Source organism: Gemmatimonadota bacterium (assembly GCA_030747075.1).
Lineage (GTDB): Bacteria > ARS69 > ARS69 > ARS69 > ARS69 > ARS69.
On record JASLLL010000004.1, the window covers coordinates 57,672 to 143,485 of the forward strand.

Sequence of the window (85,814 nt, forward strand, 5' to 3'; positions counted from 1 at the left end):
ACGCGTCCTCCGGCGTCTTTCACTCCCATGGCAAGGCGGGCCATGGGGCCGGTGTTGCCTCCGCCATAGACAAGCGTGTTCTTGCGATCGCCGAGGAGACGGCCGAGTTGTTCAGCGGCTTCGAAGTAGACCGGCTTTACGCGGTCGCTGGATGAGCAGTAGACGCAGACATTCATGTTCTCTCCACGGTGGGGTCAGGGGCGCTCCGCAGGATAGCCGATTGAACGGATTCGGCAAGGGGCGATCCGGCGAATCCGCCTTCAGTCGCCCGGCGCGGAACGGGTTGCGGCGGTGCGTGCTGCGGCGACGCGGAGTTGCCCGACGGCAATCCCGCCGTCATTGGGGGGAATCCCGTGATGGGAGAAGACCCGGAACCCCCCGGCAGACAAGCGGGAACGGACTTCCCGCTCCAGACGGAGATTCTGGAAGCACCCGCCGCTGAGAACGACCCGCTCGATCCCCGCAATGCGCGCGGCTGCCAGTGCCGCGTTGGCGAGTGCATCGTGGAACCGCGCCGAAATCTCGCCGATGCTCGCCCCTTGGCACGCGTCTTCGACGATGGCACGAACGGTCGGTCCCCAGTCGATCATGGCGATTCCTCCCGGGCCGCGATCCTTCTCCACCGGCATCGGGTAGGCGGCGGCCTTTCCGGGAGCATCGTCCGCCGCGTGCTCCAGTGCCATCGCGGCTTCGGCCTCGAAGGAACTCACCTTGCGAAGTGCGGTCAGTGCCGCGACCGCGTCGAAAAGTCGACCCATGCTGGTGGTCACCGGCGCGTGGATCCCGCGTTCCAGCATGGCGAGGAGCGCGTGGGTTTCCTCCGACTCGAAGAGGCCGACCGGCGGTTCTGCGCTGGGACCGTCCAGTTCGTGAAGGAGGCCGAGCGCGCTTCGGCGAGGTTCGCGAACCGCGGCGTCACCACCCGGGAGACGAAAAGGCCGGAGCGTGGCAACTCTGCGGAAGCCTTCGACCGTGCACGCAAGGCACTCGCCGCCCCAGATGGTTCCGTCGGTGCCGAAACCCGTGCCGTCCCACACCAGCGCGAGCACCTCGCCCTCCAGTTCATGCTCGGTCATGCATGCGATCGCATGGGCATGGTGGTGCTGTACGGAGATTCGCGGGATGGCGAATCGTCCCGCGAGAAGCTCCGCATGGCGCGTGGAGGGATAGTCCGGGTGGAGATCGCACGCGATGATCTCCGGGGTGACCTGATAGAACCGGAGCAGATCGTCCACGGTTCTTGCGAACAGATCCCGCCCGCCGGGGCTCTCCAGATCTCCGATGTGCGAACTGACGACGACCCTTCCTCCGACGGCCAGGGCGATCGTCGACTTCAGGTGCCCGCCGAGTGCGAGGACGGTGCAATCCGGGCCGCGAACCGGGAGCGGGCGCGGTGCGAACCCGCGCGCCCGCCGGAGGAGCGCGACTCCGCCGTCCTTCCACCGCGCGACGGAGTCGTCCACGGCACGAACGATGGGACGGTCGTGGGTCAGGAACCGGTCCGCGATGCCGTTCAGACGCTGGACCGCCTCTCCCGTCTCCGTACACATGGGTTCTTCCGAGAGGTTCCCGCTTGTGCAGACGACCGGGCGGCTCACGACGCGCAGCAGCAGGTGGTGGAGCGGCGTGTACGGAAGCATGAGGCCGAGTTCGGGATTCCCCGGGGCCACCGCGTCCGCGATCCGCCCGGCGGCGTCACCCTTGCGGCGAAGCAGAAGGATCGGCGCTTCCGGCGATTCCAGCACGCGCGTCTCGTCGTCGGAGACGGTGCAGAGCTCTCGCGCCGCCTCAAGATCGACGGTCATCACGGCAAACGGCTTGGCCTCCCGTCGCTTGCGTTCCCGAAGCCTGAGGACGGCGTTTTCGCCAGTCGCGTCGGCCAGCAACTGAAACCCGCCGATTCCACGGAGGGCGAGAATGCCGCCTTCAAGGAGTACGCCTCCTGCCGCATCCAGCGCGGGTTCGTCGGTGGCGAGCGGCGCCCCCGAGGCATCCAGAAGCTCCAGGCGAGGCCCGCACGCCGGGCAGGCGATCGGTTGCGCATGGAAGCGACGGTCGAGCGGATTCTCGTACTCCGCCCGGCACTCCGGGCACATGACAAACGCGGCCATGGAGGTGGCGTCTCGATCGTACGGGAGGTTTTCGACAATCGTGAGGCGCGGGCCGCAGTCGGTGCAGTTCGTGAAGGGGTATCGGTGGCGGCGCTCCCCGGGAGTGGTGATCTCCGCAAGACACGCGGGGCAGGTGGCGATATCCGGAGGGATGGCGGGCCGGGCTGCGCCGCTGTTCTCGCTTTCGACAATGAGGAAGGACGGTGGCCGGGTCGCGTCGTCCCGCTCCCGCACGGGCGTGATCTCCACCGATTCCACGCACTCAACGGCGGCCTGGGGCGGAGCGGAGTCGGCCAGTTCCGCAAGGAACGACCCCACGGCGGCGCCGTCTCCTTCCACCTCCAGCTTCACGCCGTCCGGGCCGTTCAGCACCCACCCTTCCAAACCCCGGGCGACCGCGATCCGATAGACAAACGGCCGAAAGCCCACGCCCTGCACCACGCCGCGCACGCGGACGGCGCATCTCCTTCGTAGCGTCACCCGGGAACCACCTCTCTCCGGGGCGTGTTCAGGACGCGTCCCGCGCCAGATTCCGCATACGGGTCCGCGACCAGTGGAGTCTTTTCTGAAGGACATGGAGGAATCGCTTCAGGAGTTCGTACCCGAGTTCGGGGTCATTCTCGCAGTGTGCGCGCAGGTAGTCGCCGTCGAGCGTGAGCGTCTTCGTGACCGTGACGGCGCGTGCGTCGAAGTGCCAGTTGTAAGGCGCCACGAGCCAGCCCCAGCCGATGACTTCACCCTCTCCCAGAGCCGCCACCTGAATCGGCCCGCGTTCCTCGATGTGTGTCTCCAGCGACACATGGCCATGCCGGACGAGATACCAACTGTGGGCCTCTTCTCCTTCCCGGCCGAGGAAATCTCCGGGCTGGAAAGTCACCGTTCTGGCGCACCCGGAGAGGAACGACAAGTGCCGGTCCGCGAGACCATGCAGGAACGGATGATCTCTCAAGAGCCGTTCCACATTCTCGTTCGCATTCATGGAGACTCCTTTCCTGCGGGGGGTGCGCCCGACCCGGGCATTACTCCCCGCCTGTATCGGAGATTACCCCTTCGGGCCGCAGCGGCAAGGGCGAAGCGTCGTTGCCCTGTGGAAGGCGCGGAGAGGGGTTGCGCGATCCTCCTTGTATTCATGCTCCTCCGTGCCGATTGTGGCAGGGTCGTGCCGTCCCCCGGAACGATCTCAAGAGAAACGAGGTGTCCCGTGGATTCAGGCAAGTCTGCTCTCATCCTGATTGGCTACCAGAACGACTATTTCGCTCCGAACGGAATCCTCCACCATGTGATCGAAGAGGCGTCCCGTGTGTCGGGAGTTCTTCAGAACACGCTGGACCTGGTGGAGCGCGTCAGTTCGACCGACATGCTCATCGTCTCCACCCCGATTCTCTTTACCGAGAACTACGAAGAACTGGTGGACCCGGTGGGGATTCTCAAGACCATCAAGGAAGTGGGCGCGTTCCGTGAGGACACGCAGGGTGGAAAGACGATCGATGAGATCGCCCGGTTCGGCGATCGCATTGTGGAGGTTCCTGGAAAGCGGGGACTGAACGCCTTTTCCAATACCGAACTGGAGGCACTCTATGTCCGGGTACACGGAGGAGAGGCTGGGGAGGTCTGGCGCGGGCGGTCAGGGGACGGCGTTTCTGCGAAAGCCGTTCACTCCGGCGGAACTGACGCTGACCGTGCGTCGGGTTCTGGATGCGGCCGCCCCGGGAGCGCCCTGACTCCCGGGGCAGGGCCCGCGACTACTGGACGGCCAGCAGTTCCACCACGAAGATCAGCGTGGCGTTCGGCGGGATGACGCCTCCGGCTCCGCGGGGTCCGTAGCCCAGGTCCGGCGGGATGAAGAGAACGCGCTTCTCGCCGGGCTTCATCTCCAGGAACGCTTCGTCCCAACCGGGGATTACGCGCCTCACTCCGATCTGCGTGTCGAACGGCTGACCCCGATCGACACTGGAGTCGAACTTCGTTCCATCGAGAAGATAGCCGGTGTAGTGGGCGGAGATGGTCTGTCCGCTCTCCGGGGAAGCCCCCTCCCCTTCTTCGAGAACGACGAACTCCAATCCCGTCGGCGTGGTCTGGCGCTCGTCGAGATTCACGCCCAACTCCGCGCCGAGCTTGTCAGTGAACTGCTTCTCCATGGCGGCTTTCCTTTCCGTCGCGGCGGCGCGAATCTCGTCTTGCCTTGCGAACGCGGCCGCGGCGTCAAATGCTTTCGCGCTTTCCCCGGTCCGGACGATCCGAACCGAGTTCGCGACGATGTCCGTCACCGGCGTCGAGTTCTGGCTTCCCTTCATGGGCACTTGTCCCATGCCGAGGACGATATCCAGCCCCATCACGCACTCCCCGAAGACCGAGTGCTTGTCGTCGAGCCAGGGTGTGGGGACATGGGTGACGAAGAACTGGCTGCCGTTCGTTCCCGGGCCGGAGTTTGCCATGGAGAGGATGCCCGGCCGGGCGTGACGGAGGGCCGGATCGAACTCGTCGATGAATCGATATCCGGGATCGCCGCGTCCGTTGCCGAGCGGGCAGCCGCCCTGCGACATGAAGTCCTTGATGATCCGATGGAAGCCGAGGCCGTCGTAGAACGGCCGTGTTGTCATCTCGTGGGTCTTCGCGTCCTTGAACTCCTTGGTGCCTTCCGCCAGTCCGACGAAGTTCCCGACCGTGACGGGCACCTTGTCGTAATGGAGGCGGCAGACAAAGTCGCCGACCGTGGTTTCGAAAACGGCGTAGATTCCGTCGGGTGCGGTGGCCTCTTCCACCGTGGTCGGTTCGGCTGCTGCGTCAGAGGGAGGAAGGGCCGACGCGGCGCACAGGACCGCAAGGCCGGGAAGCAGGGTGCGGGTTCGGACAAGTCGCGGTGCGGACATGAGCACTCCTTGTGAAGGTCTCTTCGAAAGGGCGGGACAGCACACGAGACCGGGTGGTCTGTCGCAATAGTGCGAATCGGGCGGACATTCTACCCGCGGACGGGCGGGGACGCTACTCCTCGACGAGGATTCCGTCGCCCTCCGTGATCTCGCCGATGACGGCCGCCGCCGGCGTCGAGGCAGCCTCCAGGCGAGCGAGGAGGTCGTCGGTGGTGCCGGGAGGTGCCACGAGCAGGAGACCGCCGGAGGTCTGTGCGTCCGCAAGAACAAGCTGGTCGGCCTCTTCCACGCTGTCGGAGAAAGCGACACAGCCCGAGAGTGTGCGAAGCGTTTTCCGGGTCCCCCCGGGCGCGACTCCATCGGCGGCCAGATCCCGGGCTCCATCGAGAACCGGCACACTCCCGACAGAGACCCTTGCGCCACATCCGGAGGCTTCCAGCACCTCCGTCAAGTGCCCGAGAAGTCCGTATCCGGTGACATCGGTGGCGCAGACGATCCCGGTCTCCGTCAGCGCGCGCCCCGCCTCGCGGTTGAGTGCCGCCATGACGCGAATGGCCTCTCCGGCGCCGGCCTCGTCGATGCGCTCCTGCTTGAGCGCCGTCGTGATGATCCCGGTGCCGAGCGGCTTCGTGAGAATGAGCCGGTCCCCGGGCCGCGCTCCCTCCTTCCGCGCGATCTTCTCCGGATGCACCCGGCCGACGACCGCCAGCCCGTACTTGGGCTCCGGGTCATCCACCGTGTGCCCTCCGATGACCACCGTGCCCGCTTCGGCAGCTTTTGCCGACCCGCCTTCCAGGATGTCGCCAAGGACCGACAGCGGAAGCTCTTCCGACGCGGCGGGGAACGCAACGATGTTCATCGCAGCGAAGGGTTCTCCCCCCATGGCGTACACATCGGAGAGCGCGTTGGCGGCGGCGATCTCGCCGAAAGTGTGCGGGTCGTCGACGACGGGGGTGAAGAAGTCGAGCGTCAGCACAAGTGCCAGATCGTCGGAGATCCGGTAGACACCGGCGTCGTCCGGCGCCGCGGTTCCCACCAGAACGGCGGGGTCCGTGTGGGGCGTGAGACGGCGCAGAACCTGCGCGCGAAGATCGGCCTGACCGATCTTCGATGCTCAACCCGCGCAGTGGGAGTATGCGGTGAGGCGAATCTTCCGGGAAGGAGTCACGGGCGATCTCCCTCCGGAAAGAGGTCGGTGGTGGTCTCGCACTCCACGGGAGCTTCGCTGCGCGGGATCTCACCGACGGGTGTGTCGAGGGCCGGCAGTGCGGGAATGGCGATGGAGCCTTCGCTCCCGCCGCGCACTTCGGCGAGCCTTCGCGAGAGGATGGCGTCGCCGCGCACGGGGCTCTCGAACACGAGATCCGCGGTCCCCGCAGGTGCGCGCCGGAAGTCCGTGGTGTCCCGGAAGCCGGGTCGGAGGTTCACATCCCAGGGGCGCATTCCCGAAGCCGTTCGGATTCCGAGGACGCGGACGGTGTCTTCGCCTCGATTGTGCAGGTGCAGTCCGTGGTCGTCCCAGGTGACGGACAGGTGCGCACCGGTGGTTGTTCCCGGGCAGAGCGGGAGGTTCGTCTCTGCGGGCAGGACCGCGTCCGCGAGCGCGAGAAACTCCGGGTCATACGAAATAAGAAGCCCGCTGGCGTAGAGTGTGCGGTCTCCCCGGGAAACCTCCACCGCGACGCGCCGCCCGAGATACCGGAAAAGAAGTGGCTCGGCAGTGAGCGGATCCTTGCGAAGAAGTTCGCGGACGGTGCGCCCCAGGCGAGCGCGCCACGACGGATGAGCTGCGCGCCAGACCTGCGCGTCTCGCCGTTCGCGGAAGTCGTCCGTCCAGAGAGTCTCGGGACGAAGGATGGTACGAATGCGGTCGATTCCTGATCGGGTCAGGAGACGGCTTGACTCCACCGTATCGGACCCCACGGTGCGTGGTTCGTCGTAGACAACCTCCAGTCCGCCCGCCACGACATGAAGGACCCCGGTGATCCACTCGCCGCCGGTGAGCTGCATCTGAACGGAGTCAGCCTGAAAGAGACGAAGCGGGGAAGAGGCCCATTCGCCTCGCGGGAAATCCGGTCCCTTCACGATCCACCCCCCCTGTCACGCGTGCGTGCGCAGTGTCTCCCCCCTGGGACCGGACTGTCAACGGAAGCGGTGAATGTGCGCACCACGCCAGAGGCGACGCCCGGACGCTACCGGGCGGTCCCATTCCGCAAGAATCGCGATGGCGTATGTTGCGGGATACTTGCGCTTGTTTATTGCGCGATCGGAGTGCGTGCCGCCGCGGTGCGGGCCTCCCTTTGTGCGCGAAGAAAACCGCCGTGTCATGTTCGGTCAGAATGCGGGACTTCTTCCAACGACGGCGCGTTGCGAACACGAAAAACCGAGTCTGCGCGCGGGGTTGCGCGTGTTTCCGCTTGAGAACGGTATGTCGGAATCGGTAGAGTCGGAGCAGTCGCACTCATCCGTTTTTCTTTCGTGACCGCCAGCAGTTGTGAGGTTTCATGAAGCCGAGTGTCGGGGTGCTCCAGTTCGCTGCGGTGTGTCCGGAAAGCGACGAAGCCTCTGTCGGCCGGGGAATCACCCGGCAAGTAGCCCAGAGACTGGCGACCATTGCGGAACTGGAAGTCAGTTCCATACTCCTGGGACGCGAAGCGCTGCCGCCGCCCGCGGAATCGGATGCCGCGCCCTCTTCTTCCTCCATGGCAGCCCGGACGCCGGCGCTTTTTGTCGCCGGTCTCGGGAAGGAGTGCGATTCCGACTTCATACTCGTAGGGCGCGTACACATTCATGACGGGTTGATCATTCACTTCCGGGTCTTCGAGTCCCGGTCGGGCCGGTTGATTCACTCCGGGTGTGTGTCCGGCGTCCGGACCGGTGTGTTCTCAGTGCTGGACGAACTGGCACTGGAGGCGGGGCGGGCCATGGGGTTCATTCCGGACTCTTCCGAAGGGTTGTGGCCGGAGCCGGAACCGGTGGACTTTGAGGCGTTTCTGGAATACTGCGCGGCTCAGGAAGAAGAGCAACCGGAGGCGGTTCGCGACCTTCTCGACCGGGCCCTGGCGGTTCAGCCCCACTTCCGAATGGCGTTGTTCGAGCGAATGCAGGCGTGCTACGGCGTGGATGATCCGGCCGGGCTGGTTCAGGTGGTCGACGCCTATGTCAACGCCCGGCCCGAGGACACCGAGGTGGTTCTGACGGCGGCGAACCTCTGTCTGTCGTACGGAATGGTGGAAGAGGGGATCGTCTATGCGAAGGCCTGTCTCGCCCGCTCACCGGAAGATGTGGAGGCGCGTGTTCTTCTGGCCCGGTTCCTGTTCGACCGGGAAGACCTTCAGGAAGCGTCGTCCCATCTGGAGGTGGCGCTGTCCGCGCAGACCCGGACGGTGGACGGTGCGTACGCGCTTGGCCGGTACTTTCTGGATCTGGGGCAGTACAAACGCGCACAGGTTTTTCTGGAAGAATGTCTGGAGATGGACCCCGGTTCCTATGTGGTGCTTCGCGATCTCCAGTGCTGCTACTACGAACTGGAGGAGTTCGAGCGTGGCGTGGAAGCCTGCGAGAGCCTTCTGGAGGTGGATCCGTCGGACGCGGGCACCTGGTACAACCTCGGGCTGATCTATCAGAAGACAGGTCGTATCCCGCTGGCCGTGAAACACCACGAGGAGGCGCTTCGCCACGATCCTGAGTTCACCAGGGCCGCCACGATGATCGCCGAATGCTACTACCGAATCGGGGATTACCGAAAGGCGCTGTCGCGGTTCCTTGAGGCAGCCTGGCAGGGTCCGGATCATGGGGGCGGATGCGGGCGGATTGGCGACTGTTACTTCGAACTGGCGTCCATGGAGGAATCGCTCCTGTGGTACGGACGGGCGGAAGAGGCGGACTCCGCCTGGAGCAATCCCCGGCACGAGCTGGTGAAGGGGGCCGCCGCACTCACGGACGGAGATGTCGATGCCGCACTGGCACGCTTCGCAACGGCGACGCGCTCGGCGGATGATTGCCCCGTCATGCTGAACGACATCGCATGGGTGCTGCTCGTGTCCGGGCGCCCCGCGGAGGCTCTTCAGACGCTGGAGTATGCGCTGGAATCGGACCCGCAGAACCCCACGCTTGTCGCGAATCTACTGTCGTGCTGGGAGCACATTTCCGCATCCGGAAGGCTGTCGTCCCGTCTTCTGGGAATTGTGCGCCGTGCCCGCGCCCGTCAGGTCGACCTCACCCGTCGGGCACTTGTGCCGAAGGCCCCCGCCCGGATCGTGGAGAGAACCGACCGGCCATCCTTGACCTGGCACGGTCTTCGCGGCTAAACCTCGGGGGAGTTCGCCCGCCTGCGGGCGGAAGCGCGGATCCACTCTCGGGGGAAGCGATGCCACCGTCACGCGAAGTGATGCCCGTCGACATACTGTTCGTTGGCGCCGGGCCGGCCAGCCTTGCTGGCGCGTACCACCTCCTGACCCTTGTCGAGAAGCACAACGAGTCCGTCGCGTCCGGTGGCGGAAAGGAAATCGGCCCGTTGGAGATTGCGATCCTGGAGAAGGGATCCTCCATGGGCGCGCACGCGATCTCCGGTGCCGTCATGGACCCGAGGGCGCTTGCCGAGTTGATTCCTGACTTTGAAGAGGCGGGGTTTCCGGCGGAGTCACCGGTCACCTCCGATGAAGTTCGCGTTCTTTCGGCGAAGGGGGGGTTCCGACTTCCGGCCGTCCCGCCGACCATGCGCAATGATGGAAACTATGTGGTGAGTCTGGGGAAGGTGGTGTCCTGGCTTGCGGAGAAGGTGGAGGAGAAGGGGGCGTTCATCCTTCCCGAGTTCCCCGGGCGGGAGCCGATCTTCGACGGAAGCCGCCTGTCCGGAATACGGACGACGGATCGCGGGCTGGACAAGGAGGGAAACCCGAAGGGAAACCACCAGCCCGGAGCGGACATCACGGCGCGGGTGGTGGTTCTTGGGGAGGGGCCGCGCGGGTCGCTGACGAAGCAACTGATTGCGCGGCACGGTCTCGACGAAGGAACGAACCCGCCGGTCTTCGCAACCGGAGTCAAAGAAACCTGGCGGCTCCCGGAGGGGCGGATCGAACCGGGAAAGGTGATCCATACAATGGGTTACCCGCTGGACTCCAGCACCTACGGCGGCGGTTTCATCTACGGGGGTGCGGATGGGATGGCGGCCATCGGATTCGCCACCGGACTGGACTACCACCATCCGGCGACGGACCCGCAGGCGGAGCTGCAACGATTCAAGGAACATCCGTTTGTGGTGGCACTTCTCGAAGGCGGGGAGATCGTCTCCTTCGGGGCCAAGACGATTCCCGAGGGCGGGTGGTTCGCCATGCCGAGGCCGTACTTTGACGGGGGGATGCTCATAGGGGACTGTGGCGGGTTTCTGGATCCGTCACGGCTCAAGGGCATTCATCTCGGCATGAAGAGTGGAATGCTCGCCGCGGAGACGATCCTGGAAGGGTTGATCGCGGATGACTTCTCCGAAAGCCAGCTGGCGGGCTATCGACAGCGGATCGAGGCATCGTGGATTCGCGAGGAGATGTGGAAGTCGCGCAATTTCCATCAGGCAATGGACTCGGGACTCTTCGGGGGGATGGCGCGCATCGGTATTCAGATGCTGCTGGGCGGTCGGGACATCCGGGGAGACCGGGTCTCCGCCGCGCCCGGGCACACGCACATGAAGAGGCTGTCCGAAGCCGGAGGAGATCGCGCGCGGCCCACGGTGGACAACGAACGGATCTTCGACAAGCTGACGAATGTTTTCCACTCGGGGGCCATTCACGAAGAGGACCAGCCGGTGCATCTGGTCGTGTCGGACCTGGACATCTGCCGGACGAGGTGCGCGGAGGAATACGGGAATCCGTGTCGGTTCTTCTGCCCGGCGGATGTCTACGAGATGGTGGAGGAGGATGGCGGGGGGCTGGACCTGCGGATCAACGCGTCGAACTGCGTTCACTGCAAGACATGTGATGTGATGGATCCGTACCAGATCATCACCTGGCTGCCTCCGGAAGGCGGAGGCGGGCCGTCGTACAAAAACCTCTGATGTCGCGGCGCGTCTGTTCGGGGAGGGCGTGGTGATCGTGCGCGGAGCGGGGTGTCGCGGCGCCCTGGCCGGGGCGATCGTGGCAGGGCTGCTCTTTGCCGTGCTCTTCGGGCCGGATCTCCTCGACGAGCGCGTGCCGGCCTTTCGGGATGTCGCCAACTACCACCTGCCCGTCGGCAAAGTGGTGGCTGACCAGTGGCGCGCCGGTCGCGTTCCCTGCTGGAACCCTTTCGTTGCATGCGGGACACCGCTTCTCTCGAACCCGAATCACTACGCGCTCTATCCGGGGCGTGTGGCGGATCTTGTTCTTGGTGCCGAGGCGGCGATGACCCTCCACCTCCTCGGGCACTGGGTTGCGGGGGGAGTCGCGTTCGCTGCACTCCTGGCCGTGCTGGGGTGTGGCGTCATCGGCGCTGCGGGAGGGGCGGCGGCGTACCTTCTGGCGGGGCCGTCGCTTTCGCTTCTGTCCTTCGCGAATCTCGTGCCCTTCCTGCTGTGGACCCCGCTGACCGCGCTGGCGTGGGTGGCGATGCTTCGGCGTCCCGGACCCGGGCCGGCCGCAGGGCTGGCGCTCACGGTTGCCGTGCAGGCGTGCTTCGCGGAACCGGTGCTCCTTGCATCGGAAGTGCTGGTGCTGCTGGCCATCCCCTTTGCTGTGGAGCGTCGGGCGCCCGTTCGCAGCGTGATTCCCTGGGCGATGGCGGGTGCGGGCACGGCGCTGTTGGTTGCTGCGCCGATGGCGGTTCCCGCGCTGCGTCTTGCGTCCGAATCCGCCCGAAGCGTCGACTCCCGTGCGGCGTTGGAGTATTCGGTCGGTCCCTGGTCGCTTCCACGCATCCTGGTGCCGGGCTTCTTCGGCAACTACCACACGCTGGAGAAGACGGAGTGGTGGGGAGAACTTCTGCAGCGCGGGCGCGGGCCGTTCTATGTGTCGCTTGCGGTCGGGTTGCCTGCTGTCCTTCTGGCGGTCGCGGGATTCGCCTCACGGGGCCGACGGGGGGGCGTTCTTCTCGGTGCGGTGGCGCTGGCCGTGGCGGTGGCGATGGGTTCCCACTGTGCTCCAGTGGCTGCACTGGCCGCGACCGGGGCGGGTGGGTGGTTTCGCTGGCCGGTGAAGTTCCTGTTCGCGGTCGCGTTTCTGATTCCGCTGGGTGTGGGTCTCGGGTTGCGGGATCTGGAGCGCGGCGCAAGGAGCGACAGGTCGACGCCGGCGGTCTGGATCGCGGGGGCCGCGTCCCTGTTGGCGACGGCGGTCGCATGGAAGTTCGCCGGAGCGGAGACCACGGCACAGCTTCGCGACGGGTTTTTCGGTCCAGTCGCGGAGATGAAAGACCTGGACGCCATTTTTCAGGCGCTGCGCACGGCCCTTTTCGGAACGGCGGCGGGGGGGGTTGCGGTGGCGGGTCTTCTTCTGGCGCGGTCGCGCGCAGGCGGGAGGCGTCTGCTTGCGTGGGCAGGCGTGGGGGTTGTGGCGGCGTCGCTGGTTCCGGCGCAGCGGGGAGTGAATCGTGGGACGCCGCTGGAAGCACTCCGCGCTCCCTCTCCAGTGATGGACGAGGTCGCGGCCGAAGTGCATCCGCAGTACCGCGCCTGGTTTCCGACCTCGCACTGGGAGGCTCGCCTCTCGACACGCGCGGGCTTCCCTGACGAATGGTGGCCTCGCGTTCAGCTTGACCGGGAGGTCGGGAACTTCTTCCAGCCGATCCGCGAGGGAATCCGCCAGGTGATCGTCAACCCGGACCGTCTGGTGCGTGCGGATGCGGCGGAGCGCGCGCGAATGTCGCGACTCATCTCCGCGGCGGATCGGGAGAGACTCTTCGATCTCATCGGAGTGCGCGCCACCGTTTCCCTGGGGCCTGCGGCGCTCGCCGGGGATCGACCGCCTCACCGCACGATCGCCCGGTGGCCTGCCGGAGTCTCGGTGCGGCCCGGAGCCGTGCCGATTGCGGTTCCTCTGCACGCGCTTCCCGAGCCCGCGGGAAGCCCCTGGGGCGGGCCATGGCTCAGGGAGGCTCACGCCGCGGTCGATCGCCTGCGGAGTGACACGGTGGTCGAGGTGGTGGAGAGTGAGCCGGGCCGATGGGTATTCCGCGTCAACGGGATCCGGCCGGGATGGCTGGCTGTCACGGAGACCGCCCATGCCGGCTGGGTCGCGACCGTGGATGGGGAGCGAGTTTCGGTGGTTCCCTACCTGGAGAGCTTCCTGGCCGTTCCGGTTTCGGCGGGAGATCACGAGGTTTCGTTGTCCTGGACGCCTCCGGGGTTTGTGGCGCTGTTGGTGGTGTCGGGTGTGGGGCTGGCGTTGGCGGCACTCTTCGCGGGACTCGGAGTGAGGCGCGCGCACGGGTGATGGCGCTCGACAGGGGCGGGCTTGATGTCGGCCGGAGGGCCGGAGAGGAGTCGAAGTGGCTGATCGCGATCGAGTGATTGAGTTTCTGAATCAGACGCTGGGAGCCGGGTCCATCTCGGACTACGCGCCTCAGGGGCTCCAGGTGGAGGGCCGTGCGGAAGTTCGGAGGGTGGCGGTAGGGGTGACGGCGTCGGTGGAGTTGTTTCGTCGCGCCGTGGACGAAGGCGCGGATCTGCTGCTGGTTCACCACGGGATGTTCTGGGACTCCGACCCGCGCGTGGTGAAGGGGGGGCTCCGCGAACGGTTGCGGATCCTCATCGAGCACGAAGTCACACTGCTCGGCTATCATCTCGTGCTGGATGCACACGACGAGCACGGCAACAACGCAATCATCGCACGCGAACTGGAACTGACGGATGTAGAGCCCTTTGGCGAATACAACGGGGTGAAGATTGGGCGAAAGGGCCGGTTCCCGGAGCCGATCTCCCGGGCCGACTTCCTGAAGAAGGCGGCAGCCGTGTTCGGCGCGGAACCGTTGGCCTTTCCCTTCGGACCGGATCCGATGGAGACGGTCGGCGTGGTCTCGGGTGGTGCGGTGAGGGAGTTTCAGCAGGCACTTGACGAGGGCCTGGACGCGTTCATTACGGGCGAGGTGCAGGAGTTTGTGCAGGAGCGCGTCCGGGAAGAAAGTCTGACCTATGTGTCGGCGGGGCACTATCGGTCGGAGACCTTCGGAGTGCGTTCGCTGGGGGCACTCCTGGAGAAGGAGTTTGGCCTTCCCTGGAGCTTCATCGATGTGCCAAACCCGGTGTAGTGCGCATCAAGGCGGAGGAAACCGCACGGGTCGTCATGCCGGGCGCCGGTTTCGCCGGGTGTCGGCGACAAACCTGACGAGGAATGCGACCAAAGGCTGAAGACTTCACGATTCCGTGCCGATGAGATGGGTGAGTGGACATCTCGACCCATCTCGGAGGCCCGTTGTGGACATCGTATTCTCACAGGATGACTTCCCGTACAGCAGCCAGGTCGAACCGCTGATCAGACGGGTTACGAAACGCCTGGAAATGACCCGGAGCCTCTCCAGCGTCATGATCGATGTCGTGGATCTCGGGATGGTGCCGCGCCGGAACCCGGGCGACTCCATCGAAGTGTACTCGACCGGGGGAGTTCGCCTGCACCTTCGCCTTGATCACTTTCTCAAGGAGAAGTACCGCGGGGACTGGCGTCGTCGCCGTGGTCGCCGTCGTCTTCCGGCCTGCGCTTTCGATACGAAGGGTACGCTGGAGGTTCTCTATCGCCTTCTGCTCCAGTGGCGGGATGTGAATGAGTGGGGCATCCCGGAGAATCAGGACGATGAGTTCCTCTGCCTGTGGAACGCTCATGTCGCCGGTCGACTGGAGCGATCCGGAGCGCCGGTCGCTTCCCGGTCGGCCCACTGGGCGGAGTTTCAGCGTCTCTTCAGCGGAAACGAACCCGTCTCCGACTATCGCGTGGCATTCGAAATCCTGTGGAAGTGCGATGATGTGGGGAAGTGGGGGATCACGGACCTTCTCTACCGGATCCGGGAGAGCCGCTCTTACCGACCGCTCGTTGCCGAAAAGCAGAACGCCGCGTAATCCTCGCGTCCCGCCTGTGTGTGCCCGACCGCTACCGTTCCGGTTCTTGCGGAGCCGTCGCTCTCCGCCTATCGTCCGGCCCGGGAGGGTATCCGTATGAAGCGTCGCATCGTGATCTGCGCGCTGGGCCTGATCGGTTTCGCCTCGTCGGCGACCGGGGCCGGGTCCATTCCTCCGGAGCCCCGCTCGCCCTCCGCAGACGCCGGTCTCTCTCTTGCGGGTCGTTTCGCGGAAGTGGCCCGGGATCTTCTGGGGCTTCCCTATCACAACGGCCCCCTGGGGGAAGGCGCGTTCGGCGGTCCGGACCCCGACCCGCGCGTGGACTGGGAGCGCGTGGACTGCGTGACCTATCTTGAGCAGTGTCTCGCACGGGCGCTCACCCCGCTGGACGCATCCCTGCTGCCGGTGCTGGACGCCATCCGTTATCGTGCGGGCGTCGTGGGTTTTGCGGAGCGCAACCACTTCATGGTCACCGACTGGCTCCCTGCGAACTCTTGGCTTGTGCGGGATGTGACGGCTCAGAGTGCGCCGGGAAAGACGCTCCGCATTCGTCGCACGATTGATCGCGCCGAGTTCCTTCGTGGGCACGGAGTGACGCCGTCCCCGGCGGACGCTCCGCGCGAAGCCACGATTGCGGTGATTCCCCGCCGGGATGCGGCGAAGGCGGAAGGGCGGCTCCGCACGGGCGACCTGGTGTTCTGGGTCGGGGATCGCGAAGGGATCTTCTCTCTCCATACGGGACTGGTGGCCCGGGGACTGTCCGGAGAGCTTCTCTTTCGTCATGCCTCCTCCCGTGCCGGGCAGGTGGTGGACGACTCCTTCCGCGACTATGCGGCCTCGGCGGAGTATGCTGTCGGCTTCCTGGTACTTCGCCCCCGGGCGGATGCGCGCGTTCCGCTGTCCGCGCAACCCTCCCCGGCCGATGGATCCTCCGGAGGGAACCCGTGACCGAGCGACTGATTCTCTTTGAGGACGAACGCGGTGCCGCATTCGAACCCGTGGCGCTGACGCGTTCGGTGGCAAGCTTGCGCAGCGGCGCACTGACGGCGAGGGAGCGCGCGGCAAGCCGGGTTCCCGGGCTGGAGGCGGGGCTTCTCTGTCGCGGGGCGCTCGCGGCCACGGAGTCCGCGTCCGGGGTCTGGGGCTGTGTGAATGGAAACGGCGCGGGGGCGGCCTTCTTCCTGTCCGCCGCAGGTGCGCTTTCGCCGGACCTTGCATCGCTTCCAACTCCCGCGCCGGGAGAGGCGCTGCTTGCGGATGGTCGATTCATCGCCGCGCGTGCGGACGCGGACGCAGCTGCGCGGATCGTCTCCCGCATCCGGGAGATCCTGGGAGACGGGCTTTCCCCCGACCCGGTCGGTCCTGACTGGGGTCGCATTCTGGAAGAGTGCGGACTGAGTGTTTCCGATTTCCCCTTGTCCATCCCGTCTCACGCGGCGGATCTCATGGCGAACGCGCCCCGGATGCTGGCGGAGGAGTTTGCCGCGCCGGAGAAGAGCGCGCCCCCCGTCGACCCGGTGGATTTCCCGGGCGTGTCGTTCGTGCGTCCGGAGAGGGTTCGCCTTGCCGAAGGCGTGACGCTGGCGCCGGGCGTCGTGGTGGATGCGACGGACGGTCCGGTTTCGCTGGGTCCGGGCACTCGTGTCGGCGCGAATGCGGTGCTGACGGGTCCGGTCGGGATTGGTGCGGGGAGTGTCGTCAATCCGGCAGCGCGTCTCTTGCACGGGGTGGCGACCGGCCCGGCCTGCAAACTGGGCGGCGAAGTGGAGCAGTCCGTTCTTCTCGGGTACTCCAACAAGCAGCACGATGGTTTCCTCGGCCATTCGTATCTGGGGTGCTGGGTCAATCTGGGCGCCGCCACCGACACGAGCGACCTCAAGAATGACTACGGGGCGGTGAAGATCACGCTGTGTGGATCGCGCGTGGACACCGGGAGTCGCCATGTGGGGAGTATCATCGGAGATCACTCGAAGACGGGCATCCACACGATGCTGAACACCGGGACGGTCCTTGGCGTCTCCGCAAATGTGTTCGGCGCGGGGTATCCGCCCACCGAGATACCGTCCTTCGTGTGGGGTGGCCCCGGAGACTGGGCGGACTATCGGGTGGACAAGGCGCTTCAGGTGGCGGCGGTCGTGACGGCGCGGCGGGGCATCTCTTTCGGCAAGCCCGACGAAGAACTTCTCCGCCGCGTGCGGGACGAGACCGCGACGCCGCGAAAAGCCTGGCTGGAAGGCCGCGCACGGGAGGAATAACGCACCCTCGTCGCCTTCGCATTCCCGGGTTGCGCGTGGTATAATGAGCGGGTGCGGATTCGTCCCGGCCACCTCCTTTCCCCCCCAGGCTTCCGGATCCATTCATCCCGGCGGTTTCACCCATCTTTCCGGAGACGCTCTTCCAGATGACGAACTTCACTTCCCGGGCCACCGGCCCGTTGTGTGCCCTTGTGCTGTTGTGCGCCGCAATCCTGCCCGCCGCAGCCGCGAACTTTGACTCCATGGTGCTTCTCTCCCGCCTCGACGACTACTCCGCCTACAACGATGTGTGGGGGTTTGTGGGGAATGACGGGCGTGAGTACATGATCCAGGGACTGACGACCGGCACGGCCTGGTGGGACATTGAGGACCCGGTTCATCCGGTATTCGTGAGGATGATCGGCGGTCCCAGCAGCACCTGGCGTGACATGTTCGTCATTGGAGACCACTGCTACATCAGTACCGAGGGCGGGGGCGGCATCCAGATTGTGGACATCTCCGACCCGACGAATCCGACGCTCGTGAACACCTACACGGACACGGTCGGCAGCCTCCACAACATCTTCGGCGATCCCGCGCGGAATCTCATCTTCGGAATCGGCGGGTATTCGAACGGCGCAAATGGCGGGATTCAGATCTTTGACGTGACCGACCCCGTCAACATCGTGGAGATCAGCCAGTGGAACAACCGCTACCTCCACGACATTTCGCTGGAGGGAAACATCGTCCATGCCTGCCTGATCTACGAAGGCAAGCTTCGCCTCATCGACATCTCGGACTCCACGAACCCTGTGAACCTGGGGTCGGCATTCAACGATCCGACCGGGGCGGTCCACGCATCATGGCCGGTGGGCGATGGCGTGCATGTTCTGATCGCGGAGGAGACTACCGGCGGGCATGTGAAGGCTCTGGATGTCAGCAACCCGTCGGCGATCACGCAGGTCGGCGTTCACAACCCGGCGCCGAGTGCCTCCATCCATAACATCCATGTGGAAGGGGATCTTGCGTATGCGGCCTGGTATGCACGCGGCGTGCGTGTGCTGGATGTGTCGGATCCGTCCAACCTGACCGAAGTCGGATACTGGGACACTTTTCCGGAGACGGATGCCGGCGGCGTGGGTCCAGGAAACTGGGGCGTGTATCCGCACTTGCCCAGCGGCGTGATTGCGGCGAACGATCGCACCTACGGGATGTTCCTGTTGAGGTATGACCCGACCGCGGGAGTGATGGACGGCACCGTGTCATCCTCCGACGGCGGACCGGCCCCGGGCGCGACCGTGGAGTTCGCGGAACTGAACTTCACCGACACGACGGACGCCACAGGCACCTACACGATCTCGTCCTTTGCCGGCGCAGGGAAGCAACTTGTGTTCGGCGGCTTCGGATTCTCGCCGGACACGATGGTGGTCACGGTTCCGCCGGGCGGAACCGTCACGACGGATGTGACGCTTGTGAAACTCCCGTGGGGGGGCGTCTCCGGGCGCGTCACGAATGCCGGAACCGGTCTGGGCATCGAGGCTGCGGAGGTGTCCCTTCTTGGGACGCCGCTGCTCACGGAAACAGACGCGGCGGGAGACTACTCCTTCCCGGATGTTCCGGAGGGAGCGTACGCGGTCGAAGCTCGGCGCTACGGATTCGTTCCGTCGACCGGGCTCTCCACGACGATTGTCGCCGGGAGCGTCGCCTCTCTGGACGCGACTCTTGAGCCTGCGCCGGTCTTCGAGGACTTCTCCGTGGCATCGGGATGGACCGTGCAGAATGACGCGGCGACGACCACCGGATTCTGGGTCTTTGAGGAACCGTTCGGCACCTACCAGAGCGGTGTCCCCTTCCAGACGGAGACGGACCATACGCTGGATCCGGAGAACAAGTGTGCCGTCACCGGGAACGAGGCCACTGGTTCGCTCGGCGCGGACGATGTAGACGGCGGCGCGACGAAGCTTCTCTCGCCGGCCTATGACCTGTCCGCCATGACGGAACCGCATGTGTTCTACTACCGGTGGTATGCGGTGAATGCGGAAGAGGACGAATGGACGGTGGAACTCACCCTCGACGGCGGGGCGAGTTGGGCCCTTCTTGAGAGCACGCCGCTGATGGAAGCGTACTGGAAGCCGGTCGATATTGACCTGACGGCGTTTGTCTCCGGCCCGGGCGCGGGCAGCGTGCAGTTTCGCTTCACGGCGCTGGATCCGGATCCCGGACAGCTTGTGGAAGCAGCCCTGGATGACTTCACGATCTACGATGCCTCTTCCAGCACCGGCATCCCGGATCTTCCCCCGGCCCCGGCGATGGTCCCGGGGCTTGCGCAGAATGCGCCGAACCCATTTGCCGATGAGACGACGGTTCGGTTCTCGGTTGCTCGGGAAGGCCCGGTGGAACTCTCCGTCTTCGATGTTCGTGGTGCACGCGTTGCGGTTCTGGCCGACGGAGACTTCGCCGCCGGTTCGCACGAAGCGTCCTGGGATGGCCGCAGCACGGGGGGTCGTCGCGCGGCCTCCGGTGTCTACTACTACCGACTCACGACTCCGGGGTTTGTGACCACGAAGTCACTGGTTCTCTTGAAGTAATGGCCCAATCCTCGGGGGTGGCGATCTGTGCCATCCCCGAACTCCCCCCCCCGGAGGATTCATGACCGCGACCCGTATTGCACTCTGGATCGCCTGCCTGGCCGCGCTGATCTTGATGCCGGCGAGCGCGATTGCCCAGCAGTCGAGCAATGTGATCCTGCACTCCCAGCTCGACGATTATGTTCAGTACAACGATGTCTGGGGTTACACCGCGCCGAACGGGGACGAGTACGCACTTCTGGGTACGACCACGGGTCTGTCCGTGGTGAATGTGACGGCCCCGGCATCTCCCTATGAGACCGGGTTCCTTCCGGGAGCCACCTCGACCTGGCGCGACATCAAGACTTATGGAAGCTATGCGTATGTCACGAACGAATCGTCCGGCGGGATGGCGATCGTGGATCTTGCCGATCCGGAGAATCCTGTCCATGTGGGCACTTATGCGGGATTCAACACCGCACACAACCTCTACATCGATGAGGCGCGTGCGCTGTGCTTGATTGCGGGCTCGAACCTTTCTTCGGGCGGCGTTCGCATACTGAGCCTCGCGAATCCGCTCTCCCCCGCACCGGTCGGCAACTGGGAGACGGAGTACTGCCACGATGTGGTCTCTCTGGGGGACCGTCTGTACGCGAGCGCCATCTATGCGGCGCGGATTTATGTCGTGGACATTTCGGATCCGTCGTCGCCCTCCACGATTGCGTCGCAGGGCAACTATCCCAACGCATTCACGCACAACGCGTGGATGACGGCGGACAACAACTTCGTCATGACGACGGACGAAACCAACGGCGCGTCGTGCAGAATGTGGGATGTCTCCGCGCTGCCGACGATCACCCAGGCGTCCAGTTACCGTCCGAACCCGACCACGATTCCGCACAACGCACACATCGACGGGAATCTGGCGATCATCTCTCACTACACCATTGGTGTGCGGATTGTAGACATTTCGGATCCGTACAACATCGCGGAGGCGGGGTACTACGACACCTTCCCGGAGAACGACGGCGGGTCATTCGACGGTTGCTGGGGCGTGTTCCCGTTCTTCGGAAGCAACCCGAATCTCATGGCCGCCAGCGACATGTCGCACGGACTCCTGATGCTGGAGTATGTGGCGAACGGCGGGCATGTTGCCGGGACAGTGACGCAGGCGGGAAGCCCGGGCACGCTCATCGAGGGAGCCCTGGTGGCCGTGCAGGAGACGGGAGTCAGCACCACGACTTCCGTGGATGGCACCTACGAGATCTTCGACGCGGCCGGAAGCGTGAACCTCTCGGTGTCGGCGTTCGGGTATGTGAGTCAGGTTCTGCCGGTGACCATTGTGGCGGGGTCGGTGGTGACCGAAGATGTCGCGCTGGTTCCGGTCTCCTCCGGTTCCGTGTCCGGGATTGTGATGGATTCCGCCCTCTCCCCTCTCCCGGATGCGACAGTGGAGGTTCTCGGGACGCCACTCATCACCATGACCGACGGTTCCGGCGCGTATTCATTCCCCGTGGTCCCGGAGGGAATGCAGACGGTGCGTGCCTGGGCCTTCGGGTCGAATGCGATGGATGCGTCCGCGAATGTCGTCAATGGCGCGACGCTCACGCTGGACTTTGAGCTGGAGGACGCCCCGGTTGCGCTGGACTTTGAGGCCGGGGCAGCCGGATGGGGCGCCAGCAGTACGGCCAGCAAGGGAAAGTGGGCGCTCGGCAATCCGGAACCGACCAACGGCGGCCAGACGCAAACGGGCGACGACCACACTCCCGCCCCCGGGGTGAATGCGTGGATCACGGGCCTTCTGGCCGGGATCAGCGTCGGCTGGGGCGATGTGGACGGTGGCGAGACGGTCCTCACTTCGGACACCTACTCTCTGGCTGGAATGCAGGATGTGCGCGTTCGCTATCACCGGTGGTATGTGTCCGGATACTCCACGAACCCGACCACCGACTTCTTCACGGCGGAAGTTTCGGCGGACGGAGGCGGCAGCTGGACGGTGGTGGAGAACACGGACCTGGCCAACCCGTCGTGGGAAGTGGTGGACTTCGCGTTGGAGGACTTTGTGGCTCCGTCCGACCTGACGCGATTCCGCTTCACTGCGCGGGACACCGGGGACGGGTCCATTACGGAGGCGGGGATTGACGACTTTACGATCTATCAGGTGACGGCGGCGCCTGCTACAGGAGTGGCGGTGCTTCCCGGTGAGGCGGTAGATCCCGATCTGGAGCCCGCATTTCCGAACCCGTTCCGGGCCGGGCAGAACACGACGCTCCGGTTCACCATGCCAGCGGACGGGCACCTGTCCGCAGGGGTCTACGATGTGGCAGGGCGTCGGGTTCGCCTCCTTCGGAACGGGGCCTCGGACGCGGGAGTGCACGCGCTTCGCTGGGATGGACGAACCGACGGCGGAGTTCCGGCACCGGCCGGGGTGTACTTCGTGCGAACGAAGACCGAATCGACGGAACGATCCCGAAAAGTACTCCTCTTGAGGTAGACTCTCCCGACGAGTCAACGGGTGGGGACGGTCTCGTGCCGTTTTCACCCGGCCTTCCGGAGGACAGCCATGACCATCACGCTGGCGGCGGTTGCCGCATTGCTGCTTGCGGTCTCCCCCGCCCTTTGCGCTCCCCGCGCACCCACGATCTTCCCGGAGGCGGCCCAGCCGGGAGAGTGGCTGCGCTTCGTCGTGTCCGGAACCGTCTACTCGGCGCCCTCGTTTCGGAGCACCGTGCGCGAAAGCCGGGAGGCCGGCACGCGCATGGTGGCGCTCGCGGAGGTTGAGGGCGACGGCGTCCTGTGGGTCCAACTCTCCAGGGTAGCCTTTGTCCCGGCGGCGTTTCTCGACCGGATGCCGACCGATACCGGGGGCGATCTTCCAGTCGGGAAGGAAGGCATGATCGCCGGGCGCGTGCTGCCGCCCACTTATGAACCGACGGATCTTGTTCCTCTCGCGGATTCGCTCAAGGTCGCGGGAACCGAGAAGCGGAAGCTCCATCTCCGGCGCGGCGCGGCAGAGGCGTTTACTCGAATGATCGCGGCGGCGGACAAGGACGGGATTGTGATCCGGATCTTCTCCGCGTGGAGAGGCGCCCGCCATCAGGCGTCGCTTTACGCGGCGGGCCTCCGGCGGGATCCCGCGCAGCGATCGGTCGCTGCGCCCGGGCGAAGCGAACACCACCTGGGGACGACGGTGGATGTGGCTACCCCGGGAATCCCGGTCCTGACGGACACACTCGCGGATGCTCCGGCCGGGCGCTGGATCGAGGCCCATGCGGCCGAATACGGGATCGTCGTGAGCTTCTCGCGGGAGCGTTCGGCGCAAAGAGGCATGGCTTTCGAGCCGTGGCATCTGCGCTGGATCGGCAATGAGACGGTCGAGGATCTCTGGTAAGTCCCAGCTACGCAGGCAGAGAGACCCGTGGCGGCGACCCTGATTGGGCCGCCGTTTTTTTGTGAAACAAGGGGTTGACGACCCTATGGGAACGGCATAAGATCATACCATATGAAAACAGACCTCTTTCATATCGTGTCCCGCGTGGACCGTCTTGGCGAGCGCCGAGACGCATACCGCAGGGACCTGGTGCGGCAGCATCAGGTGACGCCCCCGCTCGTGGTGATCCTGCGGCTTCTGGAGAGCGTTCCGGGAATGACCATGGTGGACATGGCGCGTCGGCTGGGATCGTCCGTACCCACGGTTCAGAGCCGCTTTGCCCGCCTGGAGGATTTGGGCCTGATCCGGAGAACCCGGAGCCGGGACGACCGGCGGAAGGTCGGGACCCGCCTCACGAGGAAGGGGAAGTCGCTCCTGGCGCGGGTCCCCATGGCGGGGGCCGGACGAATCCTGGACGCGCTGGAAAGCGGGTCGGTGACTCCGCGTTCGCTGAGGCGAATGGTCGCAAACCTCGAACAGGTGGAACGACTTCTCTTTCCTGACGCGAGCGGGAAGCAGAACGGACGCAAGAAGACGGGAGTCTGGATGAGATAGCCGAACGAAACGACGCTGTGACCCGGGGCCGCTCGTGGTGATGTGCTGGTGTGTGGATGTCCTGGTTGGGAGGACCCCGAAGGCCCTCCTCTTTCTGGGAGAGTTGGTTCCGGGTCCGTTTCGTTCAGTTCCTGCCAGAATGAGGGAGAGGGGGCCAGCGTTCCCTGATTTCCGTCTGATTTCCCGGAGACTCCCGTGTATTGACAAAGCCGCACCCGCGGATCCGGTCACCCCCCCCGGGAGGCGCTTGCACATTCCCAGGGTGTTTCGGTAAAATGGAAAACTGAACTGTCAGTCAGACCTCTCCTCGCGTCCCCGAGGTGTATCTATGATGCGGCTTCCCCCCGTGTTCGCATCGGCCCGGTCCTTTTCGACCTTGGCGCCGTGGCTGCTGGCCCTTTTGTTCGTAACCTGCGCCCTCCTTCCCGTGTCGGCTTCGGCGGTCTCCATTCGCACGGACGGGCTTCTGGAGGTGGACGGCGAGCCGTTCTACCCGCTGGGTCTTGTGGAGCTGGCGACCTATCGCTACGAAGACTGGAACGATCGCATTCGCCGGTCCCGGGCAAACATCGTCTGGGACATTGAGATTGCGTATGCGGACACCACTCCATCGTGTGCGGACATCGCGGACTCGGCTGCGGCGACGGGGTACTACATCATGCTGGGGTCGGGAGATACCTGGAACTGGGACGATCTCTCCACGCCCGAGCTTGAGGTCGATCAGAATATGTACGAACCCGCACTTCTGGACGCGGCTGTGCAGTGTCTGGATTCGCGTGGCGTGGGACCGCTTGTGGTGGCAAACCGGGACGAGCCCGTCTGGACGCTTTCACGGAACAAGCTCGGCGACATCGACCGCGCGCACATTTACGACACCTACGACCAGCTGAAGAGCGTTCTGCCGGATCGACCCGTGGCAATGAACTTCGCCCCGGTTCACCTCTCCGGAGACCGGGATTTGTGGAAGGCCGATGTGAGTACGTACATGGATGCGACCGACATTGTGATGTATGCCGCGTACCCGTTCCCGGGAGGGGAGGGGACATGCAGTTCGTACAATGTCATTGATTTTCCCGCGTGCAGACTCGACCGGCTGCCGGTGACGGCGGACATCTTCCTCGGCGAACTCAATCAGGCGGGTCAGCCGCTCTGGGTGATCGTGCAGGCGTTCAAGAATATCCCGCTGAAGGAGGCCCGGTGGCAGGCGTACACCTCGGTTGTTCACGGGGCGACGGGGATTTTCTGGGCGGGCTGGTCCTGGACTCACTTCCTGGGTGGGGGGCCGCCCACATGGCCGGTGGTGGAGCAGGTGATGGGTGAGGTCAGCGACCTGTACGATGTGCTCCTCTCCGAAGATGAAGCCGGAGCGTGGAGTGAGGAACCGGCGGTGGAAGTGCGAGCCAAGCGCGGTCCCGACGGAATGGTCACGCTCTTTGCGGTGGCCCGGAACGGTTTTGTGGGGTCGGCGCGGATCCACCTTCCGAATGCGGGGGTCGGTGGGGTGACGGTCCTGAATGAAGACCGGACGCTCCCCATGTCCAATCGCACGCTGGTCGATGATTTCGACGGCTACGAGGCGCATGTCTACAGGTACCGGGCGCGGATGTCCAGCCAGGGCGGATCGACTTCTGTCCCGGATGGTGTTCTCTTTCCGGCGGATCGATTCCGAATGGTGGTTGCGCCCAACCCCGCGACGGGGCCGGCTCGAGCACGGTTTCACCTTCCGCGAGCGGGGACGGTTCTCTTCACGGTGTACGATGCCTCCGGTCGTCGGGTTGCGGTCCCGGGCCGCGGGTCGTTTGCCGCAGGCGAGGGGGAGTTCTACTGGAACGGCCGGGATTTCTCCGGCCAGCCCGTCTCACCCGGCGTGTACTTCCTCAGCGGTCGGACTTCGGCCGGGGAAGAGGCCACGGCCAGGATCGTTCTGCGGCGCTAGTGGACCAGGCGGTCCAGAGCCGGATTAAGAGCCACTTTGGAGTTTTTTCCAGGGCGCTGTTTTTCCGGGGAACCTCCCGGGCTGACCGGGGTATTTCCTCCGACGCCGCCTGAGTTGAGGCTCTCGGGCGGTGCCGAAGGGGAAGTGCCAGGCTCGAATTGGGACATGGGACAAGGTCAGGGACCGGAACCCGGGGAGGACCCCCCCGGAACCTCCGGTCCCTTTCTCTTGGGTGGTGTTGCGGTGATTGTTGTTGGGGTTCACGCGCTGGCTCGCACGCCCGACATCGAGCGTGCGCCTTGCCCTTCCCTCATTCAGCTGCGGATCCTGGCATGGCTCAACAGCTTGCCCCTCCGGGAGGCGGGCGTCCGGGCGGGATGGCTGCAGAAAGGCCGCCGGTGCCGGGCGCTGAAAGGAGCCCGGTCTTCTGGGAAACAGCGCTCCGTAGGCCGAAGATGCGCAAATCGCCTCCTGGCAGCGTCCCTCCAGGGCGAAGATCAGGCGGGCCCGTCGTCTGCCCCGGGGGCGTAACTACCACTGCAGCCACCAGTTACCCAGTGTTGAGAGGTGACCGGTGCCTGCGAGGGAAAAACAACAATCTTCGGAACACAACCAACCGGAAGTGAGCGGGAAGGAGAGCTCCGGAGGGATCGCAAGGAAGACACCACCTCCTCGCAACACCACCTTTCTGTTGGCCCTGCGATCGGCCGCCGGGCTACCCTTCGCCGTTTCCAGGGGAGGTTGGAGAAGAATGGCCGGTCGTCACTTGCTGGAACGGCTCTCCCGGGGCGTCCTTGTTGGAGACGGGGCGATGGGCACCATGCTCTACGCCAAGGGTGTCTACATCAACCGCTGCTTCGACGAGCTCAACCTGACGGAACCGGATCTCGTGCGCGGCGTTCACTCCGGCTATGTCGAGGCCGGGGCGGACTTTCTGGAGACCAACACCTTCGGCGCAAACACCTTCAAGCTGGAACCCCACGGATTGGGCGATCGCGTCCCCGAGATCAACCGGCAGGGAGCGGAGATTGCGAGAGAGGCGGCGGGCGAGGAAGTCCTGGTCGCTGGTGCGATCGGGCCTTTGGGTGTTCCCATTGAACCGATCGGGCGCATCGCCTTTGAAGAGGCGCGCGCTGGTTTCCGGGACCAGGCGGAGGCGCTCGCGGAAGGGGGTGCCGATTTTCTCATCATGGAGACATTCCATCGGCTGGAGGAGATGCGCGAAGCCATCCGGGGAGCGCGGGAGGCGACCGATCTCCCCCTGGTCGCGCAGATGACCCTCACCGAGGAGAACGCGACCGCGCTGGGGGATCCCGCGGCGCAGGTTGCCGCCAGGCTCGAGGAGTGGGGCGCCGATGTGGTGGGGCTCAACTGCTCGGTCGGCCCTCGTCCGATGCTGAAGGCGCTGGAGGTCGTTCGGGAGTACACCGCACGGCCGCTGTCCGTCATGCCGAATGCGGGGATGCCGCGCCTTGTGGAAGGGCGGTACCTGTACCTGTCCTCTCCGGATTACTTCGCCAAGTATGCGCGCCGGTTCTTCCAGGCGGGCGCGAAGATCGTGGGCGGGTGCTGTGGTACCACCCCGGACCACATTCGTGCGGTGGCCGCGGCTGCCCGGGCGATTCCGCGCAAGACGGCTGCGCTTGAGCCCGCGCGAACGCCGGTGCGTCTTTCGCCCAAGGTGCTCCCGGAGGCGAAGGCGGTACCGAGTCGTGCGAAGTCGGCCTTTGCGGAGGCTCTTGCGAGTGGCCGTTTCGCCGTCTCCGTGGAGGTGTCGCCGCCGCGCGGTCCGGATCCGGCCCGCGTGCTGGAGCGCATCCGCCTTCTGGAAGAGGCGGGCGTGGATGCCGTGAACATCCCGGACGGCCCCCGGGCGAGTGCACGCATGAGTTCTCTCGCGCTGGCCGTGCTGGCGGGGCAGGAGACCGGCATCGAGGTCATCCTCCACTACTGCTGCCGCGACCGGAACCTGCTGGGGATGCAGTCGGACCTGCTCGGAGCGGGGCCGCTCGGGATTCGGAATCTCCTCATCGTTACGGGAGACCCCCCGAAGATGGGCGACTACCCGGACGCCACGGCGGTCTTCGATGTGGATTCCATCGGGCTGCTTCAGATTGCCGGTCGGTTGAACCACGGGCAGGACATTGCGGGGAACCCCATGAGCCAGCCCACCGCGCTGCATCTGGGTGTGGGTGTGAATCCCGCGGCCGTGAATCTCGACGAGGAGGTCCGGCGGTTTGAGTACAAAGTGGAAGCTGGAGCCGAGTACGCGCTGACCCAACCGGTCTACGATGTGTCGGTGCTGGAGCGGTTCATCCGCCGAACGGAGCACTGCCGGATTCCGACGCTGGCGGGCATTCTCCCGCTCAGAAGCCACCGGAATGCCGAGTTCCTGTCGAACGAGGTTCCCGGGATGGAAGTGCCGCGGTCGATCCTCGATCGAATGAAGGCAGCGCCGACGGGAGCGGAGGGCCGGGAGGAGGGCATCGCGATCGCGAAGGAAGCGCTTCGGGAATGCGCGCCGATGGTGCAGGGGGTCTATGTCATGCCGCCCTTCGGGAAGATCGACGTGGCGCTGGAAGTGGTGGCGGCCGTCCCCCCGGAGCTTCGCGCACCGAAGCAGGGGATGTAGGTGCTCCGCCGCCCATCGTCCGAGCGGCTTCTTCGCGCTCTTCTGCTGGGCGTGGTGGCGTGCCTGGCGGTACGCGGCCTGTTTGCGGCCAGCTGGTTTGAGTCCCATGAAGCCGCGTCATACCCGGCGCGAGTCGTGGAAGTTCTTCAGTGCTGGGAGGACGGAATGCCCTCCGCGCGCTGGTTCCCGGATCTCGCGGGGGGGCGCGGGTACCCGTTTCTTTCCTTCTACGCGCCCGGGCTCTTTTTCGCGGCGGCCGCGCTGGCGAAAGCGGGGCTGGGTGTGGCGGGCGGGCTGAAGGCCGTCACGATTCTGGCCGCACTTCTCGGCACGGTGGGTGCGTACCGTCTTGCGCGCATGGGGTGTGGATCGCCGTGCGCGCTGGTCGCGGCATCGCTCTACACGCACGCGCCGTATCTTCTGCGCGACCTCTGGGTTCGCGGTGACCTTGCCGAGTACCTGGCGCTGGGGATCCTGCCGTGGGCGATTCGCGCCGTGATTCGCCTGGCTCTGGGCGAAGCCTCCGGGACTCGGGCGATTCTCTCCGCGGCGGGATGGGTGGCGGCGGTTGCGTTGACTCACAATGTGGCCGGGCTTCTTGCGGGGGGGGCACTGGCGATTGCCACAATGGTCGCTCTCGCACCGGCGGGTCCGGAGCGGGGCCGGCGTTTCGCCGCAACCGTGCTGGCCGGGGTCGTGGCACTTCTTCTGTCCGCGTTCTTCTGGGTTCCCGCGCTTGCCGAGCGAGCGTGGGTGCGCCTGGATGCACTTCGCAGCGGGATCTTCGATGTGAATCGGAACTTCGTGGGATTCGCCGACCTCCTGAAGTGGGAGGGGGCGGAGCGGGTTTTTGTCCCCGGGAGCGCGGAGGAGATGGCCTTTGGGCTGGGCGCTGCGCTGGTGGTGCTTCCGACGGCGCTTCTTGCGCTACGGCAAGCGGACGCGGGGCGGCGTCTGGTGGTCGCCCTCGGGGCGGCACTTCTGCTGGCGGGAGTTGTGATGGCGACGCCTCTCTCCCGTCCGCTTTACGGAAGTGTTCCGCTGCTGTCGTATGTGGGCTTCCCGTGGCGGTTTCTTTCGCTGGCGTCTCTGGGTGCGGCACTGCTGGGCGCCGCAGGGCTGGCGGGACTCCTCTCCGGGCGACCGCGCCTGCGCGTGGCGGTGTGCGGGGTCGTGTGCTGCGGGACGGTAGTGGTGGCGCAGGATCTGTCCCGACCGGTCGCGCCGCTGGATCTCACGCCGCGCCTGCTTGATCCCGTCGCGTACCGATCGGGCGATTTTACCGCCACCTCCGCGGACGAGTATCTTCCCGTCTGGGTCACCGCTTCCACCGAGCCTCCCTTTCACGATGGCGTGTGGATTGACGGCCGGGCGCGACTCCGCAAAGTGGAGAGACTCGCGGCACGGTGGACAATGGAGATCGAGACGACCGGTCCGGCCACGGTTGTCCTGCGGGAGTACTTCTACCCCGGGTGGGAGGGGGTCGATCGGGGTCGCGCCGTTCCTGTCCGCCCGGTGCAGGGCTCGGGTTTCGTCGCGTTTGACCTCCCCGCCGGAGAGTGGCGGGAAGTTTCCGTTCGCCTGCACCCGCGATCCGCGCGCCGAACCGCGCGGTGCATCTCCGCCTTGACGGCGCTCGTCGCGCTGGTGGCGCTCTCGGTCTCCTTCCGGCGAAGCCTCTGTCGGCGCCCTACTGCTGGACCATCCTGAGAATCGCCGACGGAGCGAACACCTCTGCCGCCAGCGACGATACCTGCTGGAATGTGACCGCGCGCAGATTCTCCGGGGCGCGGGTGTAGGATTCGAAACCGCCGTTTCCCTCCGCAACCGCGAGCCGCCAGGCGAGCACCGCGTTGTCCTGTCGGGACAGAACATGGGAGTTGATCAGTCGCATGACGGCGTCTTCAAAGTTTTTCCGCGGCAGGCCTTCTTCGGAGTACCGCACGAGATCCTCCTCAAACATCGCGAGAATCTCGTCGAAGCGTTCGCGCTTCACATCATTCTCGATGATCCACATGCCCGGGCCACGGGCCTCCCAGAAGCGAATCCAGCTCCGGTACGAAACGCCTTCGCCATAGACATACTTGTAGAAGTGATCGTTCCCCGCCATCCGGCTCAGCACGCGGGACGGAATCTGATCCGCATCGGTCCACAGTGCGCCCGGGCGGCCCCAGTTCACGGTCCAGTAGTCCTTGCCGAGCGGAATCACCTTCGTCTCCGGCGAAGGTGCCCAGTCCACGGTCTCAGCGGGAGGGAGCGGACCGGCGCGCCGATTCGGAACATCCGCCCAGTGCGAGGCCAGCCACTCGGCGGCGTGGTGCGGATCGACATCGCCCACGAGGGTGACCACGACCCGATCCGCGGTCCAGTGGGCCTTGTGGAACGCCGCGAGATCATCGGAAGAAATGGCGGAGATGGACTCCTCCGTCCCGACCGTAGGCCGACCGTAGGGGTGGCCTTCGAAAGCACTCACATAGAACTGCTGCTTGATGTACTCGAGGTTGTTCTCCGGAAGGGTGCGGATTTCGGTGAGGAGGTCTTCCCGAACCTTGGACATCTCCTTCGGGTCGAACTGAGGGAAGAAGGTCGTCTCCTTGAGGATGGTGAGAGCTTCGCGCCAGGTGTCCGCCGTTCCCCGGAGGTGGCGCCCCGCGGAGTCGCGGTAGTCCACATTCCGCGATGTGTTGGCCCGGCTTCCGATGGATGCGTGCGCCGTCGCCGTCATGGCGAGTGAGCCGAGGAGTTGACCAAGTTCGCTCTGATCAAAGGAGCGTGTTGCGCGGAGGCCGAGTTCGGAGACGAACCGGTTGATGCCGGCCTGCGAAGCGGGTTCCACCCACTGCCCGCCGAGGATGCGTGCGCTAGCTGCGAGAACACGCGACGCGTCGGACGGACTCACCAGAAGGCGAAGACCGTTGGAGAATCGAAACCGCACGATCCCGTCTTCGCGACCGGTCTCCTCGAAGGCGAGCGGATCGACGGGTGGCGGCTTCAGCAACCCGGGTCGCTGGAGGGAAGGCTGCGGTGTGTCCTCGGCACCGGCGGTGGCAATCGGGCCGGGGAGGGCGGTCGACGGGTCGAAGCCTTCCGGGTAGACCGTGACCGTCACGAGCTTTCGGGGGCTGATGTGCCGGGCGGCGGCTTCCGCCACTTCATCGGGCGTGACCAGCGACAGCATCCGCACCCAGCGGTTCGCGCGTTTCGTGCCGAGGCGGCTGGCGAGAAAGCCGAGTCGCTCGGCACGGTCGGCATAGGTCGCTCGTTCCCGCGCTTCCTGCGCGAGGAGTCCGCGCCGCACATCTTCGAAAATGGTGGATGGAATGGCGCTCGGATTGAACCCGACCAGATAGTCCTGGAGGAAGGCACGCACGGCGGGCCCGCGCTCCGGGTCCAGGCGGGCCGTGATCTGGAAGGCACCGTAGTCGCGCATGAAGTAGTGACTGGCTTGCGCGGAGGTCACCCATTTCTCCTGATCGATGAGCGGTTGCTGGAGTCCCCACACCGGGTGGTTCATGAGTGCGGCCAGCATGGTGAGTGCTGCCGTGTCGTCGGGGCCTTCGCGCGTGACCACGCCCGTGAGGACAGTGGCCCGGGTGGCCTGCGGGACGAACTCCTCGCGGGAGCGCGGGCCGCGGATCTCCGGCTCCATGACCCCCAGCTCGAAGCTCGACGGACCGGGTTCCCGGCCACTCCATTCCTCCCGCACGAGTTCCACCATCCGGTCCGGGTCGAAGTCTCCGGCAATGGAGAGGATCATGTGGTTGGGCGTGAAGCGCTCGCGGTAGTAGGCCTCGGTTGCGTGCATCTCCAGTTCGCGGATGGCCTTCTCCGTTCCGATCACGGGCCGCCCGTAGGGGTGCGCCGTGAACGCCAGCTCGCTCCATGCGTGGTCCACCATCCGTTCGGGCTGTTCCTGTCCTCGGAACATCTCCTGCAGAACCACGCGCTTCTCGTCTTCGAACCACTCTTCTTCGAACTTGAGGTCCAGGAGTGCTTCCCGGTAGAGGGAGAGAGCCTCGGCGAAGTTCTCCTTCGGCGTTTCGAATCCGAAGTTGATCTCGTCGTCCCAGGTCCACCCTCCGGCCTCGCGACCGAGCAGGCTCATTTCTTTTCGATACATGGTCGGCGGGAGGTTGGGGGTTCCGCCCTTGAAGACGAGATGTTCGATGTAGTGCAGAGATCCCTGATAGTACTCGTCTTCGGTGCGTCCCCCTGTGGTGACAAACCCCGAGAGGGCGATGACCGGATGCGCGTTCCCCGGAGAGAGAAGCAGCGTGAGACCGTTGTCGAGGACGACTTCCCGGAAAGCCGGGGAAGGGTTCCCGGCGGCGGTCGGTGTTGCGAGACCAGCCGCGACGAGGAGTAGGGGAAGCGCGGCACGGGCAATGTGAGCGAGCATGGCAATCTCTCCGGAAGTTCAGGGGACCGATGACGGCAGGCTAGCACGCGTGCGCGGGGTCGGCATACGGCGGGGACGCTTGCCGCTGTCGGTTTGACCCTCTATGATGCGCCGAATCAAGGGGGATGGTGGTGAATATCGGGATAGTCGGGCTTCCTTCCTCAGGGAAGTCCACGCTCTTCAATGCGCTGACTCGCGGGGCGGCCGAGACGGGTCGATTCGGCTCGGGCCGGGCGGAGATCAATCAGGGGCGGGTGCTCGTTCCTGACGAGCGTCTCGGATGGTTGGCAGGAGTGTACTCTCCAAAGAAGCGGACCCCCGCGTCGGTGGACTTTCTGGATGCACCGGGTGTGCGGCCCGGCGACTCCGCACGCGGTGCGGCGAGCCTGATCTCTGACCTCCGGACGGTGGAGGCGCTTCTTCAGGTCGTGCGCGTGTTTCCGGACGATTCGGTGCCGTCGCCATCCGGTTCCGTGGATGCGGTGCGGGATGCACAGGATCTGGACGCGGAGTTTCTGCTTGCCGATCTGGCGGTTGCGGAGAACCGGTTGAAGCGGCTGGAGTCGGATCGGAGCAAGGGCCTCTCGACGCCCGAACTGGCGGAGGAAGAAGCCGTACTCGGTCGAGTTCGTGACGGACTGGAAGAGGGCACCGCGATCCGATGCCTCGGGCTTGATCGTAGGGAGATGCTTCGGCTGAAGGGTTTCGCGTTTCTCTCCGCGAAGCCGCAGATTCTCGTCGGGAATGTGGGTGAGGAGGAACCGGGCGGAGGAAGTGCCGACGCGGGTCTTCGGCAACTTGCGTCGGAAACGGGGAGGGAGTATCTGGCGGTATCCGCGCAGATCGAGTCGGAGATTGCACGGATGGATGAGGAAGAGGCGGGCGCGTTTCTGGAAGATCTGGGTATTGCGGAGGCCAGTCGGGGTCGTGTGATCCGTACATGCTTCGACCTTCTCTCACTCATCTCGTTCTTCACATTCGGCGAGGACGAGTGCAAGGCATGGACGCTACCGAAAGGATCCAGCGCGGTGGAGGCGGCGGGGAAGATTCACTCGGACATTTCGCGGGGCTTCATCCGGGCGGAGATTGAGCCATTCGAGGAGTTCAAGGCTGCCGGAACATGGGCCGCCGCCAAGGATGCGGGGAAGTTTCGCCTGGAAGGCCGGGACTATGTCATGCGCGACGGGGACTGCGTCGTGTTCCGGTTCAACGTCTGATGGGCGGCTTCCTGCGAGCGTTTCGAGCCGGACTGATTGCCGCCATCACCGGGGCGGCGGGCTACGCGCTTCTGGAACTGGCCTTCTTCGCGCGACGAAACCACCTGCTTCCCTGGGATCCCGGACATGGAGTGCTGGGGATTGTGTTCTTCGCCATGCACCTGGGCGTGGCGGTCGCGGCTTGCGCGCTGGGGGCGGCCCTTGGAGCGCGCATTTCCAGAGATGGCGCAGGCGTGCTCTCGTCGGCACTTCCGGTCGCGGCACTTCTGGCCGTCCACTGGCTCACCTGGTATCGCGAGCGAATGAACGCGCTGCCGAGAGACTTCGCCGGAACGGCCGTGTCGCTGGGGATCGTGTTGCTGCTGCTGGTCGCAGCGGTCGCCGTGGCGCTTCTCTTCCGGAAGCGAGGATCGTCCGGGCGACGCATCGTGCGCGGAACGGCGGGCCTGATTGTTCTGGCGGGCGTGGTGCAGGTCGTGATGGCTCGCCCGGTGGCGGAAGCGGAGAGAAGCGTTCCGCGCCCGGAGACGGATCGCCTGAGAGCAGCGGACACCGGACAGCGCGTCGTCGTCTTTGGGTTCGACGGGGCGACATGGGCCGTGCTGGATCCGTTGATGGAGGCGGGGAAACTTCCGAATCTTGCGGCGCTTGTGTCGCGCGGACGCACCTTTGACCTGCGGACGATTCGCCCGACCTTCTCGCCGGTGATCTGGACTTCGGTGGCCACGGGGAAGACGCGTTTCCATCACTCCATTCACGATGTCGTACAGACCCGGCTTCCCGGAGGCACCCGGTTGCCGAGGTCGCTTCGGCGCACCGCCTTCTTGACGAAGACGACGGGCGTCTTCTTCCGCGCGCTGAATGGCCGCCGCCTGCTGAGGGTGGAGCCGTACCGGAGCGATCATCTCGATGCGACCTCCGTGTTTGAGGCGGCTTCCGAGGCGGGCGTTCGCACGAATCTCGTGGAGTGGTATGTCACCTGGCCCGCGAGACCGCTGGAGGGCGTGACGGTGTCGGACCGGTTTCACCTACCGGTGTATGGCGGAGTTCCGCTGACGGGCCTGGTACTGCCCGAGGCGTTGGAAGCGCCGCTGGCGAAGTTCCGCCTCACGCCGGACGAGGTGCCGGTGGAGACGGTTCGCCGATTCTACGACACCACCGGCCTCGACGAGGCGGGCATGAGCGCATGGGAAGAAGGACACCCGGAGTTCGTGACGGAACTCCGGCACAACATCGCGCGGGACTTGACCACGCGCGATGTGACGGTGGACCTCCTGGCTCGAGATGCAAAATGGCGACTGTTCGGGACCTACTTCCGCGCGGTCGATCTGACTCACCATCTGACATGGGGACTCCGCACGAAGGAGGGGACCGTGGACGGGGATGCCGCGCTGCGCCTGCGCCCGGCCATCGATCGATACCATGAGTTCATGGACGAAGTGGTGGGTGATGTGCTGGCGGCCGTCCCCGAGGATGCGGTGGTTCTCATGCTCTCCGACCACGGGTATGAGTCGCGTTATGCGCACTCTCGCGCGCCGGACGGGTTCGCCATTCTGGCGGGGGGCGCGACGGAACCCTCTGCCGTGCGTGGCACGCTGGACATCTACGAGGTGGCCCCGACGGTGGCGGCGCTTGTGGGGCTTCCCGTTGCGGAGGATCTGGAAGCGCGGCCCCGGATGGATCTGCTGAGCCCGGACTTTGCCGCCGAGTATTCGGTGCGGAGCGTTTCGACCTGGGAGCGCGCGGGAGGGGCGGGCGGGGAAGTGTCGGCGGACACGCGCGGGGCCGCCGACGCGGAAGTGGAGCGCCTCCGCGCCCTCGGGTACATCCAGTAAGTTGTGGAGAGGCTGGCCTCTGCGACCGGCTCTCTCCACAACGCGACCGGGTCAGTCGGCCCAGTTCGCCACGAAGACATTCGTCTCTCCCATCACGCTGCCGTTGCGATTCGACGCGAACGCCAGTCGTTTCCCGTCCGGGCTGAACATCGGGAACGCATCGAAGGAAGGGCAGAATGTGACCCGTTCCAGGCCGGATCCGTCCAGATTGACGAGATAGAGATCGAAGTTTCGCCCCTGCGGATCTCCCAGATTGGAGGAGAAGATGATGCGTTCTCCATCCGGCGTGAAGAAGGGGCAGAAGTTCGCGGCTCCGCTGTCGGTGACCCGCGTCTTGTCGGTTCCATCCGCATTCATCCAGTAGATGTCCAACTGGCCCGGGCGAATGAGTCCTTCGCGGAGGAGGCGCTGGTAGTCTTCGAGTGCTTCCCCTGTCGGACGGCTTGCGCGGTAGCAGATCTTCGATCCGTCGGGTGAGAAGAAGGGGCCGCCGTCGTAGCCGGGATCGTCGGTGAGTCTGAGGACCTCGGACCCGTCAGGGCGCATCCGGTAGATGTCGAGGTCGCCGTCGCGCGTGGAAGTGAAGAGTACCCACTCACCGTCCGGAGAGAGCGTGGCTTCCGCGTCGTAGACTCCCGAATCAGTGATGCGGACGAGATCCGACCCGTCGTCCCTGGCCGTGTAGATGTCGTACCCGGAGTAAATGGGCCAGACATAGCCGCGAGAGAAGTCCGGTGGAGGCGGGCACTCCTTCGAAGCCGCGTGCGTGGATGAGAAGATGATGCGATCCGTTCCCGGGATGAAATAGGAGCAGGTCGTCCGCCCGAGACCGGTGGAGACGAGCGCGTTCCCTGAACCGTCCGCGTTCATGACGAAGATCTGGTCGCAGCCCTCGTCCTGCGGCGTGGCCTGATAGATGAGGCGCTTGCTGTCCGGAGCCCAGTAGGCCTCGGCGTTTTGACCTCCGAAGGTCAACTGAACGACACCCGTCAGGTGATCCTCCCCGTCGAAATGGAGACCTTGTGGTTCCCCCGCAGCCTCGGCGTGATGGGCGTGTGCGTGGGGGTGTTCCGATCCCTCCCCCTCCCCGGCCGCGGCGGCGCCGGGCATGATAAGCAGACAGAGCAGCGCGAAGAATGCCGGGGTGGCCCGGCCGAAGGTCTTGCAGGACATTTTGAACTCCTGGAAAGTCGGCCGGGGGCCGGGGGCCGGGGACGGTTGCCTGACGGACCCGGAAAGGTACACAATCCCCGAAGTTCCGAGTAGCACGGAGCGATTCCCCGTACGACTTCCACCCCGAACGACTGGAGAGGTGATGATCGACCCGGTTCTTCTCACGACAGTGGCTGAGATTGACTCCCTCCTTGCGGAATCCCGCGACAGGATCGCCCTTCTCTTCAAACACAGCGTGACCTGTCCCGTCTCGGACGCCGCCTTCGCGGAGTTTCATGCATTCCTGGAGAGCATCGACTCCGAGGGAGAAACGATGCTGTTCGCCGCAGTGATCGAGATCCAGAACGCGCGCCCTGTCTCCGCGGCCGTGGCGGAGCGAACCGGTGTTCGCCATGAGTCGCCCCAGGCGATCGTGTTCCAGGACGAGGAGGCCATCTGGCACGCCAGCCACCAGGCGATCACCGCGGCATCGTTGCGGGACACGGTCGAGTCGGTGTGGTGACGCCGCCCCCCGTGGCTCTGGTGCTGGCGGGGGGGGCGTCGCGGCGACTGGGCAGGCCGAAGGCGCTTCTGGAGTTTGGCGATCGGTCAGCGATGAGGCTCGTGCTCGACTCGTTGGAGGCGGCCGGCGTGCGGTCGGGGGCGGTGGTCACGGGAAGTGACGCGGATGCCACCCTGGCCGTCGATCCCGCGCCCTTCGCCTTTGTCCGCAACCCGAACCCGGCGGCGGGTCGCATGGGGAGCATCCTCGCCGGGATGGCCCTGGCACCGCCCGCCGCGGATGTGGTTCTCTGGCCGGTGGATCGTCCGCTGGCCTCTACCAACACGCTGGCCGCGCTTCTCGTCGCGCGCCCCCTGCCGGATGCGGAGGGGCACGCCGCCACACCCTGGGTGGTCATCCCGCGAGCCGACGGCGGCTGTGGACACCCCGTGATCCTGGGGGCTGCCTTCTGCGCGACCCTCCACGCTCAGCCGCCGGACGCCAGCCTGCGAACCGCGATGGCGGCGCCCGGAGTCCTTCGGGTGGAAGTGCCGGTAGCTGACCCCGGCATCCACCACAACCTCGACACGGACGACGCCTACACGCGCGCCCTCGCTTGGTGGGAAGCACGCACCACTCCCTGATCCGGAGGCGCCTCGGCTACTCCAAGCCGCCTCCTCCAGTGACATAGACCTTGCCACGCTCGCGGAACCCCCCACGGGTCAGGCCTTCCTCCCGGATCTGATCCAGCAGTCCGAAGCGGTGCAGTCTCTTGTTCAGGGACCTCCGCGAAATCCCCAGCCTCCGCGCGGCCCGGTGCTGACTTCCTCCGTCCAGTCTGAGCGCTTGCAGGATCTCCTCCTTTTCGTAAGTGGTAAGCCGCGCAGGGAGATCCTCCGGGGACTGGGCCTGGTTCAAGTGCCCACTGAAGCGGGTGGATCCGGCGGCGTATTCGATCTCCTTTGTCCCGATCTCCGTCCGGCTGTCCGGGGTGAGGAGCGCCGCCGAGTGAATCAGGCTGAACAGCTCCCGGATGTTCCCCGGCCAGGAATAGGTCGAAAGCAGGTTTCTCCCCTCCACGGAGATCTCCCTCGGGGGAGAGCCCTCGGTGCTCCGGACCACGCGCAGGGCCAGCGCGAGAAGAAGATCGAAGTCCTCCCTCCGTTCCCTGAGTGCGGGCACCGCCACGCAGAGTCCACCGAGGCGGTAGGCGAGGTCCGGGAGGAACTCCCCATGCATCGCCAGTTCGTGGAGGTTCCGATTCGTCGCGAAGACGAAGCGCGCGTTCGCGGGGAATGAACGGTGTCCTCCCACGGGCCGGACCTCGTGCCGGTCCAGCACATGCAGGAGGTTCGCCTGCATGGAGGAGGATGCCTTGTCGATTTCGTCGAGGAAGACCGTGCCGCTTCTGGCCGCCCGAATGAGTCCGGGCTTCTCCGCTTCCGCTCCGGTGAAGGCTCCGCGCACATGGCCGAACAGTTCCGACTCCTGGAGCGTCTCCGGCAGAGATGCGCAGTTCACCACCAGAAACGGTTCCTCCGGCGAACTGCCGGACCGGTGGAGAATCTCCGCGAAGGAGGTCTTCCCCGCGCCGCTTTCACCCAGAATGAGCACCGGCCTGGAGCTCTTCGCATAGTGACACGCCCGGTCCAGAGCGGACCGGAAGCGACGGGAACGCCACGGGATGGCCAGCGCCGTCCGGGCCATCGGAGTGGTCCGGTCCACCGGTTCTTCTTTGAGGTCGTGGAGTTCCAGAATGTCCTCTGTCACCCTTTCGTGAAGCGTCAGCGATGCCGGGTCTTCCTCTTCGGCGGACCGGGTCGCCGCCTCAAGGAGCGCGGCTCCCAGCGGGCTGTTGAGCTCTCCCAGCACCTCTCCGGCGGATGCCAGGCAGCGCCGGGCACGATCGGGCCGGTTCTCTTCTCCCAGCGCCCGGGCGATCTCCAGGAGTGTCCGTCCCACCTCAAACGGAACATGAATGCTCCTCAGACGACGCAGTGCCGCACGCAACCGGTCGTGTCCCGCTCGGCGGCGCCCCCTCGCACACAGGACGATTCCGTACGCGCGGATTGTGAGCGCTTCCTCTTTGGTGTCCCCGTTGCTTCCGCAGATGTCCAGTCCCTTGCGGACCCAACGCTCCGCGTCGGCGGGCTCTCCAAGCCGGAGTCGGTTCAGCCCGATTCTCCACGCCAGCTCTCCAGCGACTTCCCCGCCGGGGGAGGTCTCCCGCACAGACTCCCACGCCTGCCGATAGTGGTCCGCAGCGCCCGGGTAGTCCTTCCGATGCGAGAGCAGGTCTCCCAGGTCTTCATGCGCGAGGGCTGTGGCGTGCGGGTCGGTTTCCGGATCCGGGTCCGAGAGTACGGATCTCCAGAGGGCCTCCGCCTCGGAGGCTCTTCCGAGCTGGAACAGGATCCGTGCACGGGAAATGCGGCAGAAGAGAACGCCGCGCCACGCCGACTCCTCTGCCAGTGCCACGGCGCGCCCGCTGTACTCCTGCGCGGCGGAGAGGTCTCCGGTCAGACGCGCCACCACCGAAATGTCGAGCGCGATCCGGGCCACCATGGACGGTGCCCCCAACTCCGCGAAGCCCTCATAAGCCTCCAGGCGAAGTGCGAGCGCTTCCGCGTAGTGCGCGCGGATACGGTGGATGCGTGCGAGTCCCAGCTTGGCCAGCGCGATATTCCGCGCTTCGCCGAGTCGTTCCGCAGCCCCGAGCGACTCGTACATGGCTTGAATGGCCGGCCGGGTCCGCCCCTGCGACTGAAGCGCATGCCCCAGCCAGCGGGCCGTCTCCGGAATCCACCGGTCGGTTCCCAGGGCGCGGAGTCTTGCGAGGCTTTCGGTGCAAGCCCGGACGCACTCTTCGGGATCTCCGCCGTGGCTTGCATCCCAGCCCGTCATGGCGTCCAGGGCGACACCCGCCACTCCGTCGCGGTCGATCCTCCGGACGAGGTCATCGCTCGTCTCCCGGAATCCTGCGCGGTCCGCAAGAATGGCATGGCACAGCGCCAGTTGGAGCAGTGCGTCGTGTCGAGCGTCTTCCGTGATGTCGTGGTCTGTAAGGAGTTCCTTCAGGGCTTCTGCCGCGATGGCGAACTCGCCCCGGACAAGCGTTTCTTGAATCCGGTCCCGCAGGATCCCGGACTCCGTGATGCCGGCTATAACCATGAGTACGGCTCCGGTTCGAAGGGTGGAGGGATCACGATCTCGGGAGTCGGACAAGGATCTGGCAGGCGATACGGACCCAGCGGTCCTTCGCCGTGGCGCGCGGTGCGGGTGTCTGATTCACCCTCGGGCGCGCGGAGCGGTCAGTTCCGTCCGTGGCGGGAATGGCCGCCCGGTCGAGGAACGCCCCGGCAGGGGCTTCCGGCTCTCCGTCTGTGAGGATCTCCCGGATGTTCAGCGAGGGGATCAACTCTGCGCGAGCACTCCCCACCGGAACCAGAAGGAGCGCGGCCCACAGACCGGCGAGCGTTCCGATCTTCGAGTATTTGTGCATATTCATCGCCGCCTTTCAGGACCGGGCGATGCCCGGATGGCTCGTGTACCCGGATCTCTCCGGGCAGAGGCGGACGCTCGGGTCCGCCGGACGGTCCCGGACTCCGCGAGGATCGTGCCAGTTTCGTTCCCGAACCGGGGGTCCCCTGATGCCACGAAGGGCGATTCCTCGACGGTCCCTCTCGGGAACCGGAACGCAAGGGCCAGAGAACCGGCCCTTGGTGGCCATATTACTGAAAGTGACAAGCCAAAACTGACATTTTTACCCGACGCTTTGCAAAAATACCCTGGTGTTGCCCGGCATCTCCTATCCCTCGCGGGGGGCTCCGGCCCTGCGCGGAGATTGCATCGGGCGAAATCCCGCTGGATGGGCTATTCTGCCCCCATGATGCCTACTTCACCGAATTCAGCCTCTGTCTTCCCGACTCCGGCGGGGCCGGTTCTCGCCGTCTGCGGGTGGAGCGGATCCGGGAAGACGACGCTTCTGGACCGCGTGATTCCGGAGATCACTGCTCGCGGGCTGTCCGTGGCGGCGCTCAAGCACGATGCCCACGGCCTGAAGGTGGATCCGCGGGGGAAGGACTCGGATCGCCTCTTCCGGGCGGGTGCCGATGTTGTCCTCCATGCGCCGGGCCAGTCGCTCATCCGTCGGCATGCTCCCGCCGGGGGAGAGCTGCCCTCGGTGGTGGCCGCGCTTCTCGGCGAGTACGACCTCGTCCTTGTGGAGGGGCACAAGGGAACTCCGCTGCCCAAGGTCTGGCTTCGGAATGAAGCCGGGGACGATCCTCCTCCGGAAGTCACGGAGATCCTCCACGATCTCCCATGGGACTCCGACCGGCCTTCCGCGTTCTTGCATCTGCTGGATTCGTGGCTTCCGACCGCCTGGCGGAGACCTCCCGTCCATGCCGGCGTGCTCATCGGTGGCGGCAGCCGAAGGATGGGGCGTCCCAAGCACCTCCTGCGCGTCGATGGGCGGACCTTCGTCGAACACGCGGTCGAGACGCTGTCTCCGCTGGTGGACGGGGTGGTCCTGCTCGGCAGCGGGGATCTCCCCGCTTCCTGCCGGGAATTGCCGTGTCTTCCGGACCCTCCCGGTCTCGGCGGACCGCTGTCAGGGATACTGGGCGCGCTCCGGTGGGCTCCGGCGGCCACCTGGATGGTCGTCGCCTGCGACCTCCCGAGGATCGGTCCGGAAGCCATCTCCTGGCTGCTGGACCAGCGTGCTCCCGGGGTCCATGCCGTGCTTCCCCGGCGGGATGCGGCGGGCGTCGAGCCGCTGCTTGCGCTGTATGACGCGCGGGTCCGGGTTCTGCTGGAGCGGCTGGCCGCCGCGCGCTGTCTGGCACCCTCCGCGCTGGCCCCCCACGCCCGGGTACAGACGCCCATTCCCCCGAAGGCCATTCTGGGATCGTGGCAGAATGTCAACACGCCGGAGGATCTGGCCCGCATATCCAGGCCGCACGAGGCGGATTCGGGCGAAATCAGCGATTCCGGGGCCGTTTAGCGGGGGATATCCCGCCTCTCCGAACAAAACACGAGTATTCGTCCCGTAAAGTTTGTAAACTTCCGTCACGCGCCGCAACAACGATGTTCTCCCCCCAGACCCGGGGCGGTGCGAATCAGCGGATCTTCGACCCTCGCGAAAGGGGATCGCGTCATGCGTAAGGCACACATTCTGATTTGTGGGGGACTCGTCGTCCTTCTGGCCACCGCGGCCGGTGCGGCGACGGTATTTGTGCCCGCAGATTATCCCACGATCCAGCAGGCCATCGACGGTTCCGTGGCGGGCGACCAGATCATCGTTTCGCCGGGAACTTACGAGGAACAGCTCGTCCTTGCCAAGGATGTCACCGTGACCGGCTCCGGTCCCGGCGTCACCGTGGTCCGTTCACCGGACACGCTCACCGAGTACTTCACGACGAGCGCGAACAACTACCCGGTCGTGTATTTCACCGGCACGCTCAACGCAGTCGTTGAAGAGCTGACGGTGGACGGAGCGGGGAAGGGAAATGCGAACAGCCGGTTCATCGGAGTCGGCTTCTACAACGCGGGTGGTTCGCTCCTGAACTGCACCGTCACCGATGTGCGGGACACGCCGTTCAGCGGCGCGCAACATGGGGTTGGCATCTACGCCTACTCCGACGGCGGCGGCTACCCGACTCACAATGTGCTGCTCTCCCGGTGCCGTGTGACGGACTATCAGAAGGCGGGCATCGTGATGAACGGCACCCAGCTTCTGGGCACCGTGACCGAGTGCATCGTGTCCGGCGCCGGGCAGACCTCCGTGACCGCACAGAATGGGATCCAGTTCGGTTACGGATGCAGCGGCATGGTCAACACCTGTCAGGTGCGGGACCATTCGTACACGGGCGCGTCGTGGACCGCGTCCGGGATTCTCGCGTATCAGGCGGGGAATCTGGATGTCGTTTCCTGCCCGCAGATCGCGCACAACCAGATGGGCGCCTACTTCGTCATGACTTCCGGCACCTTTACCGACAACACCCTCTATTCCGGCGCACTGGGGCAAGGTGCGGGGGGTAGCTACTGGGGGCTTGGTGTGGATCGGGAGGGAGCCCATTCGCCCGCTCCTGCGGTCTGGACCGAAGACCTGCTGCCGCCGTTGGCCGGGCGAAGCACGACCACGGTTCTCGTGAACTCGTGCAGCTTTGCGGGGGACGGTACAGGCTCCGGCACCGGGATCGGCGCATGGGCGCAAAACGGAGACAATGTTTCGCTGTCCGTGGATACCTGCGACATCACCCAGTGGACCTGGGGTGTGGAGGTGTGGGACGACGGGTCGGCTGCGGCTTCCGTCGGAGTTCACAGTTGCTGCATTCGCTCCAACACGAGCGAAGGTGTGGTGAACTACACCGCCACGGATGTCATCGCGACCAACAACTGGTGGGGAAGCACGAGCGGTCCTTCGGGCGAGGGGCCGGGAACGGGAGACGCGGTTTCCACCGGAGTAGTCTTTGCTCCGTGGCTCTCCTACAATCCCTGCAACCCGGTTTCCGTCGAAGATGTCTCCTGGGGCCGCGTGAAGGGATTCTACCGGTAGTGCACTTCGGCCGCCCGTGCGCGGCGGTCGGACGCACCGAAGAAAAAGGGCCCGGACGCACAGGGAGGCGTCCGGGCCTGATCGCGTTCCGAGGCGGGAGGTGGCGGATCGTTCTCTGCTCTGCAGGCGACCCGAGCCATCCCCCCTCGGGTCTCCACCACCTCGCCGCCATCGGAACGGGAAGCTGATTTCCAGCGCTCGGTCCACTGAGCACCACGGACCAGTTTACGAGTACCGGGTCAGGAAAGCAAGAACCAGGGACAAGAAAATGCCCCGGCTCCGACTCTCCGGCAAGGGGCGGGAACCGTTCCCGCCCCCCGGTGGAGCTACTCGTTGTAGCGCTCCTTGTACATCTCCCGGAGCGCGGCGGCTTCTTCCACCGAAAGCCCCTTCATCCAGAGGTGGTCCTTCCCGGTCAGGAAGGTCTCCACCTTCTGGCGGTACTTGTTGCCCATCTCCTCGCTCTTCAGCTCCGCGGCCTCGATCACGGCCGGGAGGAAATCCATGTAGAAGTGCTTGGAGACCTCGTACATACCGTGCCAGTGCGTATAGTCCGGGCCCATCATGCTGGCACCGTGCCGTGCGCGACGGCCTTCGTGGTGCCAGAGTTCCCAGAAGATCCACTGCACATTGTGCTCGAACGGCGCGTCGGGCTTCAGGACGCCGTCGGCCTTGAGGTCGGTCATGAACTGCTTGGCGGGCTTGGCGAACTTCTCGTTGTACAGCACGACGAGGCTGTCGAACTGCTCGTAGAAGTTCTTCGTGTGCGTGTCGCTGTGGCAGTTCCGGCAGGCGCCCATCATCTTCTCCCGCCGTTCCTCCCAGGTGACGACCTCCGCGACTTTCCGCTCCACCGACTTCTTCACCAGCTCGTAGTCCTCGACGACCTTCTCGATGGTGTTCACCTTCGAGCCGACCTCCGGGATCGCGCACTCGGCTACCGTCCTCCGGCACCCGAAGCGATCGAGCCGCTGCCACTCCGGCTCGTCGCAGGTCTAACTTAGAGAGTGGTACAACATGTCCCGGGCAGGTCACGGGGATCTTCCAGTTCCTCTTCGGGTGGGACGGGGGCGCGGGCGTGCGCGGCACTCTTCATCGGGGAGCGGCGGTGCTGTTCTCGGTCGGGTGCGTGTGGCACCTCATCTACCTGTGTACGGCGCGTGGCCGCCAGTTCCTGCGTGACATGTGGCCGCGGATCTCGGACGGGGCGGATCTCTGGAACATGCTGCTCCACAACCTCGGGCGCCCGGAGTCCCCGCCGCGCTTCGGACGATTCAGCTTTGTGGAGAAGATGGAATACTGGGCGCTCATCTGGGGATCGGTCATCATGGCGGGGACCGGCCTCTTCCTCTGGTTCGACAATGTGGCCGTTCAGTACATCCCCAAGGGAGTGCTGGATGTTCTCCTGATCATCCACTTCCTGGAAGCAGTGCTGGCGACGCTCGCGATTGCCATCTGGCACTTCTATTTCACCGTGCTGCGGCCGGGCGTGTACCCGGGGAATCCATCGTGGCTGACGGGGAAGATGCCGCTGGAAATGCACCGCCACGAGCATCCGGCGGAGTACGATGCGGAGGATGTGGACGCGTAGGGGAGACCCGGCCACTTGGCGCCGTGTGGTATACTCCACGCATGAACCGCATCCTGCTCTTCGCATCACTGCTTATCGCGACCGCTCTGCCCGCCGGGACGACTCCGGCACCTCCCACACCACCAGACCCCCTTCATTCCGGCTTGGGCTGAGCTCTCACTTGGACGATGATCTGACGAGGGGCGGACGGCCCCGCGGGTCCCCGGCTTCACGGGGCTGCCGACTTCCGGAGGGGCACTCTGCGCGAGCTTCCTGTCATCGTCGCGACACTGGCCGGAATGTGTGCGCTCGGGTTTCCCGTGCGCGCGATGCTCCGGCGTGCGGGGGCACCCCCGGCCGTCTCGCTGATGGCGCTGGGAGTCCTCATCGGGCCGGGCGTTCTCGACTGGATGCCCGCCGCATGGGACGGCGTTTTGGAGACGACCTCGCGCGCCGCCTTCGTCGTGCTTCTACTGAGGGCGGGGCTGGACCTTCCACCCGGGGTTCTGCGCACGGTGGCCGTGCCGGCACTCGTATTCGGGACGGTGCCGGTGGCCGCCGAGTTTGCGGTCGTCACGGGGCTGGCGCGCGTCTTCCTCTTCGATCACTGGGTGCTTGCGCTCCTCGCCGGGGTACTCGTGGCCGCGGTCTCTCCAGCCGTGATTCTGCCGACCATGCTCTCCCGCAAGAAACGGGGGTGGGGGAGCGCGCGAATGGTGCCGGATCGAATCATTGGACAGACGCTTGTGAACGCCATCCTCGCCCAGACGGGAATCCTGTGCCTCCTCGCGGTCCTGGACCCCGGACGGTCCGCGCAGGGCGCCGTGTGGAGTCTCGCGGCGTTTCCGCTCGCGGTGGTGGGCGGCGGGGCGGTCGGCGTCGCGGTGGGTCGCTGGGGGATCCCCCGCGCCGTACTGCAGGCGCTCCCGTCGTGGGCCGCCACCCTTGTCGTACTGGGCGCCGGGCTGGGCGTGTACTTCGGGTGTGGTCTCCTCGGGCTTGAGGCCGTGGTGGCGGCGCTGGCCGCGGGGGTCGCGGTCCGCGTCCGTCTCCCGGACGGCGCGCCCGGGATTCGGGCGGGGCTGCATCGCGTCTGGCAGGTTGCGGAAGTCGTTCTTTTCGTGAACCTGGGTTCGCAGATCGACCTGTCCGGGCTGAGCCGGTCCGACCTTGTGCTGAGCCTTCTCGCGGTGCTGGGGGTCGCTCTTGTCGCAAGGCTTGCCGTGGCCCGGCTGCTCGTCGCCCGGACATCACTGACGGCGCCGGAGCGACGCTGTGTGCTGCTGGCCCATGTGCCCAAGGCGACCATTCAGGCAGTGTTCGGGGCTCTGCCGCTCCTGAAGATCCGCGAATGGGGCCTCACTTCCATGGAGGACGCGGGGCAGGTCCTCCTGCTTCTCTCCGCGCTGGCGATCGTGGCGACCGCACCGATCGGAGCCTGTCTTCTGGAGCGGGTGAGTGCCCGAGCCGCCACGGGAACCCCGTCGCCTTCCTCTCGCCCCGGAGCGGTCGCGCCCTGAAGGACCCCGGGGCGGCGGAGTGGCGCGAGACGCGGCACTCGGCGAACACACTCCTTCGCAACGCAACGCTGCCGCCTCAGCGGACGCACTCTTCGCTTCGCCTGGTCGCCGTCCGGGCGGAAGTGCGCCATGTAGGTCCGTGAAGACCGGCGCTCCCCCTGTCCGGCACGCCTGTCCAGGTCCGGTGGGTGCCCCCCCCGGGTTCCCTACGGTGGAATCGACGGGCCGGACTTTGCGACCAAGGGCATTGAAGAGATCCGGTGTGTTCGAAGTTAAGATATAGTGACCATCTATCACTATTAGTCTGGCTTCTCGCGAAATATTCCAGCTCATGCTGGTATTTTTGCGGATGTTTGATAGGATTCGTGCCTGACAGAGGCATGGGCAAGGGGGGGGGACGGTCGTGACTCAGCGTTCTGATCACCGTACATCCTCCATGGATGACCCGCCGGGTCCGGGCCGCGGGGCGGCGGACCTGCGCGACTTTCTCAGCGGGAGGATTGCGGAGACGCAGGCGCGGGTCGATCGGCTGGAGGAGCTTCGGCGGGACCTGACCGGGAGCGGAGACGCCGGCAAGGCGGGTGCCGCGGAGGTTCGACGGCATCAACTGGTGCTCTGTACGCGCAGGGATCGTCTGGTGGCTCTCCTCGAAGATCCTTCGATGGCGGCCGCGCTGGACGGAAGCGGTTCGCCGCGCGCGTTGACTCCACTCTGGGCGGAGGTGGCGCGGCACCTCATGGGGGGTGGCGAGGAGGTCGACGACGAGGCGTTCCTGCGGCACCGGAAGAGCGCGGACGCGGCGAACTCGGCGGCGCGCCGCCTTGCCTCCGAGATCCAGGGCGTGCTTCCCGGGCTGGCGTTGTTGGGCCCGGAGGAAGTCAACGCCCGTCTCCATGTGTGGCTCGGGCGGTTGCGCGGATACCTGGACGGCTTCGACTTGGACGACGACGCCCAGCGCGACATTCAGCGCACCTTTGGCGAAATCAACTCCGCGCGGCGCATGCTCGGGATCGACGGGTTTCCAGATCCCCTGAGCCGGGAGTTTCGGACGGACTGGAAGCAGTATGTCGAGTTGTGGGAGGAACGGCTCGAACGGGCTCGCCTTCAGGATGAACTGGATCGCCGTGAAGACGGGCGTCTTCGCGAGGAGCGCGAGGGTGTCCGGTCGCTGGATCCGGAGGATCGCCGTCGGCATGATCTGATGATCCACGAAATCACGCAGATCCTTCGGGAGATGGCCGCCAGCGAGGAATGGTGGTCCTTTCCCGATCAGCGTGAGGAGGCGCGCGAGTATCTGCTGGGCGGAATGGAAGCCGGCGGATGCACGAACGACTCCTTCCTTGCGGCAGCGCGAGTCTTTGCTCCGCTGGTGGAGGGGGACCGGTTTCGCCCGCTTCGGCGGTCCCTGGCGGGAGAGGGGATGGACCTCTCGCGGGATCGCTCTCTGTCGGACGCGCGTGACCGTCCGGACGATCCGCTCTTCGCAAGGCTTCGACCGTCGTGGGAAGGGAAGCGCGTGGTTCTCGTGGGCGGACTGCCGCGCGAAGGCTCCCGTCGTCGTCTGGAGCGGGGGCTGGCGCTGGCGTCGCTCCGGTGGTTCGAGTACTTCCGCCACCGAAGCCAGCGCGACGAAGCGGCGGTCGCGATCCGCGCGGGGGGCGTCGATCAGGTTCTGCTTCTTGCGCGGTACGCCGGGTCCGGCATCGGCGGTCTCCGGGATGTCTGCCGAAGCATGGGCGTTCCGTTTCGCACCGTCGAAACCGGATGCGGCGTCGCCGCCGTTCTCCGGACTCTGCGCGAACTGGAGGAACCCGTCTGGGTTCACGCCTCTGAGTCGCTGGAGGAATCTCCCGTCCTCTGATAGCCTCGCCGCACCGGGAGGTGAGGATGACGGGGGTGCAGTGGGTGCCGGTTCTTGCGGGGGGCGCCGTGGCCGTGTTCGGTGCCGTGGCGCTTCTTCAGTGGCGGCGGGCTGATTCGTGGCGGGATCGTGCCGCGCGCCTCGAAGCGGAACTGCAGGCGTCGCGTGACTCCAACGACACCACCGAATCCATTCTGGAGACGGTGGAGACCCGGTTCCGCGATGCCTTCCGGTCCCTTTCGGCCGATGCCCTCTCCGAGAACAGCGACACCTTCCTCCGGCTGGCGCGGACCTCCTTCGACGGGTTTCGAGAAGCGACCGCCACCGACCTCGAGCGTCGCCGTGCCGCCGTGGATGATCTTGTGCGTCCGCTTACGGAAGGCCTCGGCCGGATCGACCGGCATCTTACCGAAGCCGAGAAGGAACGAGGCAGCGCCCATGCCGCGCTCACCGGGCAGATCGACGGGCTGTTTCGCACGCAACAGGCCCTTCAGACGGAAACGGTGGGGCTTCGCCGGGCGTTGAGCGCGCCGTCCATTCGCGGGCGGTGGGGCGAAGTGCAACTTCGTCGCGTGGTCGAAATGTCGGGGATGGCCGAACACTGCGACTTCACCACACAGGATTCGTCCTCCGACGAGGAAGGGCGCGTGTTGCGGCCGGACCTGGTGGTGCACCTGCCCGGAGGGCACAGCATCGTCGTGGATTCCAAGGCGCCGCTGGCGGCCTACCTGAAGGCGATGGATGCGTCGGGAGAAGCGGAACGCGAAGTCCACCTGCGCGCTCATGCGCAGAGCGTGCGGGATCATCTGAAGGCGCTGGGGGGAAAGGCGTACTGGGAGCGTGTTCAGCCCGGCCCGGAGTTTGTCGTGATGTTCCTGCCGGGCGAAGCGATTCTCGGCGCCGCACTCGGCAAGGATCCGGATCTGCTGGAGTACGGCGTGGATCACAAGGTGATCCCGGCCAGCCCCGCGACCCTGATTGCGCTCTTGCGTTCGGTCGCTTTCGGGTGGCGGCAGGAACGCGCCGCGGAGAGCGCGCGCGCGATTGCGGAACTGGGTCGCGAACTTCACGGGCGCATCGGTACGCTGGCCGCGCACTTCACCGACATGGGTCGCGCGCTGGGGAAGACCGTGGACACCTACAACCGCGCGGTCGGGTCGTTCGAAGCGCGCGTGTTGCCGGGCGCGAGACGGTTTCATGAACTGGGCGCGGTGGATTGTGCCGAAGTCGACTCTCCTCCTCCGCTCGACAGAGTCCCGCGCTCGCTTCGAGATCCGGCAGACCCGGCTGGTCCGGAGCGGATCTCCGAAGGCGAACCGGAGAACACGGAGATGAAGCCGTGACGCGCATCGGTGAGAGTCCGCGTCGCCCGGACGCTCTCGGGAAGGCGATCGGGACCGCGCTTTACGCGGCCGATGTCCCCATCCCCGGGGTCTTTCACGGGATGACCATCCGAAGTCCGCACGCGCACGCGAAGATTCTCGCCATTCACTGGCGACCCGAGGCGGCGCCCCCGGATTCCGTCTTTGTCTCCGCCGAGGACATTCGAGGCCGGAACGGCATCCAGATCCTTGACGACAGCTGGCCCGTACTCGCCCGCGAAGAAGTGCGGCATGTCGGTGAACCGGTGGCCCTGGTCGCGGCGATGACTCGTTCGGCCGCACTGGAGGCGGCGCGCGCCGTCGAAGTCGAGTACGAACCGTTGACGGCTGTGGCGGACATGGAAGACGCGGAGGATGTGCCGTTGCTGCACGAAATCCGGCTTGGAACGGACGGCGTCGAGGCCGCGCTCTCCCGCGCAGACCGCATCATCACCGGCGAGTATCGCACCGGCCTTCAGGAACACGCGTACATCGAGAATCAGGCGGTGACCGCGTGGTTTGAGACGGACGGGACGCTGCAGATCACCGGGTCGATGCAGTGCCCGTTCTATGTTCACTCCGCGCTGGTTCACAGCCTCGGCCTTCCGGAGGAGATGGTTCGCGTTCGTCCCACGGTGGTCGGGGGGGGCTTTGGCGGGAAGGAGGAGTACCCCAGCATGCTCGCGCTGCACGCGGCGCTTCTGGCGACGGCGTGCGGGGAACCGGTGCGGATTGCCTACGATCGCCACGAGGACATCGTCGGCACGACAAAGCGCCACCCTTCGCGCGTGCTGCATCGAACCGGTGTGGATGCGGAAGGGCACATCGTCGCGACGGACATTCGCGTCGATCTTGACGGCGGGGCTTACCGGACCCTTTCGCCGGTCGTGCTCTCGCGGGCGGTACTTCACGCGGCAGGCGCGTACCGCGCGGGAGTCGCGCGGATTCACGGGCGCGTGCTTCGGACGAATATGCCGCCGAGCGGAGCTTTTCGCGGCTTCGGGGCACCGCAGGTGCTCTTCGCGATGGAACGGCAGATGGATCGCATCGCGAGGGAGACGGGGATGAACCCGGTGGACATTCGCCGAAAGAATGCGCTTCGACCGGGCGATGCCCTCCCCACCGGGCAGGTTCTTGACGACACCACTGCGGCCGTGGAGTGCCTGGAAGAGGCGGTGCGGCGAACGGACTTCGAGCGGAAGCATGCGATAGCGGAGGCCGCGCGACATGGCGAAGCGGAGGCGCCGTCGAAAGGAATCGGGGTCTCGCTCTTTCTGCACGGGGCAGGGTTCACCGGCGAGGGAGAGCGGCGGATGCGCTCGCCCGTGACCGTCCGGCTGGACGGACAGGGGCGGATCGAACTTCTGGTCGCCAACACCGAAATGGGGCAGGGGTGCGCCACGGTGCTGCCGCAGATTGCCGCGGACTCGGCGGGGGTGGCGATGGAGGACATCGTGCTGGCGGAGGTGGATACGGCCACCGTGCCGGACTCCGGCCCGACCGTGGCGTCGCGCACAACCATGGTCGTCGGGGGAGTCGTGGCCCGCGCGGCGGGGCGCCTTGCGCGGGAGGTGCTTGCGTGGTGGAAAGAGCGCACCGGGGGAGAGGCCCCCGCGCTGCATGACGGATTGATCACCGACGGCGCGCGCGATCCCGTTCCTTTCCGGGAAGCGGCACGGCTCCGCCGGGAAGAGGTCGGCCCGCTGGAGATCACCATGAGGTATGAGCCTCCCGACTGGCAGGACTTTGACGAGACCTCCTACCGGGGGGCCGCGTATCCCACTTATGCGTGGGGCGCGAATGTCGTCGAAGTGGAAGTGGATCCTGACACGCTGGAGGTTCGCGTGGACAAGGCCACGGCTGTCTGCGAGATCGGGCGTGCGATCCACCCGGAACTCTGCCGCGGGCAGATTGAAGGCGGGACGCTTCAGGCGATCGGCTTTGGGCTCCTGGAGGAACTGAAGACGGAAGACGGGCGTATCTTGAACGATCGACTCCAGACTTACATGGTGCCGACCTCGGTCGACGCACCGGATCTGGCCATCCACCTGCTGGAGAAGCCGTGGGAGGGTGGCCCGTCCGGCGCAAAGGGCATCGGGGAGCTTCCCATGGACGGGGGCGCCCCGGCCGCTCTGCAGGCGGTGGAGAACGCGACGGGGCTCATTGCGGATGAGGCGCCCGCGACACCGGAAGTGCTCCTGGAACTCCAGGCGAATCGGAGAGCGGACGCGCCATGACCTCTCCGGGATTCTCCGTCGGGAAGGGAGGTGCGGTCCGGGTGGAGTTCCGCCTGAACGACCGGGACATCTCCGTTGACGCGTCCCCCGTTGATCGGCTTCTCGATATTCTCCGGGATCGCCTCCATCTCACGGGCACCAAGGAAGGGTGCGGCGAAGGAGAGTGCGGCGCCTGCACGGTGCTGCTGGACGGGGTTCCGGTGCTGGCGTGTCTCGTCCCGATATTCCAGTGCGCCGGGCGCGAGGTGACCACGGTGGAGGGAATCGCGGAGTCGGGTTCGCCTTTGCCGGAACTGCTGGCGGACTCGGGTGGCGTCCAGTGCGGGGCTTGCACGCCGGGGGTGCTGGTGCGACTGCACGCGCTGCTGGCGGAAGATCCGACGCCCACGCGCGAACGCGTTCGCGAGGCGCTTGCGGGGAACCTCTGTCGCTGCACCGGCTACGAGGGAATCCTGCGCGGAGTCTGCGCGAAGGAAGGAGAGGCCCGTTGATCACCGTCCACTCGCCGCGCACGCTGGAGGAAGCGGTGGAGCATCTTGCGCGGACGCCGGGCCTGGTGCCGGTCGCCGGGTGTACGGATCTCATGGCCGCCGGAGGCTTCCCGAGCGCAGGCGGCCTGCTGGATGTGACGCGCATTGCGGAGATCGGCCGGGTGGAACGCGAAGACGCATGGGTGAAGATCGGCGCGGCCGCTTCCTTCGCGCGGATCGAGGCGTCTGAGATCGTGCGGGCCGCGTTCCCCGTGCTGGCGATGGCGGCCGCCACCGTGGGCGGGACGCAGGTGCGGAACCGGGCGACCCTCGGCGGGAATCTCGCGAACGCCAGCCCGGCCGGTGATTCGCTTCCGGCGCTCCTGGCACTGGGCGCGGAGATTGTGGCGGTGGGGCCGGACGGTTTGCGGTCGATCCCGCATGACGCATTTCACACGGGCTACCGAAAGACGGCACTCGCTCCGGGTGAGATCATCGCGTGGGTGAGGATACCGTTGGAAGGACACGGGGCGGCCCCGTCTCCGGAGATCCAGCGGTTCCGAAAGGTGGGCACCCGCCGCGCACAGGCGATCAGCAAGGTCACCCTGGCGCTTGCGGCATCGCGGGAAGGGAAGAACGGCCCGCTCTCCCGAGTCCGGTTGGCCGCCGGAAGCGTCGCGGATCGACCGGTGCGTCTGCGGAAGGCGGAGGAAGTGCTGGAAGGCGCATTGCCCGGGGAGAAAGTGGCGGGCGCGGTGGAGGCGGCCGCCCGGGCCGAGGTGTGCCCCATCGACGATGTCCGTTCGACCGCCACCTACCGGCTCCATGTGCTGGGGAGAGTCGCGCGCCGGATGGTGCTGTCTATCGAATAGGGCCGCTCCCGTCAACGGACTCGTCGACGCGCTCTCGGTGGGCGGCGAGTTCCGGGTGCGGAGCCCTTCTGGTGGGAGAAGACGGGGGAAGCGATGGGCAAACGCTCTCGCTCCCCCCGCGGTAGTGATGATCCCTAGCAGTTGTGTGCGCCGCCCCCGAAGAGAATCATGCACAGGATGAACAGGCGGAACGCCTGCCAGTAGGCGATCGTCGGCAGGCGGAAGATGTCGGGCATCGTGCGGTTCCACAACCACATGACAATCGCGGGAACGAGGAAAATGACGCCCGCGGCAAGGCCGCAAAGCGCCGCGATTCCGAGCGCGCCGAGTACGCCGTCCGCGCAATCGAACATCGAGCAGTCCATCAGAGTCCTCCGGTTGGGGTTGGGGGCCGGTTCGTCGCGAACCAGCGGTCGAAGACTTCACGGTCCGCCGCATCTGCGATGAGATCCCCCGCGTCGCGTGCGCGTTCGCGAGAGGCCATCGCTTCAGTCTCCATTTCAAGCGTGGCAAACGCGCGGGCCAGCGCGTCATGAACGAAAGGCAGATCCCAGTCCGCCAGTCCCTCCGGCGTATCGTCGGCCAGTGCTTCGGAGTGCCGTGCCGCGTTCAACGCGGACGCGCCGAGGCCGAGCGCGGCATGGACACAAGCCACCAGGCAACTGGCACGCAGGGCGTGAATCGCCTCTCCGGCAAACGACCAGTGAAGACGCGCGGTATGCGCAGCGTCCAGCATGACGCGGTCTTCTTCATCGGACCGGCCCGCTCGTTCCAGAAGGTCCCACGCGAGGTTGTTGTTCTCCACCGCGAAGGCCCGGTGCGCGACGGCCTTGTCGAATGTCTGCGGCATCGTCATCCGGTTACCGTCCTTTCTCTTCGTCGAATCAGGCCACGCACGAGGTAATCCGTCAAGGATTGCCCACCCGTGAGGATAAGGTGCCACGGTGTGGTATCTTCCGGGGAAACGACACTCCGCCAAGAGCGTGAACCGGGAGGCTGGTGTGGGATCTTCAGCGGGCAGGTTCGCGGGGAGTTACCCGGCCGGAGTCCCGGCGGAAGTGGACACCGGTGAGTTCGCCTCCGTGGGCGATCTCTTCCTGGACGCGGTGGCGCGGTTTCCGGATCGACCCGCCTTCACCAATCTGGGGCGGACGCTGTCGTTCACGGAGACGGAGCGTGCGAGTCGTGACTTTGCGGCGTATCTCACGCGTGATCTCGGTCTCACCCGGGGCGACCGCCTTGCGATCATGTTGCCGAATCTTCTGCAATACCCGGTCGTGCTCTTTGGTGCGATGCGTGCTGGCGTTGTCGTGGTCAATATCAACCCGCTCTACACGGCGCGTGAACTTCACCATCAACTGACGGACTCAGGGGCTTCGGCGATGGTGATTCTGGAGACCTGTGCGCGCGTGCTCCAGAACGCGATCCACGGGACCGGCGTGCGATCGGTGGTGGTCACGGGTGTGGGGGATGCGCTGGGCTTCCCGCGATCGGCCCTTGTGAACGCGGTGGTCCGGTATGCGAAGCGTGCCGTTCCCCGTTGGTCGCTTCCGGGGGCTGTGCGCTGGCGAACGGCGATGCGAAGCGGTGCGGCGCTTCCGTTTGACGCGCCCGCGGTGGGGCAGGACGAGATCGCGTTTCTCCAGTACACCGGCGGCACGACGGGAGCCAGCAGAGGCGCGGTTCTGACTCATGGAAACATGGTGGCGAATGTGCTGCAGGCGGGCGCGTGGATCGGGCAGGAGGTGCGTCCGGGGAGAGAGGTCATGGTGACCGCGCTGCCGCTGTACCATATCTTTGCGCTCACAGCGAACGCGCTCACCTTCCTGCATGCCGGAGCGGAAAACCTGCTGATTACGAACCCGCGCGACCAGAAGTCCTTCGTGCGGGAGTTGTCGCGCTCGCGCTTCACCTACATCACGGGCGTGGACACGCTCTTCCGCGCCCTCCTGGACGCGCCCGGGTTCGACCGGTTGGACTTCTCCAGCCTTCGTCTGGGACTGGGCGCGGGGATGGCGCTTCGTCCGGAGGTGGCGGCGCGCTGGCAGGAGGTGACCGGCGTTCCCGCGGTCGAGGGGTACGGGCTGACAGAGGCGTCCCCGGCGGTTTGCCTCAGTTCCTTTTCCGCGACCGGGTACACCGGGAATGTCGGCCCGCCGCTTCCCTCCACCGAATGCGAGGTTCGCGCGCCGGACGGCGAGGAAGTTCCCTTTGGAGAAATCGGGGAACTGTGCGTGCGTGGCCCGCAGGTCATGCGGGAATACTGGAACCGCCCGAAGGAGACCGCGGCAGTCCTGGGCGAAGACGGCTGGCTTCGCACGGGGGACCTCGCGACGATGGACGCGGCCGGGTTTGTGAAGATCGTCGGGCGCGCGAAGGAGATGGCGATCGTCAGCGGGTTCAATGTGTACCCGGACGAGGTGGAGGAGGTCGTCGGCGAGCACCCGGGCGTGGCGGAGGCGGGGGCAGTGGGTGTGCCGGATGAGAAGTCCGGCGAGACAATGAAGGTCGTCATTGTGCGGCGGGATCCCGCCCTCACGGCGGAAGAGGTGAGGGCGTTCTGCCGGGAGCGGCTGGCGGCGTACAAGGTGCCGCGCGTTGTGGAGTTTCGCGAGGCGCTTCCGAAGAGCGCCGTCGGGAAGATCCTTCGCCGGGAACTGCGATAGCGCCCTGTTCGTCAGTCCGGGGAGGAGGCGGCCGCCGCGCAGCGCCGAACGATGTCTCCCGCGGGCAGGATGGACGATACGCCCCCCGCGCTCTTCCCGGCCTGAAGGTAGGCGCGCGAGTCGGCGCGGCCTTGCGCGGCGCGCTTCTGGCTCCATACTGAACGCAGCGTGTAGATGGTTCGCATGAGGTGTTTCGTTCGGGGATGCCGAAGGAGACGGCGGGCGACCGGTCCCGCATGAAGCCCGGTGCGTTCCACATGAGGCGTTCGGATCACCGAGACGGGAACACCGGTGAGGCGCTCCGTCAGCACGATGTCGTCCGCGGTGGCAGCGATGATGGCGGCCTTGTAGTCCGCCGGGGCGGTGCATTCCTCCGTGACGATGAAACGCGTCCCCATCTGCACGCCCGCGTAGCCCGCCCGGATGGCGTCGGCGAAGTCGTGCTCCGTGCCGATCCCACCCGCGCAGACAAGCGGAACACCGAGTCCGGCCAGCTCTGCGAACAGATCACCGGCGGTGCGCCCGCCCGCGTGTCCCCCGGCGCGGTTGTTCACGCAGATCAGGCCGTCGACTCCCGCGGCAAGGCTCTTCTCAGCCCAGCGCAGTTCGGTGACATCGTGGTAGACGATGCCGCCTGCCTCCCTGGCGCGCTCCACGACCCACCGGGGGTTCCCGAGGGAAGTGACGAAGAAACGCACGCCCTCTTCCAGCGCGATATCGATCCAGCTTTCCATGCGCTGCCGGTACTTCCTCGAGGACGATTCGATGAGCGCGTTCATGCCGATCGGGCGGGAGGTGAGCGACCGGATATGGCGGAGGCCTTCGCGGAAGTCATGCCCGTGGACATAGGTGAGCGACACCGGCTGCACCACGCCGATCCCGCCCGCTTCCGAGACCGCGGCCACCAGTTCCGGATTGCTGCACGGGTACATCGGGCCGCAGATGAGCGGCGTGTCGATGCCGAGGTGGCGGGTGAGCGGCGTGTCGATGAGCGCGGTCATGCGGGGCCGAGCCTCCACCGCGCGGTCGTTACCGCGACGACCTGGCCGCCCGAGTCGAGGATTTCGGCGGTGGCGTCGAAGTCCGCGCCTTCCGGCGGGACGCGCGGCGGTGTGCAGCGGGCCACGGCGGTCAGCGGCCCGCGCGCCTTCTTGCGGTACTCGGTGGAGAGATGCGTGACGATGCCGCGGACATCGGCGGGAAGAGAAGCCAGCGTGGCGAGCCCGCTCGTGACTTCGCCGAGATTGGTGAGAGCCACGGCGTGGACGGATCGCAGATGGTTGCGAACGCGCCGGGAGTCTCGCAGGCGCACAGTGGCACGGCCGGGGGCCAGTTCGACAACGCGCGGTCGGATCGTGTGCGTGTAGGGTACGCGCTTGCCGAGAAGGCGGCTGAAGAGCCACGCGCCACCGGGGTAGGGGCGCAAGCGGTTCCAGAGCGAGAGAAGTTCGTTGTCGGCGGTCTGAGCCGCGACCGTGGCCGCGGGAACAGGCGTGGCGCCTTCGTCTCCTTCGCTTTCGGCGGAAGTCGGCGCGGCCCAGTCCCGACAGCGGGTGACGGCCTTCGCCCAGCGGGCATGGCGTCGATTCCTCTCCTCCTCCGGGACGGCGGGTTCGTGGCGGCGCGCCATGCGCCACTTCTCGGCGAGTTCGTCGCGATTGCTCCAGAAGCCGACCGCCAGTCCTGCCAGGTACCCGGCGCCGAGTGCCGTCGTCTGCGTGATCTCGGGGACCTCCACGGGCACGCCGAGGAGATCGCTCTGGCACTGCATGAGGAATCGATTGCCGACCGCGCCCCCGTCCACGCGAAGCTCGGTCAGGTCCACGCCGGAGGCGCGCCGCATGGCGTCCATGGCGTCGCGCGTCTGGTGGCATATGCTCTCCAGCGTTGCCCGCGCGATGTGCGCGCGCGTTGTGCCGCGCGTGATCCCGACGATCGTCCCGCGTGCGTAGGCGTCCCAGTGCGGGACGCCGAGCCCCGTGAGCGCCGGGACGAAGAAGACATCGCCGGTGTCATCCACGGAGGCGGCAAGCGCCTCGCTTTCGGCCGCGGTCTCGATGATGCCGAGGCCGTCGCGCAGCCACTGGACGGCGGCGCCCGTGATGAAGATGGCGCCTTCGAGCGCGTATTCCACCGGCTCCTCACCGATCTTCCACGCGATCGTCGAGAGAAGTCCCTCCCGCGCGGGCGCGGGGTGATGTCCCGTGTGGAGCAGCAGGAAGGAGCCGGTGCCGTAGGTGTTCTTCGCCATGCCGGGCCGGTGGCACGCTTGCCCGAAGAGCGCGGCCTGCTGGTCCCCCGCGATTCCGGACACGGGGATGCGTCTCCCGAGGAATGCGCCGGGGTCGGTCTCTCCATAGACGGCGGACGACGGTTCGACTTCGGGGAGAATGGCACGCGGAATATCGAGCCGCTCCAGAATGTCGGAATCCCAGTCGAGCGTGCGGATATTGTAGAGGAGCGTGCGCGAGGCGTTGGAGGGGTCGGTGACATGGCGAGCGCCACCGGTGAGCTTCCAGACGAGCCAGGTGTCGATCGTGCCGAAAGCGATCTCGCCGTTCGCACAGCGGGCGGGAAGGCCGTCGTGATGGTCGAGCATCCAGCGGATCTTCGTCGCGGAGAAGTACGGGTCGATGAGGAGGCCGGTCTTCTCGCGCCAGATCGGCTCCAGCCCTTCCCGCTTCAGTTTGTCGCAGAGCGGCGCGGTTCGTCGGTCCTGCCAGACAATGGCGCGGGAGATGGGGATGCCGGTTGCGCGATCCCACAGGAGCGAGGTCTCGCGCTGGTTGGTGATGCCGATGGCGCGAATGTCGTCCGGGGATGCTCCCGCATCGGCGAGCGCCGCCTCCACCACGGCCAGCGTGACACGCCACAACTCCTCCGCGTCGTGTTCCACGCGTCCGGGCAGGGGATAGTGCTGCGTGAACTCGGAGGAGGCGCGGCCGCGGATGGAACCCGCATGATCGATCACGAGCACGGTGGATGCCGTGGTGCCCTGATCGATGGCGATCACGAATCCGTCGCTCATGGGGGTCCTTTCGCAACGGCGGATGCACCGCGCACCCGCGAGAGAGATATTGCCGGAAGGAAGTGGAGAGCGGTAGCTTCGATTTGTCCGGAAGGATCTTCCGCTTGCTCGGGCGCTGCCCGGGGAAAGGAGAGTGCCGCTCGTGCTGCCGTTTCTCTCCGGCCTGGCCGCGGGTTCGCTGCATGTAGTCTCCGGGCCGGACCATCTGGGCGCGCTGGCACCGATGGCTGCGGGCCGTCCGGCGCGGGCGGTGGGAGTGGGCCTCTTCTGGGGATTCGGCCATGGAACGGGCGTGGTTCTCTTGGGGCTGGCCGGAGTGCTGGGTCGTTCCTTGATTGATGTGGATGCCGTGAGCGGTTGGTCGGAGCGCATCGTGGGCGTGGTGCTGGTGGCGGTGGGTCTTTGGGCGATTCGTCGATCACGAACGCTCGTTGTGCACGCGCACGGGCACAAGCACCTGCATGGCGAAGGCGACGCGGGCGGCGGCCATGAGCACATTCATGTTCACCTGGGCGACACAGATCACGCGCGCGGCCGGAAGCACAGTCACCGTCGCCGCGCGGCTTGGGGAATCGGCGTGCTGCACGGAGCTGCGGGAACCGGCCATCTGGTCGGTGTCGTGCCTTCGCTGGCGTTGCCGGCGGGACAGGCGTTAGTCTTCCTTTCGGCGTATCTTGTTGCCGCGACCGTGTCGATGGGGGTGTTCGCCGGATTGCTCGGGAGCCTTACGGCACGACTCGGCCCGCGCGCTCTTCGGCCGATCACGCTTGTGAGCGGTCTCTTTGCCCTGGCGGTCGGGGTTGTGTGGATGGTGAGAGGATGATCCGGTTGATAAGGAGGTCGGTGCGCGCATGAGAGTTGCGATGATCACGAGTTACCCGTGGGATCCGGAACTCGTTCCCGGGGGCGTGACAGCGGTCGGGGCGCACATGACCCGCTGTCTGGCGGCCATTCCGGGAATCGAGCTCCATGTGGTCTGCTGCGACCCCTCCGTCGAGCGGGACATCACCACGGAACGCGACGGTGCCACCATCCACTTTCTCACCGATCGCGTGCGGTTCTCCGCGGTGACGAACCGGCTCCCGCAGCGCTGGAAGATGGCGCGGGTTCTCGGGCGCATCCGGCCCGATCTCGTACACGCGCAGGGGCTGGGAGTTCCGGCCGCCGGGGCGCTGGATTCGCGGTGTCCGCGGGCGGTGACGGTTCACGGGCTCATGTGGAACGAACCGATTGAACACCCGGCGTGGATCACGCGGCAGGGCGACCGAATCCGCCGCCGGAATGCTTACCGGCAGGCCGGTCGGTTCCGGCATGTGTTCATCACTTCCGGCCATGTCGCGCGCTCGTTGCCTCCGGAGGGCGACTATCGCCTCGTTGAAGTGAACAACCCGGTCGGTGAAAAGGTGTTTGCGATCCGGAATCGACCCGAACGGCCCCATGTGCTGGTCGTGGGTGGTCTCAGGCAGCGCAAGGATCCGATGACAAGCGTCCGCGTGATGAACCGTGTGCTGAAGGAGATCCCGGACGCCACGATGCATCTTCTCGGCGTGCCCGGCCGGACGGAACTGGACGATCAGGTGGCGGACTACATTGCGTCGTGTGGAATGGCCGACCGGGTAAAGATACTGGGACTCGTTCCGAATGAGACTCTCTACGAAGAGTACGAACGGGCGTCGGTGCTCTTGATGCCGTCGCTGGAGGAGTCGGCGCCGGTCGCGTTGGGCGAGGCCTGCGCGGTCGGGCTTCCGCAGGTGGGTACGGACTCGGGCGGGATTCCGGACATGATTCGCGAAGGAGAGACGGGGTTCGTGCGGCCGGTGGGGGACGTGGAGGCGTTGGCCGAGCGCGTGACGGCCATCCTTCGTGATGAAGGCCTTCGGACGCGCCTCGCGGCGGGCGCGCGGGCACTGGGGCAACAGGAGTTTGCGGGCGAACCCATCGCGAGAAGGACGGTCGCCGCTTATGAGGAGATTCTCAGCGGATAGCCGGGGTGCCCCGAGGCGTCACTGACCCCGACGAAGGCCGATCACAAACGGGATCCGCGTCGCCGGGAGGGTTGCGGTTGACTCGTAGAAGCCCGTCTCGAATCCGCCGATGAGTTCCAGTTCGGTGTCCCCGACGCGGACGAACAGCTGCGCCTCCGGTCCGCCCTCCAGGTGCTGTGCACAGACAAGATCCACGGGCAGCGACAGGAGAAGCTCGTTCAGGTCGTGCATGGAGAGCGCCTCTTCGCAGAAGATGAACAGCATGCGGCCGGAGGAGTCTTCGCCCAGAGCGGCTTCCGTCCAGCGGCGGGGTTGGGGGCTCCAGCGATTCTCGCCCGGGCGCTTGATGAGCCGGAGGTTTTGCGCGACGCAGCGGTAGTCCTCGCGAATGCGAGAGAGCGAGACTCCCGGCACATCGAGGTCGAAGATGTGGAAGGGGGATTCTCCGGGGCGGACCGGGTCGAACGCCACGGCCGACTGGTAGTCGTTCACATGCGAACTGTTCGTGTGACTCCCGACTCGGCAGTAGCCGACATGGGTCGAGTAGTCCGTGGCGAACATTCCCGCGTTGATCGCGGCGACGAGATCATGGTCCGCGCACCAGTCGCGAGCGGTCTTGCGCGCGCCGTCGGTGAGTTCGCTGGCGCAGAGGAGGTCCGGCGTCCACAGCGCGGGGTCGGCCCGGAGGACGGTGACGGTCGTGTTGTCGCCGCCCGTGGGGAATCGCGCGAGATCGAGCCCTTCGGCGAGCGGTGTCCAGGGGGAGGCGGCGGTGGCGGCGGCCGTGAAGCAGAGCGTCAGGATGAGTGCGGTGCGCAGAGAAGCGCGGAGGTGGCCGCAGGCAAATCCTCCCGCGGCCATTGCGCGAAGCGACGTCGGCGAACACAGCGACATGCACTGCCCTCCGTCGTTCATGTGATGGTCAGAGCGTCTGCGCGTGCTCGGACAGGTACTCGGCCACGCCCTCGGCGGATGCCGTCATGCCGGACTCGCCCTTCTGCCAGCCGGCCGGACAGACTTCGCCGTGCTCCTCCGCGAAACGAAGGGCCTCGACCATGCGAAGCATCTCGTCCACATTCCGGCCGAGCGGCAGGTCGTTCACGACCTGATGCCGGACGATGCCCTCCTTGTCGATCAGGAAGGACGCGCGCAGCGCGACACCGGCCGGGTGCTCCACGCCGTAGTCCTGCGTGATCTTGTGGGTGATGTCCGCGACCATCGGGAAGCCGACCGGTCCGATCCCGCCCTTTTCGACCGGGGTCTGGCGCCATGCCGCGTGCGTGAAGTGGGAGTCGATCGAGACCCCGACCACCTCAACGCCCAGCGCCCGAAATGCGTCCAGCCTGCGATCGTGCGCAATGATCTCGGTGGGGCAGACGAAGGTGAAGTCCAGCGGCCAGAAGAAGAGCACCACATAGCGGCCCTTCAGGCCCGACAGGGAGAAGTCGTCCTGGATCTGCCCGTTCGGCAGGACCGCGGCCGAGGTGAAGTCCGGCGCTTCCGTCGCAACAAGAACACTCATGCTTACTTCCTCCACTATTCCTCTGTTTTTGGATTCAGGGGAAAGCATCGTACAGGTTTGCCCGGAGGGTGTCCAAAAAAACCGGCCCGCGATTCACGCGGCGGCCCGGTCACGCGGTTCGTTCCTCGCGCACGGCGGCGATGGTCTCACGAAGATAGCGGAACCAGTCCTCCATCCCCTCGCCCGTGCGTGCGCTCGTCTTGAGAACCGGGGCATCCGGGTTGACTTCGCGAATGTGCCCGAGGAGTTGGTCCATTTCGAAGTCGAGATGCGGAATGAGATCCGTCTTCGTAATGACGATGGCGTCCGCGTTTCGGAAGATGAGCGGGTACTTGACGGGCTTGTCCTCTCCTTCGGTCACCGAAACGAAGGTCACCTTGCGGTCCTCGCCCAGACGGAAACTGGCGGTGCAGATCAGGTTGCCGACATTTTCGATGAAGAGGAGGTCCAGTCCGTCGAGGTTCAGCGCAGCCAGACCTTCGCGGACCATTCCCGCATCCAGATGGCAACTGCCTCCCGCCGGGCCGCCGGTGTTCACCTGGACGACCGGCGCGCCGTGGGCTGCAATCCTCTCCGCGTCGTGACTGGTGTTGACATCGCCCTCGACCACGCCGATCGGGGTCTCGTCACGCAGCGCATCGAGCGTGGCCTCCAGGAGTCGTGTCTTTCCCGCGCCGGGCGAGGAGACGAGATTCAGAGTCACGATGCCGCGGCGGGCGAGTTCGCCGTGATTGCTCGCGGCAACGCTGTCGTTGAGCTTCATGATGTCCCGCACGACCTTGACTTCCATCGTCACCGCTCCTCTTCGTCGGCGAAGAGGATGCTCTCGACGAGCATCTCCTTCCCGCCGGTGATTTCAACCGCGAAAGAACCGCACTTCGTGCAGACGAAGCACGCGGACTCGCCGATCCAGTCGTGGCCGCAGTCCTTGCAGTGCAGCGTCAGGGGCACTTCCTCCACCACGAGCCGACTCCCGGCCAGGGGGCCTTCACTCGTGAGGAGGTCATAGTAGAACTCCACCGGGCCGCGGACCGCGCCGGAGAAGAGCCCCAGCGAGAGTCGCACTTCCCGGACGGGGGCGGGGACGGCAAGAGCGCGCACTTCCTCTTCCACGGCATGAACAAGCGCTTCGGTGATGGAGTACTCGTGCATGAGGCGCCTAGCAGATTCTGGGGAGCATCTCCCCGGTGAGCATATCCACGATTCTCTCCCCGCCGATGGAGGTGCGCAGCGTGACCCGTCCGGGCGGACCCTCGCGCACTTCTCCGATGCGACACGCGTCCGCGCCCGCCGCGTGTGTGCGGAGGATGCGCAGAGCACGGTCGGCATCCGCTTCAGGGACCACCGCGATCATGCGTCCCTCGGACGCAAGATAGAGCGGATCGAATCCCATGATCTCGCACGCTCCGCGAACTCCCGGGCGCAGCGGGATGCGCTCCTCGTCGAGGCGGATGGCGACGCCGCTGGCGGATGCGATCTCCCCCAGGACCGTGGCCACTCCCCCCCGCGTGGGGTCGCGCAGTGCGTGCAGCGGGATGGCGTCGTCCGCGAGTGCGCGCACCAACCCGTTCACGGGCGCGACATCGCTCTTCACTTCCCCGTCGAGCGAGAGCCCGGCGCGGAGCGTCATGAGGCAGATCTCGTGATCGCCAAGTGTTCCGCTGGCGAGAATGGCGTCGCCCGGGCGGGCGCCGGTTCCCGTGGGGGTGATCCCGTCGGGAAGGATGCCGAAGCCCGCGGTGGTGATGAAGATCCGGTCGGCGTGCCCGCGCGGCACCACCTTTGTGTCTCCCGCGACCACGGTCACTCCCGCCTCCTTCGCGGCGGCGGCCATGGAGTCCGCGATTCGCACCAGGTCGGCGACGGGAAGGCCTTCCTCCAGGATGAAGCCCGCCGTCAGCCAGCGCGGCTGTGCGCCGGTCATGGCCACATCGTTGACGGTTCCGCAGATGGCGAGGCGTCCGATGTCGCCGCCCGGGAAGAAGACGGGGTCCACGACGAAGCAGTCCGTGCTGACGGCGAGTCGCCCGGCGGGGATGTCGCCGACGAGCGCGCCGTCGTCCAGGACATCCAGCGCGGCGTTGGAGAAGCGCGGGAGGAAGACAGCCTCCACGAGATCGTGCGCGAGCTTCCCGCCGGAGCCGTGGGACAGGAGAATGTGTTCGTCAGTGAGAGTCGGCATGGTGGCCTCCGTCCGGGCCGTACTTGAAGTGTGCGGCGCAGGTTCCCTCGCTGGAGACCATGCACGCTCCCACGGGGTTTTCCGGCGTGCAGGCGGTTCCGAAAAGCGGGCACTCCTCCGGCGCGGCCAGTCCCTGCAGAATCTGTCCGCAGATGCAGCCCTTGTGCTCGCGAGTGGGCTCCACCTCTACGGGGATCCGGCGGTCGGCGTCGAAATCCGCGAACTCCTCCCGGATGGCAAGTCCACTTCCCGCGATGACGCCGATGCCCCGCCACCATGCGTCGGCCGGTTCGAAGACGCGGTGCAGGATTTCCAGTGCACGCGGATTTCCTTCTTCGCGGGCAATCCGTGCGTACTGGATCTCGACCCTTGCATGGCCGCGAACGGTCTGCGTGCAGAGCATGTCGATTGCGTGGAGAACATCCAGCGGTTCAAAGCCCGCGATGACGACACCGAGCCCGTGCTGCCCGGCAAGGAAGCGGTACGGACGCGCGCCGATGATCGTGGAGACATGGGCCGGGCCGAGGAAGCCGTCGAGCTTCAGTTCTCCCGTGGCGATGGCGGCCAGCGCTTCCGGAACCGTCTTGTTGGCACCGCTCACGAAGTAGTTGGTTGGTCGTCCGGCTCTTTCAGGGGTCGATCGCAACGATTCTCGGCAGGATTGTGGCCGAGGACATCAGTGGAGCGTGGCGGCGGTACCTGGCATTCGCCATTTATGTGGTGGGCGTGTCCGGGGGTGTTCGTGTCTGGGATCTGGAGAAGTACATCACGCCCCGGCCCGAAGAGGCGGAAGCCATCGTCCTCAATGCGGAGCGGTGGACGCTGGAAGTCTACCGAACGATCATCGGCACGCTTCAGGGTGTGGCGTGGATGCTGCTGGTGTTCTTCCTGTTCGCGCTGGTGGCGTATGTGATCGTTCGCGGACTGGAGGCGAAGCGGACGACTCCGACAGCCGGGGAGTAGATCCCCGGTTATTCCTCCACGGGAGTAGGTGGCACGGACCCCTGAACGTACCGGAAGACCCATGTTGCCGCCGCGGCTCCGGCAATGGGTGCTGCGATGTACAGCCACAGCGCGTCCCACTGGCCGGAGACGATTGCCGGGCCGAGTGAACGCGCCGGGTTCATGGACGCACCGGTCAGCGGCCCGCCGAGAAGCGCTTCCCAGGTGACCGTTCCGCCGATGGCGACTCCGGCCATGATCCCCTTTTCCATGTGCCCGGTGGACACATTGAGGATGACGAAGACCAGGAAGAAGGAGAGAGCCGTCTCCACCACCAGAGCCTGGGGTACCGTCACCGACGGCAGTGTCGCGCCCAGCGTCTCATGCTCGGGAAACAGCACGCGCAAGAGAAGGGCGGCCGCGATCGCTCCTGCCAGCTGGCTTCCGATGTACGGGAGAACCGCCTTCCCTTCCAGGCGTCGGGCGAACAGGAAGCCGAGCGTGACCGCCGGGTTGATGTGCGCTCCGGAGATGTTGCCGATTGAGTAGATCATGGCCATGACGACCAATCCGAACACCACGCATACGCCCAGGTGCCCCAGCGTTCCCGGGAACAAGTCGTTGACGATGGCGGCTCCGCAACCCGCAAACACCAGCGCGAATGTGCCGACGCCCTCCGCGATGAACCGGTTTCCGTTCATGAGTCTCCTCGCGCCCGGTGAGAGGGCGATCCGGCGGCTTCCGTAGTCTTCGCGGCCTGCTGAAACGAGCGCGCTCCTGCGGTCGCGTCCAGCCCGTACTTCTCCCATGCGGCAATCAGCGACGGGCCGCCCCCTTCCGCCCATGCGGAGTCGTAGACGCGGAGCCCTTCGGTGAGCCACGCCTCGTCGCACTCTTCCCACCGGTTCAGCAACGCGGGGATGTTGTGGACGGCCTCCATGAGGTCCGCCAACCGCGCGCTCTCCCCTGCGGACAGGCCCTTCTCCTGCCCACGGTGTGCGGTCGCGCGGGCTTCGAGGATGGCGCGGGACAGAACTTCGAGACAGGCGGAGCGTTGAGGCTCCGGTGCGACAGACATGGGCGTTCCCCTTCGATGGGCGTGCCGTACGGAGTCATGGCATGGATTGGCCGGTGGATGAAACCGGAGCACTGGCGGCAGTGTACGGGGTATCCATTCCCCGCGCCAGCTTCGCCTTGCCCGCGCGCCGCTGCCGCCGGGCCGTCCCCGCCGCCGTCGCCGTCCTTGCTGGAATCGTGCTACCTTCGCCCCATGAACTCAACCCCGCTCTCTTTCGTGCTGGATGGTGTGGATCGCGACGTGGCGGTCGAATCCGGCGAGTCGCTTCTCGAGGTCCTTCGCGAACGCTGCGGCGTCCGTTCCGTGAAGGATGGATGCAGCCCGCAGGGTCAGTGCGGGTGTTGCCTCGTGCTGGTGGACGGTTCGCCAAAGCCCGCCTGCGCCGTCCCCGCCGCGAAAGTGGAGGGAAGGACCGTCACGACACTCGCCGGTGTGCCGCAGGCGGATCGGGATCTTCTGGCGCTTTCCTTTGCCGCCGCGTCGGGAGTCCAGTGCGGGTTCTGCACGCCGGGGATTGCCCTTCGGGCGTACGCACTGGTGGCGCAAGACCCGGCGCCCGCCCGATCGACCATCGCGAAGGCGCTGCACGGTCACCTCTGTCGCTGCACGGGCTACACGAAAATCCTCGACGCGATCGAGCTCTTTGCGGCCGTTCGACGCGGCGACGCATCGCCCCCGGAACCGGCGCGTTCCGGTGGCGCGGGCGAAGGCGTGGGCGTGCGGCTGCGGAAGTACTCGGCCGCCGAACTCACTCTCGGGGAGCGTCCGTTTGTCGACGATCTTTCACCGCCCGGCGTGCTTCACGGGGCTGTGGCGCTGTCCGCGCATGTCCGTGCGCGCGTTCTCTCCATCGACACCACGGAAGCGCGTGCGCTGCCGGGGGTGCACGCCGTGGCGACCGCTGGCGATGTCCCCGGAGAGCGTTTCTACGGGCTCATCGAGCGCGACTGGCCGGGGCTGGTCGCGCCGGGAGAGGAAGTGCGCTGTACAGGCGACATTCTCGCCGCCGTCGCGGCCGACAGTCGGCGGATCGCCCGGGAGGCCGCCGCGCTCGTGCGCGTGGAGTACGAACCGCTTCCGCCGGTGCTGGACACGAAGGCGGCCCTCGCCGAATCCGCCCCGCGTGTCAATCCGGCCAACCCGAATCTTCTTTCGCGTACGGTGGTCCGCCGGGGTGACGCCGCGGCGGCGATGGCGGGTAGTGCGCACACGGTGGCCGGGGTCTGGCGCACGCAGCGGATCGAGCACCTCTTCCTGGAACCGGAGAGTTGCGTGGCGGTTCCCGCTTCGGCGAATCGCGCTCGTCGCGCATCCAACCCAACCTCCACGCCGCGTCTTCACCTCTACACCCAGGGGCAGGGCGTCTTCGACGACCGAAGACAGGTCGCGGCCTTCCTCGCGATGGATGAAGACGACATCTTCGTCGAGCTTGTCCCGAACGGCGGCGCGTTCGGCGGCAAGGAGGACATGTCGATTCAAGCGCACGCGGCGCTGCTGGCGATGATGACGGATCGGCCGGTCAAGCTCACGCTGTCGCGCGGCGAGTCGGTTCGCGTGCACCCGAAGCGGCATCCCATCGAACTGCGCTACGAGGCAGGGTGTGACGAGGAGGGTCGCCTCACGGTCGTGCGGGCGCGCATGGTCGGGGACACCGGCGCGTATGCGTCGGTGGGTGCGAAGGTGCTGGAGCGCTGCGCGGGGCATGCGTGCGGTCCGTACAAGGTTCCGTGCGTGGATGTGGAGGCGGTGGCCGTCCACACGAACAACCCGCCCGCGGGTGCCATGCGCGGATTCGGCGCGAACCAGGCTTCGTTCGCGATGGAAGGCGTGATGGATCTGCTTGCCGAGAGGGCGGGGCTGGATGGCTGGGAGATGCGTCGCCTGAACGCGGTGGAAGTCGGCGATGCCGTGACTACCGGACAGGTGCTCCACAAGTCGGTCGGGATGGTGAAAACGCTCGACGCCATCAAGCCGCACTGGGACGCCGCTCGCGCTGCCGGATTGTCTGCGGGCATCGCGTGCGGCATCAAGAACTCCGGCATCGGCAACGGCGCCGTGGAGTGGGGCAAGGCGCGACTGGTCGTGGAAGATGACGGTACCGTTTCCATACTGAACGGATTCACGGAGATGGGGCAGGGCTTGCTCACGGTGCTCGTCCAGATTGCGGTGGAGGCCACCGGGCTTCCGGCGTCCGTCTTCCATCCCCGCGTGGATTCCACCTTTGCGCTCGACTGCGGGCAGACCACCGGGTCCCGCGCGACGCTTCTCGGTGGCCGGGCGGTGAAGCGTGCCGCGGAGAAACTCGCGGGAGCACTGGTTGAAGGGCACAGCCTGCGTGACATGGCCGGGCGTGTGTTCGCGTCCGACATTGTGGTGGACGACACGGTCGCGCCCGACCCGTCCGGGATGGCGACGGATATCAAGACGCACACTTCCTACGGCTTCGCCACGCAACTGTGCATTCTGGATGAGAATGGACGCGTGGAGCGCTTTGTTGCCGCGCATGATGTCGGGCGGGCGGTCAATCCCGCACTCTGCGAAGGGCAGATTGAGGGCGCGGTTCACATGGGCCTGGGGTATGCGCTCACCGAAGAACTGCCGTGCCCCGAAGGCCGGCCGGTGACAGAGAAGCTTCGGGAAATCGGGGTCCTGCGCGCGGCGGATATGCCGGTGGTGGAGGTGATTCTCGTGGAGGATCCGGAACCGGAGGGTCCGTACGGCGCCAAGGGAGTGGGCGAGATCGGTCTTGTGCCGACGGCGGGTGCGGTGGCCGGTGCTCTTCACGCCCACGACGGCATTCGCAGGACGGATCTGCCCATGCGCGACTCTCCCGCCGCGCTGGCCATGAGCGTGCCGAGGCCGCGTCGTCGTGTGCGTACCGGGGACGATGCGGGGGGGACGCCGTGACTCCGCTCGCTCGACTGCACGCGGCAGGGCTGGACGCTACCGACTGCCAGGTCCACGGCGGTTTCGTCAACGCCCACACGCACATTTACTCCGCGCTCGCACCGATGGGGATGCCCGCGCCGGAACCGCCGCCCTCGGACTTTCTGGAGATTCTCCAGCGCGTGTGGTGGCGGCTCGACCGGGCACTCGATGCGCAGAGCCTTCGCGCTTCGGCAAGACTCTACGCGGCGGAATCACTCCTTTTCGGCACGACCACGCTCATTGACCATCACGAATCGCCCGGCATGATCGACGGTTCGCTCGACATCCTCGCGGACGCCTGCGAGGAAATGGGCATTCGCGCCGCCCTCGGGTACGGCGCCACAGAGCGCAATCGGGGACGCATCGAAGCGCGGGAGGGACTGGAGGAATGTCGTCGCTTCCTCACCTGGAGGGGCGCGCCGCAGCGGGAGTCCGACGCGTCGCTGGAATCCCCGCCGCTTCTTCGCGGATTGGTTGCGCTCCATGCCTCATTTACCGTCTCCGATGACTCGCTGGTCGAAGCGGCCGCGCTCTGTCGCGAACTGGGTGCGCCGATGCACATCCATCTGGCGGAAGATGCCGCCGATGTCGCGGATGCCCGCAAGCGCGGTCACGCGGGACCGCTGGAGCGACTCCTTGCGCACGACGCGCTTCCCGCGGGATCCATCCTTGCGCACGGCGTGCACCTGGATGCGGATCAGGTGAGAATGGCACGCGACAACGGGCTGTGGATCGTCCAGAATCCGCGCTCGAACCGGGGGAATCGCGTCGGGTATCCCGGGGCTCTGGCCGCCGCCGACCGCGTGGCGCTCGGAACGGACGGGTACCCTTCGGACTCCGCCGCGGAGATTGCGGCGCTTCTCGAAGAGGCTGCCCTGCACGGCGATGACATGGCCTCCGCCCGGCGCCGTCCGGATGCGGGGCGGGATCTGGCCGGTGCCCTTTTCGGCGAACTGCGTGACGCGTGCGCGGTGGAAAAGACAGGAGTGGTCCGCCAGTTGATTGTGAATGACCGCGTGGTCGTTCGGGATGGTCGGCTGGTGGCGGAAGACATCGAGGCTCTTCGGGCGGAGGCGGCAGCGGAAGCACCCACGCTCTGGGAGCGCATGGCCGTTCAGGACGAGCGGTTTTCCTGAAGAGGGAGGCGAATCAGAATGGCCAAGCTGGGACTCGAGCGGGAGATCGTGGACCGCAATGTCTATGATCGAACCGTGGATCGATTTGCGGAAGCGTCGATCGTGCTGCCTCGATTTTCCGAACTGGCGGACCCCTCGACGATTCCCGTGTCCGTGGTCGAGGCTCTTGCGGAAGTGGACCCCGACGCCCCTCATCCGCTCAACCTCTTCCGCGTTCACTGGCATAACTCCTCGGACCGCCGCGGGTTCACGGAGATTCCGGACCATCTCGTGCTGCCCACTGAACTGACGGGTGTCGCCGCTCCGATTGTCGTCGCGCTCGGAAACCGATTCCCGATGATCCGTGCGCACAAGGTGCTGGCCGCGTACGCCTGCCTGGTGCCGCGCCTGATTACCGGGCAGTTCGACCCTACCCGGCATCGCGCGGTCTGGCCGTCCACTGGCAACTATTGTCGCGGTGGCATCGCCATCTCCCGCATTCTGGATTGCCATGGCGTGGCGGTCCTTCCGGAGGGGATGAGCCGGGAGCGCTTCGAGTGGCTGGAGAAGTGGGCGACGGACCCGGCGGACATCGTGCGCACGCCCGGGAGCGAAAGCAATGTGAAGGAGATCTACGACGAGTGCGCTCGTCTGGATGAAGACCCGGACACGATCATCTTCAACCAGTTCAGCGAGTTCGGAAACCACCTGGCGCACTTTCTGTGTACGGGTCGTGCGCTGGAGACCATCCATCGCTCGCTCGTGGAGAAGACGCCGGGGTGGACAGCCGCGGCGTTCGTGTCGGCGACCGGGTCCGCCGGGACCATTGCGGCCGGGGACTATCTGAAGGAGCGGTTCGGGTCGAAGACCGTGGCGGTCGAAGCACTGGAGTGCCCGACGCTTCTCTCGAATGGTTTTGGCGAACACAACATTCAGGGTATCGGCGACAAACACATTCCGCTCATCCACCATGTGATGAATACGGATTTCGTGGTCGCCGTCTCCGACCGCGCGACCGACTCGCTGAACCATCTCTTCTCGTCGACCGCCGGGCGGGACTACCTGCTGGCGCGACGCGGACTCTCCCCCGAGATGGCGGGGATGCTCCCGAACCTCGGGATTTCCGGGATCTGCAATGTTCTGGCAGCCATCAAGACGGCGAAGTACCTCCGTCTCGGTGCGACCGACGCCATCTACACCGTGGCGACCGACGGCGCGGAAATGTATGCGACGGAGCGTACGCGCACCGCCGAGCGGGACTTCCCGGGCGGGATCGACTCCGTTTCGGCGGCGGAAGCGTTCGGTCGGTATGCGCTGGGCGCGGGCGTGGACCATCTCCGGGAACTCACGCGTCCGGAACGGGACCGCGTGTTCAATCTGGGGTACTTCACCTGGGTCGAGCAGCAGGGTGTATCCCTTCACGACTTTGAACGCCGACGCACGCCGGAGTTCTGGCTGGGTCTGCGAGAGTGGATCCCCGCGTGGGACGACATGATCGACGCGTTCAACGCACGCGCACGCGGGAAGCCGTGACCAGCGGTCCGTTCCGGATGGTGTGCGCCGGGTGCGGTGCGGGGGTCCCGCCGGACGCTCCGCATCCGTTCCGCTGTCCCGAAGGACCGGCCGAAGCGGGAGATGTCGACCATGTCCTGGTGAGACTCCTGGACCCGGAACGCGTGGCCCCGCCTGACGAAGACCCCCAACCCTTCGTTCGCTATCGCACGCGCTTGAGGTCGTACCATCTGGCGCTCGCGCACGGGATGGACGATGCCGCGTTTGTGTCTCTCGTTCGCGAACTGGATGATGCCGTCGGGGCCGTCTGCGGAACCGGGTTCTTCGTGACGCCGTTCGCGCTCTCCCGGCAGGGTGCGGAGGCCGTCGGACTTTCGTCCGGAACGCTGCGCATCAAGGACGAAACGGGTCATGTGGGCGGGTCGCACAAGGCGCGCCATCTCTTCGGGATTCTGCTGCAGTTGGAGGTCGCCCGCCGCACGGGCCTGTTCTCCACGAAGGAGAAGGCGCCGCTCGCGATCGCCAGTTGCGGGAATGCGGCGCTGGCTGCCGCGATCGTCGCGAAGGCGGGGGGGCGAGCGCTCACGGTCTTCATCCCGACGGATGCGGATCCCGCAGTGGTGTCGGCGCTTCGCGAGCACGATGCGTCGCTCACGACCTGCGCACGAGAAGAAGGGGTGCCGGGGGATCCGTGCGTGACGCGGTTCCGGCAGGCGGTGGAGGGCGGCGCGCTTCCATTCACCTGCCAGGGACCGGAGAATGGACTTGCGATTGAGGGCGGACACACACTGGGTTGGGAGATGGCCGAAGTGCTCGCGGCCGAGGAGGGCCGTCTGGGTCATGTGCTGGTGCAGACAGGCGGCGGCGCACTCGCCAGCGGAGTCGCGGCGGGACTGGCGGAAGCGGCGGCGCTCGGTGTGCTGCCCCGCCTCCCGCGTGTTCACACGGTGCAGACGCGTGGCGCGTTTCCGCTGGAGCGGGCGTGGGACCGCGTGGCGTCGCGTGCGCTGGAAGCACTGCACGCGGAGGGTGCGTTGCCGCACGCGATCCCGGAGGGCGCCGCCGCGCGCGCGGATCTCCTGCGAACACACGCGGACTGGGCCGCCGTCGCTACGGAACTTGCGCACGCGGTCACGCACCGGGCGGAATACATGTGGCCGTGGGAGGGAACTCCCCGCAGCATCGCGACCGGGATTCTCGACGACGAGACCTACGACTGGTTCGCCGTCGTGTGCGGAATGATCCGAACGGGCGGTATCCCGGTGATCGTGAGCGAGGAGACGCTGGCGGATGCAAATGCCATTGCCCGGGAAGCGGTTGGAATCCGCGCGGACGCGACCGGTTCCGCGGGTCTTGCCGGGCTGATGCGGCTTGTTCGCGCGGGGGAGATCGGGGCCGAAGCCGATGTGGCGGTCCTCTTCACGGGAACGCTGCGCTGATCCCGGGCCGAGGTCCTGCTAGCGGCGGACGATTCCCCGATCCAGACAGCGGCCCAGAGCGGCGGCGGGATCCGCGAAACGCGTGTGCAGGATCATCGACGCGATCACGAACGGCTTGTGCGCCGCCTCCTGATAGGTGCCGAGCCGGGCTTTCTCGAACACCGACTCCGACACTTCTCCCGACTCGCAACTCACGCCCGTGATGTCCGCGGGCAGACAGTGCATGTAGGAGGCCTGACCGTTCTTCGTGCGTGCCATCTTCTCTTCGGTGCACTCCCAGTCCTGGAAACGCGCATTCTCGGCAAGGCACTCCCGTTCGAGTTCCTTCAGCGCGTTCGTTTCCCCGGCGCGGAGGAGTCGGGTCCTTTCGTGCATGACGCGAACCGGCGCCCAGCTCTTGGGGTAGACGATGTCCGCACCTTCAAACGCTTCGTCCATGGAGTGGACCACCGAGAAGGCGCCCCCGTTTGCCGCGGCGCCCCGGCGCGCGGCGTCCAGCGGTTCCTCTACGAGGCCGTATCCTTCCGGGTGCGCCAGGACGACATCCATTCCGAAGCGCGTCATGAGAGACACGACACCTTGCGGGACCGACAGCGGCTTTCCGTAACTGGGCGAGTAGGCCCAGGTCATGGCGATTCGCTTCCCGCGCAGTTCGTCCAATCCGCCGAAGGTCTCCATGAGGTGCCGAAGGTCGGACAGGCTCTGCGTCGGGTGGTCCAGATCGCACTGGAGGTTGATCACCGAAGGCCGCTGTGCCAGCACGCCCTCGCGCCGACTCTCTTCCACGGCTTCCGCGACTTCCTTCATGTAGGCGTGTCCCTCGCCCAGGAACATGTCGTCGCGGATGCCGATGGTCTCTGTGAGAAACGATATCATCGTTGCCGTCTCACGCACGGTCTCCCCGTGCGCAATCTGCGAAGTTCCCTCGTCGAGTTCTTCCGTCATGAGCCCGAGAAGATTCGCGCCGGACCGGAAGGAATAGCGCGTGCGTGTGGACTTGTCCCGGAAGATGGAGAGGGCGAGGCCGGTGTCAAAGAACCGCGCCGAGATGTTCGCCCGGTGGAGATCGCGCAGGATTTCCGCGCCGAGCAGGACGCTCCCCAGTGAGTCGTCGTCCACATCCCAGGTTCGCAGGAAGTCCCCGTCGTGGAGGCGGTTCTCCAGCGTCTCCATGGATCCGATGAGCGGGCGGATGTCGTTGTGGGTCACGGGGTCCTCCTGCGTTATGCGGGTACGGTGTCGAGATACACGAGCGGGAAGGTTGCGTAGAATGCGGCCGCTTTCGTGAGGTGTTCCACCGGGCACTGATCTTCGGGGCTGTGTGCGTGCGCCTCGTCGCCGGGGCCGAATCCGAATGTCGGGACGCCGAAAAGACCGCGCGTGGCGATCCCGTTGGTCGAAAAACCCCACTTGTCGATGACAGGTTCTGCGCCGAGGACGGACCTTGCCGCCTGTGCGGCCGCGACGATGACCGGGTCATCCTCCTCCAGCACCCAGGTGGGATAGTACTTCTTCGTGGGATAGGTGAGGCCGGTGTAGGCCTCCCGCGCATACTCCAGCACGGTGACGACCGCCCCTGATGCCGCGACCCCGGGGAGGCTCTCGATCTCGGCGACCGCGCTCTCCAGTGTCTCACCGCGCGTAAGGCGACGGTCGAGATGGATGGTGCAACTGTCGGCCACGGCGCACAGCGAAGGCGAAGTGGAACGGATGTCGGAAATGGTCACGGTGCCTTTGCCGAGAAAGGGGTCCGCGGTCGCGGCAAGATCCTCGTTCAGCTTCTCGATGTCCGCGATGATCGGCGCCATGTGGTACACCGCGTTCACCCCGCGTTCCGGCGCGGACCCGTGGCAGGAAAGGCCCTGAGTGCGAACTTCCATCTCCATTCTGCCCCGATGCCCGCGGTACACACCCAGCAGCGTGGGTTCCGTGATCACCACGACCTCCGGCTCCAGCACTTTCTCGCGGAGAATGTACTGCCAGCAGAGTCCGTCGCAGTCCTCTTCCAGCACCGTGCCGGTAATCCACAACTGGTAGTCGCCGTCCAGACCGAGTTCGCGGATGATCCGCGCCCCGTGGACCATGGAGGCCATTCCGCCTTCCTGATCTCCCGCCCCGCGTCCATAGACCGTGCCATCGCGAAGCTCCCCCCGGTAGGGATCGCGCGTCCATGTGGAGGGATCTCCCACGCCGACCGTGTCCAGGTGCGCATCCATTGCCAGAACGCGCTTTCCGGAGCCGATCCGGCCGAGGATGTTGCCCATTCCGTCGATACGGATCTCATCGAACCCGACGCTCTCCATTTCCTGCCGCACGCGCTCCACCACCGCGCGCTCATCCGCGCTCTCGGACGGAATGGCGATCATGTCGCGCAGAAACCGGACCATGTCAGGGGTGTACTCTTCGGCAAGCCTTGCGATGGCAGCGGCGTCAGGGAGCGTCATGGCAGTCTCCGATTGCGTGGATACCCCGCGCTCATCGCGGGGGAACCCGTGAATACACATCCGACCCGGCGGGTTGTCAAGCCGTCCCGGTCGCGATCCAGTTCGAAGCCCCGCCGCGGAGGACCGCTTCGGAGATTCTCACCACCAGATGGAATGGCCGAAGGTCCACTTCGCCCGCCGCATGACCGGAGACCGTCCCCGCGATATCACGCGGGTCAAATCGCAGCGCGAACCCCGTTCCCTCGTAGAGCGCGCCTTCGGGGTTCACCTCCACGAGGACTTCCTGCCCGGCGATACGAGCTCGCACGCGGATCCCGCCACCCCCCGGGTCTCCCGAAACCCCCACTGCGTGAAACCCGTCGGCGGGGGCCGCTTCCGCGAACGCCTCCGCGCTTCCGAAGAACCGGGGCTTTGCCAGATACGGCCCGCCATCCTCGGGACAGAACACATCGCAGTTTCCGCAGTCGTTGCAGAGATCCGCGAAGTTCCCGATCTGATTGGCCTTCTCCACCGGGAGAGGTTCGCCCGGGATGAGTTCCCATCCGGTGCTTGTCGCTCGAAGCACTCCGGTCGGGACCGGTTCGGCAGGCAACTCAAAGACGAAGTTGGCGGCGTTCGGGCAAGCGGGCAGGCACTTGTCGCAGTTGATGCAGTCGAAGAGGTGCAGCACGCTTCCGATCTTTCGTGGCGGCTTCGCGTTTTGTTCCTTTCGGTAGCGCGGATCCGCCGCCGCCCTCTTCGTGTACTCCCGCGTGTTCCGAAGTACGGCCTCGTCGCGCGGGCAATCTCCGGCCTCGCCGCGGACAAACTCGTCGATGGACCGGGCGCCAGCAGCCTCCATGCGCGTCTCCAGTTCGCGCAGGTACCCGGAGGCGCGAGCGTATCCTCCCGGTCGAAGGAGGTCGGTGCAGACCGTGACCGGCACCAGACCCAGCGATACCGCATCCGCGAAGTTCGCGCGGTCAATCCCGCCCGAAAAGGACACCGGAATGCCGGGCCCGAAGTGGTCGCGGAATCGACGCACAATCTCCATGGCGAGAACATGCAGCGGCGCACCGGAGAGATAAGCCTCGGGAGTCTCCGCAGGGAGAAACCCCGCGGAGTTCTCGACAAGGAGTGTGTTCGTGAACTTGACCCCGAAGCCCAACTCAAGGGATGAAGCCGTGGCGGACAGACGCTCCACCATCTGCGTCATGTCGTTCCAGGTCGTGTCCTTGCTAAAGGCACCCGGCGGTACTCGGATGTCCCGGTAGCCCATCACATCGTGAAGGAGGCGGTTCGTCTCATCCCGGCCGAGGAGCGTGGGGTTGAACTTCACCACGCAGTGCAGTTCGTGTTCGCGCAGCAGAAAGTCGACAATGCTCTCGATCTCATCCGGGGGGCACCCGTGGAATGTGCTCAGCGTCAGCGTGTCCGAGATGCATGTGGGGAGAGGGTCCGGAAGAAAGCGGTGAAAGGCGCGCGGTGTCTCCTTCACAAGACGAGCGACGACGGCCGATGCGTCTTTCATCCCGTCAAGGAAGCGACGCACGGGGGCGGAGCGGATGCCCGCGAGATCGTACCCCACGCTCATGTCGTACACCGTGTCGCCCTGTCCGGCCGGGAGCGAGAGCGCGCCGCTTTCGGAGAGCATCTGAATGAGGAGCGCGCCTTTGACATACTCCTCGAGAGATTCCGACAGGCGGAGCTCCTGCGACCACTCGATGTTGTATCCCACGGTCCGCATGTCGATGCACGGGCGCGGGATGGTGAGGCGATCGTTGATCTGAACGGTTTTCAACTCCAGGATGCGGCATCCGCCTGCCCACGCCAACACCATGTTCTGCGCCATCTGGGTGTGCGGGCCGGCCGCGGGTCCCAGCGGAGTCGATGCACGGTGTCCGTGGAAGTGGACGGATAGATCCAGCCCGGCTGTCCCCCGGTGGAACTTCTCCGCCGGGAGATCGAAGAGAGAGCCGCGCTCCGCCGGTTCCTGAAAAGCGCGTGTTACGAGTGCCTCGAAGGGGCGGGGGCGAAGTTCCGGCATCAGCCCTCGTCCGTCTCGTACTGATCGCGGAGTTTTCGCACGACGGCCGGATCCGCAAGCGTCGTGGTGTCTCCCAGCGTGCGCCCTTCGGCGATGTCACGAAGGAGCCGCCGCATGATCTTCCCGCTTCGTGTCTTCGGGAGTTCCGCCGTTGCGTAGATCTCATCCGGCCGGGCGAGCGCGCCGATCTTCTCCGCGACATGCCCCCGGATCTCGTCCATCTCCTCCTTCGATGTCTCCACCTTGCCACGCAAAGTGACGAACGCGGCGATCGCCTGTCCCTTGACGGGGTGCGTTCGACCCACCACTGCCGCTTCCGCCACATCCGCATGGTCTACGAGCGCGGACTCCACTTCCGTGGTGCTGATATTGTGTCCCGACACGAGCATGATGTCGTCCACGCGTCCCATCAGCCAGTAATAGCCGTCGCGATCGCGCTTGCAGCCGTCACCGGTGAAGTACATCCCCGGGAAGCGCGACCAGTAGACTTCCCGGTAACGGTCCGGGTCGCCATGGATGGTGCGGAGCATGGCAGGCCACGGCTTTCGCAGCACGAGATACCCGGCGTCTCCCAGCGGAACGCTCTTTCCGTTCTCATCCACGACATCCGGCTCGATTCCGGGGAAGGGGAATGTGGCGGACCCCGGGCGCGTGGTGGTGATTCCGGGGAGCGGGGTGATCATGATCATGCCGGTCTCCGTCTGCCACCAGGTGTCCACGATGGCGCACTTCTCGCGACCGATCGTGCGGTGGTACCACATCCAGGCTTCCGGATTGATCGGCTCACCGACCGACCCCAGAAGCCGTAGCGAGGAGAGGTCGTGTCGCTTCGGGTGCTCGTCTCCCCAGCGCATGAATGTGCGAATGGCGGTCGGAGCGGTGTAGAAGATGGAGACTCCGTACTTTTCGACGATCTCCCAGAAGCGATCCTTGCGAGGCCAGTCCGGTGAACCTTCGTACATGACCCCGGTCGCGCCGTTGGCAAGCGGTCCGTACACAATGTAGCTGTGGCCGGTCACCCATCCGATGTCCGCCGTGCACCAGTACACATCTTCTTCGCGGAGATCGAAGACCCAGCGGTGTGTGACGGCGGTCCCCACCATGTACCCGCCGGTCGTGTGTGCGATCCCCTTCGGTTTGCCGGTCGTGCCGGATGTGTAGAGGATGTAGAGCAAGTCCTCCGCGTCCATGACCTCGGGAGCGCACTTTGATCCGGCGGCGGCCATGAGGTCGTGCCACCAGTGATCGCGTCCTTCGTGCATGGGGGCGTTCGCGGCGTCTCCGATTCGGCGCACCACGACGACATGCTCTACTCCGGGGCATTGTTCCAGCGCTTCATCCGTGTTGCGTTTGAGCGGAACGATGTTCCCGCGGCGCCATCCACCGTCCGCCGTCACGACGACCTTTGAATCGGAATCGATCACGCGCTCGCGAATCGACTCAGGGCTGAAGCCGCCGAAGATCACCGAATGGGCGGCCCCGATGCGTGCGCACGCGAGCATCGCAATGGGAAGCTCCGGGACCATGCCGAGATAGATGGTGACTCGATCACCCTTGCCGACGCCCAGTGACTTCAGGACATTTGCGAAGCGCGACACTTCGCGAAGCAGATCGGCGTAGGTGAGAACCCGCTGATCGCCCGGTTCGCCCTCCCAGATGAATGCGGCTTTGTTGCGCCGCCAGGTTCGGACATGGCGATCCAGACAGTTCACCGTGATGTTGAGCTTCCCGCCAACGAACCACTTCGCCCAGGGGCAGTCCCAGTCCAGCACCTTCTCCCACGGCGAGGACCACTCGAATGAGGCGGCCTGTTCCGCCCAGAACGCCTCGGAGTCCCGGGCGGTTTCGTAGACCGCCGGGTCGGAGACGACGGCATTCTCCGCAAGCTCGGGAGGCGGGAGGAAGGTCCGGTTCTCGTGGAGGAGCGCGTCGATCGTCTTCTTCGCCATCGGTGGACTCCCGCGTGCGGGTGAGGGGGTTGGCTCACGGGGCAGTCTAGCAAGAGTGGGGCGGCTCGCGAACAGCAGAAGGGGGTCGACGCCAGACGCCGACCCCCCCCGTATTCCGCTCGCGCGGCCGACAGCGGCGAGATCCCGCCTAGTGGGTTCCCTTCGAGGCGCCGCAGGACGACTTCTTCGCGGCGGCTTTCTTCGACGGGCAGCATCCGCCCTTCTTGGGTGCCTTCTTCGTCGCCGCGCCGGACATGCCGCAGGACTTGCCCGAGGCCGCCGCGGAGGCGGTGGGGCAGTTTCCCTGCTTCATCGCGACGGCGCAGGCCACGGTGCCCATCATGTCGCAGTCGTCGGAGGCGGCGGCCAGAACCGTACCCGCTGTGGCGGACTCTTCCTTGCTGGCCGCACGGGAAGAGGTGGCGTCCACGACCCGGAGCGTCGGACAGAAGCTGCCCTCGACGACCACCAGACCGTCCGAAGCGGCAGTCGTGCCCGCGTAGTGGAGTTTCCAGCCGTTGAACTGATCCAGGGCGACCCCGTCGGTCGTGGCCATGCTGGCCACCTTCAGGATCTGGGCGCAATCGCTGGCACAGGCGGATGCGGGCTTCCCGGGGGTGTCCATGGCGGTGTGGAGACAGGCATTTTCACCGACGATGGTCACGCCCTCGATCTTGCAGGCGCCGGACGGACCGGAGACAAGGAAGGCTGCGACGATGGCGAGGCAGAAGGGTGCGAGAGCACGACAGATGCGCATGATGGCTCCTTGAAGCGCGTTCTTGTGGATCGGGACATTTTCCCGAAGGGCACAGACCGGACATTGTGGCGAAAATCGGAGCCGGGCGCAAGTGGAGTCCCGCGGTGGAATCCTGTAAACTGAACGAGGATTCAGATCAGAGATCTCCCCCCCGGGATTCCTCGCGCTTGAAGGAGCAGGTCTATGGCAAGGAGATCCACCCTTATCCTGATGCTGGGGTTCCTGGCGCCCGGTACCGCCTCGGGAGCGCCTGCTCTCGAGTGGTACGCCACCTACGACGGCGGCGGCGCCTACCACGATGTGGTCCGCGCGATTGCCGTAGACCCGGCCGGGAACCCGATTGCCGCCGGAGACAGCCACGACGGAGTGCTCGGCGCGGACATGGTCGTCCGCAAGTACGACCGCGCCACGGGTGCCGCTCAGTGGACCATCCGGCAGTCCGCGTTTGACACATCCAGCATCGAGGTCTGCGGGACGGGATGGGACAGCTGGGGGCGCCTCTTCGCCGGAGGAACGCTTCTCGGCTGCGGCTCCGGGTGAGACCACGGCGATGATATCGTCGTCCTGAAAACGGACGCCGAGGCCGGAGAGGTTCTCTGGTTTTCACACATCTCGCCCGCCGGAGTCCTGCACGAAAGCGCATACAAGATGGCGGTGGACCTCTCGGACCATGTGATCACGGTCGGGCGGGCCCAGAACGAGACGGGCACGGACGACTTCTACATGGCCCGCATCAACGGGATCAACGGAGCCTTGATGTGGGACATGCGCATCGACGGGGCGGACGGCATCGACGACACCGCCTGGGATGTGGAGATTGCGCCGGATGGCAACCCGGTGGCCACGGGCGTCGTTTTCAACTCGGACGGCACCGCTTCCACGCTGACGGCCAAGGTGAGCGTCTCAGACGGGTCGGTGCTCTGGTCGCGGACGATCCCCGGAGCCGTTCACGCCCAGGGGCGCATGGGCTGGATTGGAATCGACGCGGCGGGAGATTGCATCGTTGCGAACCGAATCTGGGAGTCCGCCACTTCCTACGATGTCACGCTCGTCAAGTTCGACGGAAGTACGGGCGCCACCATCTGGAGCACCCGATACAACGGCGCGGCGTCCGGATCCGACGATCCGCGCGGGATGACCCTCGACGCCGCCGGGAACGCCATCGTCTGTGGTGTCTCGATGGCGGACTACATGATCGTCGGGTTCGATGGAGCGACCGGCAGCGTTCTCTGGGAGGCGTCGTATGACGGCCCTCCCGGCTGGTATGATTCGGCGACGCAAGTCGAGGTGGGCCCCGGCGGGGAAGTGGTCGTGTCCGGATTCAGCGATGGAACCGGCTCCAGCTGGGACATGGCCACGGTGTGTCTGGACGGCCAGACCGGCACGGAACAGTGGGTCATGCGGTTCAACGGCGCCGACTCCATGACGGATGAGGCGTTTGCGGTGGCCTTCGGCTCGGACGGTGATCTGTTCGTTGGCGGATACAGCTATGCTCTCGCGACCGATATGGATCTGGCCGTCGTCCGGTACTCCCGATCACCCGGGACGGGAATCACCGGCTGGGCGGAGGGTGCTTCCCTCGCGGTCTGGCCGAATCCATTCCGCGGAACGGAAGTGGTGCGGATCGGCGGGGTCGGGATGACGGCCACGCCCTTCACCATCGTGGACGCGCTGGGACGGCGGGTCGCCCGGACGGAAGCGCCGACGAACGGGATCTCTTCCTGGAACGGGCGGGCCAGCGATGGTCGACTGGTGCCCTCAGGCGTCTACTTCGCGGTTCCGGGCGGTACGGCCCGGTCGGAGACGGTCCGGATCGTTCGATTGCGATAGCGCCCTGTTCCGTGCGTTCGGATGCGGCCCGGCCGGATGATACCGGCGGGGCCGCACCTGCGTGGGACCGGGGAGGCTCACCCGGGAAGGGGTGTGTTCCCCGCCCGGCTCAGCCGAGAGGCGTTCGACCCCCGACCGCGTTCTGGTCCCCTTCAAACTAGCCCCCAGTTCTTTTCTGCACCAGACTTGCCGGGAAGTGTGGCAGAATGGAGGGGTCTGTTTCCCGGTGAGGTCCGGGGGATCCTGCGCCTGTCCTGCGGACGCTGGCTCTCTCTACTTCTCCCCGGACTGCCCTGCGTCCGTCGGTTCCGGTTCCCGGCTCCGGCGGGATCGCTGCCTTCACGAAAGGACCCCCTTGTCATGAGAATCCCGAACATTGCATCTTGCGGGCTGACTGTACTGGCCGTGCTCTTTTCAGCGAGCTTTGCGACCGCTGCCCATCGCACTCTGGAGGTGTCCGGCGACGGAACCCGCATGGACGCGGTGTCGGATCGCGTGGACGAGCTGCGATTCTCGGTCCGCGTGGGCGAGATTTCAGCGTTGGATGTCGACACCCCCGAGGGCGCCTTCACCCGCCTTCTGATTCCGGGATTCCACGCTTCCCACGACATCGGAGCACCGGAACTTCCCCGCATGAACCGGCTCATCGAGGTTCCGCACGGCTCCGTCGCGAGAGTTGAGATTCTCTCAGTGGAGAGCCGCGAGGTGGACCTGGGAGATCATGGGATCACTCATCCGGTCTTCCCGGCTCAGCCGAGCATGCCGAAGGATGCATCTCCGTCCGAGTGGCCGTTTGTGTACGACCGCGATTCCTACGAGACGGATCTGGTGACGCACGAACTTGTGCAGGTCAAGAGCCTGGGGACCATGCGCGCCTTGGATCTGGGCCGCGTCGAGATTGCCCCGGTGGAATACCTGCCGCGTGCGAATCGGCTTCGTGTTCACGAGTCGATTGAGTTTCGCGTGGTCTTCGAGGGAGCGGATCATCACGCCGCGGCGCAGCGTCGCGCGGTCACGGAGAGTCCCTTCTTCGATGTGGTCTACGGCCAGGTAGCGCGACCGCGGGCGTTCCAGGATGCCTATCCGGATCGCGTGGCGGATGTTGTGACGATGGCTGTGGTCACTCCGCCGATGTTCGAAGCGCAGCTGGCCGACTTCGTGGACTGGAAGACGGAACGCGGGTTCCACATGGTCGTGGGTGTACTCGGGACCCCGGAGGTTGGAAGCACGACCACCTCCATCCAGTCGTGGCTGCACGGGCTGTACAACAACGCCACTCCGGAACTCCCCGCGCCGAGTTTCGTCCTCTTCGTGGGGGATGTGGAGCAGATGCCGACCTTCCAGGAGGCGGGGGACGCGACCGACCGTCCCTACTGCGCCGTGGACGGGGACATCGTTCCGGACATGTACTACGGGCGGTTTTCCGCGACGAACAGCAGCCAGCTTCAGGCCATTCTCGACAAGACGATGATGTACGACCAGTTCACCATGCCCGACCCAAGCTATCTGGGCGAAGTGGTGATGATCGCGGGCGTGGATGGAACCTACGGTCCCATACACGGCAACGGGCAGATCAACTACGGGACGGACAACTACTTCAACGCGGCCCACGGAATCCTGAGCCACACATACCTGTATCCGGCTTCCGGTTCGAGCGGGGCGGCCATCATTCAGGATGTCAGCAACGGTGTCTCGTATATCAACTATACGGCGCACGGCAGTACGACGCTCTGGGCGGATCCCGCGTTCACGCAGTCCGATGTCAACGGACTGACGAACTCCGGCCAGTACTGCATGGCTGTGGGGAACTGCTGCACCACCAGTGAGTACGATTATGGCGAGTGCTTTGCCGAGACCTGGATTCGGGCTGCCGACAAGGGCGCCATCGGCTATATCGGAGGAAGCAACTCCACCTACTGGGACGAGGACTTCTGGTGGGGCGTGGGATCGTGCCCTTCCGGGTCGATCGGAGCCAACCCGACCTATGCCGGGACCGGACTTGGTGCCTATGACGGCCTCTTCCACGACAACGGCGAAGCGGAGCATCTCTGGTATGTGACGAACGATGCCATCATCTTCTCCGGAAACCTCGCCGTCATGGAAGCGGCGTCGAGTCTTACGGACTACTACTGGAACATCTACAACCTGATGGGCGATCCCAGCCTTTCGACCTACATGGGTGTTCCGGACGCGAATCCTGTCTCTCACCTGCCGACGCTCTTTACCACGCTGAGCGCAGTGACGATTACGGCCGCTCCCGGGAGCTATGTCGGTCTGACGCAGGCCGGTACCTGGATCGCGGCGGGCACGGTGGACGCGACCGGTAGCATTGACCTTGCCGTGGTCCCGGGCACGCTCACTCCGGGCGTTGCCGCGAGGATTGTGGTCACTACCTCGGACAGGGAACCGTACATCGCGGATGTGCCGGTGATCGTTCCAGCGGTGGTCACTCTTTCTCCGTCATCCATCGACGCGAATGTGGCGACGGATGTGACGGTGACGGTGA

67 protein-coding genes (1 of these 67 only partly in view) are annotated in these 85,814 nt (G+C 65.9%); 39 read left to right on the forward strand and 28 right to left on the reverse strand.

Features of this window, described 5'->3' with window-relative positions:
- From QF819_02315 to QF819_02325, 3 genes are all read right to left on the reverse strand, one after another.
- Window positions 1–176: the 5' end (the start) of a TIGR00730 family Rossman fold protein gene (locus QF819_02315; GenBank protein ID MDP6801994.1), read on the reverse strand. Its footprint begins 406 nt before the window's first position; 176 of the gene's 582 nt are visible here — the first part of the coding sequence; the start codon lies at window positions 174–176; its stop codon lies off the left edge, out of view.
- Window positions 177–260: 84 nt separating this feature from the next.
- Complete coding sequence (gene hypF, locus QF819_02320; protein ID MDP6801995.1) at window positions 261–2,591, reverse strand: carbamoyltransferase HypF; 2,331 nt, start codon at window positions 2,589–2,591, stop codon at window positions 261–263.
- 28 nt (window positions 2,592–2,619) lie between these two features.
- Window positions 2,620–3,090 (reverse strand): cyclic nucleotide-binding domain-containing protein, encoded by a 471-nt coding sequence (locus QF819_02325; protein ID MDP6801996.1) that lies wholly within the window; start codon window positions 3,088–3,090, stop codon window positions 2,620–2,622.
- 222 nt (window positions 3,091–3,312) lie between these two features.
- Here QF819_02325 and QF819_02330 point away from each other — a divergent pair, with 222 nt between their 5' ends.
- Entirely contained in the window at window positions 3,313–3,909 is a 597-nt protein-coding gene (locus QF819_02330) for a cysteine hydrolase family protein (GenBank protein ID MDP6801997.1), read from the forward strand.
- Here the strand turns inward: QF819_02330 and QF819_02335 are convergent.
- The 3 genes from QF819_02335 to QF819_02345 all read right to left on the reverse strand — a co-directional run bounded on the left by QF819_02335 (window position 3,854) and on the right by QF819_02345 (window position 7,066).
- A complete protein-coding gene (locus tag QF819_02335; GenBank protein MDP6801998.1) occupies window positions 3,854–4,981 on the reverse strand; it encodes a peptidylprolyl isomerase in 1,128 nt (375 codons plus the stop codon). The two genes, QF819_02330 and QF819_02335, sit on opposite strands and share 56 nt — an antisense overlap.
- Before the next feature lie 112 nt (window positions 4,982–5,093).
- The gene (gene selD, locus QF819_02340) at window positions 5,094–6,086 is read right to left on the reverse strand and encodes a selenide, water dikinase SelD (protein ID MDP6801999.1); all 993 of its coding nucleotides are present in this window, start codon (window positions 6,084–6,086) and stop codon (window positions 5,094–5,096) included.
- Between the two features lie 59 nt (window positions 6,087–6,145).
- On the reverse strand, window positions 6,146–7,066 hold the full coding sequence (locus QF819_02345) for a hypothetical protein (GenBank protein MDP6802000.1): 921 nt from the start codon (window positions 7,064–7,066) through the stop codon (window positions 6,146–6,148).
- Window positions 7,067–7,485: 419 nt separating this feature from the next.
- On the opposite strand from QF819_02345, the gene QF819_02350 reads away from it, so the two are divergent.
- The 14 genes from QF819_02350 (at window position 7,486) to QF819_02415 (ending at window position 30,060) form a co-directional block, all read left to right on the forward strand.
- A complete protein-coding gene (locus QF819_02350; protein ID MDP6802001.1) occupies window positions 7,486–9,291 on the forward strand; it encodes a tetratricopeptide repeat protein in 1,806 nt (601 codons plus the stop codon).
- An 80-nt stretch (window positions 9,292–9,371) separates the two neighbouring features.
- Window positions 9,372–11,030: an electron transfer flavoprotein-ubiquinone oxidoreductase gene (locus tag QF819_02355; GenBank protein ID MDP6802002.1), complete on the forward strand. Its 1,659-nt coding sequence runs from the start codon at window positions 9,372–9,374 to the stop codon at window positions 11,028–11,030.
- Window positions 11,031–11,061: 31 nt separating this feature from the next.
- A complete protein-coding gene (locus QF819_02360; GenBank protein ID MDP6802003.1) occupies window positions 11,062–13,380 on the forward strand; it encodes a YfhO family protein in 2,319 nt (772 codons plus the stop codon).
- Between the two features lie 55 nt (window positions 13,381–13,435).
- Window positions 13,436–14,194: a Nif3-like dinuclear metal center hexameric protein gene (locus QF819_02365; GenBank protein MDP6802004.1), complete on the forward strand. Its 759-nt coding sequence runs from the start codon at window positions 13,436–13,438 to the stop codon at window positions 14,192–14,194.
- A gap of 166 nt (window positions 14,195–14,360) precedes the next feature.
- The gene (locus QF819_02370) at window positions 14,361–14,996 is read left to right on the forward strand and encodes a hypothetical protein (protein ID MDP6802005.1); all 636 of its coding nucleotides are present in this window, start codon (window positions 14,361–14,363) and stop codon (window positions 14,994–14,996) included.
- A 96-nt stretch (window positions 14,997–15,092) separates the two neighbouring features.
- Window positions 15,093–15,944: a DUF1460 domain-containing protein gene (locus QF819_02375; protein ID MDP6802006.1), complete on the forward strand. Its 852-nt coding sequence runs from the start codon at window positions 15,093–15,095 to the stop codon at window positions 15,942–15,944.
- Window positions 15,941–17,251: a putative sugar nucleotidyl transferase gene (locus QF819_02380; GenBank protein MDP6802007.1), complete on the forward strand. Its 1,311-nt coding sequence runs from the start codon at window positions 15,941–15,943 to the stop codon at window positions 17,249–17,251. Before QF819_02375 ends, QF819_02380 begins: the two co-directional genes overlap by 4 nt.
- 146 nt (window positions 17,252–17,397) lie before the next feature.
- Complete coding sequence (locus tag QF819_02385; protein MDP6802008.1) at window positions 17,398–19,818, forward strand: choice-of-anchor B family protein; 2,421 nt, start codon at window positions 17,398–17,400, stop codon at window positions 19,816–19,818.
- Between the two features lie 61 nt (window positions 19,819–19,879).
- A complete protein-coding gene (locus QF819_02390) occupies window positions 19,880–22,291 on the forward strand; it encodes a choice-of-anchor B family protein (GenBank protein MDP6802009.1) in 2,412 nt (803 codons plus the stop codon).
- Window positions 22,292–22,360: 69 nt separating this feature from the next.
- The gene (locus tag QF819_02395) at window positions 22,361–23,188 is read left to right on the forward strand and encodes a M15 family metallopeptidase (protein MDP6802010.1); all 828 of its coding nucleotides are present in this window, start codon (window positions 22,361–22,363) and stop codon (window positions 23,186–23,188) included.
- 111 nt (window positions 23,189–23,299) lie between these two features.
- A complete protein-coding gene (locus tag QF819_02400; protein ID MDP6802011.1) occupies window positions 23,300–23,782 on the forward strand; it encodes a MarR family transcriptional regulator in 483 nt (160 codons plus the stop codon).
- A 328-nt stretch (window positions 23,783–24,110) separates the two neighbouring features.
- Window positions 24,111–25,718 (forward strand): FlgD immunoglobulin-like domain containing protein, encoded by a 1,608-nt coding sequence (locus tag QF819_02405; GenBank protein ID MDP6802012.1) that lies wholly within the window; start codon window positions 24,111–24,113, stop codon window positions 25,716–25,718.
- Between the two features lie 751 nt (window positions 25,719–26,469).
- Entirely contained in the window at window positions 26,470–28,350 is a 1,881-nt protein-coding gene (locus QF819_02410) for a bifunctional homocysteine S-methyltransferase/methylenetetrahydrofolate reductase (GenBank protein MDP6802013.1), read from the forward strand.
- Window positions 28,351–30,060 carry a 6-pyruvoyl-tetrahydropterin synthase-related protein gene (locus QF819_02415; GenBank protein ID MDP6802014.1) on the forward strand — a complete coding sequence of 570 codons (1,710 nt, stop codon included), beginning with the start codon at window positions 28,351–28,353 and terminating at the stop codon, window positions 30,058–30,060.
- On the opposite strand, the gene QF819_02420 is transcribed toward QF819_02415, so the two are convergent.
- Window positions 30,041–32,749 carry a pitrilysin family protein gene (locus QF819_02420; protein ID MDP6802015.1) on the reverse strand — a complete coding sequence of 903 codons (2,709 nt, stop codon included), beginning with the start codon at window positions 32,747–32,749 and terminating at the stop codon, window positions 30,041–30,043. The genes QF819_02415 and QF819_02420 overlap by 20 nt on opposite strands.
- A 131-nt stretch (window positions 32,750–32,880) precedes the next feature.
- Here QF819_02420 and QF819_02425 point away from each other — a divergent pair, with 131 nt between their 5' ends.
- Window positions 32,881–33,966, forward strand: coding sequence for a DUF933 domain-containing protein (locus tag QF819_02425; protein MDP6802016.1), 1,086 nt, complete (start codon window positions 32,881–32,883; stop codon window positions 33,964–33,966).
- Window positions 33,966–35,801: an alkaline phosphatase family protein gene (locus QF819_02430; GenBank protein ID MDP6802017.1), complete on the forward strand. Its 1,836-nt coding sequence runs from the start codon at window positions 33,966–33,968 to the stop codon at window positions 35,799–35,801. The genes QF819_02425 and QF819_02430 overlap by 1 nt, the downstream gene beginning before the upstream one ends.
- A 51-nt stretch (window positions 35,802–35,852) precedes the next feature.
- Here QF819_02430 and QF819_02435 read toward each other — a convergent pair whose 3' ends face one another.
- Complete coding sequence (locus tag QF819_02435; GenBank protein MDP6802018.1) at window positions 35,853–36,974, reverse strand: hypothetical protein; 1,122 nt, start codon at window positions 36,972–36,974, stop codon at window positions 35,853–35,855.
- Window positions 36,975–37,116: 142 nt separating this feature from the next.
- Between QF819_02435 and ytxJ the strand changes: the two genes are divergently transcribed.
- Both ytxJ and QF819_02445 read left to right on the forward strand, forming a co-directional pair.
- Entirely contained in the window at window positions 37,117–37,476 is a 360-nt protein-coding gene (gene ytxJ, locus QF819_02440) for a bacillithiol system redox-active protein YtxJ (protein MDP6802019.1), read from the forward strand.
- Complete coding sequence (locus tag QF819_02445) at window positions 37,473–38,099, forward strand: NTP transferase domain-containing protein (GenBank protein MDP6802020.1); 627 nt, start codon at window positions 37,473–37,475, stop codon at window positions 38,097–38,099. The genes ytxJ and QF819_02445 overlap by 4 nt, the downstream gene beginning before the upstream one ends.
- A 16-nt stretch (window positions 38,100–38,115) precedes the next feature.
- Here QF819_02445 and QF819_02450 read toward each other — a convergent pair whose 3' ends face one another.
- Window positions 38,116–40,626, reverse strand: coding sequence for a sigma 54-interacting transcriptional regulator (locus tag QF819_02450; protein MDP6802021.1), 2,511 nt, complete (start codon window positions 40,624–40,626; stop codon window positions 38,116–38,118).
- Window positions 40,627–40,657: 31 nt separating this feature from the next.
- Window positions 40,658–40,963, reverse strand: coding sequence for a hypothetical protein (locus QF819_02455; GenBank protein MDP6802022.1), 306 nt, complete (start codon window positions 40,961–40,963; stop codon window positions 40,658–40,660).
- Between the two features lie 378 nt (window positions 40,964–41,341).
- On the opposite strand from QF819_02455, the gene mobB reads away from it, so the two are divergent.
- Complete coding sequence (gene mobB, locus QF819_02460; protein ID MDP6802023.1) at window positions 41,342–42,460, forward strand: molybdopterin-guanine dinucleotide biosynthesis protein B; 1,119 nt, start codon at window positions 41,342–41,344, stop codon at window positions 42,458–42,460.
- 153 nt (window positions 42,461–42,613) lie between these two features.
- Window positions 42,614–44,014: a right-handed parallel beta-helix repeat-containing protein gene (locus QF819_02465; protein ID MDP6802024.1), complete on the forward strand. Its 1,401-nt coding sequence runs from the start codon at window positions 42,614–42,616 to the stop codon at window positions 44,012–44,014.
- A gap of 326 nt (window positions 44,015–44,340) precedes the next feature.
- Here the strand turns inward: QF819_02465 and QF819_02470 are convergent, their stop codons facing one another.
- Window positions 44,341–44,919 (reverse strand): hypothetical protein, encoded by a 579-nt coding sequence (locus tag QF819_02470; protein MDP6802025.1) that lies wholly within the window; start codon window positions 44,917–44,919, stop codon window positions 44,341–44,343.
- 173 nt (window positions 44,920–45,092) lie between these two features.
- On the opposite strand from QF819_02470, the gene QF819_02475 reads away from it, so the two are divergent.
- From QF819_02475 to QF819_02505, 7 genes are all read left to right on the forward strand, one after another.
- Window positions 45,093–45,605: a hypothetical protein gene (locus QF819_02475; protein MDP6802026.1), complete on the forward strand. Its 513-nt coding sequence runs from the start codon at window positions 45,093–45,095 to the stop codon at window positions 45,603–45,605.
- Between the two features lie 278 nt (window positions 45,606–45,883).
- Window positions 45,884–47,104: a cation:proton antiporter gene (locus QF819_02480; protein ID MDP6802027.1), complete on the forward strand. Its 1,221-nt coding sequence runs from the start codon at window positions 45,884–45,886 to the stop codon at window positions 47,102–47,104.
- A 403-nt stretch (window positions 47,105–47,507) separates the two neighbouring features.
- Window positions 47,508–48,965, forward strand: coding sequence for a hypothetical protein (locus QF819_02485; protein ID MDP6802028.1), 1,458 nt, complete (start codon window positions 47,508–47,510; stop codon window positions 48,963–48,965).
- A gap of 26 nt (window positions 48,966–48,991) precedes the next feature.
- Complete coding sequence (locus QF819_02490) at window positions 48,992–50,308, forward strand: DNA recombination protein RmuC (protein MDP6802029.1); 1,317 nt, start codon at window positions 48,992–48,994, stop codon at window positions 50,306–50,308.
- The gene (locus QF819_02495) at window positions 50,305–52,563 is read left to right on the forward strand and encodes a xanthine dehydrogenase family protein molybdopterin-binding subunit (protein ID MDP6802030.1); all 2,259 of its coding nucleotides are present in this window, start codon (window positions 50,305–50,307) and stop codon (window positions 52,561–52,563) included. The genes QF819_02490 and QF819_02495 overlap by 4 nt, the downstream gene beginning before the upstream one ends.
- Window positions 52,560–53,054, forward strand: a complete 495-nt coding sequence (locus QF819_02500; GenBank protein ID MDP6802031.1) for a (2Fe-2S)-binding protein — start codon at window positions 52,560–52,562, stop codon at window positions 53,052–53,054. Before QF819_02495 ends, QF819_02500 begins: the two co-directional genes overlap by 4 nt.
- Window positions 53,051–53,905, forward strand: a complete 855-nt coding sequence (locus tag QF819_02505; protein ID MDP6802032.1) for an FAD binding domain-containing protein — start codon at window positions 53,051–53,053, stop codon at window positions 53,903–53,905. The genes QF819_02500 and QF819_02505 overlap by 4 nt, the downstream gene beginning before the upstream one ends.
- Before the next feature lie 134 nt (window positions 53,906–54,039).
- On the opposite strand, the gene QF819_02510 is transcribed toward QF819_02505, so the two are convergent.
- Both QF819_02510 and QF819_02515 read right to left on the reverse strand, forming a co-directional pair.
- The gene (locus QF819_02510; protein MDP6802033.1) at window positions 54,040–54,270 is read right to left on the reverse strand and encodes a hypothetical protein; all 231 of its coding nucleotides are present in this window, start codon (window positions 54,268–54,270) and stop codon (window positions 54,040–54,042) included.
- Complete coding sequence (locus tag QF819_02515; GenBank protein ID MDP6802034.1) at window positions 54,270–54,755, reverse strand: hypothetical protein; 486 nt, start codon at window positions 54,753–54,755, stop codon at window positions 54,270–54,272. The genes QF819_02510 and QF819_02515 overlap by 1 nt, the downstream gene beginning before the upstream one ends.
- Before the next feature lie 151 nt (window positions 54,756–54,906).
- Between QF819_02515 and QF819_02520 the strand changes: the two genes are divergently transcribed.
- Window positions 54,907–56,571, forward strand: coding sequence for an AMP-binding protein (locus QF819_02520; GenBank protein ID MDP6802035.1), 1,665 nt, complete (start codon window positions 54,907–54,909; stop codon window positions 56,569–56,571).
- An 11-nt stretch (window positions 56,572–56,582) separates the two neighbouring features.
- On the opposite strand, the gene QF819_02525 is transcribed toward QF819_02520, so the two are convergent.
- On the reverse strand, window positions 56,583–57,572 hold the full coding sequence (locus tag QF819_02525) for a nitronate monooxygenase (protein ID MDP6802036.1): 990 nt from the start codon (window positions 57,570–57,572) through the stop codon (window positions 56,583–56,585).
- The gene (gene glpK, locus QF819_02530; GenBank protein MDP6802037.1) at window positions 57,569–59,599 is read right to left on the reverse strand and encodes a glycerol kinase GlpK; all 2,031 of its coding nucleotides are present in this window, start codon (window positions 59,597–59,599) and stop codon (window positions 57,569–57,571) included. Before glpK ends, QF819_02525 begins: the two co-directional genes overlap by 4 nt.
- A gap of 133 nt (window positions 59,600–59,732) precedes the next feature.
- On the opposite strand from glpK, the gene QF819_02535 reads away from it, so the two are divergent.
- Window positions 59,733–60,422 carry a hydantoin utilization protein A gene (locus QF819_02535; protein ID MDP6802038.1) on the forward strand — a complete coding sequence of 230 codons (690 nt, stop codon included), beginning with the start codon at window positions 59,733–59,735 and terminating at the stop codon, window positions 60,420–60,422.
- A 28-nt stretch (window positions 60,423–60,450) separates the two neighbouring features.
- Entirely contained in the window at window positions 60,451–61,584 is a 1,134-nt protein-coding gene (locus tag QF819_02540) for a glycosyltransferase family 4 protein (protein MDP6802039.1), read from the forward strand.
- Between the two features lie 18 nt (window positions 61,585–61,602).
- On the opposite strand, the gene QF819_02545 is transcribed toward QF819_02540, so the two are convergent.
- From QF819_02545 to hypD, 6 genes are all read right to left on the reverse strand, one after another.
- On the reverse strand, window positions 61,603–62,478 hold the full coding sequence (locus QF819_02545; protein MDP6802040.1) for a phosphodiester glycosidase family protein: 876 nt from the start codon (window positions 62,476–62,478) through the stop codon (window positions 61,603–61,605).
- 28 nt (window positions 62,479–62,506) lie between these two features.
- Window positions 62,507–63,106 carry a peroxiredoxin gene (locus tag QF819_02550; GenBank protein ID MDP6802041.1) on the reverse strand — a complete coding sequence of 200 codons (600 nt, stop codon included), beginning with the start codon at window positions 63,104–63,106 and terminating at the stop codon, window positions 62,507–62,509.
- A 109-nt stretch (window positions 63,107–63,215) separates the two neighbouring features.
- A complete protein-coding gene (gene hypB / locus QF819_02555) occupies window positions 63,216–63,896 on the reverse strand; it encodes a hydrogenase nickel incorporation protein HypB (protein MDP6802042.1) in 681 nt (226 codons plus the stop codon).
- 2 nt (window positions 63,897–63,898) lie between these two features.
- The gene (locus QF819_02560; GenBank protein ID MDP6802043.1) at window positions 63,899–64,258 is read right to left on the reverse strand and encodes a hydrogenase maturation nickel metallochaperone HypA; all 360 of its coding nucleotides are present in this window, start codon (window positions 64,256–64,258) and stop codon (window positions 63,899–63,901) included.
- A gap of 7 nt (window positions 64,259–64,265) precedes the next feature.
- Entirely contained in the window at window positions 64,266–65,288 is a 1,023-nt protein-coding gene (hypE, locus tag QF819_02565; GenBank protein ID MDP6802044.1) for a hydrogenase expression/formation protein HypE, read from the reverse strand.
- A complete protein-coding gene (gene hypD / locus QF819_02570; GenBank protein MDP6802045.1) occupies window positions 65,272–65,889 on the reverse strand; it encodes a hydrogenase formation protein HypD in 618 nt (205 codons plus the stop codon). Before hypD ends, hypE begins: the two co-directional genes overlap by 17 nt.
- Window positions 65,890–65,900: 11 nt before the next feature.
- Here hypD and QF819_02575 point away from each other — a divergent pair, with 11 nt between their 5' ends.
- Window positions 65,901–66,251, forward strand: coding sequence for a hypothetical protein (locus tag QF819_02575; protein ID MDP6802046.1), 351 nt, complete (start codon window positions 65,901–65,903; stop codon window positions 66,249–66,251).
- Between the two features lie 8 nt (window positions 66,252–66,259).
- Here QF819_02575 and QF819_02580 read toward each other — a convergent pair whose 3' ends face one another.
- Together QF819_02580 and QF819_02585 are read right to left on the reverse strand one after the other, a co-directional pair.
- On the reverse strand, window positions 66,260–66,931 hold the full coding sequence (locus QF819_02580; protein ID MDP6802047.1) for an aquaporin: 672 nt from the start codon (window positions 66,929–66,931) through the stop codon (window positions 66,260–66,262).
- Complete coding sequence (locus QF819_02585; GenBank protein MDP6802048.1) at window positions 66,928–67,308, reverse strand: hypothetical protein; 381 nt, start codon at window positions 67,306–67,308, stop codon at window positions 66,928–66,930. The genes QF819_02580 and QF819_02585 overlap by 4 nt, the downstream gene beginning before the upstream one ends.
- 192 nt (window positions 67,309–67,500) lie before the next feature.
- On the opposite strand from QF819_02585, the gene xdh reads away from it, so the two are divergent.
- The 4 genes from xdh to QF819_02605 are packed head-to-tail and all read left to right on the forward strand — an operon-like array spanning window position 67,501 to window position 74,302.
- Window positions 67,501–70,215 (forward strand): selenium-dependent xanthine dehydrogenase, encoded by a 2,715-nt coding sequence (xdh, locus tag QF819_02590; protein MDP6802049.1) that lies wholly within the window; start codon window positions 67,501–67,503, stop codon window positions 70,213–70,215.
- Window positions 70,212–71,372: an amidohydrolase family protein gene (locus QF819_02595; GenBank protein MDP6802050.1), complete on the forward strand. Its 1,161-nt coding sequence runs from the start codon at window positions 70,212–70,214 to the stop codon at window positions 71,370–71,372. The genes xdh and QF819_02595 overlap by 4 nt, the downstream gene beginning before the upstream one ends.
- Window positions 71,373–71,390: 18 nt before the next feature.
- Window positions 71,391–72,884 (forward strand): pyridoxal-5'-phosphate-dependent protein subunit beta, encoded by a 1,494-nt coding sequence (locus QF819_02600; protein ID MDP6802051.1) that lies wholly within the window; start codon window positions 71,391–71,393, stop codon window positions 72,882–72,884.
- Window positions 72,833–74,302 (forward strand): pyridoxal-phosphate dependent enzyme, encoded by a 1,470-nt coding sequence (locus tag QF819_02605; GenBank protein ID MDP6802052.1) that lies wholly within the window; start codon window positions 72,833–72,835, stop codon window positions 74,300–74,302. The genes QF819_02600 and QF819_02605 overlap by 52 nt, the downstream gene beginning before the upstream one ends.
- 18 nt (window positions 74,303–74,320) lie before the next feature.
- Here QF819_02605 and ygeW read toward each other — a convergent pair whose 3' ends face one another.
- The 5 genes from ygeW to QF819_02630 form a co-directional block, all read right to left on the reverse strand.
- Window positions 74,321–75,511, reverse strand: coding sequence for a knotted carbamoyltransferase YgeW (ygeW, locus tag QF819_02610; protein ID MDP6802053.1), 1,191 nt, complete (start codon window positions 75,509–75,511; stop codon window positions 74,321–74,323).
- 14 nt (window positions 75,512–75,525) lie between these two features.
- Complete coding sequence (locus QF819_02615; protein MDP6802054.1) at window positions 75,526–76,746, reverse strand: YgeY family selenium metabolism-linked hydrolase; 1,221 nt, start codon at window positions 76,744–76,746, stop codon at window positions 75,526–75,528.
- A gap of 76 nt (window positions 76,747–76,822) precedes the next feature.
- The gene (locus QF819_02620; GenBank protein ID MDP6802055.1) at window positions 76,823–78,772 is read right to left on the reverse strand and encodes a glutamate synthase; all 1,950 of its coding nucleotides are present in this window, start codon (window positions 78,770–78,772) and stop codon (window positions 76,823–76,825) included.
- Window positions 78,772–80,721, reverse strand: coding sequence for an acetate--CoA ligase (acs, locus tag QF819_02625; GenBank protein MDP6802056.1), 1,950 nt, complete (start codon window positions 80,719–80,721; stop codon window positions 78,772–78,774). Before acs ends, QF819_02620 begins: the two co-directional genes overlap by 1 nt.
- Window positions 80,722–80,869: 148 nt before the next feature.
- The gene (locus QF819_02630) at window positions 80,870–81,478 is read right to left on the reverse strand and encodes a hypothetical protein (GenBank protein ID MDP6802057.1); all 609 of its coding nucleotides are present in this window, start codon (window positions 81,476–81,478) and stop codon (window positions 80,870–80,872) included.
- 183 nt (window positions 81,479–81,661) lie between these two features.
- Between QF819_02630 and QF819_02635 the strand changes: the two genes are divergently transcribed.
- From QF819_02635 to QF819_02645, 3 genes are all read left to right on the forward strand, one after another.
- A complete protein-coding gene (locus tag QF819_02635) occupies window positions 81,662–82,018 on the forward strand; it encodes a hypothetical protein (protein MDP6802058.1) in 357 nt (118 codons plus the stop codon).
- A 108-nt stretch (window positions 82,019–82,126) separates the two neighbouring features.
- Window positions 82,127–83,308: a PQQ-binding-like beta-propeller repeat protein gene (locus QF819_02640; GenBank protein MDP6802059.1), complete on the forward strand. Its 1,182-nt coding sequence runs from the start codon at window positions 82,127–82,129 to the stop codon at window positions 83,306–83,308.
- Between the two features lie 360 nt (window positions 83,309–83,668).
- The coding region (locus QF819_02645; GenBank protein ID MDP6802060.1) for a C25 family cysteine peptidase at window positions 83,669–85,814 on the forward strand (2,146 nt) is incomplete at its 3' end.

Coding starts and splice junctions, on each gene's coding strand:
- QF819_02465 (MDP6802024.1), top strand. CDS start 42,614: ATGCGTAAGGCACACATTCTGATTTGTGGGGGACTCGTCGTCCTTCTG.
- QF819_02405 (MDP6802012.1), top strand. CDS start 24,111: ATGATGCGGCTTCCCCCCGTGTTCGCATCGGCCCGGTCCTTTTCGACC.
- hypB (MDP6802042.1), bottom strand. CDS start 63,896: ATGGAAGTCAAGGTCGTGCGGGACATCATGAAGCTCAACGACAGCGTT.
- QF819_02510 (MDP6802033.1), bottom strand. CDS start 54,270: ATGGACTGCTCGATGTTCGATTGCGCGGACGGCGTACTCGGCGCGCTC.
- QF819_02550 (MDP6802041.1), bottom strand. CDS start 63,106: ATGAGTGTTCTTGTTGCGACGGAAGCGCCGGACTTCACCTCGGCCGCG.
- QF819_02630 (MDP6802057.1), bottom strand. CDS start 81,478: ATGCGCATCTGTCGTGCTCTCGCACCCTTCTGCCTCGCCATCGTCGCA.
- QF819_02455 (MDP6802022.1), bottom strand. CDS start 40,963: ATGAATATGCACAAATACTCGAAGATCGGAACGCTCGCCGGTCTGTGG.
- QF819_02430 (MDP6802017.1), top strand. CDS start 33,966: ATGGGCGGCTTCCTGCGAGCGTTTCGAGCCGGACTGATTGCCGCCATC.
- hypE (MDP6802044.1), bottom strand. CDS start 65,288: ATGCCGACTCTCACTGACGAACACATTCTCCTGTCCCACGGCTCCGGC.
- QF819_02540 (MDP6802039.1), top strand. CDS start 60,451: ATGAGAGTTGCGATGATCACGAGTTACCCGTGGGATCCGGAACTCGTT.
- ytxJ (MDP6802019.1), top strand. CDS start 37,117: ATGATCGACCCGGTTCTTCTCACGACAGTGGCTGAGATTGACTCCCTC.
- QF819_02375 (MDP6802006.1), top strand. CDS start 15,093: ATGAAGCGTCGCATCGTGATCTGCGCGCTGGGCCTGATCGGTTTCGCC.
- mobB (MDP6802023.1), top strand. CDS start 41,342: ATGATGCCTACTTCACCGAATTCAGCCTCTGTCTTCCCGACTCCGGCG.
- QF819_02585 (MDP6802048.1), bottom strand. CDS start 67,308: ATGTCTGTCGCACCGGAGCCTCAACGCTCCGCCTGTCTCGAAGTTCTG.
- QF819_02325 (MDP6801996.1), bottom strand. CDS start 3,090: ATGAATGCGAACGAGAATGTGGAACGGCTCTTGAGAGATCATCCGTTC.
- QF819_02615 (MDP6802054.1), bottom strand. CDS start 76,746: ATGACGCTCCCTGACGCCGCTGCCATCGCAAGGCTTGCCGAAGAGTAC.
- QF819_02620 (MDP6802055.1), bottom strand. CDS start 78,772: ATGCCGGAACTTCGCCCCCGCCCCTTCGAGGCACTCGTAACACGCGCT.
- QF819_02335 (MDP6801998.1), bottom strand. CDS start 4,981: ATGTCCGCACCGCGACTTGTCCGAACCCGCACCCTGCTTCCCGGCCTT.
- QF819_02500 (MDP6802031.1), top strand. CDS start 52,560: ATGACCTCTCCGGGATTCTCCGTCGGGAAGGGAGGTGCGGTCCGGGTG.
- QF819_02600 (MDP6802051.1), top strand. CDS start 71,391: ATGGCCAAGCTGGGACTCGAGCGGGAGATCGTGGACCGCAATGTCTAT.
- glpK (MDP6802037.1), bottom strand. CDS start 59,599: ATGAGCGACGGATTCGTGATCGCCATCGATCAGGGCACCACGGCATCC.
- QF819_02545 (MDP6802040.1), bottom strand. CDS start 62,478: ATGTCGCTGTGTTCGCCGACGTCGCTTCGCGCAATGGCCGCGGGAGGA.
- acs (MDP6802056.1), bottom strand. CDS start 80,721: ATGGCGAAGAAGACGATCGACGCGCTCCTCCACGAGAACCGGACCTTC.
- QF819_02350 (MDP6802001.1), top strand. CDS start 7,486: ATGAAGCCGAGTGTCGGGGTGCTCCAGTTCGCTGCGGTGTGTCCGGAA.
- QF819_02580 (MDP6802047.1), bottom strand. CDS start 66,931: ATGAACGGAAACCGGTTCATCGCGGAGGGCGTCGGCACATTCGCGCTG.
- QF819_02480 (MDP6802027.1), top strand. CDS start 45,884: ATGTGTGCGCTCGGGTTTCCCGTGCGCGCGATGCTCCGGCGTGCGGGG.
- QF819_02640 (MDP6802059.1), top strand. CDS start 82,127: ATGGCGGTGGACCTCTCGGACCATGTGATCACGGTCGGGCGGGCCCAG.
- QF819_02385 (MDP6802008.1), top strand. CDS start 17,398: ATGACGAACTTCACTTCCCGGGCCACCGGCCCGTTGTGTGCCCTTGTG.
- QF819_02435 (MDP6802018.1), bottom strand. CDS start 36,974: ATGTCCTGCAAGACCTTCGGCCGGGCCACCCCGGCATTCTTCGCGCTG.
- QF819_02450 (MDP6802021.1), bottom strand. CDS start 40,626: ATGGTTATAGCCGGCATCACGGAGTCCGGGATCCTGCGGGACCGGATT.
- QF819_02410 (MDP6802013.1), top strand. CDS start 26,470: ATGGCCGGTCGTCACTTGCTGGAACGGCTCTCCCGGGGCGTCCTTGTT.
- QF819_02395 (MDP6802010.1), top strand. CDS start 22,361: ATGACCATCACGCTGGCGGCGGTTGCCGCATTGCTGCTTGCGGTCTCC.
- QF819_02635 (MDP6802058.1), top strand. CDS start 81,662: ATGGCAAGGAGATCCACCCTTATCCTGATGCTGGGGTTCCTGGCGCCC.
- QF819_02515 (MDP6802034.1), bottom strand. CDS start 54,755: ATGCCGCAGACATTCGACAAGGCCGTCGCGCACCGGGCCTTCGCGGTG.
- QF819_02420 (MDP6802015.1), bottom strand. CDS start 32,749: ATGCTCGCTCACATTGCCCGTGCCGCGCTTCCCCTACTCCTCGTCGCG.
- QF819_02525 (MDP6802036.1), bottom strand. CDS start 57,572: ATGACCGCGCTCATCGACACGCCGCTCACCCGCCACCTCGGCATCGAC.
- QF819_02560 (MDP6802043.1), bottom strand. CDS start 64,258: ATGCACGAGTACTCCATCACCGAAGCGCTTGTTCATGCCGTGGAAGAG.
- QF819_02490 (MDP6802029.1), top strand. CDS start 48,992: ATGACGGGGGTGCAGTGGGTGCCGGTTCTTGCGGGGGGCGCCGTGGCC.
- QF819_02390 (MDP6802009.1), top strand. CDS start 19,880: ATGACCGCGACCCGTATTGCACTCTGGATCGCCTGCCTGGCCGCGCTG.
- QF819_02400 (MDP6802011.1), top strand. CDS start 23,300: ATGAAAACAGACCTCTTTCATATCGTGTCCCGCGTGGACCGTCTTGGC.
- xdh (MDP6802049.1), top strand. CDS start 67,501: ATGAACTCAACCCCGCTCTCTTTCGTGCTGGATGGTGTGGATCGCGAC.
- QF819_02355 (MDP6802002.1), top strand. CDS start 9,372: ATGCCCGTCGACATACTGTTCGTTGGCGCCGGGCCGGCCAGCCTTGCT.